Consider the following 113,859-nt stretch of genomic DNA (forward strand, 5'->3'; position numbering starts at 1 on the left):
GCCGCGAGTCCGCTGCTGGGCCTGACCATCACGCTGATCGCATATCTGTTCGCGCAGGCCGTCTATGCGCGGGCGCGCTTCAACCCGCTCGCGAACCCCGTGCTGATCGCTGTTGCGCTGATCGTCGTGCTGCTGACGATCACGCACACGCCGTACCCGACGTATTTCGAAGGCGCGCAGTTCGTCCACTTCCTGCTCGGCCCCGCGACCGTCGCGCTCGCGCTGCCGCTGTACCGCCAGTGGTCGAAGCTGCGCCGCGCCGCGGTGCCGCTGCTGATCGGCCTGCTCGCGGGCTCGCTGACCGCGATCGTGTCGGCGGTCGGCATCGCGGCATTGTTCGGGGCGTCGCACCAGACGATCGCGTCGCTCGCGCCGAAATCGGCGACGACGCCGATCGCGATGGCCGTCGCGGCGGAAATCGGCGGGATTCCGTCGCTCACCGCCGTGCTCGTGATCTCGACCGGGATCTTCGGGGCCGTGTGCGCGCGCGGGATCCTCAACGCCCTGCGCGTCGACGAACCGGCCGTGCGCGGGTTCGCGCTCGGCGTCGCGTCGCACGGGATCGGCACCGCGCGCGCGTTCCAGGTCAGCGAGGAGGCCGGCGCGTTCGCCGGGCTCGGGATGGGATTGAACGGCGTGCTCACCGCCTTCGTCGTGCCGGTCCTGCTGCCGGTGCTGTCGCGCTGGATCTGAACGCCGGCCGGCCCAGGCCGGGTTATCGGTTTCCCTGATGGCGCGGGCGACGCGCCGGAACGACGGCATACGCGCTGCCCACGTATCGTTGCCGTTATCGGGAGAATTCAGGAACGCACAGGGACAAGCGGATACTGTTCGGCTAACGTTGCATCGGTGCCGTTGTCGCAAGCGGTCGTGTGCGCGCCGGTGTCCTACCCACAATCAACAATCGACAAGGAGGTCCGGCCATGAAGAAGTCTCGCGTGGTTTCGGTGGCAGTGGCAGTAACGGCGTCGTTCGGTCTGCTGTTGACCGCCGCGCCGGCGGCGTATGCGCAGGATCCGGCGTCCGCGCCGACGCAGAAGCAGATCGACAAGGCGCAGAAGAAGGCGGCCCGCAAGGCCGCCCGGGCGCGTCACGCGTCGGACCTGAAGGCGATCGGCACGGGCAGCGGCTACCGGCTGACCAACGACCAGAGCAACTACCCGCAGAACGCCGCGCAGAAGGCGCCCGCGACGAAGGCGGCGCCGGCCGCCCCGGCGTCGGGCCAGTAACGGCCGGGCCTGGGCACAGCGCACACGGCGCCGGGTCGACCGGCGCCGTGTGCGCGTGTGCGGGGCCGCGAAGGCGGCCTGTTACGACGCGAGCTTGCTGGCGAGTTCCGCGACGTGCTTGCCTTGATAACGCGCGATGTCGAGCTCGTTCGCGCTCGGCTGGCGGCTGCCGTCCGCGCCCGCGAGCGTGGTGGCGCCGTACGGCGTGCCGCCGGTGATTTCGTTCATGTTGACGAGGCCGCTGCACGCATACGGCACGCCCACGATCACCATCCCGTGGTGCAGGAGCGTCGTGTGGAACGACGTGATCGTCGTTTCCTGGCCGCCGTGCTGCGTGCCGGTCGACGCGAACACGCTGCCGATCTTGCCGACGAGCGCGCCCTTCATCCACAGGCCGCCGGTCTGGTCGAGGAACGTGCGCATCTGGCCGGCCATGTTGCCGAAACGGGTCGGCGTGCCGAAGATGATCGCATCGTAGCCGGCAAGTTCGTCCACGGTCGCGACCGGTGCAGCCTGGTCGACCTTCACGCCGATCGCCCGGGCCTGGTCGACGGGAATCGTTTCCGGCACGCGCTTGAGCGTGACCTCGACGCCGGGCACCGACTTCGCGCCTTCCGCGACGTGCTGCGCCATCGTTTCGACGTGCCCGTAGGACGAGTAATAAAGAACGAGAACCTTGGCCATGTTGCGAATCTCCGATTAAAAGGGCCCCGCGTTCAGCGGGGCCCGGTTTCCCGAACGGGCTTCATGCCCACTCGGCCGTTACTTCGACCGGACGCAGGTCGAACACCAGCACTTCGGCATCCTTCCCGTCGGCGAACGTCAGCGTCCGTTCGTCGCGGATGCGCACGCCGTCGCCTTCGCCGAGCGTCACGCCGTTGACCGACACGCTGCCGCGTGCCACGTGCACGTACGCAAAGCGGTCCGGCGCCAGTTCCAGCGTCGCGCGTTCGGCGCCGTCGAACAAGCCCGCGTAAATTCGCGTGTCCTGTCGGATCTTCAGCGAACCGGCGTCGCCGTTCGGCGATACGACGAGGGCGAGCTTGCCGCGCTTGTCGTCTGCGGTGACATTCGTCTGCTGATAGCGCGGCTCGGCACCCTTCTCGGACGGCCCCACCCAGATCTGCAGGAAGTGGACCGGCAGTTCCGGCGAGTGGTTGAACTCGCTGTGGCGCACGCCCGTGCCTGCGCTCATCAGCTGCACGTCGCCCGGCACGATCACCGAGCCGGTGCCCATCGAGTCCTTGTGTTCCAGCGCGCCGTCGAGCACGTACGACAGGATCTCCATGTCGCGGTGCGGGTGCGTGCCGAAGCCGCGGCCCGGCGCGACGCGATCGTCGTTGATCACCAGCAGGTCGGAGAAGCCGACTTGCTTCGGATCGTAGTAATTCGCGAACGAAAACGTATGACGGGAGCTGAGCCAGCCATGCTCCGCACGGCCACGTTGGTTTGCTGCACGGATATCGATCATGATTTTTGTTCCTTAAGACGCCGGACCTCGGAAGTGGGACCGGCCGTTCGTTGAGATGAATCTTAGGTCAATCGATTTGACAAATAAATGGCTGTAGAGATAATGACTGTCGCTATGGAGTGGACAATATGGAAATCAACGACCTGAGGATCTTCGTCGCGACAGTCGACGCCGGCAGCTTCACGGCGGCGGCCGATCAACTGATGCTGTCCAAGCAGTTCGTCAGCCGGCGCACGATGGCGCTGGAGGCGTCGCTCGGCGTGCGGCTGTTGCACCGGAACACGCGCAACCTCGCGGTGACCGAATCGGGGCAGGAGTTCTATGCGCGCGCGCAGCGGATCCTCGCGGAGATCGCCGACGCCGAGCAGGCGATGTCGGTGCGCAGCACCGAGTTGCACGGGTCGCTGAAAATCAGCGCGCCGCTGTCGTTCGGGATCACGCACGTGTCGCCGCTGATCGCCGAATTCCTGTCCGCGCACCCGGCCGTGCGGCTGAACCTCGACCTGACCGACCGGCGCGTCGACCTGATCGGCGAGGGCTTCGATCTCGTGCTGCGGATCGGCTCGCTCGAGGATTCGACGTTGATCGCGCGTCCGCTCGGCGCGTGGCGGATGGTCGCGTGCGCGAGCCCCGCCTATCTGAAGCGGCAGGGCACGCCGCAGACGCCAGCGGATCTCGCCGGCCACACGTGCCTGCTGTACGGGCGCGAGCGGCGCATCGGCTGGGAATTCCGCGTCGACGGCGCGGCGCGCACGTTCGACGTGCAGGGCCCGCTCGTCGCGAACAACGGCGAAGTGGTGCGCGACGCGGCGATCGCGGGGCTCGGCATCGCGCTGCTGCCGCACTTCATCGTCGGCGCGGCGCTCGACAGCGGCGCGCTCGTGCCGGTGCTCGACGCGTATGCGCCGTCGCCGATCACGCTCAACGCGGTGTTCCCGCAGCATCGGGAAGGATTCGTCACGCTGCGCACGTTCATCGGATTTCTCGCGGAACGGCTCGGGGAGGCCGCGCCCGCGGCGAAGGGCAGCGCGGGCCGGGCGCGGTAGCGGGGCGGGGTTGCGGTGAATGGCGCGTTATTCTCCGCATAGTTTGCGGAGAATATTGAGCCGTGCGGTGAATCGGTGGGATAATCTCCGCATCATGAGCGGAGATTACACCTTCATCTGGGCGTCGGCCGACTGGCCCGCATGGCGCTTCGACCTGCCTGCACTGGCAACGCCACTCGCCGACGTCAGCCGTGCGCAAGGCATGCTGGCCGGGCGGCTGGCGGACGTCGGCCTGGCGCTGCGCGACGAGGCCAGCCTGGCCGCGCTGACGGAGGACGTCGTCAAGACCAGCGCGATCGAGGGCGAAAGCCTGAACGTGGCATCGGTGCGGTCGTCGATCGCGCGTCGGCTCGGCGTCGATATCGGCGCGCTGGCGCCGGTCGACCGCCACGTCGAGGGCGTTGTCGACATGGTGCTGGACGCGACCACCCATGCGGCGGCGCCGGTCACCGAAGCCCGCCTGTTCGGGTGGCATGCGGCGCTGTTCCCGACCGGCTACTCGGGGATGTCGCGGATCACGGTCGGTGGCTGGCGCACGGATGCGACCGGGCCGATGCAGGTCGTGTCCGGGCCGATCGGCCGCCAGCGCGTGCATTTCGAGGCGCCGCCCGCCGCGCGCCTCGCCGACGAAACCGGGCGCTTTCTCGCGTGGCTCAATGCCGCGCCGGTCGAGCCCCTGCTGATCCGGGCCGGCCTGGCCCACCTGTGGTTCGTCACGCTCCATCCGTTCGACGACGGCAACGGCCGCATCGCGCGTGCGCTCGGGGATCTGGTCCTGGCGCGTGCCGACCGCAGTCCGCAACGCTTCTATAGCCTGTCGGCGCAAATCCAGCGCGAGCGCAACGCGTATTACGACGTGCTGGAGCGGACGCAGCGCGGTTCGCTCGATGTCACGGAATGGCTCGCGTGGTTCCTGACCGCGCTCGGCCGGGCCATCGATCACGCGCATGCGACGCTCGACGCCGTGCTGGTCAAGGCGCGCTTCTGGCAACGATGTGCCGGCGTCGCGATGAACGAACGGCAGGCCAAGGTCATGAATCGCCTGCTCGACGGCTTCGAGGGGAAGTTGACGAGCACCAAGTGGGCGGCGCTCGCGAAGTGCTCGCAGGATACGGCGCTGCGTGACATCACTGAACTCGTCGAGCGCGGCGTGCTGCAACGCTCGTCGTCCGGCGGCCGGAGCACGAGTTACGAGCTGGTGCCGTTCGACGGCTGACCGCCGTATTGCGTCGGCCTGCAGATCGGGAAGGTCGGCAGGCGCCACAACGCGATCACGCTGTGCGACCTGTGCAAGGGGGCCGCGCGCGCTGCGGGCTCGACTGATCGTTGCGTGCGCATCGATCCTGTCGGTCGATGCCGCCGCGGAAGCCGCATTGCGCGACGGCATCGTGCAATGCCGCGATGCCGCCGCGACCGTTGCGCCGACATCGAACGTCGATTGATCGGCGTCGCGCATTCGGGTTAGGCTTCGGCGAGCAACGGCATGCACCCCATGCCGGGCCGGGCGTTTTTACCTCGAATGCCGCGTGCAGGTAGCTTCTACAGGCGCGCGATCCAGCGACGATCCAAGCCGATGACCCTCCAGAACCGATCGAATGCTCGCGGGAAAACCGCGATTTCCGCTGAAGGTGCATTGCACATGCGTGTGCGATCCGTCGCGGCGGCCGCGCTGCTGATGCTGTTGCCGGCCGCCGCGCACGCGGCCGGCTTCGACTGCGCGAAGGCCGCTTCGTCAACCGAGAAGACGATCTGCGCGGATGCCGCGCTGTCGAAGCTCGACGGCGACCTCGCGGCGGCGTGGAAGCAGGCGCTCGCGAAAGGCGGCGATACGGCCGCGCTGAAGGCCGCGCAGGTGAAATGGCTCAAGCAGCGCGACCGGTGCGGTGCCGACGAATCGTGCCTCGGCGACCGCTATCGCGAACGGCTCGCGAGCCTGAACGGCAGGCCGCTGGCCGCCGATCGCTGGCAGCAGACGTGGTACATGAAGAGCGCCAACCCGTCGTTCGGTGGCGTGCTGACGTTCACCGGCACTCCGCCGCGACTGCATTTCGAGCTGGCCGGCAACAATGGCGCGAATACGGGCGGGCTTGACGGCGACATCGTGCTGCACGGCGACGTCGGCACCTACCGCAAGGACAAGTGCCGGCTCGAGTTCGAACGGAAGGGCGGACGCGTCGGCATCACGCAAGACGGCGCGGATTCCGATTGCGGGGCCGGCATGGGTGTCTTCTACGGCGGCGAGTACTTGACCGCGTCGCAGTTCCAGGCCGCGCCGGCGGCCGACCTGCTGAGCCTCGAGGTCGTCGGCGACTCGACGCAGAACGCGACCGCGCACAAGCTGCTCGGCGCCGATTACCAGACGCTCGTCGACACCGCCAATTACAGCACCGACGAAAAGGATCTCGACCGGCTGAACGCGCACGTGACGTCGTACTGGGTGCGCGGCATCGCGACGACGAACGCCGCGATCGTGATGCGCCGCGGCAACGACCTGTGGATCGGGCTGCTCGTGTTCGACGCGCAGAGCAACGTCCGGATGCGCTATTACTCGAACGTGCCCGCGTGGAAGAAAACCGTGCCGAAGACGATCCAGGCGTGGCACGACAGGCTCGACAAGACGCTGCCGGTCGACGTGATGCAGTGACGAGCGGGCCGGGCAGCCGAGGCTGCCCGCCACGGCCTCATTTCTTTCCCGCTGCGCGCGCGTGCGCCGGTGGCGCAGCCGATCCACGCATACGCAATTCGGGCAGGACGGCATGACCGGGCCCCGTCGCGCCGTTCTCGAGCGCGTCAAGCAAGGCCTGTGCGGCCTGGCGCCCGATCGCGTCGGTGTCGACCCACATCGTCGTCAGCGGCGGCTGGATTTCGCGCGCGAGCGCGACGTCGTCGAACCCGGTGATCGACAATTGCGCGGGCACGTCGATGCCGAGCGCTTGCGCCTCGAGCAGCGCGCCCAGCGCGAGCGCGTCGTTCCCGCAGATCACGGCTGTCGGCCGCGTCGCCGCGTCGCTGTTCACGATCGCGCGCAGGCTCGCCCGCCCGAAGGCGATCGTGGCCGCGCCCTCGTGCTGATGGACGGGGCGCACCGCGAGCCCGCGCGCGGCGAGCGTGTCGTGGATGCCGCGCAGGCGGGCCTGCACGCGGTCGTTGTCGGCCGACGGCTGCATGATGATCGCGAAATCGCGATGGCCGAGGTCGAGCAGGTGGGTGGTGAGCCGCGCGAATGCCGCGCGGTTGTCGAAACCGATGCAGCAGTGCGGGCTGTCGTCGCGATACGCATACGTGACGACGTACGGCACGCGGTGCATCGCAAGGAGTTCGAACAGTTCCGGTGGATACGCTTCGCCGACCAGCGACACGGCTTCCACGCCGCGCGACAGCATCGCGCGCACCTGGGCCAGCGCCTGCGCGGGATCGTAATTCGAGCAGCCGAGGAACAGCGTGATGCCGTGTTCGGCCATGACCGTCTGCATGCCCGCGACCTGCGACGCGAACACCTGGTCGTCGAGTGTCGGAATGATCGCGCCCGTGATGTGGGTGCGCGTGGACGCGAGCGCACGGCCCGCCGCATTCGGAATCCAGTTCAGCGCGCGCGCCGCGTCGCGCACGCGCTGCTGCACGTCGGCCGACACCTTGCCGGGATCGTTGTACACACGCGAGACGGTCGCGGTCGATACGCCGGCGAGCTTCGCGACGTCGCCGAGCACCGAGCGGCCGCTGCCGCGGCGCGCCCGGGGCGCGCCGGCGCGGGACGGGGGCGTGCTCATCGGCCGGCTCCCGGCGGGGCGGCAGTGACGGCGCCGCGCGTTGTCAAATGCGTCATTGTTTACCCTCGATTCGTGGTGGCGCCGCTTGCATTCCCGCTCGACCCTGTGAGAATGTAAGCGCTATCTTGGCGTGCTTCCGCATTATGTCAGACACATATTCTATCCACATCGTGAGATTTTCATCGACGACGGCCGATCCGGCCATTTTGTCCGCCGCAAATGTAAGCGATTACATTGCAAGATGAGCGACATCCTTTCACCGCGCATTGCCGTCGTCGGCAGCGTGAACATCGACCTCGTGACGCGCGCGCCGCGCCTGCCGGTGCCGGGCGAGACGCTGCTCGGCACGGATTTCCAGACCGTTCATGGCGGCAAGGGGGCGAACCAGGCGGTCGCGGCCGCGCGGCTGGGCGCGTCGGTCGCGATGATCGGCTGCGTCGGCGACGACGCGTTCGGTGCGCGCCTGCACGATGCGCTGGCGGCCGAACGCATCGACGTGACGCACCTGGGCCGGATCGGCGGCACGGCGACCGGGGTGGCCACGATCACGGTCGGCGCGGGCGGCGCGAACAGCATCGTCGTCGTGCCCGGCGCGAATGCGTGCCTCGACGCCGACCGGATCGACGCGGCGCGCGATGCGATCGCCGAGGCCGCGCTGCTCGTGTGCCAGCTCGAAGTGCCGGTTGCCGCCGTCGCGCGAGCCATTGCCTGTGCATCCGCGCACCACACGCCGGTGCTGCTCAACCCCGCGCCCGCGCAGCCGCTGTTCGACGCGCTGCTGGCACGGGTCGACTACCTCGTCGTCAACGAAACCGAAGCCGAATCGCTGACCGGCATCGCCGTCGGCGACGACGCATCGGCCGTGCGCGCCGCCGATGCGCTGTGCGCGAAGGGCGTCGGCAACGTGCTGGTGACGCTCGGCGCGCGGGGCGTCTGCTGGCGCGGCGGCGCCGGTAACGGCCGCCTGCGGGCGATGACGGTGGCCGCCGTCGATACGACCGCGGCCGGCGACACGTTCGTCGGCGGGTTCGCGGCCGCCCGCGCGGGCGGCGCGTCGATGGACGACGCGATCGGCTTCGGCCAGCGCGCCGCCGCGATCAGCGTGACGCGCCACGGCGCGCAGACCTCGATTCCGACGCACGACGAAGTGGCGCGCCTCGAACCCTGAATGCCGCATCAGACGGACAGGCCGGAACCGGCCGATACCAGTGACATGGAGACAACCGCAATGAACGAAACCTCGACCGTTCCGCCCGCCCCGCCGCGTATCCGGCGCGGGCAACGCATCGCGCTCGCACTGCTGATGGCGAGCGGCATCGTCAACTACCTCGACCGCGGCACGCTGGCCGTCGCGAGCGCGGCGATCCGCGGCGATCTCGGCTTGTCGCTCGCGCAGATGGGGCTGCTGCTGTCGGCCTTCTCGTGGAGCTATGCGCTGTGCCAGTTTCCGGTCGGCGGGCTCGTCGACCGTATCGGGCCGCGCCGGCTGCTCGGCGTCGGGTTGATCGTCTGGTCGTTCGCGCAGGCGGCGGGCGGCATCGTGTCGACCTTCGGCTGGTTCATCGTCGCGCGCATCGTGCTCGGCGTCGGCGAGGCGCCGCAATTCCCGTCGGCCGCGCGGGTGGTGAGCAACTGGTTTCCGCTGCGCGCGCGCGGCACGCCGACCGGGATCTTCAACGCCGCGTCGCCGCTCGGCACCGCGCTCGCGCCGTTGCTGCTGTCGATCCTCGTCGCGTCGTTCGACTGGCGCTGGGCGTTCATTGTGACGGGGGCACTCGGTCTCGTCGTCGCCGTCGTCTGGTTCGCGCTGTATCGCGATCCGGTGCGCGCGCAACTGTCCGCCGCCGAGCGCAACTACCTCGATGCCGACGCGCAAAGCGTGGCCGCGACACCGAAACTGACGTTCGCCGAATGGCGCAGCCTGTTCTCGCACGGCACGACCTGGGGGATGCTGGTCGGTTACTTCGGCTCCGTGTACCTGAACTGGGTCTACCTGACCTGGCTGCCGGGCTACCTGACCATGGAGCGGCACATGAGCCTGATCCGGACGGGCTTTGCCGCGTCGGTGCCGTTCCTGTGCGGGTTCGTCGGATCGCTGGTGGCCGGCTGGGTGTCGGACCTGGTCACGCGCCGCAGCCGTTCGCCGGTCGTGAGCCGGCGCAATGCAGTGGTGGTCGCGATGCTCGGGATGGTCGTCTTCACGATCCCGGCCGCGCTCGTGCAGAGCAACACGGTGGCGCTCGCCTGCATCTCGGTCGTGATCTTTCTCGCGAACGCGGCGTCGGCCTGCTCGTGGGCGCTCGCGACGGCGGCCGCGCCGCCGAGCCGCGTCGCATCGCTCGGCGCGATCCAGAATTTCGGCGGCTTCGTCGGCGGCGCGCTTGCGCCGATCCTCACGGGCATCATTGCGCAGAAATGGTCGTTCGTGCCGGCGCTGCTGACCGCCGCGGCGATCGCGTTCGCGGGTGCGATCGCCTATCTGCTGCTGGTACGCAAGCCGATTCCCGAGCAGGCCGCGAACGCCGCGCCCGGGCCGTTGCCCGCGTAAGCCTACCCCCGCATTCACTGAAGCAAGGAGAAACAGATGCAACACCCGCAGCAAGCGAACGTGATCATCGAAGGGATCGTCCCGGTGATGCTGACGCCGTTCGACGATGCCGGCGCGATCGACTACGCAGGGCTCGAGCGGCTGATCGAGTGGTATCTCGCGCACGGCGCGGATGCGTTGTTCGCGGTCGCGCAATCGAGCGAGATGCAGTTCCTGAGTCTGGCCGAACGCGCGGAGCTCGCGCGTTTCGTGGTCGAGCGGGTGGCCGGGCGCGTGCCCGTCGTCGCGTCCGGGCACATCAGCGACGATCTCGACGCGCAGGCCGCGGAGCTGTGCGCGGCGGCCGAATCGGGCGCGCAGGGCGTCGTGCTCGTGACCAACCGGCTCGATCCGCAGCGCCTGGGCAGTGCCGCGTTGCTCGACCACCTTCACCGGCTGCTTGCGCGATTGCCGTCGGACCTGCCGCTCGGGCTGTACGAATGTCCGGCGCCTTACCGGCGGCTGCTGTCGGATGACGAACTGCGCGCGTGCATCGACACGGGCCGGTTCGTGATGCTCAAGGACGTGAGCTGCGACCTGGAAACGGTGAAGCGGCGGGTCGCGCTCGCCGAGGGCTCGCCGCTGAAGATCCTCAACGCGAATGCCGCGATCGCGCGGGATGCGATGAAGGCGGGTTCCGCCGGTTTCAACGGCGTGTTCACCAACTTTCATCCGGATCTGTACCGGTGGTTGCGCACGCAAGGGGATGCGCATCCGGAACTGGCCGACGAGCTTTCGACGTTCCTGGTCGTCTCGGCGGTGTCGGAGGCGCTTGGGTATCCGGCGCTCGCGAAGCTCTATCACCAGCGGATCGGCACCTTCGCGTCGATCCGCTGCCGTGCGATCGACTACGACGTGCGTGAACGATTCTGGGCACTCGATGCGGTACTCGACAAGATCGTGGCCGGCACCGAGCATTTCCGTCGTCGGATCGCTGCGCAATAGGGCGCGTGGTGTGCCGTCCGTGTTCTGCCGTGCGCGACGGCATCGCGTGCCGTGCAGGCGGATGCTCGCGCGTGGGGTTCTCGCGAGGCGCAGGGCGGCGCACGGTGGCTGCAAGCACGGCCGGTTTGTCGCGATGCGTAGCGTTGTGTACGCGTCGCGACAAGCGGTGTTGGTGGCGTATCCGCGATCGCCGATGATGTGAATCCGGCGCGTGCTCGGCCCCAACGTGTGGCACGGCGGATCTATCGGGCGTTTCCGTGCTGTCGAGGGCGGCAAGGGTGCCTGTCGCGGCGGGGCCGCTGCATTCGTCGACGGTCAGGGTTGCCTGTCATCATGAATGACGATGGGCTGTCGATACGGCACCGACGCGCGGTCCCACCTTCATCCGTTCCATCGCACCATTTCGCCCGTGAGCCGTGAGCCGTGAGCCGTGAGCCGTGAGCCGTGAGCCGTGAGCCGTGAGCCGCGAGCCGCGAGCGCCAAGGCTCAAGCCCCAAGCCCCAAGCCCCAAGCCCCAAGCCCCAAGCGCTGGTGCCGGTGCCGGTGCCGGTGCCGGTGCCGGTGCCGAGCCGAGCCGAGCCGAGCCGAGCCGAGCCGAGCCGAGCCGAGCCGAGCGCCAAGCCAAGCCAAGCCAAGCCAAGCCAAGCCAAGCCAAGCCAAGCCAAGCCGCGGCGCCGCCGCCCGTCCGTCCGTCCGTCCGTCCGACGCGTTGCGTCCCGCGATCAACCGCCGCCGGCCGACCGCTGCATGTTCACGCAGGGCGACAAAAGCACACAAATCTGATCAACGCCCCTCATCGTTTCTTGTAACGATTCGTAATATCGCGCCGCCGAGCGCTTTTCCCGACGAACCGTTGAATCCGCTTCCCATGCAACACGTGACGACGACAAGCCAGCCGCCGATCCTGGCGGCACCGGTAGATCCCATGCTGCACGCCGTGATCGATGAGGTCGTCCACCGGAGCGTGTCGGAAGCGACGACGCGCAGCGGCTACATGCGATGTGCCGACTACGCGATCGTCGGCGCGCAGGTGCTGACGCTGCTGACCGGCAAGCCGTACCGGCCGTTCGCGGGTGGCGAGGTGCTGGATTTCGGCGGCGGCAACCTGTATGCGCTGTGCACGACGCGCGAGCGGCGCCGCACCGCGCGGCATCTGTCGCAGCTCGCGAGGTATCACTGCTGGATCGAGGCGCGTCATGACGATATCGGCGGCCGTGCGCGCAAGGAAATCGTCGATTTCACGCTGCGCCACGACGAGACCGTGGCGAGCCATCTGGGGATGCCGTACGCGCGCGCGTACCAGGCGTATTTCTGGGGCTGGGACGACGAGCACGCGGTACCGGCCGAACTGCACGATCATCCGGTCTTCGCGAAACAGGGCCCCGTGTGGCGCTGGGCGGAGCGTGAATGCACGTCGCTGCTGCGCGCATACGAGCGCGAACGGCCAGGCTATTTCGGGCGTCAGGTGTCGCGTGCGATCGATTTGTTTGCCGATCGCGTCGAAGGTCTCGGCTGACGGCACGGCCGTTCGAGGTGAACTGCGGGCAAGCAGCCCGCCGGGATGGAGCGCGAACCGGCGGATGGCGCCCGGCGCGCGCTTGCGCACGGCCGGGTATGAACGATGTTTCCGGGCACGACACCACGCGCGGTGGCGCGAGCAGGTCGATCCACAGACCGGCGGCCGCCGCCGCGATCGTCGGGCGGCCCGGGCGCTCGTCACTTGTTCGCCAGCGTGCCGCTGCTGTTGGCGCCGCCGAACAGCCGCGTCAGGTACTGCGTGTTGGAGTTCATCTTGGCCATCAGCGTGTTGAGCGCCGTGAACTGCGCCTGATACTGCTTGGTCAATTGCGCGGCGTAGTCGGCCAGATCGGTCTGCTGCTGCGTGACGCGCTTCAGGTTGGCACTCAGCGCGTTCGTGCGCACTTCGATCATCCCGCCTTTCTTCGTGAAGGGCGCGATCTGGTCGGTCAGTTGCTTGCCCATCCCGTTCGTCGAGTTGAACAGGCGCGCGACCCCTGACGGGTTGTTGGACAGCGCACTGTCGAGCTTCGCGCTGTCGGCCTTCAGCGTGCCGTCCTTCTCGAGCGAGATGCCGATCGCCATCAGGTTCGTGTGTCCGTTGCCGTTCTCGTTCGCGACACCGCGCGCGACGATCGACGCGAGCGAGTTGCGGATCGTGTTCAGCGTCGAATCGCCGATCAGCGCACCCTGCGAGCTTGCTCCTTCGGTGTAGCTCGACAGCGCGCCCATCGTCTTGACGACGGTGTTGTAGAGGCTCACGAAGTTCGTGATCGTGGCCGCCTGCGACTTCGTATCGGTGCTCACCGTGAGCGTTTGCGTATCGGTCGCGCTGACCGCGGCCGCCGACAGGTTCAGCGTGACGCCGCTCAGCACGCCCGACACCGTGTTGCTCGCGCTGGTCGACGCGATGCCGTTGAGCGTGAACTTCGCGTCCTGCGCGACGGCGCTTTGTCGCCACGCGGCCGCGCTGTTCGCCGATTCGATCTTCGACGCGCCGCCCGTCGTGTCGGCCGTCGACGTGACGCCGAGGTTCGACAGCCCGTTGTCGTTAGCCACGTTGCCGACCGCGACGCTGATCGCGTTCGCCGAGCCTGTCTTCGTCGACGCGAGCACGAGGTGCGCGCCGTCGGTGCCGTTGATCACGGTCGCGCTGATCCCCGGGTTGTTCGCCGCGGAGTTGATCGCGGCCGCGATGCCCGACAGCGTGTTGTTCGTGCCGGTGACGTCGACCTTGAACGACTGGCTGCCGAGCGACAGCGTCAGCGTGCCGGTGCCGAGCGCCTTGCTCCCGTCGAAGCCCGCCGAAGCCAGTGCCTGCGCGGTCGCGGTCTGCGTGACGCCGATCGTGTAGGTGCCGGCCACCGCGCCCGCGCCCGCCGTCGCGGTCAGGCCCTTGCCGCTCGCGACCGCGGTGAACGTCGACTGCAGCCCGCCATTCGTCAGCGAGGCGAGGCCCGCCTCGAGCGCACCCAGCGCCGACGACAGCGCGCCGAATGCGGAAATCTGCGTGGTGCCAGTGGTCTGCGACGCGGCGAGCGCCGCGGCCCGGCCGGCGGTTTTCGCGTTCACCAGCGTCTTGACGAGCGTGCCGACGTCCATCGACGGATTCCCGGTCGAGCCGTTGATGATCGATTGCGCCGCCTGTTGCAGCAGGCTGTTCGTGTTCGCGCCGCTGCTCACGGGCGTGTTCGTTGCCATGGGTGGTCTCCGGTTGAATAACGATCCCGTGACGAGCGGCTGCCGGGTCGGCCTGCGGCGCTTCGAAGGCAGGGCGCGTCCGGCGCGACGCGTTCCCGGGGTTCACGGGAGTGTCGGGAAAACGTAAGGACGTGCGCTATCGTATATTTAAATCGGTATTGCTTGGTAATTTTTTGTAATGTATGTCGAGAAAAATGCAGATTGGAACGGGGTGTTTGAGTGATGGCTAAAGGTTTACGATCTTTTGCCGTAAACACACCGTTTCGGTTGTATTTATTCAAGCATTTTCACGGTTTTGAGAGCCGGAAAAGGGCGAGAAGGATTGGTCAATGTTTTGAGCTGGTTCTGCTAAACATCGGATCGATCGACGGTATGTGGAAAGTGTGTTCCATGGTCGATATCGGACCGAAATCCTTGTCTGACGGACGATACGCGTCACCGGTGATTCCAGCCCGCCTGCCCGTGAAACGTTTTCGCATTGCCGATGTTCGTTTCCGGGCCATGAGCTTTTTTATGCAACGGAATGCCAGGTCGATTGCAATGCCGGGAGAGTTGCGTGAATCAAGTCCGCCTTTGTGAATCGCATATCGAACTCGTCGTTCAATGACAGTCGTGATACGCGGTTGTGACCGATTTACGTCAATTGAGGCCGAAAATATCGATTGAATCAGGTGGCCTGAAAGAAGCAGGGTGTTTCCGTGTTCCGGACACATTGAGCGGGTTGATTTGCGCTGCCTGCCGACCTTTGCCTGTCGGCGTGATTGTCTTCGATTGTCCACTTGAACGAGACAGCGAATCCTTCTTTGACGGATTGATGATTCGTGGCGAGACAGTAGACTGCATCCGTGCTTCGCCAGAACCGATCGGAAGCGCGCTGGGAACGGCGCAACCCAACGGATTCTGCGGCGGCGGGCCCCCCGGCCTGCTGTCCGATCGTGCGAGGAGTGATTCGGCGCCTCCCGGCACCGGATGCATCAAACCGTCAATTCAAGGGTGATTGTCATGCGTTACGTTTCGCTGGAGTCGAAGAAGGACGAGCTGCTGCTGGCAGCTCGCGTGCTGTTGATGATCCTGTTCGTGCTGTTCGGCTGGCAGAAGCTGAACGGCTTCTCGGGCACCGTCGCGTACATGGCGTCGACGGGGAACCCGGCGCCCGAGCTGGCAGCGGCGATCGCGGTGGCGGTCGAGCTGGTCGGCGGCCTGCTGATCGCGGCCGGCTTCTATACGCGTCCGCTCGCACTGGTGTTCGCCGCCTATACGCTCGCGACCGCGCTGATCGGCCATCGCTACTGGGCGCTGCAGGGGATGGAGCAATACATGGCGATGATCAACTTCTACAAGAACGTGAGCATCATCGGCGGGCTGCTGTTGCTCGCACTGACCGGGCCGGGGCGGTATTCGCTCGACCGGAAGTAAGGCGGGGCGTTTCCGTTCGGCTCGGAGCCCGGTGCACGAAAGTGCGCCGGGTTTTGTTTTTGTGGGTGGGGCGTGACGTGTGGCGCGTGCGCGGTGCCGCAGAGCATCCGGCGTCCATGCGCCGAAGCTCACTGATCGGCACGCAGCGGATATGTTCGAATTCCTGATTGATTCGGGCGGTGTCGATGCTGCCACGATCGCGACGGATTGCTCGTCATTCGTCGCACGCTCGTGTCCCGGACATCCGTTGCCGGATCGCCTCCGGGTTGAAGCCCCCGCGATCGAAATGACTGCCTTGCGTTTGCGCGGCATGAAGCGGCGCGCAGGTCATCGGTTTATGCCCGGCATGCAAAAGTTGGGATAGGCTCTCGGAAATCCCCGTTCCCCTTTCACAGATGGCTACCGTACCGCAATCGACCGTTCTTCTCATCGGCGCCGCCGGCCTCCTCGGCCGCGCGGTTGCCGCATCGCTGTCCCGCGAGTCTTCGTTGAACCTCGTCGCGACGATCCGCAACCCGCACGGCGCAGGCGCAAAACGTCTTGCGTTGCCGGCGGAAAACCTCGCCGAACTCGACGTCCTCGACCAGCCGGCCCTCGAACACCTGTTCGCCACCCGCCAGCCGGCCGCGGTGATCATCTGCGCGGCCGAACGCCGCCCGGACGTCTGCGAACGCGATCCTGACGGCGCACGCGCGATCAACGTCACCGCCCCGGCGCGCATCGGCGCGCTCGCCGCGCGCCACGGCGCATGGACGCTCGGCATCTCCACCGACTACGTCTTCGACGGCAAGGCCGCTCCGTACCGCGAGGACGCCACCCCGAATCCGCTCAACATCTACGGCCGCACGAAGCTGGAAGGCGAGGCGGCGCTCCTCGCCGCGTCGCCGCTGTCGTGCGTGCTGCGCCTGCCGCTGCTGTACGGCCCGATCGTCGACTGGAGCGAATCGGCCGTCACGAGTCTCGTGCCGGCGATCGCCGCGTCCGCACGGCCGGGCGCCGACGCGGTCGGCATGGACGCCTGGGCGATCCGTTACCCGACGTATACGCCCGACGTCGCGGACGTCATCCGCGACCTGACGTTGCGTCATCTCGCGGGTGCGTCGATCACGGGCATCCGTCACTGGTCGGGCGAGGAGCCGATGACGAAGTACGACATTGCGCAGCGGATCGCGGCCGCGCTCGGCATCGAAGCATCGCTCACGCGGATCGACCAGCCGACCGACGCGACGCCGCGTCCTTACGATTGCCATTTGGACGCATCGCGCGTGCGTGCAGCCGGGATCGATCACGCGACGCCTTTCGATATCGCGCTGCGCGCCGTGCTGCGCGATGCGCCGCAGACGCTGTAGGATCGGGCGCCACGCGCGGCCCCGCGCCGCGTGATCCGCAGCCGTCCGCGTCCGCAGCCGTAGCCGCAGCCGCGCGACGGAGGCGGCCCGCGCGCACCGGCCGGCCCATCATCGCCCACCCAGGAGCCCAGCCATGCAACTGAAATGGCTCGAAGACTTCGTCGAACTCGCGCGCACGCGCAGCTTCACCCGCGCGGCGGAGAACCGGTTCGTCACGCATCCGGCGTTCGGCCGCCGCATCCGGTCGCTCGAGGAGTGGGTCGGCGCGCGCCTGATCGCGCGCACGAAGCCGCTCGAACTGACGGCGGCGGGCACCGTCTTTCTCGATGCGGCATCGAACGCGCTCGACATCCTGCACGGCGCCCGCACGCAACTCCAGGAAGCGTCGCCGGTGCTGGAGAACAACCTGCGAATTGCGACCGGCCGCACGCTGTCGGCCACCTTCTTCCCCGACTGGTACGACGAGACCGTTGCGCGCGCCGGCTTCTTTACGGCGACCGTGTCGACCGGCAGCGCGGAGGAAGCGATCCTGCAGCTCACGGCCGGCGACGCCGACATGCTGATCGTCTATTCGAGCCCGCATACGCGGCTGCTGATCGATCGCGACCGCTTCGACTGGTTGTCCGTCGCGCGCGAGGTGCTGGTGCCGGTCAGCGCGTTCGATGCGCGCGGCAGCGTGCGCTACCGGCTGCCGGCCGGCCAGGCGCCGGTGCCGTGGCTCGCGTTCGCGCGCACGCTGACCCTGCGCGCGGTGCTGGCGCGTCATCTCGCCGAAATGCCCGGCCGCCCGACGCTGCGGCCCGTGTACCAGGCCGACTCGTACGAAGCGATCCTCGCGATGGCGCGCCGCGGGCTCGGCCTTGCGTGGCTGCCGCAGCGGCTCGTCGCCGACGACGTGCGGCGCGGCGAGCTCGCGATCGTCGGGGGCGCCGACTGGCAGATCGGCTTCGACATTGCGCTGTACCGGCGACGGAACGACCCGCACCCGGTACTGGACGCGATCTGGCGCACCGCGCCGGCACGCGACGACGGCGGCGCATAGCCTCCGCGGGCAGCGCCCGCGCGGCCTGCGCGCCGATCGGCACGATTGCGTGCCGAAACGGCACGAACACCCGCCCCGCGTTGCCTACACTCCGCGCTTGACTGGCCCGAACGGCCGCCGGCAAAGCCGCGCGCCGTCTTTCAAAATCCTGACGGCCAGCATTACCGGAGGAGCAAAGGGGTGACCCGCAATACACACGGCGCGACGCCGGCCCCGCACAACCCGTGGCGCGAGATCTGCGCCGCGAGCATCGGCAACGCGCTGGAGTTCTACGATCTGCTGATCTACGGTTACTTCGCGATCGTCATCGGCCAGCTGTTTTTCCCCACGCACGACGCGGCGACCTCGCTGCTGCTGTCGGTCGGCACGTTCGGCATTTCGTTCGTCACGCGTCCGCTCGGTTCGATCGTGCTCGGCAGCTATGCCGACCGCGCGGGCCGCAAGGCATCGCTGACGATGTCGATCGGGCTGATGATGCTCGGCACCGCGATGATCGCGTTCGCGCCGACGTATGCGCAGATCGGCATCGCGTCGCCGTTGCTGATCATCGTCGCGCGGATGCTGCAGGGTTTCTCGACGGGCGGCGAATTCGGCGCGGCGACCGCGTTCATGGTCGAGCAGGCCGACGCGAAGCGCCGCGGTTTCTTCGCGAGCTGGCAGATGTCGACGCAGGGGCTCGCGACGGTGCTCGCGGCCGGCGTATCGGCGCTGTTGAGCCTGCTGCTGACGACCGACCAGCTGCACACGTGGGGCTGGCGCGTCGCGTTTTCGGTCGGGCTGCTGATCGGCCCGGTCGGGCTCTACATTCGCCGCAACATCGACGAACCGGCCGATTTCCGCCGGCTGGGCGAGCAAGGGCGCGCGAAGTCGCCGCTGCGCGACGTGTTCGTGCGCGATCGCGCGAACATGCTGCTTGGCGCGGGTGTGGTCGCGACGGCCACGGCCTTCAACTACGTGCACAAGCTGTACATGCCGACGTACGCGGTCAAGCAGCTGCATATCCCGGCCACGTCGTCGTATCTCGGCGCGGTCGTCACGGGCGCGATGCTGATGGTCGCCGCGCCGGTCGTCGGGCATCTGTCGGACCGTTTCGGCCGCATCCGCGTGATGCTGATCGCGCTGATCCTGGTCGGCGCGACGACGTGGCCGCTGTTCGTCATGCTGAACCGCTATCCGACGGTCGAGACGCTGCTCGCGGTCCAGGCGCTGGTCGGCCTGTTGATTGCGGTGAGCCTCGCGCCGCTGCCGGCGCTGCTCGCCGACATCTTCCCGACGAGCACGCGCGGCACGGGCCTCGCGCTGTCGTACAACTTCTCGGTGACGCTGTTCGGCGGCTTCGCGCCGCTGATCGTGACCTGGCTGATCGACGCGACGCACAACAAGCTGGCGCCGAGTTTCTACGTGATGGCGACGGCCGTGCTCGGGATCACGTCGGTGATTTCGCTCGGCCGCCGGATGCGCGGCGCGGCGGCTGCCGCCGCGCCATCGACACGCGCGACCGGGGCGTGACGCGCCGGCCGCCAACCCGATTCCGGCGTAGCCGGCACATGCCGGCCGTGCCTTTCCCGAACCCTGTTGAGCCTTTCCGACATGACCACGCTTGAAGCCATCCGCGCCGCCTTGCCGGCCTATCCGATCGAAGTGGCCTTCCCCGACATCTCGCGCTGGCGCGCGGGCAATACGGGCATCGACTATCTGCATACGTTCGACAGCGGCCGGCCCGGCAAGCACGTGATGATCCTCGCGCTGACGCACGGCAACGAAGTCAGCGGCGCGATCGCGGTGGATACGTTGCTGGCCGCGGGTCTGCAGCCGGTTGCGGGCCGGCTGTCGCTCGGCTTCGGCAACGTGGGCGCATACGAGCACTTCAGTGCGAAGAACGCCGATGCGACGCGCTACCTCGACGAGGACATGAATCGCGTGTGGACGCCGGCCGCACTCGACGGCACGCGCGACAGCCGCGAGCTCGCGCGTGCGCGCGCGATGCGTCCGCTGCTCGATACGGTCGACCTGCTGCTCGACATTCATTCGATGCACGAGGCGTCCGCGCCGCTGATGATGACCGGGCCGCTCGAGAAGGCGATCGCGCTGGCGGCCGCAATCGGCACGCCGGAGCACGTGATCATCGATCGCGGCCATGCGAACGGCACGCGGCTGCGCGACTACGGCGGCTTCGGCGACGCGGCGAGCGCGAAGAATGCGCTGCTGATCGAGACGGGCCAGCACTTCGCCGCGAGCGCGCGTGACGTCGCGCTCGACAGCGCGGCGCGCTTCCTGCTGCATGCGGGCGTGGTTGCGCGCGACGACGTCGCGGCCTTCATCACGCAGGCCGTGCCGGTGCGGCAGAAGTTCGTCGAGATCACGGAGCCGGTCGTCGCGCGTTCGATGGATTTCCGCTTCTCGCAACCGTTCACGGGGCTCGAGGTGATCGGGAAGGCCGGCACCGAAATTGCCCGCGACGGCGACCATGTGATCGTCACGCCGTACGACAACTGCGTGATCGTGCAACCGTCGATGCGGCATCTCGGCGTGAACGTCACGATGATGCGGCTGGGGCGCTTGCTGGATCGGTGACGCCGCCGGTGGCGGACCGCCGGGAGACGGCCCGCGCGGTCGCACCCCTCAGCCGATGCGGGGTGCGCCATGCCGCATACGATTCACGCGTCGGCGCGGGCGGCGCAGCCCGAACAGCCAGGGCACCCGCGCATCAATCTGCTACGCGTGTCGCTTCGGGTTCCACGCCTTGTGTACGAATTCGAGACGGTTGCCGTCGAAGTCGGCTACGTTGGCGGCGTAGTAGCCGGGGGCGAAGTAGGTACGATCCGCCGGCTTCCCTTCGTCAATGCCGCCGGCCTTGATCGCGGCGGCGTAGGCGGCGTCGACGAGTTCATTGGTATCGCAGACGATCCCGACGTAAAGCCCGGTCTCGCCGGGATGACGTTTGCGCAGCCAGATGCTCGATCCGACTCCCGCTCCCTTGCCGTACACATCGTCTCCGATGCCGTAAAGATCGGGGACGCCTTCCGGGCCCGAAGCGGAGTCGTAGTTGCCGAAAATTCTCCAGCCGAGCGGCTTCAAGGCTTCAGCGTAGAAGGCCAGTGATTTTTCGATGTCGGTGACTGAGATGTAAACGTGGTCGATCATTGGGCGCCTTCGACGTGGATGGGTACGGTCTGCGCATGGCGATATCCGACGGCCGGGCGTCTGCTCATGGCCGGGCCCCGACGGTCGCCGACGCAGGGATGCCTGATGCTACGGTCGTGCAGGCGCTTTCACAAGCCACACATGGAATCACGCGCGAGCCTCGCGCAACGAGCCGGGCGTCCGGCTCGGCGTGAACGTCGCGATGATGCGATGGAGGCGACAAACGCCGGACGACGGCTGATTCCTGACGGCAAGCCGGCCGGCTTCATCGGTACCCGGACGGGAATGGCAGATGGATGAACAGGTCGCGGGCATGCAGGTGCCATGTCGCGCAGTATCGGCACCCCAGCCCGCGGTGGTGCTGGATTCAGACCGTCAATCCAGCACCGGGCTTCACGAATCGATAATCGTCGAGCGCTTCAAGGTCGATTAACGAATCGCAAAGCGGGTCGCCGGCGAGCCATTCGCGCAATTATTTCCATAGATAAACAGATTTCTGTTTTCTGAATATGCCTGGTAAATAATCGAATAAACTTCCTTGGCACTGAACGAGTAGACACCGTCGTTGATCGTCACCAGCAGGTTGCCGGTGGTGTCGGTTTCGATCTTGTCGATCTTGCCGGCTTTGCAAAGCGCCTGTGCGGACGCGCACGTGGAGGCGAGCATCAGTGCTGAAAACAGCACGGTTGCAATCTTCTTCATGACTTTCCTTTGGAATTGAATGAAATGATGCGATCTGACGACGTCGGCCACGTCCGGAAAGACATGTCTGTCCTTCCGGATTGCTGATTCGCAAGCGTCTGGAAATCAACGGGGCCTGGCAAGCTGGAACTTTGCGACCAAGCACGAATGAAAGGATTCGTGCTGCGCCTCCGTTACCTCTTTGATTTTTGAATCGCGGTGTTGCGGCGCACAACACAGACTATTTATTTGGGTTTGAGGGCGCCAATCGAATTAATTTATCGTTAATGGAATTCGATAATTTTTTGTTTGAATTTGATTTAATTGAATTCTGGGTGGTGTTGTTTTTATTTTTTGATTGTTTCGATATTCAAATAATCGGCGGCGAATATTGAGGCGATGATCGATGGTGGTGCCGGCGCGGCAGGCGAAGCGCATGGGCGTTCATGGGGGGCGATCGTTCGAGCGCGGGAGGAATCCCTGGCACGATGCGACTCGTGCCCGAACGGAACGGCGCTACACTGCGCGGGTTCCCGGGCACACCGGGAGCGCCGGGGCGCCGGGCACACGGTTCGCCGACACGCGACGATGGTTTCGCCCGCCCCCCGGCTCATTCGAACAAATCACGAGAGCAAGAGAGGGCCCATGCTGACACGTCTTCGTATCGGACTCGATCGCGCGCGCGACCTGCGCGAAATGGGACGACCGTCCCCCGTCCACCCGCGGCCGCAGGCGAGCGAACTGGTCGACCTCAGCGCGCAGCGCGCGATGTGGCGCGTCGCCGTTCCGGGCCAGGCCGACTGCTACATGGCGGCGACGCCCGCCGAAACGGAGCGCTACGTCGTGCATCTCGACGCGCAGACGTTCTACGGCCTGTGGCTCGGCACCAGCCCGAGATTCCCGCAGCCGAACTCGCAGGACTGCGTGCCGCGGCGCGTCATGCCGCTCGACAGCAAGTACGCGTCGGCTGCCGCCGCGTTCCGGGCCGGCCGCCTTGAGCCGGTGGCACTGCCGCCGGTCGGCTACTGGATCGAGGGAGGCGGGTACGAAGTCGCGATGAGCAACGGCATGACGCGCACCTTCTGGCTGCTCGCCAACCGCGTGCGGTCGTTTCCGGTCAGCGTCGACAACGCGACCTGGGCCACGATGCTGAACAACATGGCCGGCGTCGGCGTCGCGCCGATCGCGTACCGCGAACTGTTTTCCCGGCGCGCGTAGGTCGGTCGTCGCGATCCGACAGCGCCGGATCGCCCCGGTTTGACACGCCGCGTTCGCGGCCTTTAAAGTCGCATCGCGGGCCGGTGGGTCAAGCTCACGCCCGGAACAGGCAGCCGATGTTCCAGGACTACGGGGCTACCCCGTGGATCAGATCGACATCCCGATGCGTCGCAAGGAGCGCCGTTGCGCGTTGCGCAACGTGACTCCTCGCAGTACCCGTCACGTTGGCTCATCGTCCCGCCCATCCTTTTCCATGTCTTCATCCCTGCGCGAAACCACCCGTACGATTGCCGAGGCGATGCTGGCCGGTGCGCCCGAACGTGCCGGCGTCCTGTCCCGGATGGCGGCGGTGCTCGGCGGCGCGCCGCCGTGGACGCACGAAGTCGCGGATGCCGCGCTCGTGCGCTTCGGCGCGCGCTGGGCCGACGTCGACATCGATGCGCTTGCGGCGCACCTCGCCGATGCGCCGCCGTTCGTGCTCGCGTGGTACGGCAGCGACCGGCCCGCCGCGATCCGCGTCGTGCGGCGGCCGCTCGTGCAGATGCCGTTGCCGGCGCCGCTGGCCGGCTGCGACGTGCCGCAATGGGCGACGCCCGGCGATCTCGCCGACTGGCTCGGCGTGCGCGTGCCGGAACTCGACTGGCTGTCCGACCATTGGCGCGTCGACGCGCGCAGCGGCGCCACGCCGTTGCATCACTACACGTACGTGGCGCACGACAAGCGCAGCGGCGGGTGCCGCCTGGTGGAGATCCCGAAGGGCCGGCTGCGCGAAGCGCAGCGCCGCATCCTGCACGGGCTGCTCGACCGCATTGCGCCGCACGATGCGGTACACGGTTTTCGCAAGGGGCACGGGATCGTGTCGTTCGCGGCGCCGCATGCCGATCGCGATGTCGTCGTCCGTTTCGACCTCGCGGATTTCTTCGTATCGATACGCGCCGCGCGCATTCACGCGCTGTTCGTCACGCTCGGGTACCCGGCCGAAGTCGCGCGCACGCTCACCGGGATGTGCACCAATCGCGTACCGTCCGCGCGGCTGCTCGCGCCGGACCTGCGCGACCGGTTCGACTGGATCGGCCGCCAGCGCTATCGCGAACGGCATCTGCCGCAGGGGGCGCCGACGTCGCCGGCGCTGGCGAACCTGAGCGCCTTCCGGTTCGACATGCGGCTTGCCGCGCTCGCGCGTTCGCTCGATGCAACCTACACGCGTTATGCCGACGATCTCGCATTTTCCGGCGGCGGGGCGCTGGCGCGCGACGTCGAGCGGCTGCAGGTGCGCGTTGCCGCGATCGCGCTCGAGGAGGGCTTTGCGCTGCACCTGCGCAAGACGCGCGTGATGCGGCGCGGCATGCGCCAGCAACTCGCCGGCGTGGTCGTCAATCGTCATCCGAACCTGGCGCGCGATGAGTTCGATCTCCTGAAGGCCATCCTGACCAACTGCATCCGGAGCGGGCCGGCGTCGCAGAATCGCGATGCGCGTCCGGACTTCCGCGCGCATCTCGCCGGGCGCGTCGCGCATGCGGCCGCGCTGAACGCGGCGCGCGGCGCGAAGCTGCGCGCGCTGTTCGACAGGATCGCGTGGGACGCCCGCGAAGTCGGTCTGTAAGCGGCCGAAAAGCGACCGACGAGCGGCCGACGAGCGACCAAAAAGCGGCCGGGTTGGGATCGACGCCGGCCGACGACTTCTGCATCGCGATGCCGTGCACTGCTATCATTCGCGCCATGCCGCACCGGTGCCTGGTGCGGCGCTTACTTGCCGCAGTCGTTCGCCCGTGCCTTCGTATGCGGCGGGCTGCGCGTCGCCGGGCCGGTTCAGTCTGTCATCGATTGACGCGCGACGTCGTTTAGTGCGTATCGCGCAAGCCACGCCGGCTCAGGCAAACGATACATCTATTTAACAGCACCCATCGGCGGAACTTCGTGGTAGGTTCCGCCATCGGAGCTTTTTGCGAAAACATGCCCACAGAGGATGAATACATGACCCAGGCCCTGCAGGAACTCGAAGCACAACTTCGGGACCTGAATATCAAGCTGTCGGATGCGAAGCAGAAGGAGAAGCAGGCCGCGCTCGCGGCATTCAAGGAACAGGTCGAGCTTTTAGGAATTTCGCAGCAGGAAGTGCTGAGCGCGCTCGGTTATATCGTCCAGCGAAAACGCAAGGCACCTGCCAAGTACTACGATCCGACGACCGGCCGCTCATGGTCGGGCCGCGGCCCGCGGCCGAAATGGCTCGAAGGCAAGGATCTCGAGGCGCTCGCCGTCGACCGCGAGGCCAAGACCTGGTGGCCCGGAGACGACCAGGGCTGAAGCCGGCCAGGCCGCCGGACCATCCGGCGCCCTCCGGCTCGCGCAAGCGGGCCGGCCGGCAACCCGCTCTCCCCACGTAGTCGTTCGTCCGGTGTCCGGCCTGGCCGCGACGTCGCCGGCTTCACCGCCGACACCGGCCCGCCGTTTTACTCTCCCGTTCATGACCCGCAGGTTGCCGCCATGTCGTCCCGCAGGCGGGCGCCGGCGCGCGCGGACCCTCGCCACGGGCCGACCTGCCGGCCCTTCGTTCGCGGGCACAGGCCTTAGAATGTCGCCGGACAATCGTGGCGGGACACCATGGCAGCAAACATGAAATCTCCGACGCTCGGCGGCCCGTCGGCCCCGCGCGTCGAGCAGGTCGGCGCGTACGCGTGGAAAGCGCTGGCCGGATCGGCGATCGGCTATGCGATGGACGGCTTCGACCTGCTGATCCTCGGCTTCATGCTGCCGGCGATCACGGCGGCGTTGCACCTGACACCCGGGCAGGGCGGCGCGCTCGTCACCTGGACGCTGATCGGCGCCGTCGCGGGCGGCATCCTGTTCGGTGCGCTGAGCGACCGTTACGGGCGCGTGCGCGTGCTGACCTGGACGATCCTGCTGTTCGCGGTCTTCACCGGGCTGTGCGCGTTCGCACAGGGCTTCCAGGATCTGCTTGTCTACCGCACCATCGCGGGCATCGGGCTGGGCGGCGAGTTCGGGATCGGCATGGCGCTCGCGGCGGAAGCGTGGCCGGCCAGCAAACGCGCGCGCGTGTCGTGCTACGTCGCGCTCGGCTGGCAGGCCGGCGTGCTGCTGGCCGCCCTGCTGACGCCGTTCCTGCTGCTGCACATCGGCTGGCGCGGGATGTTCCTGGTCGGCGTGCTGCCCGCGCTGCTCGCGTGGGCGATGCGCAACAAGCTGCACGAGCCGGAGGCGTTCGTGCAGCGCGCGGCGCAGCCGAAGGCCAACGCGTTCCGCCTGCTCGTCGCGGACGGCCGCACCGCGCGCACGAGCCTCGGCATCGTGATCCTGTGTTCGGTCCAGAACTTCGGCTACTACGGGATCATGATCTGGCTGCCGACCTTCCTGTCGAAACAGATGGGTTTCTCGCTGACGAAGTCGGGAGTGTGGACGGCGGTGACGGTCGTCGGGATGATGATCGGCGTCTGGGTGTTCGGGCAACTGGCCGACCGCATCGGGCGCAAGCCGACGTTCCTGCTGTACCAGCTCGGCGCGGTGGCGACGGTCGTCGCGTATGCGCAGCTGTCGGACCCCACGGCGAGGCTGTGGGCCGGCGCGCTGATGGGCATGTTCGTCAACGGGATGGTCGGTGGCTACGGGACGCTGATGTCGGAGGGTTATCCGACGGCCGCACGCGCAACCGCGCAGAACGTGCTGTGGAACATCGGCCGCGCGGTGGGCGGCTTCGGCCCGGTCGCGGTCGGCGCGCTTGCCGCGCACTATTCGTTCCAGACGGCCATCGCGATGCTCGCCGGCCTCTACGTGCTCGACATGGTCGCGACGCTGTTCCTGATTCCCGAGCTCAAGGGCGTCGAGCTCGAATGAGCGCGGCGAGCGCGCGCAATCCAACCACTTCTCCGGAAACCACGATGCAGCAGAAGAACAGGACGATCGGCGTGATGGGCTCGGGCAAGGAGCCGTGGCTCGCGTTTTCGGAGCCGCTCGGCGCATGGCTCGCGCAGGCCGGTTTCAACCTGCTGACGGGCGGCGGGCAGGGCGTGATGCTGGCGGTCGCGCGGGCGTTCGCCGGCGTGCCCGGGCGAACCGGGCGATCGATCGGCATCCTGCCGACGCAGGCCGATCCTCTCGCGGGCTTCGTGCCGCTCGACGGCTATCCGCATCCGTTCGTCGACATCCCGATCCTCACGCCGCTGCCGCGCCGCGAGCCGGATGCCGAGCCGCACACGATCAACCGCAACTACGTGAACGTGCTGAGCAGCGACCTGATCGTCGCGCTGCCGGGCGGGCACGGCACGGCCGAGGAGATTGCGCTCGCGCGGCACTGGCGCAAACCGCTCGTCTGCTTCGGGCCGGAGGGGGCGTTTCGCGCGCTCGCGGCGGGCGCCACGTGCACGTCGTCGCTCGACGACGTGATCCGGTTCGTGGAAGACGCGTTTGCGGCGGAGCGGGTGTCGCGATAGTTGATGCAATCGGCCTCGGTGGAGATCGGACACGCTCGTGTCCCGGCCGGTCATCCCGCATGCCGAGTGCACGTTCACGGTCGAATGGCAGTCATTGCATCATGGTCGAGCCGCGAACAGAGGCATGACCGATGGTCTCGCACCACATCTGGCCCAGACGCCACGGGGGGCGCCGGTCGACATGTTGGTAGATGCGGTTCACGTCGTGACGGTGTTCGCGGTGGTGACATGCAACACGGCGCGGGGTGTGCGGCTCCGGCAGGAGTGCCCGTATGCCTGGCGAGGCGCCGACCGGCAAACCAGTCCGTCAAGACGAGATTGCCGGTGAAATAAAACAAAGAGACTGATTTTTTAGAATATATAAAAGAGATCCGTTGATTGTTGTTTTTGGCATATCACACCTAGAATGATTCTGGTTAAGGCCGGGATTTTGGATGGGTCGATCGTGTTGATTCAATGGATTGAAAAATGAATGAAATTGTTTATATCGTCGCGGAGCGGTCGGGGTATTTTCTCGGCAAATATTTGGGCTGGCTGATATACCCCTATCTCGTGATATTGAAAGGCGGCGCCTGGAATATTCAGCAAAGTTTTGAAGGACTCGGACTTGTCTCGTCGAATTTTGTCGAGAAGGATGCGCAGGGGCAGGTCGTTTCAAGTTATTGGTCGCCAGGCGAAGCGATGCTGCCGATTCTGGTCGTGCTCTGGATACTCTTGCTGGTGTTGGCGTTTCTCTACATCACGACGGGATATGTGCTCGCCCGGAAGAAGGGGGCCCTGGTTGCATTGTCAATTCTTTTGCTGCCGGGGTTGCTGGTACTGCAGGGCTGGTGGCCCTTGATTTCATTTGTGCCCGATTCGTTCGTCATCGGCGGGAGCGGTGTGCTGGGCAGCGGTTGGGGCATGCTGACGCTGGTAGGTTTAGGGCTGGTCGCGGGATGGTGCGGCGTGCTTGTGCTCATCGACCTCCTTCCGATCGGCGACGGTTTCGGGCATGTCTACGATCATGTTTGGTACGCGGCCGCGTTGCTCGCGGGCATTTTTTTCGTGTTCGATTCGCAAGCGAACCGGCATGTCCAGTCTCTGCAGGAGAGTTCCCGCGATATGCAGAGAGCGAGCGCCTATCTGTTGAAGCAGGCGGAACGGTATGAATCGTGGTGCGCGCAGAACAGGCTGGGAGAGAGCCTGTCATGCCGCTGGGCGTCGAGCGTGCAGCAAACACTGCTCGATTACTCGGCAGAAGATCCGGCTGTCTTTGTCGTCACGGGGCCGCACGCCGCGGCGGATATGTACCAGATCAACGGGCAACGTCTGACACCGGAGCAAATCACGTCGTTGCGAAACGAAATTGCGACATACAACGAGGACATGTGTCCTGTTACGCGGATCGACGATAGGGTCAGCGTGTTGCCGCCGTCATCGTCGCGGTGCCTGAGAACCCCGATACAGTTCTGCACGTCGTTTCCCGAGCGGCTTGACGGGCGAGACGTCAGGCACGATGCGTTCAATCCGGCATCGCTTGCAAGCGAATGTGTCGTCTCGACACTTGTCGCGTTTCGCGACCGGCAAGAGAAACTACTGACGCAGGTCAACGACGATCGTCGGTCGAAGCACTATCGATGGATCTACTACGTGCTTTTTTCCATTGTCATCGGCGGGAAAATCGCGCTGGCGACGGCCAAGACGGTGGGCTTGAACAAGCGCACGCCGACCGAGAGGCGGAGAAGCATGCACTGGGTTAGTCGTCTCTGGCAGATTTCATGGAGAGGATTGCAGATCATCTGGTGGGTGATCGCAGGGAGCGTGGCGATCTGCGTGGCATTACTGCGATTCGCGATGCCCCGGAGCGGAAAACGATAAGCCGAGACCAGCTGACCTTTGCGGGAGCCCGATCGACGGCAGCCTTACGCTGAGAGTTGCGGCCGTCCGTCGCGAAGCCGAAGTCTGACGAGGGTTCGTCGGTCAGTTGGGGCAGGCGGTCGACGCCCTGTCGGATAGGCCGACTATTCCGCAGCCGATCGGAACCGTGCCTGCGGCGCGAGCCGCCGCTAGGCACGGTTCAGTCCCGCGGCGCGACGCTCAACGCCCCGTCTTCAACTGCGCCCACAGCCGGTTCTGCAGCCGGCGAATCTCGGGCGGCATCGGCTTGAGCAGCGTCATCCTGCTCAGCACCTCGTCGGCCGGATACACCGACGGGTCGCGCGCGATCGCGGGCTTCACGTACTGGCGCGCGGCCTTGTTCGCGGTCGGATAGAACACCGCGTTGGTGATGCCGGCGTTGACCTTCGGATCCTGCAGGTAGTTGATCCACTTCAGCGCGGCGTCGCGGTTCGGCGCATCCTTCGGGATCACCATCATGTCGAACCACAGCAGCCCGCCTTCCTTCGGGTTCGCGAAGCGGATCTCGTACGGGCGCTTCGCTTCGGCGGCGCGGCGGTGCGCAATGCCGACGTCGCCCGAATAGCCGAACGACACGCACAGGTCGTTGTTCGCGAGATCGTTGATATAGCCCGACGAGTTGAACTGCGTGATGTACGGGCGCACCTTCTTCAGCACCTCGTACGCCGCGCGGTAGTCGGCCGGGTTCGTGCTGTTCGGGTCCTTGCCCATGTACTGCAGCGTGGCCGCGAACACGTCGACGGCCTGGTCGAGGAACGACACGCCGCAGCTCTTGAGCTTCGCCATGTTGGCCGGATCGAACACCAGCGCCCAGCTGTCGACCGGCGCCTTGTCGCCGAGCGCCTTCTTCACGGCCTGCACGTTGTAGCCGATGCCGTCGGTGCCGTAGGCCCATGGCACGCCGTACTGGTTGCCCGGATCGGCGTCGGCGACCATCTTCATCAGCAGCGGATCGAGGTTCGACAGGTTCGGCAGCTTCGACTTGTCGAGCGGCTGGTAGACGCTCGCCTGAATCTGCTTGGCCATGTAGTTCGACGTCGGCACGACGATGTCGTAGCCGGAATTCCCCGACATCAGTTTCGCCTGCAGCGTGTCGTCGCTGTCGTAGTTGTCGTAGCGGACGTGGAGGCCCGTCTGCTTCTGGAAGTTCGGGACCGTGTCCGGTGCGATGTAGTCGGACCAGTTGTAGATGTTCAGTTCACCGGCCGCGTGGGCGGTCGTGCCGGCGGACGCGGCGGCCGACAGGGTGGCGGCGGTTGCAATGCTGCGGGCAAGCGTGCGGATTCGCATGACGAAGTCTTCCATTTTCAGCGCGCGTGTCGATCCGCGATGCGCGGGCCGGTGCGCGACGGTTCATCGGATGAAGCGGGCGTGCGCGAGCACCGCTCGCGGTGAGCGAGTGCGGTGCACGACGATCAGGAGTCCGTTCGACTGCGGGCCGGCTCGCACGGAAACGAAGCGCGAGCGGATTCCGTCACCGGTCGGGCGACACGGCGGGCAGGTCGAACGGATGCAGGGAAAGGGGGGAAGCGCTAAGGCAGCAGCGAGGCCACGTCGTCGGTATGGATCGCGACGTACGCACGTGCGGCGACGGCGTTGTGGCGGCGAACGGAGCGGCAGGACAGGATGGTGTAGATCGACAGATGCAGGCGAGGACTTTGCCAGCCGTCACCACGGTCGTCGGTGGACGCGATCGCGGCGCGCAGGTTTCGCGCATCGCCTCGTCTCCACCGCACCAGCGGGCCACGGAATCTCACGTTTACTCTCGACCGGGTTGTTGAAAGTATTGAACACCTGACGATTCGCCAGCGACTGCCGTTTCAGGCCGCGGTCATCGAATTTGCCGCGATGCGTCATCGGTTTCGAGACGCGAACTGAAAGCTTGGCGGACCGCTGGATCGCCGAAACATGACGCTTCCGTGAATCATCAGGGAAATCGCTGTAAGGATGTCTCAGGATTTTCCCTAGTGATTCGCAGGCCGATGCAGGCGTTCGGCGTGATCGCGATAACGGATGAACCGCGCACGCGACGCGGCTCGAGCGGCCATGACGGGCGTCAAGTGATGAGAATATTCGACGGCCTGCAGCGCGAATCGCGCCGGAACGGTCGTCGCAAAGGCAGTCAGAAACCATGAAGGGCGTCGCGGCGCAGACGGCCCGTCGACCCTCAGCCGCCGGATGGCCCCGGCCGGCTGAAGCGCTGCTCGACCACCTCGGTGCCCCAATGCGTGCCCGCGGATTCGCTCGTCAGCGTGAAGCCGAACGACTCGTACAGGTGGCGTGCCGAATCGAGGCCCTTGAACGTCCACAGATAGGTTTCGCGAAACCGCCGTGCGTCGACGAAGCGCATGGCTTCCGTCATGAGCCGGCGCCCGATGCCCGAGCCGCGCAACGCATCGTTCACGATGAACCATCGCAGGTGCGCGACGCCCGTTGCCGGGTCGCCGTCGATCGCGAGCGACGCGAGCGTGCGTCCGTCTTCCTGGCACAGCCAGAGCGCCTTGCCGTCGGCCGGCAGGGCACCGGCGAACTCGGCCAGCTCGGTCGCCACCCGCTTTTCGAAAAAGGCGCCGAATCCCCAGTGTTCCGAGTAGAAGCGCGCGTGAAGGCCCGCGATATCGCCGATGCAGCCCGGCTGGTAGCCTTCGCGGATCGATGGCGCATCGGGTGTCGCGGCGCTTGCCCTGGCGGCGTTGTCCTGCGCGAGCGCATCGGCATACAGCGCGAGCGAGCGCAGCAGCGCCTGCTGATCCGCCGGCACCATGCGGCGCAGCGCATTCGACACCTGATCCGTCGCGAACGCGTCGATTCTTTTCTGGAGCTTCTTGCCGTCGGCGGTCAGGTACAGCTCGGTCGCGCGCGCATCGTCGCTCGACACGCGCCGTTCGACGATGCCGGCCGCCTCGAGCCGCGCGAGTTGCCGGCTCGTGTTCGATTTGTCCAGCCGCAGGATGTTGCCCAGATCGCGGGCGTTGATGCCGGGCGCCATCCCGATCTCGAGGATCGCGTGAACCGCCGAAGGCGCCCAGTCGCTGTCGGCCAGCGTCGCGCGCATGAAGCCGAGCTCGCGAACCAGTTTGCGGGAGAAGTCGCGAAGCTCGAGGATGGTTGCTTCGCGAGGTTTGGCGGGAGCGTCGATGAGGTCCATGGTCAGCCCGGAAAGGTTGCGGATCGCAATCAATAATAGTTGCGGGTCGCAACTTGATCAAGGCGGATTTTTACCGGGACGCGTCGCGCCGAGCGGTGCTTGCGGGGCCGGCGTCGGCGCGGATCACGGGGACGGATGGGCGGGCCGTGAGTGGTATTGGCGCGGATGGCGGAATGCCGCGAACCGGACGCATACTCGATGCATCCGGACGCCCCGCCGTGCGAGCACGGGTGTCGGCCGGTCATCGATCCGCGGCGGCGGACAACGGAGCCCACCATGAACAATCTGAAGCCGATGACGATTGCGTTGCTTGCCGGATGCGGGATCGGTGCCGGTACCGTTCACGCGGCCGGCGGCATGGATGCGCCGCCCTGCAGCGCGGCGCATGCGGCGGATCAGGGCGGGATCGCCGCGATGCCGGGCACGTCGGTGCGCAGCTTTTCGACCGCCGGTTGCTCGGGCGCGGTGCTGCAGGGCGAACGGGCCACCGCGACGGTCAACGGTGACCGGATCGAGCTGCGGGACGGCATCGTCTACGTGAACGGCCGTTCCTACGGCGCCGTCACTCCGGCGCAGACGGTCGAATACGAAGCCGCGCACGACCGGCGTACGTTGAAGGTCGACGGGAAACTCCGCACGCCGGTGCGCTGAGTACACGCGGGGGCCCGCGGCGACCGCGTCGCGCCTAGTCGACCAGCGTCAGCCGGCCGTCGCTGAGTTGCACCTCGCGCCCGATCCACGCCGCGTCGACGCGCGGCAGCACGGCCGACGGCTTGCGCAGTTCGCGCAGCAGCGTCGCGCCGTGCGACAGCCGGCCGCCCATGCGCGCGATCACCGCACGCGCGGCCTGATACTGCGCGTGCCGGCCCGGGTCGAGCGTGTCTTCCAGCAGGATGTCGCGGCCGAGCACGCCTTGCGTGTGGCCCGGATAGATCATGAAGCCGGCCGCCTCGTCGGTGCCTTCGCTGCCGTCCTGCCAGAAGCTGCCGTTGCGTTCGCGGCGATCGGGATGGGGCGCGAACCATGCGTCGCGGTCGGCGGCCGGCATCGCGTGATGCAGGCGGAAGAACACGCGCATCAGGTTGTCGCGATACCACTCGCGCACCTGCAGATACCAGCCGCGCATGCCGGGCGCGCCGAGCGCGTGGAGCACGCGGACGGGCAGCGGCCAGTCGGGAAACGCCTGCAACGGCAGATCGGCGGGCGCGGGCCGTGCGGTGCCCGGATCGGTTTCCCACGGCAGGCGATGCGGGCTGTTCTCGAGCTGGCCATACGCGGTCGGCGGACGGCCCCAGAGCGCGCCGCCGCTGCTCGCCAGCGATGACGCGATGCACAGGTTGCCCTGCACGACGAACACGTAGAAGCGCGTGAACCAGTCGGCCAGCTGCCGGCCGTCGGCGCGTTGCTCGACGAGTGTCGCGAGTTCCCGGTCGAAGCGCCGCAGGCCGCGTTCGAGCGTCGGCAGATGCCCGCGTGCGGCGCGCAGCATGCGCCAGAACACCGGCAGCGAACGCAGCAGCCGCAGCGGGCGCCAGCGCAGCGGCGGGGTCGCGCCGCCGATCTCGCCGCTGTAGTTGCCGGCCGATACGCCCCAGTCGGAGAGACGGGCGAGGAACAGGTCGTTGTTGATGTACGACGCACCGCCGTAGAGCGCGGTGAATGGTTCGTTGTCCTGCAATACGCGTGCATCCCAGCGCGCCATGATGGCCGGGATGCTGCCGGCCGCACGCCGTTGTGCGTACTCGACCAGCCGGCTCGGCTGCGGCGGCAGGATCTCGGCGATGTTCGCGGCGGTCAGGTGCCGGTGCCAGCCGTAGCTGCTGATCGGGCGGTATTGCAGCAGCCACAGCTGCGTGCCGTCCCACGCCCATTCGACATCGCCCGGCACGTAGTGGAACGCGCGCAGCACGCGTTGCAGGAAGGTCCACAGTTGCGTCGCGCCCAGGCCGTGCGCGCCCGGGAACGTGCCGCGCTGCCAGGGCTCGCCAAGCCGCGACAGGATCGCGCGTTGCGGGCTGGCCTGGCCGTCGGCGAGCGATTCGAGGTGGCCTTCCACCCATTCGACTTCGACCGCGAGATGCCGCACGAACGCGATGCCCGACAGCACGGGCGTGATGAAGCGCTGCACGACCGTTTCCTCGAGGCCGCCGTCGAGCAGCTCGGCCACGCGCGCGGCGGCCTGCGAGGCCGGTACGCGCAGGAACGTGGTGTGCAGGCCCGCGTTGGCCGCATCGGCCTGGTCTTCGCCATGGCTCGACGAGCGGATCGCCCACTCGGCGTCGGGCTGGCTCGCGAGAAAGCCGGGCAGGCGCGGATCGTCGGCGCGGGTCAGCGACAGCGCGGGCGGCACGGGCAGGCCGGCCATCGTCGCCAGCGCCAGGCGCCCGCCCTTGGTGTGCGCGACGAAGCCGGCGTCGCCCGCTTCGAGCCACTGCGCGAACGCCGCCGGTGCGTCGATCCACGGATAGTGTCCCCAGCCGGCCTGCAGCGTGACGGTGAGCTCGGCGCGCGCGAGGATGGCCGACCATGCGGCGGCCTGGCGCACGCCGAGCACGGCGTCCTGGTCGCCCCACACGAGTTCGATGCGATCGGTGACCCACTCGAGCAGCGGCAGCGCGGTATCGGCGCGCACGAGATCCCAGTGCGGCAGGAACGCGCGGCAGCGCGCGTAGCCGGCGCCCATGCGGCGGTACTGCGCGCGTGTCCAGGTCAGGTTCGAGAACTTGCGGGCGAACAGCGCCGGGTAGTGCGCGAGCAGCCAGTGAATGGTCTTGCGCAGCGGCTTCGGCGCCATCAGTTTCGGCAGGCGCCGTTCCCACAGAAATGCGCCGACGGGCGCGAGCAGCACACTGCGGCCGAAGTGGCCTGGGCGCCGTTGCAACGCGTGCAGCACCAGCAGCGCATTCACGCCGACCGCCATGATCGCGTGGCCCGGTTCGGTCGCGTCCAGCAGCGCTTGCGCATACGCGGCGAGATCTTCGCAGGGCGGCGCGGGGTTGTCGCCGAAGCCCGGCAGTTCCAGCGGCACGGGCCGGTAATGGCGGAAGTGGGGCAGCGTGTCGTCCCACCAGTCGGCCGCGCTGCCGTTGCCGGCGAGGAGGTACAGGATCGGTTTGCTCATGGAGGCTTCGTCGGCGGGCGATCGTCGCGGTGGCGCGCGCCCGGATGGGGCGGCGCGGCCCGCGGATGCCGCTGCGCATGTTCGTGTCGTCTTGTTCGCGTTGCGCCGGTGCGAGTGGAATGGAAGCTTGGCCCCGCTCGGCTTGATGGTTGCGCGCATTCTACTTGAGTCGACCCGGACGATAACCGCCATCTCGAACGCGACGCCATGCAGACGCAGGTCATGCATGACGTGTGCGGGAATGACCGATGCCGTCAATGAATCCCGCTCGTGGCCGGATGGCGCGAAGGCTTGTGCTGCGCGCCTTTCAACCGGGAGGCGTCCATGGCGCGTTACGTGTCCGACCCGGCGCCGGCGCGCGGCGGGTGCCCGGTCCAGCGTCGATACGCATGGCGGAAGCTCCGCGGCTCGCTGTAGCCGAGACGTTCCGCAATGGCCGCGACCGTCAGCTCCGGATCGTCGAGCATCCGCACCGCCTCGTCGCGGCGCACGTCGTCGAGCAGCGACTGGAACGTGAGGCCGTCCTTGTCGAGCCGACGGCGCAGCGTGCGCTCCGTCAGGTGCAGCGCGTTCGCGAGCGACGTCATCGACTTGAAACGCGCGAGGTCGCGCGCCATCAGCTCCTTCGCGCGATCGGCGAAACGCGTGCCGACCGACGCGGCCCACTGCCGTTCGAGCGCCTCGCACTGGCCGTGCAGCGCATTGAAGCTGACTTCGTTCGCGAGCAGCGGCATCTCGGTGCCGTTCACGGACGTGAACACGAGCCGGTTGTCACCGGCATTGAACGCGACCTTGCAGCCGAAGTGGCGCGTGTAGTCGGCCGCGTTGCGTGGCGTGCGGCGCGCGAGCTGTACCTGCGCGGGCCAGACCGGCTTGCCGACGAGGTCGGACACGATCAGGCGCAGGCTCGACAGGCACATGTCGACCTGGAACACCTCGAGATCGGGCTCGCCGTTGTAGCGGCCGATGGTCACGCTCATGCCGTCCGCATGCGCATCGATACGCACGTCGAAATACAGGCCCATGAACAGCGGAAACTGGCTCATGCACCGGAATGCCTGCATGACGGAGCCGCTGATCAGCATCGCGTAGCCGGCGAGGCCGAGTGTCGATACGTGCAGCCGCGCGCCGATCGACAGCCCGATCGACGGCACGCCGCTGCGCTGCAGCAGGTTGTGGAAGCAGCGCTGCTCCTGGCCGCGATTCACGTGCAGGTTCGGCGACGCGACTTCGTCCGCGCCGAGCCCCGTGCCTTCGAGCAGCGCGGCACCGTCGATATGCCGCACGCGGCACTCGTCCAGCGCGACCGCGATCGCGTGGACGGTGGCGGGAATGTCCTCCTGGCGTCCGGCCGGGCGCGCGAGGCCGAGCGACGAACGCAGGCTGCGCTCGGCCCGGCTCTGGTTTCGATGAGATCGAGTGTCCATGGTGCTGACGGGGCGACTGGGTCGCGTAGAACATAGCCGGAATGTCCGCAAAACGCCAGTGCGGCACAGCACCATGCATGACGCGCCGACGCGATACGCGGCGGGGTGTCCGGAAATATCCCCCGATTACGTCCGCATTTCTCATTCGTGGCGGAATTTTTGGCGCACCACACTTTCTTCCAGTCGTGCGCCGCCGGCCGTGCCGGGCGAACGAGTGTTGAAGCCGTGAACGCCACCTACGTGAGGACAGCATGGACAACGACAGCCCCGGTCGATACGCATCGGCCGCCGCGACGCAGGACTTCGCCGCACATGCGTTTCGCGGCGACGCGGACGAACGCCGCAAGCCGCACCTGCTCGGCCTTGCGACGCTGGTCATCTTCGGCCTCGCGTACATGCTGCCGATGACGGTGTTCACGACCTACGGGCTCGTCACGAGCGAGACGAACGGGCACCTGACGGCCGCGTATGCGGTCACGCTGGTCGCGATGCTGTTCACCGCGCGCAGCTATGGCCACATGGCGCGGCTGATGCCGAGCGCCGGCTCCGCCTATACGTTCGCGAGCCGCAATTTCGGCACGTCGGCCGGCTTCATGGTCGGCTGGGCGCTGCTGATGGACTATCTGTTCATTCCGATGATCAGCTACCTCGCGATCGGTATCTACATGAAGCAGATTTTTCCGATGGTGCCGGCCAGCGTGTGGATCGTCGGGAGCATCGCGCTGATCACCGGGCTGAACATCGTCGGCATCCGGCTCGTCAATCGCGTGAACCTGATCCTCATCGCGAGCCAGCTCGTGTTCATCGCGATCTTCGTCATCGCATCGGCGCGGGTCGCGGCAGGCGAGGGACTGTCGATGGCCGTCGCGTTGCCGTCGTCGGGCGATGCGCGCGCGATCTTCGCCGGGTCCGCGATCCTGTGCCTGTCTTTCCTCGGCTTCGACGCGGTCACCACGTTGTCGGAGGAAACGCGCGAGCCGAAGCGCACGGTGCCGCGCGCGATCCTGCTCTGCACGCTGGCGAGCGGCGTGCTGTTCATGCTGATCGCGTATGTCGGGCAGGTGGTGTTTCCCGACTGGCACGCATTCAAGGATCTCGATTCGGCCAGCCTCGAGCTGATGCGGCGCATCGGCGGCGGCACGCTGTCGGCGTTCTTCGTCGCCGTGTACGTGGCCGGCTGTTTCGCGAGCGCGATGGCCGGGCAGGCGAGCGTGACGCGCGTGCTGTTCGCGATGGGCCGCGACCGCGTGCTGCCCGAACGCGTGTTCGGCCACCTGCATGCGCGGCTGCGCACGCCGGTGCGCGCGACGCTCGCGGTCGGCGTCGTGTCGCTGTCCGCGCTGTTCGTCACGCTCGATCTCGCGTCGACGATGATCAGCTTCGGCGCGCTCGTCGCGTTCGCGGTCGTGAACCTGTGCGTGATGCGCAGTTATCTGTGCCGCGCCGAGCATCGCCGCTTCGCGGGCTGGATCACGTTCGGCGTGATGCCGGCGCTCGGCTTCGCGATGAACGTGTGGCTCTGGTCGGGGCTGTCGCGCCAGACGTTCTACGTCGGCATCGGCTGGCTCGTGCTCGGGCTCTGCCAGCTCGCATGGCTGACGCGCGGCTTCACGCGCCCGGCGCCGACACTGTCGATGAACTGAACGACCGGGCGCGCCGCGCCGGACCTGAAACCCTGAAGGAGGAGTGAACCATGAACGCTGTTGACGTCAATCTCGACGCGGACCTGCAGGCGCTCGGCAAGCGCCACCTGCTGATGCATTTCACGCACGCCGATGCGTATCGCGACCACGCGCTGACCGTGTTCGACCGCGGCGAAGGCTGTTGGCTCGTCGACCGCCACGGCAAGCGCTACTTCGATGCGCTGGCCGGGCTGTACTGCGTGCAGGTCGGCTACAGCCACGGCGCGGAAATCGGCGACGCGATCCGCGAGCAGATGGTGCGGCTGCCGTTCGCGACCAACTGGGGTGTCGGCCACGAGCCGGCGATCACGCTCGCGCACAAGCTCGCGACGCTCGCGCCGGACGGGCTGAACCGCGTGTTCTTCACGTCGAGCGGCTCGGAGTCGAACGAAGCGGCGATCAAGCTGGTGCGCCAGTATCACCAGTCGCGCGGCGAGCCGCAGCGGCGCAAGTTCATCGCCCGGCGCGTCGCGTATCACGGCACGTCGTTCGGCGCGCTCGCGCTGAACGGGATGACGAACTTCCGCAAGCATTTCGAGCCGCTGATGTCGGGCGTGCGGCATGTCGGCAACACGAAGCGCTACGGGCGCCCGGTCGGCGAGACGGAAGCGGAGTTCACGCGCCATCTGCTCGACGAGATCGAGTCGCTGATCGTGCAGGAAGGCCCGGATACCGTCGCCGCGATCGTCGTCGAGCCGTTGCAGAACGCGGGCGGCAGCCTGACGCCGCCGGCCGGCTACACGGCCGGGCTGCGCGACATCTGCGACCGGCACGGCGTGCTGCTCGTCGCCGACGAAGTGATCTGTGGATTCGGCCGGCTCGGCGAATATTTCGGCTCCGCGCGCTACGGGCTGAAGCCGGACGTCATCACGTTCGCTAAAGGCATCGCGTCGGGCTACGTGCCGCTCGGCGGCGTGATCGCGAGCGACGCGGTCGTGGAAACGATCCTCGACGGCCCGCAGCAGATGTTCCTGCACGGCGCGACATACGGCGGCCATCCGGTCGCGTGCACGGCCGCGCTCGCGAACCTCGCGATCATGGAGCGCGAAGGCGTGCTCGAGAACGTCCGACGCAACGAAGCGGTGTTCCGCCAGACCCTCGACGGCCTGCTCGAACTGCCGTGCGTCGGCGACGTGCGCGGCGACGGTTACCACTACTCGCTTGAACTCGTGACCGACAAGGCCGCGCGCCGCTGGGCGGCCGGCATCAGCGCGCAGGCGTTCGTGTCGACGCTGCTCGCGCCCGCGATCTTCGACGCGGGGCTGCTGTGCCGCGCGGGCGTCGACCACGAAGGCACGCCGATCGTGCAGTTCTCGCCGCCGCTCGTGATGTCGCGCGACGAAATCGTGTGGTTCGTCGCGCAGATCCGCGACATCCTCGTCGACACCTTCGCGCGCGCGACGCGCTGAGCGCGACACCGGCATCCATCACCACAGGAGCATTCGATGCGAACGTCACAACAGTCCTATATCGACGGCCAGTGGCTCGACCCGGCCGACGCGAAGGCGATCGACGTGATCGACCCGAGCACGGCGCGGCCGTATGCGCAGCTCAGGATCGGCGGCGCGGCCGACGTCGACCGCGCGGTGGGCGCGGCCCGGCAGGCCTTCGACACGTATTCGCGCTGGCCGGTGGGCGAGCGCGTCGCGCTGCTGCGGCGCGTGCTCGAGATCTACCAGCGCCGCTACGAGGAGGTCGCGCGGACGATCAGCCAGGAGATGGGCGCACCGATCGCGTTCGCGCGTGCGATGCAGGCGGCGGTCGGCACCGCGCACCTCGAGCAGACGATTCGCGCGCTGCAGTCGTTCCGCTTCAGCACGCGGACCGATTCGCTGCTGGTATCGCACGAGCCGATCGGCGTGTGCGCGCTGATCACGCCATGGAACTGGCCGATCAACCAGATCGTGTGCAAGGTCGCGCCGGCGCTCGCGGCCGGCTGCACGATGGTGCTCAAGCCGAGCGAGATCGCGCCGTTCAGCGCGATCCTGTTCGCGGAAATCCTGCACGAAGCCGGCGTGCCGCCGGGCGTGTTCAACCTCGTGCACGGCTACGGGCACGAAGTGGGCGACGCGCTGTCGCGGCATCCGGACGTCGACATGGTGTCGTTCACCGGTTCGACGCGCGCGGGTGTCGAGGTCGCGAAGGCGGCTGCCGATACCGTGAAGCGCGTGCACCAGGAACTCGGCAGCAAGAGCCCGAACCTGATCCTGCCCGATGCCGACATCGAGGATGCGGTCACGCGCGGTGCGCGCAGTTGCTTCAGCAACAGCGGGCAGTCGTGCAACGCGCCGACGCGGATGTTCGTGCATGTCGACCACCTTGCCGCAGCCGAGGCCGCGGCGCGCAACGAGGCGGCGCGCACCGTCGTCGGCGATCCGCGTTCGACGGAAACGGGCATCGGGCCGGTTGTCAGTCGCACGCAGTTCGACCGCATCCAGCAACTGATCCAGTGCGGGATCGACGAAGGCGCGACGCTCGTCGCCGGTGGCACCGGTCGGCCCGACGGGCTCGGCGACGGTTTCTACGTGAAGCCGACGGTGTTCTCCAACGTCACGCCCGGCATGACGATCGCACGCGAGGAAATTTTCGGGCCGGTGCTGTCGATCCTGACCTACCGCACCGAGGACGAGGCGATCGCGCTCGCGAACGATTCGGTCTACGGGCTTGCGGCATACGTGCAGACGAAGGACCTCGAGCGCGCGCGCCGGGTCGCGGCACGGCTGCGGGTCGGCAATGTCCACATCAACTACCCGCCATGGAACCCGGCTGCGCCGTTCGGCGGCTACAAGCGCTCGGGCAACGGACGCGAGTATGCGGAGTTCGGCCTCGTCGAATATCTGGAGACGAAGGGCACGACGGGGTACACGGAAGGCGGCGTGCGCTGACGATCCCGATCGCCCGGGTACACCACGAGACGAATACGTTCCGGCCGGTGCCGACGCCGCTCTCGGCGTTCGGCCGCAACGGTGCGCAACGGTGCGTCATCGGCATTCGCGGCGCGGTAGGGGTATTGAGGCCGCCGCGAAGCAGTCGGCCTTGAATCGACCGCGCCGGCCGCCGCTCAGTCCTCTTCGGGATCCGTTGCGGCCGCATCGGGTCCCGCAATGTGAGCGGCAGCCCGCCTGCGGATCTCGGAGTCGAGGATCAGGCGCCCGCGCAGCTTGCCTTTCATCCGCTTCACATGCTTGGGGGCCTCGGTCATGTGCTCGACCATCAGCGCCCGCACGCGCTCTGCGTCGCGCTCGCGTGCGGCCTGCAGGATCGCCTTGTGGATCGAAACGTTCGCTTCGCCGAACCGCTTGTGCTCGACGAGCGGCGTGTCGTTCCGGAACTCGATCAACTGCCGGATCATCTCGTTGATCAGCTCGCAGCTGAAGCGCAGGAACGGGTTCGGGTTCGCGGCCGCGAGGATGTCGTGGAACGTCGTGTCCTCCTGCCGCTGGCGCAGCATGTGGCCGCGGTCGTGTACGCCCGACGCGCCGTCGCAGCACGCGATGTTCGCCTCCAGCGCCGCGAAGTCGCGCTCGGTCAGGTGCGGCACGGCGCCCGCCGCCAGCTCGGGTTCGAGCAGTTGGCGCACCGTATAGATGTCGTCGATCGTCACGTCCTTGAAGAACAGGTAGTTCTGCAGCAGCTGCAGCGTGCGGTCGAGCGGCACCTCGACGACCATCCCGCCGCCCGTCGGCCCCGTCGTGACCTTGATGAGCCCCTGCACCTCGAGCGACTTCAGCGCCTCGCGGATCGTGCTCTTGCTCACCGCATAGAGCTGCTGCAGCTCGGCTTCACGCGGGAGGCGGTCGCCCGGCTTCAGGTCCTTCTCGGTGATCAGCCGCTTGATCTCCTCGGCGACGAGGTCGGCCCGCTTCGGCTGCTTGATTTCGACTGCGAGGCCCGCCCTGGCTCGGTCCATGACCATCTTCACGACTCCTTTGTCTGACTGCGCGCCGCGTCATCGTCGACGATCCGTTCCGGCGCGAGTACGGAATTTTGCCTGATTGACACTAATTTTGATCAACTCTAGCATCATGTTCATTCTATTTATCATGATAAATAGGATCAACCGGCGGCGCGCATCCTGCAGGGCGTGGGCACGGTTTGGCAGTCGGTCGCATCGCGTGTGTCCCCCTTTATCAGGAGCGTCAACTTGAATCGCCGAGAACTGTTGAAACTGGCCGCGCTGTCGGCCGTGCCGGGTGCGCTCGGCAGCATGTCGTCCCGTGCCGCGTTCGCGCAGGGTTCGCCCATCCAGCTGGCGTGCCCGGTGCCGATGTCGGGGCCGTTCGCCGCTAACGGCAAGTACGCCGATCTCGGCATGCAGCTCGTCGTCAAGCAGTACGGCAAGGTGCTCGGTTCGCCGCTTGCCTATACGGCGCTCGACACAGAGGGCAAGCCCGCGACCGCTGTGCGGCGTGTGCAGGAGATCGCGCAGCAGAAGGGCGCGCGTTTTTTTGCGGGCGGTATTTTGTCATCCGAATCGTTGGCGATGGGCAAGGAAGTGCAGAAGGCGGGCGGCGTGTTCATCACGACGGCCGGCGCGGACGAGCTGACCGGCAAGGACTGCAACGACGCGACGTTCCGCTGGTCGGTGCCGACCTTCGGCGCGATCGAGCAGACGGTGCGCCCGTTGATTCAGATGCTGCCGAAGGCGAAGCGCTGGTATACGATCACGCCGCAATACGTGTTCGGCGACGGCCTGCTGTCGGCCGCGAAAGCGATCTTCAAGGAGAAGGGCATCGAGCATGTCGGCAACAGCTACCACTCGCTCGCCGAGAAGGAGTTCAGCGGCTACCTGACGAACGCGGCGGCCGCGCAGCCGGACGTGCTGCTGATCCTGAACTTCGGCTCGCAATCGTCCGACACGTTGCGCCAGGCCGTCAGCTTCGGGATGAAGCGCAACTGCACGATCCTGCTCGCGTGGGCATCGGGCCTGGAACAGTTCGAGGCGCTCGGGCCGGACATCTGCGATGGCGTGTATTTCGGCGCGCAGTACTGGCACGGGATCGATTCGCCGCTGAACCGCGATCTCGTGAAACGCACGAACGCCGCATTCAAAGCCAACCCGAACTACAGCCTTGCGGGTTCGTACATCTGCTCGAAGATCCTGATCGACGCGATGGTGAAGGCCGGCAGCGTCGATCCGAAGAAGGTGATCGCAGCGATGGAGGGCATGAAGTACGACGGCCTCACCGGTCCGGAAGAAATCCGCAAGGGCGACCACCAGGTGCTGAAGAACTATTACCTGCTGAAGGGCAAGCCGAAGAACCGGATGAAGAATGCCGACGATTACGCCGACATCGTCAGCTCGGGCCAGTCGTTCCTGCCGGTCGACAAGACCGGCTGCAAGCTGGCTTGACACCCTGCGCGCGTCCGCGTGCGCCGTGCGCCGCGGGCGTCCATTTCCTTCCTTTCTGACACGGAAGCCATGAACGTCTATCTGCTGCAGATCGTCAACGGCATCGGCGTGGGCATGTTGTATTTCCTGCTCGCCGTCGGCCTGTCGATCGTGTTCGGCCTGCTGCGCTTCGTGAATTTCGCTCACGGCGCGTTCTACCTGCTCGGCGCGTATCTCTGCTACCAGGCGCTGCAATGGTCGGCGAGTTTCTGGGTCGCGCTCGCGGTCGTGCCGCTCGTCGTCGGCGCGTTCGCATGGTGCGTCGAAAAACTTGTGCTGCGTCATGTGTACGCGCAGCAGCATGAATTCCACATCCTGGCGACGGTCGGGCTCGCGCTCGTGCTGCAGGAGTGCGCGATCCTCGCATGGGGTCCCCTCGGCGACAACGTGCCGCCGCCCGACGTGCTGAACGGCGTCGTGATCTGGGGCGGCTTCGTCTACCCGAAATACCGGCTGTTCGTGATCGGGTTCACGGCCGTGCTCGCCGCGTTGCTGTGGTGGGTGCTCGAAGGCACGCGGCTCGGCAGTACGGTGCGCGCGGGCAGCGAATCGACGGAGATGGTATCGCTGCTCGGCATCAACGTGACGCGCGTGTTCAGTCTCGTGTTCGCGCTCGGCGCGGCGACGGCGGCACTCGCGGGCGTGCTCGCCGCGCCGATCCGCGGCGTCGATCCGTTCATGGGCATCGAGGCGCTCGGCGTCGCGTTCGTCGTGGTGGTCGTCGGCGGGATGGGGAATTTTCTCGGGGCGCTGGTCGGCGGGTTGCTGGTCGGTATCGTGCAGAGCCTGATGAGCACGCTGTGGCCGGAAGGCGCACGGCTGATGATCTATGTCGCGATGGCGGCCGTGCTGCTGTTGCGTCCGAACGGGTTGCTGGGGAGGGCCGCATGATCGAATCGTCGAAACCGCTGCCGTCGGGAGCGGCAGTCTCGCAGCGCGTGCCTGTATGGCGCTCTGCGTTGCAACGCCCGGAGGGCTGGCTCGCGGTGGCCGTCGTGTGCGTGCTGCCGGTCGCGCTGAGCTCGGGCTCGCTCGCGACCGAAGTGCTGGTGTTCGCGCTCGCCGCGCTCGGCTGCAACCTGCTGCTGGGCTATACGGGGCTGTTGTCATTCGGACAGGGCATCTTCTTCGGGCTCGGCAGCTACGCGGCGGGGCTGGTGCTGACGCACGGCGTCGCATCGGTGACCGCTGCGCTCGCTGCAGCCACCGTGCTCGGAGCCGTCGCGGCGGCGCTCGTCGGCTGGTTCTCGATCCGGCAGCGTGGCACCTACTTCGTGATGCTGACGCTCGCGTTCGGGCAGCTGTTCTACTTTCTCGCCTACACGACGCCGGACGTCACGGGCGGCGACAACGGGCTGCTCGACATCCCGCGTCCCGCGCTCGCCGCGTTCGGGCATCCGCTCGTTTCACTCGATTCGCCGTGGCGCTACTACGGCTTCGTCGCGGTGCTGTTTGTCGCGGTGTTCTGGCTGCTGTTGCGCGTGTCGCGCTCCGTGTTCGGCCGCACGCTGCTCGCGATCCGCGACAACGAGGCGCGCGCGGCGGCGGCCGGCTACGACGTGAAGCGCTTCAAGCTTGCGGCGTTCGTGCTTTCGGGGGCGGTCACGGGTTTCGCGGGTGCGCTGCACGCGTTGATGACGGGCATCGCGCCGCTGTCGAACATCGACTATCACACGAGCGAGATGATCCTCGTGATGACGGTGATCGGCGGCACGGGCAACCTGTTCGCGTCGGTGCTCGGCGCGGCATTCTACGTGCTGTTCGCGGACTGGCTGTCGACGCTGTGGCCGCGCTGGCTGCTGCTGCTCGGCCTCGTGCTGATCGCGGTCAGCCTGTTCATGCAGCGCGGGTTGTGGGGATTGGGTGAACGCGTCGTGGCGTCGCTGCGGCGCGGCGGACGCACGGCGGAGACGACCGAGGAGCGGCAATGAGCGAAGCGATTCTCGAAGCGCGCGGCATCGTCAAGCGCTACGGCAAGTTCACGGCGCTGGGCGGCGTCGATCTGCGGATCATGCCGCGCACCGTGCATTCGGTGATCGGGCCGAACGGCGCCGGCAAGACGACACTGTTCCATACGTTGACGGGCACGCTGCCGATCACGTCGGGCTCGATCCTGTTCGACGGTCACGACGTGTCGCGCGAACCCGATCACAAGCGCGTGCGGCGCGGCATCGCGCGCTCGTTCCAGGTGACGAGCCTGTTTCCGAACCTGAGCGTGCGCGAGAACCTGCGGGTTGCCGCGCAGGGCGTCGAATCGCGGCGCGCGCTGAATCCGTGGGCGCCCCTGCGCGGCGCGCTCGCGCACGACGGCATCGTCGACGACGTGCTCGAGCGGCTCGGCCTGCAGCGCTTCGCCGACACGGCGGCCGGCGTGCTGTCGCACGGCCAGCAACGCCGGCTCGAAGTCGGGATGGCGCTGGCGGCTCGACCGCGCGCGATTTTTCTCGACGAGCCGACCTCGGGCATGGGGATCGACGACCTCGACGACATGAAGGCACTGATCCGCGGCCTGCGCGACGACTACACGGTCGTGCTGATCGAACACAACATGGGCATCGTGATGGACATCTCGGACACGATTACGGTGATGCAGCAGGGCCGCGTGCTGGTCGAAGGCAAGCCGGATGCGATTCGCGGCGACGAGCGCGTGCGCAGCGCGTATCTCGGCAACATGATCACGGGAGGCCGCGCATGATGCTCGACGCGAAGGAACTCCATGCTTGCTACGGCAAGAGCCACGTCCTGCAGGGTCTCTCGCTGAACGTGAACGAAGGCGAGACGGTGACGCTGCTCGGCCGCAACGGCGCGGGCAAGTCGACCACGCTCAAGACGATCGCGGGCGTCGTCGCGCCGACCGGCGGCACCGTGACGTTCGCGGGCCGGCCGATCGCCGGGCAGCCCGCGCACCGGATCGCCGCGTGCGGCCTGTGTTTCGTGCCCGAGCATCGCGGGATTTTCCGGCTGCTGTCGGTCGAGGAAAACCTGCGGCTCGGCGCGCGCCGCGATTCGCCGTGGCAGCTTGACGACATCTACCGGATCTTTCCGCGCCTGAAGGAGCGCCGCCGCAACGGCGGTGCGCAGCTGTCGGGCGGCGAGCAGCAGATGCTCGCGATCGGCCGCGCGCTGATGAACCACCCGCGGCTGCTGATGCTCGACGAGCCGGTCGAGGGCTTGGCGCCGGTGATCGTCGAGGAGATCGTCGAGCAGTTGAAGCGGATCAAGGCGGCCGGCGTCGCGATCCTGCTCGTCGAGCAGAACCTCGAAGTGTGCACGCAACTCGCGGACCGCCACTTCGTGATCGAACAGGGCGTGATCGTCTATGAAGGCAGCAACGCGGCGTTCGCGGCCGATCACGAGGTGAAGGACCGTTACCTGGGCGTCGGCGTCGCGTAAGCGTCGCGCTCTTTCATTGCGAGGAAATCCATCGATGCAAGTTCAGGATTCGACACCGGGCGTCGCGGCGTCCGGCTTGCGCGTCGACGGCGCGCGGCTGTGGGACAGCCTGATGCGTCTCGCGCGGATCGGCGCGACCGACAAGGGTGGCGTATGCCGCCTCGCGCTCACCGAACTCGATCGCGAGGCGCGCGACCTGTTTGTCGCGTGGGCGCAGGAAACCGGCTGCACGGTGCGCGTCGATGCGATCGGCAACATCTTCGCGCGGCGGGCCGGCGAATGCGACGACCTGCCGCCCGTGACGACGGGCAGCCATATCGACACGCAGCCGACCGGCGGCAAGTTCGACGGCAACTACGGCGTGCTCGCGGGCCTCGAAGTGCTGCGCACGCTCGACGACGCGGGCGTGCGCACGCGCGCGCCGCTCGAGGTCGCCGTCTGGACCAACGAGGAAGGCTCGCGCTTCGTGCCCGTGATGATGGGCTCCGGCGTGTTCGCGGGCGCGTTCACGCTCGACCATGCGCTCGCGCAAAGCGATCGCGACGGCGTGTCGGTGCGCGACGCACTTGCCGCGATCGGGTATGCGGGCCATGCGGACGGCGGGCACGGCGCGCATCCGGTCGGTGCGTATTTCGAAGCGCATATCGAGCAGGGGCCGGTGCTGGAGGCGCACGACACGACGATCGGCGTGGTCGAGGGCGCACTCGGGCAGCGCTGGTACGACGTGACCGTGCACGGCATGGAGGCGCATGCGGGCCCGACGCCGATGGCGTTGCGACGCGACGCGCTGCTGGTCGCGGCCGATCTGGTGCGCGCGGTGAACGCCATTGCGCTCGCGCATCCGCCGCACGGACGCGGCACGGTCGGCTGGGTCGACGTGCACCCGAATTCGCGCAACGTGATTCCGGGCCGCGTGACGCTGACCGTCGACCTGCGCGCGGCTGACGACGCGACGCTGACGGCCATGGATGCGCAACTGCGCGCGGCGTGCGCCGACCTGGGCGCAGCGGCCGACATGCGGATCGACGTCGAGCAGGTCGTGTATTTTCCGCCGCAGCCGTTCGATGCGACGCTGGTCGAGCAGGTTCGCGCCGGCGCGAACGCGCTCGGGCTGTCGTCGATGAACGTGATCAGCGGCGCGGGCCACGACGCTGTGTATCTCGCGCGCGTTGCACCGACCGCGATGATCTTCGTGCCGTGCAAGGACGGGATCAGCCACAACGAGATTGAGGACGCCGATCCGGTGCATCTGGAAGCCGGCTGCAACGTGCTGCTGCAGGCGATGCTGGGCGCTGCCGGGATCGCGGAGGACTCTGCGCGATGAAGATCCTGATCGCCCGGATGAACCACGAGACGAACACGTTCTCGCCGGTGGCGACGCCGCTCGCCGCGTTCGGCCGCAACGGCCCCGACTGGGGCGACGGTGCGTATCGCGCGAATCGCGGGATGCGCACCGCGATGGCCGCGTTCCTCGACGCGGCCGAGCGTGAAGGTGCCGGGATCGTCACGCCCGTATCGGCGGCCGCGAACCCGAGCGGGCCGGTCGCGGCCGACGCGTATGCGGCGATCTGCGATGCGATCGTCGCGGCCGCGCCGGGTTGCGATGCCGTGATGCTCGACCTGCACGGCGCGATGGTCGCCGAGCAGAGCGCGGACGGCGAGGGCGACCTGCTCGAACGCGTGCGCGCGGCGCTGCCCGATGCGCCGATCGCGGTCGCGCTCGACCTGCACGCGAACGTCACGCAGAAGATGATCGATCACGCGGACGTGATCGTCAGTTTCAAGACTTATCCGCACGTCGACATGTACGAGACGGGCGAGCATGCGGCGCGGTTGCTATTCGACCGGCTTCACGGTCGCGCGCGGCCCGTGCTCGCGTGGCGGCAGCCGCCGCTGATGACGTCGACGTTGCGCAGCGCGAGCGCGGAAGGCGCGATGAAGCGCGCGGTGGAAGCCGCGCGCGCGGCCGAGGCCGACGGCATGCTCGCAGTCTCGGTGCTGCCGGGTTTCTCGCTCGCGGACATTCCCGCGCCGTGCATCAGCGTCGTCGTCGTGGCCGATGGCGACCGCGCCGCGGCCGACGCGGCGGCCGAGCGCATCGCGCGGCAGATCTGGGACGCGCGCGACGAATTCGTCTATCGCAGCGCGCCGCTCGCCGAATCGGTCGAGCAGGCGGCAGCGCTTGCGCGCGACGCGGATCGCCCCGTGCTGATGCTCGATCATGGCGACAACTGCATGTCGGGCGGCCCATGCGACACGATGGACCTGCTCGAAGCCGCGCTCGCGCAGGGCCTCGACGGCATCGTCAGCGGGCCGCTGTGCGACCCGCAGGCCGTCGCGGCGCTGATCGACGCGGGGGTCGGCGCGACCGTCACGGTTCCGGTCGGCAACCGCCTGCCGTCGCACGGCGGCGTGCGGCGCGAGCCGTTTCGCGCGACCGGCATCGTGCGTGCGCTCACCGACGGCGAATACGTGATCACGGGGCCGACTTACACGGGCCAGCGCGCCTATATGGGCCGCACCGCCGTGCTCGACATCGGCGCGGCCACGCTCGTCATCACCGAGCGTACGCAGGAGCCGTGGGACCTCGGCGTGTTCGAGAGCGTCGGCGTCGATCCGCGCCGTGCACGCTTCCTGCTGCTGAAATCGCGGATGTATTGCCGGCCGGTGTTCGTGCCGATCGCGGCCGCCCTGGTCGAGTGCGACAGCCGCGGCGTGACGGGTTCGGACTACGGGCTGTTTCACTACGAGCGGCTGGCGCGGCCGGTGTATCCGCTCGACGACGTCGGCGAGTGGCCGTCCGGCGCGCGACGGACGGGTTGACCGAAACGAACCTGGTGCGGGACGCCGGATCCGGCGGCTTTCGGGCATCATGCGGTGGTTTCGACCCGTCGAGCAGCAGGGTCGAGCCAACCATTGCATCCGCAACCGATCCGGAGAACCGACCGCCATGCATTCGAATCCTTTCCGCCCGCGCAGCGCGCGCCTGCTCGCCGCGCTGACGCTCGCCACGACGGCCGTTGCCGCGCACGCCGCCGACTGGATCGTGTCCGGCAACGACGGCAAGTACCAGCGCGTCGAGGGCCGCGACACCTATCTCGCGTCGCCGCCCGCCGACACGCTGACGCTGCTCGACGCCAGCACGTTCCCGCCGAAGGTCGCGCGGCAGGTCGACGTCGAGAACGGCATCCAGGGGCCGCCGCAGGCCGTCGCGATCACGCCCGACGCGAAGCTCGCGCTTGTCGGCGCGCCGACGCGCTACGACACGGCCGCGAAGCAGCTCGTGTTCGACACGTTCCTGCAGGTCGTGAATCTCGACGCCGCGCCACCGTCGGTCACGCGCATCGAGCTCGGCACGCATCCGCAGGGGATCGCGATCGACCGCTCGGGCAAGCTCGCGCTCGTCGCGAACGTCGACGGCAGCGTGTCGATCCTTCGCATCGACGGCACGCAGGTGACGCTCGACGGCAGCCTGAAGATCGGCAAGAAGCGGCTGGCCGGGATCAGCTTCACGCACGACGGCAAGCATGCGCTCGTGTCGCTGCGCGACGAGCAGGGCATCGCGGTGCTGAACGTCGACGACGGCAAGGTGACCGACAGCGGGTCGCGCCTGAGCACGGGTGTCGCGCCTTACACGATCGACGTGTCGAGCGACAACCGCTGGGCCGTCGTCAGCAACGTGGGGCTGGCCGGGCTGCCGGGTTATACGGGCACGCTCGCGGGCGATACCGATTCGGTCGCGCTGATCGACGTGTCGCGCGTGCCGTTCCGCACGGTCCAGTACCTGACGGTGCCGTCGCTGCCGGAAGGCGTCGCGATTTCGCCGGACGGGAAGTGGATCGCCGTGCAGGCGATGGACGGTTCGAACCTGACGGCCGACAATCCGGGCCGCCACAAGATCGGCAAGGTGCTGCTGTTCGAAATCCGTAACGGGCAGGCCGTGAAGGTGAGCGAGGTGCCCGGCGGCGAAGCCGCGCAAGGCATCGTGTTCACCGCGGACAGCCGGCACGTGATCGTGCAGTTCAACGTCGAGCGGCAACTGGCGTTCTATGCGGTGGAAGGCGGCAAGCTGCGCGATACGGGCAAGCGGATCGCGCTGACGGGCGGGCCGTCGTCGTTGCGGACGTTGCCGCGCTGACGCGCACGGCATCCGTTCGTCCCGTTCTTCACGTTCATGCGGCGCCCGGGTTCGCCGGGCGCCTGTCAATGCACCTCCCGGTGCGCCGCCGTTGCAACGCAACAAATGGCGGAGATGCGTATCCCGATCTGCTTAACGCCCGATTGTTTAGTTAAACAAACTGAAAATTCGGGAAACTTCTCGTGGTGAATAAACAGTCGTTACGGCACTGTAAGCCCCTGGGAAGGATGTGACGTTCCCGGAGACAGGGCGGTGAGGCGACGGTTGCGTCAGCAACGATCGTCGCGGGGTATTCGCATGTAACGAGCCGGTGTGACGTCGCCTGGAGGCAAGTCGGCGTCACGCCGCGCGGCATCGATGTGCCGCGCAGGGCCGCAAGCCGCGCGGCGTGCCGGATGATCGCGGCGCCGGAACAATCGTTTTGATTAACGGTACTAAACGAAAAAATGAGACATCCACGACTCTTGCTCGTCGCCGCGCTGACTTGCGCGGCGCTTGCCGCGTGCGGCGGCGACGACGTGAACAGCGTTCAGACGGCCAGCAACGGCGCGGGAGACACGCCGTCGGCCGTGCCGCCGTCCCCGGAACCGTCCCGGCCGTCGCAGCCCGATCAGCCGGCGCCGCCCAGGCGCACCAACATGCAGCTGACCCGGTTCGTCAACCCGCTCATCGGCACGCAGGTCAACTCGGACTCGGGCTACGCGGGCAACGTGAGCCCGGGCGCGATGGTGCCGTTCGGGATGGTGAATTTCGGGCCCAACACGCCGCGCTACAACTTCAACGGCTCGGGCGGCTACCTGTCGACGGGCGGGGCGGGCGGCACGATCGACTTCTTCAGCGTGACCCACCTGAGCGGTGTCGGGTGCCCGGGGCAGGGCGCGGTCGCGATGCTGCCGTCCGATGCGGCGAAGGCGATCGCGTCGGGCGGCCGGCCGACCGGAATCGGGTACAGCTATGCGGATGAAACGGCCGAACCCGGGTACTACAAGGTCCGCCTCGCGAACGGCATCGTCACGGAGCTGAGCGCGACGGCGCGTTCCGGCATCGCGCGCTTCACGTACACGGACAAGGACAAGGGCTTCTTCTCGATCGACGCGAAGCTGAACGGCAACAGCGATTCGGGCAGCACGAAGGTCACCGCCAGCAACGTCGCGCTGGCGCTCGCGAGCGACGGCAGGTCGATGAGCGGGCAGGCCGTCGCGCCGGCGTTCTGCACGCCGTACGGCACGGTGTGGAACGCGCCCGTGTATTTCTACGCGACCTTCGACAAGCCGCTGCGCAAGCAGGCGGGCACGTCGGCGGTGAATACCGTCAGCAACGGGGCGGCGACGTTGCAATTCGACCTGACCGACACCGACCGCACCGTCACCGTGAAGGTCGGGGTCTCGTCCGTCAGCATCCAGAATGCGCAGGCCAACCTGAAAGCCGAAGGCGAAAAGCTCGCGTTCGACGACGCGCGCAACAACGCGTCCGGCTTGTGGAACGACCGGCTCAACACGATCCAGATCGACCAGGCCGCCGCGCCCGCATCGCTGAACGCGACGCAGAAGGCGAACCTGACGAAGTTCTACACCGCGCTCTATCGCGTGTTCGGCACGCCGACGCTCTACAGCGACACGAACGGCGAATTCCGCAGCATGCGCCAGCCGAGGAACGCGAGCGGCGGCTATCCGGCGTCGGTCGACCAGACCGGCACCGTTCCGCAGCGCGCGACGGCAAAGGTCGGCGACTACGCATTCCGGCGCACGGACGGATCGCAGGGCGGCGCGGGCAACCACTACACGGGCTTCTCGCTGTGGGATACGTACCGGTCGCAGACGCAGTTGCTGGCGCTGCTCGCGCCAAAGGAAACGAGCGACATGATGCAGTCGCTCGTGGTCGACGGGCTTCAGTGCGGCGCGTTCCCGCACTGGGTCGACGGCAGCGACGATTCGACGCCGATGGCCGGCGACAACGCGCTGAACGTGATCGCCGGCGCGTACAAGTTCGGCGCGACCGATTTCGATCTGGTGTCGGCCGCGCGGCTGACGAAGCAGTCGGTGTTCGATCCGTCGAGCGCATGCAACGACCGCACGAGCGCCGCGGGGCTCGCCAACTTCCTGACGGCCCACTACCTGTCGCAGGGCGACGACGGTCACTCGTCCTCGGCCACCATCGAGCGCGTGCTGAGCGACCGTTCCGCGGCCGCGTTCCTGCAGGCATTGCCCGCCAGCGTGCTGAACGCGCCGTCGGTCGGCGTGACGCCCGACAACATCGGCACGCTGTACACGCGGGCCGGGTGGTGGCGCAACATCTTCGACTACACGAACAAGGTGATCGCCGCGCGCAATGCGCCGCCGGCCGGCTCGGCGCCGGGCACGCTGGGGACGCTCGTGCAGGGTTCGTTCCATGAATCGACCGAGCCGAACTACTTCTGGACCTTCGCGCAGGACTGGAGCGCGCTGATCGACGCGATCGGCGGCAAGCAGGCGGCCATCGCGCGGCTCAACACGCTGTTTGCGGTCACGACGCCGTTCTCGACCGTGCCGGCCTCCGGCGACCTGAACGGCGGCGAATCGTCCACCGGCCTGTACATCGGCAACGAACCGTCGTTCCAGTCGCCGTGGGGCTACAACTGGGCCGGGCAGCCGAGCGGTGCGCAGTACATCCTGCCGATCATCATGTCGAAGGCGTTCACGACCGCGCGCGACGGGTTGCCGGGCAACGACGACATGGGGGCGACATCGAGCTGGTACGTGTGGGCGGCACTCGGCATGTTCCCGGTGATTCCGTCGGAAGCGGGGCTCGCGCTGTCCACGCCGCAGTTCAGCGGGATTACCGTCTGGTTCGGCAACGGCAAGACGCTGCGGCTCGAAAGCGACAAGCAGGTGGCGATGGACGGTGCGGGGCACCCGTCGTTTGCGTATATCCAGTCGCTGAAGGTGAACGGCGCGGACTACGCGGGCTCATGGCTGCCGCTGGGCAAGATCGCGAATGGCGGCACGATGAGCTACACGCTGTCGGCGGCGCCGACGCAATGGGCGGCCGCCGACAACCTGACGCCGCCGTCCGGGCCGAACGCGGACTATACGCAGATGACGGCCGGCAGTCCGTCGGCGGTGATGCGCATGCGCCGGGCCGGCGCGCAGTGAACGTGATCGGCGCGCGTATGCTCTCGCACCGCACGCGTGCCCGCGACGATGGCGGCATCATCCGGGAGACAACCACATGACGTCGAAAGAACGCCGGAAATTCCTGTCGTATGGCGCCGCACTGGTCGGCACGGGCTGGCTCGCCGGCTGCGGTGGCGACCTGGATGCGCCCGCCGGCGAGTCCGGCACGCCCGGCGCCGACGGCCCCGCGACGGTCGCACCCGTCGTGCCGGGCGACCCCGAACACAGCCTGCTGGCCGCGCAGGATCTCACGAAGAACTGGACGTTCGCCCCGGCGAGCAGCCTGCCGGGCGCCGGCGGCGCGCAACTGTCGGGCGCGGCCGGCGTGACGGGCATGGCGCCGGCGACGGTGCCCGGCACCGTGCTGAACAGCATGATCGTCAACGGCAAGTATCCCGACCCGTTCTACGGCCGCATCGTCACGGACACCATTCCCGACACGCTGAAGGACACCGACTACTGGTACCGGACGACCTTCACGGCGCCCGCACGGCAGCCGGGGCAGCGGCTGTGGCTGCGCTTCGGCGGCGTCAACTACTGCGCCGAGGTCTGGTTGAACGGCGCGCCCGTCGGCCGGCTCGAAGGTGCGTTCAAGCAGGGGGCGTTCGACGTCTCGAACCGGGTGCCGCAAGCGGGCGGCGCGGCCGGTCTCGCGGTGCGCGTCGTCAAGCCGGATTTCTCGGAAGGGCCGCTGCTGCCGAACTACGCGAGCGGCGTCACGCGCGGCGGGCGCAACGGCGGCCCGACCGGCGTCACGCTGAAGAACGGGCCGACCTTCTTCTGCTCGGCGGGCTGGGACTGGCTGCCGACGATCCCCGATCGCGAACTCGGCATCTGGCAGCCAGTGGCATGGTTCACGACCGGCGCGGTGCGGATCGCGGCGATCAACGTCGCCCACACGCTGTCCACCGACCTGTCGCGCGCCGAGTTGCGGCTCGATCTGGAGCTGGACAACGGCTCCTGCGCGGATCTCGTCGCGACCGTCGTCGGCACCGTCGGCAACGGCGTGCCGTTTCGCCACGACATCGCGATTCCCGCATCGAGTACGACGACGAAGGTGTCGCTCACATCGTCGGATATCGCGGCGCTGTCGATCAGGCAGCCTAACCTGTGGTGGCCGAACGGGTATGGCGAACCGAACCTCTACGCGGTGACGGTCGGCATCGAGGTGGCGCGCAGGCGCTCGGACGAGCGCACGCTGAAGGTCGGCCTGCGCCGCATCGAATACGTGCGCGACATCGGCATGGGGCCGCAGTTGAGCATTACGGTCAACGGCCTGCCGATTCTCGTGATGGGCGGCAACTGGGGGCTCGACGAAGCGCTGAAGCGCATTCCGCGCGAACGGCTGTTCAACCAGGTGCGGCTCCATCGCGACGCGAACCTCAACCTGATCCGCAACTGGAACGGGCAGAGCACGAGCGACGATTTCTTCGATGCATGCGACCGCTACGGGATCCTCGTCTGGCAGGACTTCTTCTTCTCGACCGAAGGCGACGGGTCGGGGCCGGCCAACGTGCCGCGCGATCTCGACAACATCCGCGACGTGATCGCGCGCAACCGTCATCGCCCGTCGATCCTGCTCTGGTGCGGCGGCAACGAAGGGGCGCCGCCGCCGGCACTCGTCAAGGGGCTCGACGCACTCGTCGCCGAACTCGACCCGCAACGCCTGTGCCTCACGAGTTCGGCCGGCGATACGGGCGCCGGTGCGGTGAACGGCTATTCGTCCGGCGGCCCGTACAACTGGGCCTCGCCGCAGGCCGCATTCAGCCGCGGCTACGGCACGACGTCGATCGCGTTTCACAACGAGGTCGGCTCGCATTCGATCCCGACGCTCGAATGCGTCGAATCGATGCTGCCGCCCGGCTCGTATGAATGCCCGGACGACTTCTGGGCCGACCGCGACATGAACGGCAACGGCGCGTATTACCCGTCGGTCGGCAAGCAGGGCGGCGCCGGGTACATCGCGATGACGGCACAGCGCTACGGCGCGATCCGCAATCTCGCGGACTTCGTGCGCAAGGCGCAGATGATGAACTACGAATGCATCCGCTCGATCTACGAGGCGAACGCGTCCGTGATGATCGGCCCGGTGGCCGGGAAGATCACGTCGCCGGCCACCGGCGTGATCATGTGGATGACGAACCCCGCGCAACCGAGCTTCGTGTGGCAGATGTACAGCCACGACCTCGACGCGCATGCGTCGTTCTTCGCGGTGCGGCACGGATGCCGTCGCGTCAATGCGATCCTCGATGCGAATACCGCCGACGTGACGATCGCGAATCATACGGCGGCAGCCGTCACCGGCCGCGTCGAGATGCGCGTGTACAACCTCGACGGCACGTCGAGCAGCCGGACTGTCGCGGACGTCGGCGGCGTCGCGAAGGCATCGTATCGCGTGGTGGCGAACCTGAAGGCGGCGATGGCCGCGGCGAAGTCGGACGTGTGCATCGTGTCGCTCGTGCTGACCGATGCGGGCGGCAATACGCTCGCGGAGAACGTGTACTGGCGACAGCGCGACGGAGGCGACACCGCGTATACGTCGCTCGATACGATGCCGGGCGCGGCGGTTGCTATCGGCGCGGCATCGGCCGAGACCGACGACACGACGACGCGCATCACGGTCGACGTCGCGAACATCGGCACGACGTTCGCGTTGATGACGCACTTGCAGGTATTCGATCCGTCGACCGGTGCGCGCGTGCTGCCCGCGTTCTACAGCGACAACTACCTGAACCTGATGCCGGGCGCGAAGCGGCAGGTCACGATCGATTTGCCGCATGCGAGCGGTGCGCCGGTGTCGCGCGTCGCGCTGCGCGTCGACGGGTGGCGGCTCGACCGCCCGAACTGCAGGCTCGGGCTCGGCGGCGTGCCGGTCGTGTTCAACGAACGTGCGCTGGCGGTCGATCCGGCGGTGCCGACGTTCGGGGCATGCTGACGGCGGCGTGGGCGTGGGCGTGGGCGTGGGCGTGGGCGTGGGCGCGTGCCGTGCAAGCGGCAGCGAGCCGTTCAAGCGCCGCGTGAAGGCACGCGGCGTTCGTCGTACGCCCGATCGCCGGCGCGCCGTTACGGCTTGAGAAACCTGTCGAGCCAGCGCGGTGTCGCCGCGCGATCGAAGACGACGTGCAGCTCGGGACTGAACGCGCCGTATTCGAGCCCGTGGCGCTGGGCAAGCAGCGTCAGGGACTGCGGCGTGTGAAACGAGATGTGCCCGTTGCGCGGCACGCAGTACCACCACTGCTCGATGCCGCGCTCGATGATCTCCCGGCTGATCAGCGACGTCTGGAACAGCAGCGCGCCGTCGCGTTTGCGGTAACGCATGATCTGGTCGAAGAGGTCGAACGGCGCCGGATGATGCTCGAACACCTCGAACGACAGGATCGTGTCGAACGTGCCTTCGGGCGGAACCGGGTGCGAGAACGGATCGTACGACGTCACGTCCGTGAAGCCGCGCGACGCCAGTTTCCGTTCCAGCAAGCCCAGCCCCGAGCCGAAATCGAGAATCCGGCCTTCCCGCATTTCCGCGAAACTGGTGCAGATCAGGTCGGCATGCTGCTGCGGACGGATCTCGAGATACTCGGGATCGTGGCGCGCATAGTCGGCGTTATAGACATGCTGCGCGAAATCGTCGTGGGTCCAGCTGTCGAACATGGGCGCCCACGTGAAGCCGCATTGCTCGCAAGCATGGTAGTAGACCGGCACGCCCGCATACGGGTCGACTTTCTTCCCGGCAATGAAGTCGGCGCCGCAGCGCGAGAAATCCACCAGCCCGCAGATGGGGGCGCGGGCCGAGCACACCTTGCAGGCGAGGGCGGCCGGGTGGCTGTTCGAACCATGATTCAAATTCCGTTCTCCTGTTGCCGGCAAGGCGTGCGCGTGACAGACGGTGCGGGTGCGGGAGAGGCTATCACAGTCGCGCCGGCCGTCGCGACCGGGCGCGGCCGCGTGGCCCTGTGCGCTTACGGACGCAGCAGGTCGAATCCGCCGAACACGACGACACCGCTCAACACGATCATCGCGACGGAGTGCTGGCCGAAGTAGAGAATCGCGGCGGCAAGCCACGTCGTGATGCAGAAGGCGCCGATGCGGGCCATCGTGTGTTCCTCGAATGCGTGATGAAGTGAGCGCGCGCCGGACGGCGTTCGCCGCTTGAAGCGGCGAGCGGGGCTCGCGGGCGAACGGAAGAAGCGACCCGCGCAGCCGCGACCGCGGCGTCGGCACGTGTCGCGTGCCGCGCCCGGATGGGCGGGAGTCGATACCGGCGGCGTTGCGCGCTCGTGCGCCGGGGCGACGGGCGCGCGACTTCCGCCGGCGAAGCCGCGATTTTATCAGCGCTGCGGTGCCGCGAATCTGGCCCTTTCGCGACTAAAACCGGCGATCTTCAGCCAAATCTGTCTGGCCCCGATACTCAAGTTTCGTGTGACGAATGCCGTAAACGAGTTGGAAGGTAATTTCGCCCCCAGCCACGATTCGCTTACCGACACAGGGACCGACACGATGCAGATCGATTTCTCCACGACCACGCGCACCTCGCTGGCGGACACCAGCCCTGGCGCGAACGCTTCGTCGGCCGCGCCCGCCGCGACGTCATCCACCGATGGCGCGACGAATGCCGCGGGCGCGACGGGTACGACGAGTCCGGCAGGCACTTCCGGTGCGCAGGGTTCGACCGGTGCCACCGGCGAAACGCTCGGCGCATCGGGCGCGTCATCCGACGACCCGGCGGTCGCGCAGCTGAAAGCGTTGATCGACCGGTTGCAGAAGCAACTGGCCACGATCGAGCGCCAGATGGCGAGCGCGGCGCAGCGCGCGAAGGACGACCCGGCCGCGGCGGTCGAACAGCAGTCGCTGAGCGCGGAAGCCGGCGCGATCGCGGGAGCGCTGGCGACCGCGATCTCGCAACTCGCGGCGGCCGTCGAGAAGACGGGCGGCTCGTCGGCGGGCGGGCTGGTGTCGACGCAGGCCTGAGCGGATGCGGCCGCGTCGGCCGCACGCATTACAATCGCAAGCACGTCTCCCTCGACAGGACGGCAGAACGATGGATGCGGAACTCGACGACGACGACCTCGTCCGCTTCGACGCGCAAGGCGGCACGCCGCTGCCGGCGGCCGACGCGCAAGGATGGCTCGAACACGACGGCGCGCGCATCTGGCACGCGTCGTTCGGCCACGGCCCGCCGGTCGTGCTGCTGCACGGCGGCCTCGGCCACGGCGGCAACTGGGGCAACCAGGTGCCGGCGCTGCTCGCGGCCGGCTACCGCGCGATCGTGATCGACAGTCGCGGCCACGGCCGCAGCACGCGCGACGCGCAACCCTATTCCTACGAACGCATGGCGTCGGACGTACTCGCGGTGCTCGATGCGCTGCACGTCGACCGTGCGCGCTTCGTCGGCTGGAGCGACGGCGCGTGCATCGCGCTCGTGCTGGCCGATCGCGCGCCGGAACGCGCGGCCGGCGTGTTCTTCTTCGCATGCAACATGGACCCGGGCGGCACGAAGGAGATCGTGCCGGGCCTGCTGCTCGACCGCTGCTTCGCGCGGCATCGCAAGGACTATGCGGCGCTTTCCGCGACACCGGGCGAGTTCGACACATTCGTCGCGGCCGTCAGCGAAATGATGCGCACGCAACCGGATTACAGCGCGGAGGATCTCGCGGCGATCGCCGTGCCGGTCACGATCGTGCTGGGCGAGCACGACGAATTCATCCGGCCCGAGCATGCGGCGTACCTGGCGCGCACGATCCCGGGCGCGACGCTGACGATCCTGCCCGGCGTGAGCCATTTCGCGCCGCTGCAGCGCCCCGCGCGGTTCAACGCGGCGATGCTGGCGTTTCTGGACCGGTTGCCGGGGTAACGCGCTCGAGCCGTCGTGTTGTCTGCGCCGTGACTCGTTTGCACGGCAACGTCATCGACGTGTCGCGTTCGTGGCAGTGCACGCGACGGTGCCGTTCGACGTTCCCCGCAAACCATCGAGCCCGCCGCGCCGGCGGCAGCGGTCATCCACTCCTTCGCCAAGCCCATAAGTTTTTCTTTATGCTCGATCAACATAACGTCGATTGTTGACGGACGGCTTACAGCGGATAGTCCTGCTTCGGCAGGCCGGCCGCTGCGATTTCCGCATGGCGCGACCGGATCTGTTGTCCACGCAACCATCAGAAATCGAAGGAACCGCAACCATGCGATTCAACGCGACACGCTTCGCCGCGACCCTGCTCGTCGCCGCGTGCGTCACCGCCACGGCCGGCCGCGCGGCCGCCGTCACCCCGGACGATCTCCACGACACCGTGACCCGCCACATCGCGCCGCTGATGAAGCAGTACGCGATTCCCGGCATGGCGGTCGGCATCGTCGCCGACGGCAAGCCCTACGTGTTCGACTACGGCGTGATGTCGACGCAAACCGGAAAGCCCGTCACCGGCGACACGCTGTTCGAAATCGGCTCGGTCAGCAAGACGCTGACCGCGACGCTCGCGGCCGACGCGCAGGAGGGCGGCGAACTGTCGCTGGCCGACCCGGTCGGCAAGTACCTGCCCGCCCTGCAGGGCAAGCCGTTCGGTGTCGTGACGCTGCTCGATCTCGGTACGCACACGTCCGGCGGCATGCCGGTGCAGGTGCCGGACAGCATCCGCGACGACGCGGGGCTGATCCGCTATCTCGACGCGTGGCGGCCCGCGCACGCGCCGGGTACGTACCGGACGTATTCGAACGTGTCGGTCGGCATGCTCGGGTGGCTCACCGCGAAGGCGATGCACAAGGATTTCGCGGTGCTGATGGAGCAGCGGCTCTTTCCCGCGCTCGGCATGACGCACACGTACATCAACGTGCCGGAAGCACGTCAGGCCGACTACGCACAGGGTTATACGCAGGACGGCAAGCCGATCCGGATGACGGGCGGCATGCTGTGGCAGCCGGCCTACGGCGTGCGGACCACGGCGGCCGACCTGCTGCGCTTCGTGCAGGCGAACATGGGGCTGATCGAAACCGCGCCGCGCCTGCAGCGCGCGCTCGAACGCACCCACACCGGCTATTTCCGCGCGGGGCCGCTGACGCAGGACCTGATCTGGGAACAGTATCCGTATCCGGTCGCGCTGCCGACGCTGCTCGAAGGCAACTCGATGAAGATGCTGCGCGACGGGTTGCCGGCCTCCGCGATCAAGCCGCCGCTCGCGCCGAGCGCGAATACGTGGATCAACAAGACGGGCTCGACCAACGGCTTCAGCACCTATGTCGCGTTCGTCCCGTCGAAGCGGATCGCGATCGTGATGCTCGCGAACCGCAGCTTTCCGAACGAAGACCGCGTGAAGGCCGCGTACGGGATTCTCGGGGCGCTCGACGGCCGGCGGTAACGTTACCGCCGGCACGCCGGTCTTGCCGCATGGCCGGCGTGCCGAGCTGTCGGGAAGGCGACCGATCCGGTCGCGACGAATCCGGACGAACGATTGCGCACGGCGGCGATGCAGCGCAGCTGGCGGATCGTCGACCTCCTGTCGTGCAATGCTGCGTCGATCGCGCCCGCTCGCCACTCATTCGGGCGGCTGCTCGTCGTACGCGACGAAGATCTTCCGCGTGCGTTCGACGACTTCCCACGTGCCGCGAAAGCCCGGCGGAATCACGAAACGATGGCCGGCACGCAGGGTCTTCCGGTTGCCTTCGAGGTCGGTGATCACCGACGTACCTTCGAGGATCTCGCAGTATTCCGCTTCGGTGTACGCGACGTGCCAGCAGCCGGGTGTGCTTTCCCAGATGCCGGTCGAGAAGCGGCCGCACGGACTCGCGAAGCCGGGTGTGAGCGTGTGCAGCGGGTCGCCGGAAATCAATTTCTCGGGCGATACGCGGTACTGCGTGGGCTCGCCGCCCGGGGCGAACGCGTCGGTGATGGAGGAAACGTCGATCATGATGGGCATGCTTCGTCGGGGTGGATGGATCGGGTGCGCGTGCGGCGCGCCCGTGCGAGGCGATCGCGATGCGTGGCCTCGCGTCCGACATCATCGCAGATCGACGGGCCGGTGCGGGCAGTGGCCCGATCGGGCGCCGGGGAATCCCGACCCGAAGCAGCGCCGCGCGATCGCTCAGCCGCGACGAACGCTTATGATGGGCGATCGACGCGATCACGCGAACGCGACACACGAGGAGATCCGGTTGAGCATCACATGGGACGGCATCACGGGCGCCGACGTGCTCGGCGACGCGCAGGTCGCGACCCGGCACGCGCTGGCCGACGCGGCCAGGAACGGCGACTGGGCGACGATGCTCGCGCTCGTCGCGAAGGAGCGTGCGCTCGTCAACGCGACCCGGCTCGGCGGCACGTCGCTTCGTGCGCCGCTGCATCAGGCCGCCTGCGGCGGCGCACCGAAGGCGGTCGTCGCCGAACTGTTGCGGCTCGGTGCGTGGCGCATGCTGCGCGATGCCCGCGGCGAGCGCCCGGTCGATATCGCCGGGCGGCGCGGGCATCGGCATCTGGTCGACCTGCTGGCGCCGCAGCCGCGACGCTTCGTGCCCGGCGTCACGCTGCTCGCCATCCAGCGCCATTTCCACGCGATGATGCTCGGCCGCATCGCACATTTGCGCGTCGACGCGCTGCGCCTGCCCGAACTCGAGCCGCTACTCGAACTCGACGCGCAGGCTGAACGCATGTGGTTCGCGGTGCCGGGCATGTATGGCGGATTCGGCTATGCGCTGCATACGGACGGCGATGCGGCGATGCTCGTGTCCGAAAGCTGGAGCCGCGTGGCCGGCGGCTCGGGCCAGCGGCACGAAATCACCGCGGACGGCTGCACGCTGGTCGACGAGGGGTTCGTCTGACGCGGCCGATCATCCCGTTGCGCTCAAAACTGTTTTCGCGACGCCGCCCTTCCTCGCGCAACGCCGGCCGCCGATACTGCGACGCACGACATTTCGCGAGACGTGTGCCGTACCGACTGTCTCGCTCTCGGAACAGCAGATGAAAGGCATCAGGATATTCGTGACGGGCGCGAGCGGCTACATCGGCGGCTCGGTGGCCGCGCGGCTCGTCTCGGCAGGGCACGTCGTCACCGGCTTGACGCGCGACGGCGACAACGCCGCGAAACTCGCGGCGGCCGGCATCATGCCGGTCGTCGGCACGCTCGACGACTCGGTGCTGCTGCACGCGTTCGCGCGCGACGCGGACTGCGTCGTCAACGCGGCGAGCAGCGATCACCGCGAGGCCGTCGAGGCGATCATCGCCGCGCTGAGCGGCTCGGGCAAGACGTTCGTGCATACGAGCGGCACCAGCGTGATCGCGGACGACGCACAGGGCGCGCATGGCGATGCCCCCGTATTCGACGAGACGACGCCCGTCGTCAAACCCGCGAAGGCCGAGCGCCGCGCGATCGACCGGCTCGTGATGTCGTCGGCCAATCTTGGCATCCGTTCGGCCGTGATCTGCAACAGCATGATCTACGGCGACGGCCTCGGCATCCGCCGCGACAGCGCGCAGCTGCCGCTGCTCGCGGCGATCGCGCGCGATGCCGGCGCGGTGCGCGTGATCGGCAAGGGGCTGAACCGCTGGTCGAACGTGCACGTCGCCGATGTCGCCGATCTGTATCTGCGCGCGATCGATGCCGCGCCGCCCGGTGCGTTCTACTTCGCGGAAAACGGCGAAGCGTCGTTCGCGGAAATCGGCCATGCGCTCGGCGAGCGGCTCGGCTTGCCGTCCATCGTCGAATGGGACATCGCGGATGCGGCGCGGGCGCTCGGCCATTCGCGCGCGCATTACTCGCTCGCGTCGAACAGCCGCGTGAAGGCGTTGCGCGCGCGGCAGGAACTCGGGTGGGCGCCGACGCACGGCGCGATGCTCGACTGGATTCGCGACGAGATGCCCGTCGCGGCCTGACACGGCGTTGCCTTGTCTGACGAAAAGCGCGCCCGCCCGGGCGCGTTTGCGTATGCGGCCTCCCGCTTCGTGCCGGATTGTTCGGACAATAGTCGCCGCGAATCATTGAACCCAAATCAACTGTGATTCGCGCGCACGCCGGCTTATCAAAGCGGCGCGGCGGCACTATCGTGGCGGTTTCTGAAACTGCCGAAGACTGTCGACCATGAAGACGACCCTGGACGAGATGCTCGCGTTCGTGACCATCGCCGATACCGGTTCGCTGACGGGTGCGGCCGACAAGCTGCATCAGCCGACCTCGGTGATGAGCCGGATCCTGCGGCGCCTCGAGGAGAAGCTCGACACGACGCTGATCCGCCGCACGACGCGCCGCCTCGAATTGACCGACGAGGGCAAGCTTTTTCTCGACTACGCGCGCGACATCATCGCGTCGGTCGAGTTTGCCGAGGAACAGATCGTCAGCCAGCGCGAGACGCCGTCCGGGCGCTTGCGGATCAACGCGGCGATGCCGTTCATGCAGCACGTGATCGCGCCGATGATGCCCGGCTTCCGCGAAGCCTATCCGGCGATCACGGCCGAACTCCATACGAGCGACGAGATCATCGACCTGCTCGAACAGCGCACCGACGTGGCGATCCGGATCGGCGAGCTGCGTGATTCGACGCTGCATGCGCGCCGGCTCGGCAGCAGCCGGCTGCGCATCCTGGCGAGCCCGGCCTATCTGGAGAAAGCCGGCGTGCCGACGAGCGTCGCCGATCTCGCGAACCATGCGCTGCTCGGCTTCGTGCAGCCGGAAACGCTGAACCACTGGCCGTTGCATACCGCCGACGGCGGCGTGTACCGGATTCATCCGGCGCTGCAGGCGTCGAGCGGCGAGACGCTGCTGACGCTCGCGCTCAGTGGCGCCGGCATCGTGTGCCTGGCCGACTACATGACGGGCACGCATCGTCGCGACGGCAGCCTCGTCGAGCTGCTCGTCGACGATATCGTCGAGTTCCGCCAGCCGATTCACGCGGTGTTCTATCGCAATGCGACGCTGTCGTCGCGCATCGTCAGTTTTCTCGACTACTTGAGCGCGCAGTTGAAGGAAGGCGGCGACATCGACTGAGCCGGTGCCGCACGCAGCTGGCCAAGCAACATGCAAAAAGGGCGGCGGGTTCGAAACACATCGAACCCGCCGCCCTTTGCGTATCGACCGATGCGCGGCAGCGGTCGCACCTGAACCGCGCGCCTACTGCCCCAGCGCAGTCATCAGCCTGACCCGGCCGAGCATTTCCTCGGTGCGCGCCTGCGCGAGCGAATCCTCGGCCGCGAGCAGCGAACGCTGCACCTCCAGCGTATCGATGAACGCCGATTCGCCGCTGCGCCACGAGCGGTTGATCTGCGTATAGGCGCCGCGCGCGTTCGACACCGCGCGTTCGAGGTGCTCGGTCCGGCTGTGATCGCGGGCGGTGGCGGCAATCGACGTCTCGACGTCGCCGACGGCCGTCAGCACCGTCGAGCGATACGCGGCGACCGCCTGTGCGGCCTGCGCGCGGCGCAACGCGACGACGCTGCGCCGGCGCCCGCCGTCGAACAGCGGCGCGCTCGCGCCGGCGCCGGCCATCCATGCGAGCGAACGCGCGAGCGTCGCGCCCGAGAAGCCGTCGATCGCCGCACCGATCACGCCGATCAGTTGCAGGTGCGGCTTCAGGTCGGCCTCCGCCACGCCGATCCGCGCATAGGCGGCGACGACGCGCGCCTCGGCCGCGCGCACGTCGGGCCGGCGGCGCAGCAAGTCGGCCGGCGTGCCGACGCCCGGTGCGGCGGCCGTCCACACCGGTTCCGGCGCGGGCGGATCGACGCGCGCATAGATGGCCTGCGGCGTGGACGCGGTGATGATCGACAGCCGGTGGATCGCGGCCTGCCGCTGAAGTTGCAGCGCGGGCAGCTCGGCCAGCGTCGTTTCCGTCTGCGCGGCGGCGCGGTCCACGTCGGCCACCGGCACGACGCCCGCGTCGAACAGGCGCCGCGTCGATTCCTCGGTGCTGCGCTGGCTCGACGCGTTGGCCTCGACCAGCGCGAGCCGCTGCTCGAGCCCGCGCACCGTCACGTAAGTGCGCACGGTTTCGTCGATCGTCGCGATCCGCACGGCCGCCGCATCGTTCTGCGCGGACGTGATGTCCGCGTCGGCGGCCGACACGCCCTGGCGGATGCGCCCGAAGATGTCGATTTCCCACGCGAGGCTCGCATTCAGGTCGAACGCGTTGCCGGTCGTCGGCGTATCGGTCGGGAATGCCTGCGAGGCGGAGAGCCGCTGGCGGCCGGCGCCTGCGTTCAGGTCGACCGAAGGGAACCACTGCGACGCCGCGCCGATCCGCACCGCGCGCGCCGCGTCGATGCGTGCGACCGCAGCCTGCAGGTCGAGGTTGTTCGCGAGCGCCGTGTCGACCAGCCGGTCGAGGATCGGGTCGTGGAAAGCGTGCCACCACGCGCCGGTGTCGGCGGCCGGGCCGCCGGCCGCGAGATCCGCGTTCGCATAGGTCGCGGCCAGCGGCGGCGGCGTGACGGTGGCGACCGGCGCGCTCGTGCACGCGGTCAGGACGGCCGCCGCGGACAGCGCGGCCACGAGTCGAACGAACTTCATTGCACCACCTCCGTCGCGACGGTCGCGACAGCGGCCTTGCGCAACGCGAGCCGGCGAACCATCACATAGAACACGGGCGTAAACAGCAGCCCGAAGAACGTCACGCCGATCATCCCGAAGAACACGGCCGCGCCGACCGCCTGGCGCATTTCCGCGCCGGCGCCTTCGGAGATCACGAGCGGCAGCACGCCGAGGATGAACGCGAGCGACGTCATCACGATCGGGCGCAGCCGCTGCACGCAGGCTTCGACGACGGCCTCGACCAGTTCGGTGCCGTCGGCCTCCAGCTGCCGCGCGACCTCGACGATCAGGATCGCGTTCTTCGCGGCGAGCCCGACCAGCACGATGAAGCCGATCTGCGTGAGGATGTTCACGTCCTGGCCGAGCGCGCGCACGCCGAGCGACGCGGCGAGCAGGCACATCGGCACGATCAGCAGGATCGACACGGGCAGGCTCCAGCTGCCGTACTGCGCGGCGAGCACCAGGTAGACGAGCAGCACGCACAGCGGGAACACGAGCAGCCCCGTGTTGCCGGCCGTGGTCTGCTGATACGACAGATCGGTCCATTCGAACGAAATGCCGGGCGGCAGCACCTGTTTCGCGAGCGATTCCATCGTCTTGATCGCGAAGCCGGAACCGAGGCCCGGTGCCGTATCGCCGTTGATCTCGGTGGCAGGATACAGGTTGTAGCGCGGCGCGCGATCGACGCCGAGCGTGTCGTCGATGCGAGTGACGCTGCCGATCGGCACCATCTCGCCGTCGCGGTTGCGCACCTTCAGCCGCGCGAGGTCGGAAGCGCCGACGCGGAACGGCAGGTCGGCCTGCGCGGTCACGCGATAGGTGCGCCCGACGATGTTGAAGTCGTTGATGTAGGTCGAGCCGAAATACGTCTCGACCGCGTCGTTGATGGCCTGGCTCGGCACGCCGAGCATCTCGGCCTTCTCGCGGTCGAGCTCGACGTGCACCTGCGGGCTCGTCGCGGAGTAGGGCGTATAGACGCCGACCATGCCGGGCGTGCGGTTCGCGGCCGCCACCAGATCCTGCGTCGCCTTCGCGAGCGCGGCGGTGCCGAGGCCGTTGCGGTCTTCGAGCCGCATCGCGAAACCGCCCGTGCTGCCGAGGCCCTGCACCGGCGGCGGCATCGCGACGACGATCGACGCCTCGGTGACGGCCGCGAGCCGCTTGCGCATCTCGGCGGCGATCGTGTCGATCGTCAGGCCGCGCGCCTTGCGTTCGGGCCAGGGCTCGAACACCGGGAACAGGCCGGCGCTGTTCGCCGAGTTCGTGCCGGTCGCCGCGTTCACGCCGGAGAACACCGGCACGCGTGCGACACCGGGCACCGACAGCGCGATGTCCTCGATCTTGCGCGCGACCGCGCTCGTGCGTTCGAGTGTCGCGCCGTCGGGCATCCGCACGAGCACGACGAGGTAGCCGCGGTCCTGCGCGGGAATGAAGCCCTTCGGGCTCGACACGAGCAGGTAGCCGGTCGCGGCGATCAGCACCACGTACAGCACGCCCATCGCCGGGATGATCCGCACGACCTTCCTGACGAGCCGGCCATACGCATCGGACAGGCGCTGGAACACGCGGTTGAACGCGTTCGAGAAGCGCCGCGCGACGCGCATCGCCTGCGCGAACGGCGCGGCCCGGCGCGACGCCGGTGCGGGTACATCGTGATCGCCGGTGTGCGCTTTCAGCATCATCGCGGAGAGTGCGGGCGCGAGCGTCACCGACGTGAAGAACGAGATCGCGGTCGACACGGCGATCGTCACGCCGAACTGGCGGAAGAACTGGCCCGAGATGCCCGGAATGAACGAGGTCGGCACGAACACCGCGCACAGCACGAGCGTGATCGCGAACAGCGCGCCGCCCACCTCCTTCATCGTCAGCAGCGTCGCGTCGCGCGGCCCGGCACCGGCCGACAGGTGCCGCTCGACGTTCTCGACCACGACGATCGCGTTGTCGACGACGATCCCCACCGCGAGCACGAGGCCGAACAGCGTCAGGTTGTTGATCAAGTAGCCGAGCGCGGCCATCGCCGCGAACGTGCCGACGAGCGACACCGGAATCGACAGGATCGGGATGATCGACGGCCGCCAGCCCTGCAGGAACAGCAGCACGACGAACACGACGAGCACGACGGCTTCGTAGATGGTCTTGACGAGTTCGTGGATGCTGTCGCCGATGAAGGCAGTCGGGTTGTAGCCAATGTTGTAGACGATGCCCTTCGGGAAGTCCCTGGCCAGTTCGGCCATCTTCTTCTCGACCGCATCCATCGTCGCGACCGCGTTCGCGCCGGGCTGCTGCAGCACCTGCAACGCGATCGTCGGGTGGCGCAGCATGTAGCTGTCGGTCGCATACGCGAGTGCGCCGACTTCGACACGCGCGACATCCTTCAGCCGCACGAGCCGCCCGTCCTTGCCCTGCTTGACGACGATGTCGCTGAAATCCTCGGGGCGCTTGAGCCGCCCTTCGAAGATCAGGTTCGGCTGGAACGCCTGGTTCGTGATCGGCGCCTGCGCGACCACGCCGCCCGCGAGCTGCGTGTTCTGCGCCCGCACCGCGGCGATCAGGTCACCGGGGCTCAGGCCGAACGACGCGACGCGCTCGGGATCGAGCCAGATGCGCATCGAGTATTCGCGTGCGCCGAGCGGGTTGATGTCGCCGACGCCCTCGATCCGCTTCAGCACGTCCGCGACGTTGCGGATCGCGTAGTTCGACACGTACAGCGGATCGTAGCGCTGGTCCGGCGAGTACAGGAAGATCGTGCCGAGCTGCGTCGGCGACGACTTGCGCACCGACACGCCGCTGCGCTGCACGGGCTCCGGCAGGCGCGGCGTCGCGAGCGCGACGCGGTTCTGCACGAGCACCTGCGCCTTGTCGACGTCGGTGCCGGGCTTGAACGTCACGGTGATGTTCAGGCTGCCGTCGGACGTCGCCTGACTGTACATGTACAGCATGTCTTCCACGCCGTTCACTTCGAGTTCGATCGGCGTCGACACCGTTTGCGACACCGTTTCCGCGGACGCGCCCGGATAGGTCGCCTGGATCACGACGGTCGGCGGCGCGATGTCCGGATACTCGGACACCGCGAGCGAGAAATAGGCCAGCGCACCGGCGATGGTCAGCACGATGGACAGGACGATCGCGAGTACCGGTTGCTGGACGGACAGACGGCCGAGGTTCATTGCGCGCTCCCGGTCGTGCCGCTCACCGCGCGGGCCAACGTGGCGGCTTCGATCGCGCGCGGCACGGCCTTGACCTTGTCGCCGGCCTGCACGCGCTGGAAGCCGTCGACGATCACGCGGTCGCCCGCGTTCAGCCCCGCATCGATTTCGCGCAGGTTGCCGTACAGGCGGCCGGGCGTCACCGGGCGAATCGCGACGGTGCCGTTCGCGTCGACGAAATACAGCACGCGGCGCGTCGCATCGGTCGCGACGGCCGCATCCGGCACGAGCAACGCGTGATGCGCGACGCGGCTCGACAGATAAACGCGGCCGAACTGGCCGGGGCTCAGGCGCCGGTCCGGATTCGCGACGCGCGCGCGTTGCCGCAGCGTGCCGGTCGAGTCGTCGAGGCGGTTGTCGACGAAATCCATCGTGCCCGTCAGCGACGGCTGCGCATCGCCCGGCAGCGCGATCGCGACCTGCCGCGACGACGCGCTGCCGCCGCTTTTTTGCGCCTCGCGCGTATAGCGCAGGTAGCTTGCCTCGTCGACATCGAAGTAGATGTCGATCGGGTCCTGCGACACGATCGTCGTCAGCACGGTCGCGTCGCTGTCGCCGCCTTTCACGAGGTTGCCTTCGCTGACGCGCTTGCGGCTGATGCGGCCGGACATCGGCGCGACGATGCGCGTGAACGACAGGTCGAGCCGCGCGCGTTCGAGCGCACCTTGCGCGCTCGTCACCTCGGCCTGCGCACTTTGCACGGCCTGCCTGCGCTGGTCGTAAAGGCTCTGCGCGATCGTGTCGGTCCTGATCAGGACGCTGGCGCGTTCGAAATCCTGCCGGCTCAGCTTCAGCTGCGACTGCGCGCGTTCGAGCGTGCCTTGCGCGGCGGTGACGGCCGCTTGATACGGGCGCGGGTCGATGACGAACAGCAGGTCGCCCTTGCGGACGGTCGCGCCGTCCTGGAACGCGACCTTGTCGAGATAACCGCTCACGCGCGGGCGCACGTCGACGGTGTCGACCGCTTCGAAGCGGCCCGTATAGACGTCGACGTCGTTGACGTCGCGCGCGACGGGCGCGCTGACGATCACGCTCGGCGTCGCGGCCGGCGCCTTGTCGTCCGACCGGCAGCCGGACAACGCGACGAGCGCTGCCACTGGAATGGCGGCCAGCACGGCCGGTCGCGCGATGCGCTTCAATCCTGGATATCGATTCATACGTGTGCGAAATATCGAGTGGGGCGCCTGGCGCCGGATGGTGCGCAGTATCCGGCGCTGCGCGCGGCGGATAAACGGATGAAGCGGCATAAGAACTTGTACTGCGCAGTCACGAATCGGCGTACGCGGTGACGATGTGCGAGCGGGTTTCGCGGGGCAGGGCGGGGGAGAAAAATGCGGCGACGACACGCGGCCCGAATGCCTGTTCAGGCGATTCGGGCTGGCCATGCGGAAGGGCGGGACGAGCGGCGGCGCGTATCGGGAGGCGGGCGCTCTTGCGTGTCGGCGCGGCTCAATGACCGCGATAGATCGAGTCGCGGCCGTTGATCGTCGTCACGCGGCCGGATTCGCCGGCGGTGCGCGCTTCGCTGCCGTAACCGGACGTCGCGGCGGCCGGTGCGGTGCCCGGCGCATTGTGTGCGACGGTGTTTTCACGCACGCGCTTTTCGGCGGCGAGGATCGCGACCGGATACTGGTTGTGGTCCAGCGCCGGGGTGTAGCCGACCGCCGCGAGGCGGGCCATTTCGGCTTTCACTTCGGCGCGGGTCAGTTGATGGTCGGCCTGCTGCGCGAACGACAGCGCCGGTGCGGAAAGGATCAGTGCGGCAAGCGTGGAAGAAATCAGTGTTTTCATCATGGGTACCTGTCGGGTCGAGTGAACCGCAACCACGTCGATGTCGTTGCGAGTGCAGCCAATATAGGTATCGCGGCGCCCGGGAAAAACGGCTGCCGTCCCAAATGATTTTTGATCTGGAATCACGAATCGGGTGTGAATTCGGTCGAAAGCCTTGCCGGTCGGGCGTCCTGCCGGAACGGGGTGTCGGGGCGGGTCATCGACGCGGGGCTCGAAACGGCCATTCAGACCTCCAGGGACTCAAGTGTGTCGAATTCCGTCTTGGACAGACTTAACCGACGTACCTAGACTGAACCCGCTTTCCCTCATTCCCTGGAGAAAATCATGAGTCTCGAAGACAAGCTGCCCGGTAACAAGATCCTTGGTTTCGGTACTGCGCCGCTCGGCAACATGTTCCGCAACATCCCCGACGTGGAAGCCGCGGCCACCGTCGAAGCGGCATGGCAACACGGCATCCGTTATTTCGATTCGGCTCCGTTCTATGGCGCGGGCCTGGCGGAAATCCGCCTCGGCGATGCGCTGGCGAACCACCCGCGCGACGAATATGTCCTGAGCACCAAGGTTGGCCGCGTGATCCTCGACGAAATCGAAGACGTGTCGGCGCGCGATCTCGGCGAAAAGGGCGGCCTGTTCGAACACGGCCGGCCGAACCGCATCGTCAACGACTACACGGCCGATGCGACGCTGCGTTCGATCGAGGACAGCCTGAAGCGCCTGCGCACCGACCGCCTCGACATCGTCTGGGTGCACGACATCGCGCAGGACTTCTACGGCGACGAATGGCTCGCGCAGTTCGAAGTGGCGCGCAAGGGCGCGTTCCGCGTGCTGAGCAAGCTGCGCGAAGAAGGCGTGATCAAGGCATGGGGCCTCGGCGTGAACCGCGTCGAGCCGATCGAACTGGTGCTGGACCTCGCCGAACCGCAACCGGACGGCATGCTGCTGGCCGGCCGCTACACGCTGCTCGACCACGAGCGCGCGCTGCAACGCGTGATGCCGGCGGCTGCCGCGCAGAACGTCGGGATCGTCGTCGGCGGCCCGTACAGCTCGGGCGTGCTCGCGGGCGGCACGCACTTCGAATACCAGAAGGCTTCGCCGGAGATCCTCGCGAAGGTCGAGCGGATCAAGGCGATCGCGACGCGCTACAACGTGCCGATCAAGGCCGCGGCGCTGCAGTTCTCGATGTCGCATCCGGCCACCGTCGCGGTGATTCCGGGCGCGAGCCGTCCGGAGCGGATCGCGGAAGACCAGGCAGCGCTGAACGTGGTGATCCCGGCCGACTTCTGGCGCGAAATGCGTGAGCAAGGTCTGATCGCGGCCAACGCGCCGCTGCCGGCCGGTCGTTGATCCTGACGTCAATCCTGAAAGGTGATGACATGGCACAGGCCAATGCAAGCATCGAACTCCCGGCTTCGGCCGGGGCGGTCTGGCAACTGATCGGCGGCTTCGGGGCGCTGCCCGACTGGCTGTCGTACATTCCGGACAGCGAACTGAGCGAAGGCGGACGCGTGCGGCGTCTCGCGAACCCGGCCGGCGAGGCGATCGTTGAGCGGCTGGTCGCGTTCGACGAAGCGCAACGCAGCTACACGTACGCGATCCTCGAGGCGCCGTTCCCGGTCGTGAACTATCGCTCCACGCTGCGCGTGCGCGAAAACGGCCCGAACGCGTCGACCGTCGAGTGGTCGGGCACGTTCACGCCACACGGCGCGACCGACGACGACACCGTCAAGCTGTTCCGCGGGATCTACGAAGACGGCCTCGCGGAACTGGCGAAGCGGTTCGCGGCGGCCTGACGGCAGCGCAACTCGGCGCGTTGCGTCGCATCGCATCGCATCGCACTGCGTGAGCAGGAGCCCGGCGATATCGGACTCCGTCAGCGCCTTCGTCGCGGGTTCAGGCTCGCAGCGAAGGCGTTGGCCTGTTTGCTTCGCATGCGCGAGCGCACCGATGTGCAGGCCCCCCGGCCATCCGCAGCGTCACTTTCCGGCCACCGCGACGACTTCTTCGCCGGTCAGGATTTCGCGGAAGATGCCGACCAGCGGCCGCAGGTTGACCTTGTGCCACGCGGCCCACAGCGGCGTGCGGTAACTGAACCACGGCAGCTCGCGCAGCACGACGCCTTCCGGCACCTGGTGCCGCAGGCTCTGCTGGATCATCGTCACGCCGAGCCCGGCGGCGACGAGGCCGAGCGCCGCGAGCGGCTCGGTCGCTTCCACCGAAATGTCCGGCGAAAACCCGGCTTTCGCGCACGCCGCGACGAACGCGCCGTGACGCGGCGCGCTTTCGTGCTGCGTCACGCCGATCCACGCCTGCGCGGCGAGATCGTCGGCGACGAGCGTCTTCTTCTTTGCGAGCGGGTGCCCGTCGGGCATCGCGAGCAGCATCGGGTCGTTCAACACCCTCATCGAATCGAGTTCGGGATCGTCCGGCGCGGGTGGCTCGGTGACGAGCGCGATGTCGAGGCTGCGTTCGCGCAAGCCTTCGAGCTGCGCGGCGGATTGATAGTTGTACAGAGCGATGTGAACGGACGGGCGATCGGCACGCAGCGTCTTCAGCGCGCGCGGCAGCACGCCCGAGTGCGTGGCCGTTTCGAGGTAGCCGATGCACAGGCCGCCTTCGTCGCCGCGGCCGAGCCGGCGCGCGAGCGATTCGAGGCGGTTCGCGTGACGCAGGAACGCGTGCGTTTCGCTGAGGAACGTGCGGCCGTCACGCGTCAGACGAATGCGCTGCTGGCTGCGTTCGAACAGCGTCAGCCCGAGCTTTTCCTCGAGCTGCGCGATCTGGCGGCTGAGCGGCGATTGCGAAATGTGCAGGCGTTCGGCCGCGCGGCCGACGTGTTCCTCTTCCGCGACCGCGATGAAATACTGCAGCTGGCGGATGTCGAGCATACAAGACCTTCGGGGACTCAAGTTTGATGAATTATGTCTTGGGCGGACTTATGTGTGCAACCTAGACTGGGTTCACTTTCCTGTCCGAGCCGGAGCAACCGATGAATCTCAAAGACACGCTGTCGGCCGATAACCGGCTCGGTTTCGGCGCGGCGCCGCTCGGCAACATGTTCCGCGACATTCCCGACGCTGAAGCGATCGCCACCGTCGAAGTTCAGCGGCATCGACGTTCGATATCCCCGCCGATTTCCGGCGCGAGATGCGCGGGCAGCAGTTCGTCGCGGCCGATGCGCCGTTGCCGATCGATCGTTGAGCGCCGGGCGGCGCGCTGATCGATCGGGTAATGGCCGCGTATGCGGGCAAGTGCGTGGCGGCCAAGGCGTTCGAGCAGCCGTGCTCGATGGTGACGTCCGCGTCGCCGCCGCTGTCGATGACGGGCGATGCGTTCTGCGCGGATTTGCGCGATGCGTTTGCGAGGATGCGGGAGAAGGGCGCCGCATGATTCGGCGGGAAGGGGAATGCAACAGCGGCAGCGACAGCGAGCGCGCCGGGTGCCGTCCGGCACCGCGGCGCGCGATCGTTCAGGCGACGGCCGTGTCGGCCGCATCGACCGCCGCGGGCGCAGCCGCCGCCGCGCCTGCCAGCCGCCGATAACGCGCGAGTGCCCACAGCGGGAAGTACGCGGTATAGCCGTGATACTTCAGGTAGAAGATGCGCGGGAAGCCGGGTGCGTTGTGCGAACGATGCCACCAGAAACCGTCTTCCTGCTGCACCGACTGCAGATACGCGATGCCGCGCTTCACCGAATCGGATTCGCAGTCGCCGAACGCCATCTGCGCGAGCAGCGCCCATGCGGTGAAGTTCGACGTGCTCTCGCCGCCATTGGTGCCGCCCAGCTTCGGGTCGATATAGCTGTCGTTCGTCTCGCCCCAGCCGCCATCCGCATGCTGCCTTGAACGCAGCCATTCGATCGCGCGTGCGATATACGGCTGCGACTTGTCCTCGCCGGCGAGCGCGAGGCCGGCCAGCACGCTCCACGTACCGTAGATGTAGTTCGTGCCCCAGCGGCCCCACCAGCTGCCGTCGGGCTGCTGCGTGCGCTTCACGTATTCGATGCAGCGCGCGAGCGACGCGCGTTCGTCCGCGCGTTTCGTCACGCCGAAGCACAGCAGCACGCGGCCCGATACGTCCTCGGTCGGCGGATCGAGCAGGGCGCCGTGATCGGCGAACGGGATCGCGTTCAGGTACATGCGGTCGCAGTCGGCGTCGAACGCCGCGAAGCCGCCGTTGCGCGATTGCAGCCCGCGCATCCAGTCGAGCGCGCGCGCGACGCGCGTTGCATACGGATTCGTGCCGTCCGCGTTGCGATGCGTGCGGCCGCGGCGATCGAGCATCGCGGTGACGACCGCGGTGTCGTCGATGTCGGGGTAGTACGGGTTCGCGTACTGGAACGCCCATCCGCCCGGCTGGACGTCGGCCGGCGCGTTCTCGATCCAGTCGCCGCGCAGGTCGTTCACCTGGCGTTCGGCCAGCCAGTCGTACGCGCGCGCGATGCGTGCGTCGAGTGCGCGCCGCGCGTCGTCCGGCTCGCCGTCTTCCGGCACCGCCACGCCGCGCGCCTGTTCGAGCGCCATCGTGCTCCACGCGGTATCCCACACCGGCGACAGGCACGGCTGGCAATACATGCTGCCGTCCGGCCGCGTGACCAGCAGCTTTTCCAGCGCGTTCTCGCAATCGCGCCGCAGCGGATGATCGTCCGGGTAGCCGAGCACCTGCATCATCTGGTAGCTGTACACGATCGGCGGGAAGATCCCGCCGAGCCCGTCCTCGCCGTTCATGCGCTCCGCGCACCACGCTTCGGCGTGGCGGATCGCGCGCTGCCGCAGGCCCTTCGGCATCAGCGGCTCGACATGACGCACCGTGCGGTCGAGCGCGAGGAACAGCTTGCGCATGCCGCGCGCGGGCGGGAAGTACCGGCGTTCTTGATCCGGCGGCGTGACGAACAGCTCGCGGATCGAGACGTTGCGCGGATTGCGGGCGCGCGCCTTCAGCGAGCTCAGCACGAGCAGCGGCACCATCGTCGTGCGCGCCCAGTACGCGACCTTGTACATCGAGATCGGCACCCACTTCGGGAACAGCACGAATTCGATCGGCATGAACGGCGCCGCGCGCCACGGCACCTGGCCGAACGTCGCGAGCAGGATGCGCGTGAACACGTTCGAGCGTGCCGCGCCGCCGAGCTTCAGGATCGCGTCGCGCGCGCGGACCATGTGCGGCGCGTGCTCGCTGTCGCCGGCCGCCTTCAGAGCGAAGTACGCCTTCACGCTGCACGACACGTCCGGATCGCCGTCGACGTACAGCGCCCAGCCGCCGTGCGTGTCGAGCCGCTGGTTCGCGCGCAGGTAGCGCGCCATCCGCTCCTGGCGGAGGTCGTCGATCTTGTCCATGAAATGCATCATCAGGATGTATTCCGCGGTGATCGTCGCGTCGGATTCGAGTTCGAAACACCAGCTGCCGTCAGGCTGCTGGAGACGCACGAGGGCGTCGCGTCCACGGGCGATGGCGGTGTCGAGCGCGGACCAGGGGGAGAGGGTGGCTTGAGTCATGCGGCGGATCATACCATCCAGCCGGAATGTTTATATCGAGACGCCCGGTGCTAACATCCGCATCATGAAAAAGCACCTCGAACCCGCGCCGCACGATGTGGCCGAGCCTGTCGAACCGGCTGCCGTGGCCGGTGCGCGGGCGCCTGAAGCCTCGTCGGCGCCGGCCGTCGCCACCGCCGGCGTGCGTCGGAAAAAAGCACCGGACCAGGTGCGCGCGCAGCTGCTGGCGGCCGCATCGGAAATCGCGACACATCACGGCGTGGCCGCATTGACGCTCGATGCGGTGGCCGAGCGCGCCGGCGTGACGAAGGGCGCGTTGCAGTATCACTTCGCGAACAAGCAGGGTCTGCTGGATGCGCTGTTCGGTCAGGCGACCGGGCGGTTCGCCGCGCAGATGGCCGAGCGGGTGGCGGCGGATGCCGGCGGCGCCGGTGCGGCGGCGCGGGCCTACATGCACGCGGTGCTCGACGAGTCGCAGCCGGTCGCGAGTACCGATGTGCTGCGCGTGCTCGTCGCGTCGATGATTACCGACCAGGACACGCGCGAACGATGGTCGGTGCCGATGCGGGAATGGACGCGCCCCGACCCGGTGCCGCTCGAGCAGGCCGCGACGCTGATGATCTGCCGGCTCGCCGCCGACGGGCTATGGATCTCGCAGTTGCTCGACAGCGTCGAGATCTCCGCCGAATTGCGCGCGGAGATCGAGCGGCAACTCGACGCGATGAGCCGTGGCGAGTTTCCGAAGGGGCGCGACGGGGCCGCGTGACGCGTGACGCATGCGCCGCGGCGTCAGGCCGCGTTCGCGCACCGGCCCGGCGGCGCGCTCAGAACTGCGCCTGCAGCGTGACCGCCCTGGCATCGCGCCAGACGGTCAGCGGCACCACGGTGCCCTTGGCGGTCGCATGCACGGCGTCGGCCAGGTCGGCCATCGTCTTGAGCGGGCGATCGCCGAACCGGATCAGCACGTCGTAGTTCTTCAGGCCGGCGCGATCGGCGACGGTGCCGGGCAGTACACCGAGGATCTGCATCGCGCTGCTGGGGACCTTCATCCCCTCCTGTATCCCTTCGTCCAGCTCGACAAAATGCACGCCGAAGCCCATCGGACGGTCCTTCAGTTCCTCCGGCACCAGACGGCGGTCGTTCGGAATGCGGGTGAGAAAGCGCGACAGGTACGCGGACGGAATCCGGATCCTGAAGACCTTGCCGACCGGGTCGTAGTCCGAGAGGCTGAGCACGAGGTCGGTCCCGCTGATCTCGTAGGTCTTCAGGTAGAGGCGGTCCAGCATGACGAAGACGCCGCCGTTGACGGGCCAGGCCTTGGCGCCATCGGCTGACGTGTTCCAGTATGGGGTGTCGGCGTAGCCGCCGCCGTTCAGCGTCGGAATCACGACCGGGATCTTCGGCTGCCGGTAGTGGGTGCCGTATGTCCCGTAATCGCGCACGGTATTGAAATTCCATTTCTGCGTCGTATGGAACGCGACGGCCAGCCCCAGTACCGAATCGACGCCTTGCGGAGACTGGACGAGCGTCAATTGCGCGTCGACGATGCCTTGGTCCGCCGACAAGCCCGAATCGCTGATGGTCAATACGGGGGAATCGTAGCGGGTGTAATCGGGGAAACGCTCGGACAGCCACGTATAGACGGGCGGCGCGGCCTTTTCCTGCGCCAGTGCCGCTTGCGCGGCCAATAACGACATTGCCAGCAGGCCGGCAAATACAAAACCACGTTTCATTTCGGAATGCCCTCTTTTTGGTTTTCTGTTATCTGAATGGAGGTGGCGCGGAGTCGCCACGGAATCCCCCGTTCATTTTCCGGCAAGCGTATCAGTTTTAAGCCTGCCGGTTGAAGTATGCCGCTTCGAATCCGCTTGCTCGCGATCGGGCAGTTGATTATTCTGATGCGCATGACCCATTCGCAAACCCGTTCGATTATTCGCGCCGCAATGTTGCCGGCGGGATAACGATCGACTGAATGGATATCGTCACAACCCGCCCGGAAGGCGGGTTTTTGCTTTCTGGGCATGCGACGGAGAGCCTGGAAATGCAGACAGCGAAGTCACTACACGCAACCGCATCGAACGATGCCGTGTTGCTCCACATGGTATGCGGCAAGATCGCGTCCGGAAAATCGACGCTCGTCGCGCGGCTCGCGAGCGCCGGGCCGGTCGTTGCGATCAGCGAAGACGCGTGGCTCGCGCATCTTTATCCGGGCGAGATCCTGTCGATCGACGACTACGTCCGGTGTGCACGGCGCGTCGGCAACGTGATCGCGGATCAGGCCCGCGCGGTGCTGCAGGCCGGCGTGTCGGTGGTGCTGGATGTGCCGTTCAATACCGTCGCCGCGCGCGCATGGGGGCTCGCCGTTGCGCAGACCGCCGGCTGCGGCCATCGGCTGCATTACCTCGACGTCACCGATGCGGTCTGCAAGGCGCGGCTGCGCGCGCGCAACGCGCGAGGCGATCATCCGTTCCAGGCGTCGGACGCCGAGTTCGACAGGATGACGCGGTACTTCGTCGCGCCGACGGCGACGGAAGGGTTGAACATCGTCGCTTATGACGAAGCCGGCGTCGTCAGGCCGGGTTCGTAAGGGAGGTCCGTCGATCGTTCACAGAGACGGGCGCGAAGCCGCTCATCGTCGATTGAATCCAGGGCGTTCCGGCCGGCGGCGGCGTGCCCTTTGCAGCGCGTCGGAGCCGGAGGAGAATACCGGCGGAAATCTCTTCGGAGGCTGCCCGACATGGCCCGATTCCAGCCCGACGGATGGCATACCGTCACGCCCCGCATCGTGGTGCCGGATCCGGAACACCTGATCGCATTCATGCGATCGGTGTTTCACGCCCAGGGCGCGTTCCGACCCGGGTTGCCCGCGGAAATCCGGATCGGCGATTCCGTCGTGATGATCAGCGGCGAAGACGGCCTGCGCGATCCGATGCCCGCGTTTCTGTACGTCTATGTCGAGGATACCGACCTGACCTATCGGCGGGCGCTCGCGGCACACGCGATTTCGCTCGAAGCGCCGGCCGACATGCCGTATGGCGACAGGCGGGCTATGGTGAAAGACCGCTGGGGAAATACATGGCAGATCGCGACGCATCAGCGCGATCTCCCGGTTGACGAGATCCGGTCACGGCTGGCCGGCGGCGGTTAGATACCTGTCGGGCGCGTCGAGCGATTCGCGTGCCTCGTGTTTCTCGTGTTCCGCCCGACGCTCGCGGAAAGTGACCCACGCAATCGTTGGTACTGCTTGGCGCACGCGTCGAGCGCATCTTTCCGCTTCCTTTGTCGCAATCGTCAAGATTCGCGTCGCGTGCGGATAAAACCTCCCCGTCCCACCCGCCGTTAACCCGTTCGCAGCCCATGCGCCGCGTGTTGCGACACGGCGCGCGTCTTTCGTGATCCGGAATCCACATCCGCCGCTGGCCGCGCCCGGCCGGCGCAAGGGAACGTCATGCGAAAACAACTCACTATCCGTGGTGGTCTCGTCGCGACCATCGCGGGTTATACCGTGCTGCTCGTGCTGGTGGTCGGCGCATGCATCGCGGCCCTCTATATGGGCAACGGTTCGCTCGAGGCGATGTACCGCGACGACACCGCGTCGCTGCTGCACCTGAAGACCAGCTCCGAGCGCATGCTCGTGCTGCGCGAACGGATGAGCGACGTCGCACAGGTCATCAGCGCCGGCCGGTCGGCGAAGGAGGAGGTCGCGAAAGTCCACGCGCTCCTCAAGCAGAGCAACGACGAACTGGATGCCTACGCGCGCCTGCATGCGCGCAGCGCCGACGAACAGGCGCTGTTCGACACGCTGCAGAATCGCCGTCGGGCCCTGCTCGACGGCGTGTTCCTGAAGGCGCTCGCGCAACTCGACGGCGACGACGCGTTCGGCTTCCTCGACACGCAACGCACCGCGCCGCCGGCCCTGTTCACCGCGTACCAGGAGGCGATCGATGCGCTCGAATCGTTCCAGGTTGCGCGTGAAAAGGCGCGCTACGAGGCAGCGGGTGTCCTTTTCCACCGGATCGTGTGGGGGATGGTCGCGGTCGCGGTGCTCGCGCTCGTCGTCGGCTTCGTGGCGCAGCGCGTGCTCGCGAAGGCGATCATCGAGCCGATCAGGCTCGCGGTCGGTCAGTTCGAAAAGATCTCGAAGGGCGACCTGACCGGCACGGTCGTCGTGCCCGGCGAGAACGAGATGGCGTATCTGCTGCATGCGCTGAAGCGGATGCAGGACGGCCTCGTCGACACCGTGAACCAGGTGCGCACGAGTACGGAGACGATCGTCGGCGACGTCCGCACGATCGCGAGCGGCAACGTCGACTTGTCGGCGCGTACCGAGCAGCAGGCCGTTTCGCTGCAGCAGGCGGCGGCGAGCGTCGAGCAGCTGACGGCGGCCGTGCGCCAGAACGCGGACAACGCGCGCGATGCCCGCACCTATGTCGAGGGCGCGGCGGGCATCGCGTCGCGCGGCGGCGACGCGATGCAGCGCGTCGTCGAGACGATGTCGGCGATTTCGCACAGTTCCGCGAAGATCTCCGGGATCGTCGGCGTGATCGAGAGCATCGCGTTTCAGACCAACATCCTCGCATTGAACGCCGCCGTCGAAGCCGCGCGCGCGGGCGAGCAAGGGCGCGGCTTCGCGGTCGTCGCGACCGAGGTGCGCGGGCTCGCGCAGCGCTGCGCGTCGGCGGCGAAGGAAATCCGCGAGCTGATCGGCCATTCCGCGCAGCGCGTCGAGGACGGCAGCGGTCTCGTCGCACTGGCCGGCTCGGCGATGGCCGAGCTCGTCGCCGCGGTCGAGCGCGTCAATACGATCATGAGCGACACCAGCCACGCGTTCGAAGAGCAATCGTCGGGCATCGAGCAGGTGAACGCCGCGGTCATCCAGATGGAGCAGGCGATGCAGCGCAATGCCGCGCTGGTCGAGGAGGCCGCGGCCGCCGCGTTGTCGCTCGACGAACAAGGCGCGCGGCTGAGTGCGGCGGTCGCGCAGTTCCGTCTGCGTGACGACGCGCTCGCGTGATGCCTCGACGCGGGCGACGGGCACCGGATCGTCGGGCCGCGATCGCGGCAGGACACGGTGCGGACGTCGTCGAAGCAGCACGCTTCCGGTGCGGACATCCTGCCTGCCGATATTGACGCAACCGATGCGCCGGCACGATGAGGAACCGGATCCAGGCGAGCGTCGAACCCGATGCGCCGCTGTTCTCGTTCAGTGCCCGCGATGCGGCGACGGCGGCGCGGCGACGCCTGTCGGCAAGGGCGGCAGCGCGATTGCCGCCAGGTTCTCCACAGGGTTATGCACGGAAATTGTGGATAAGTCGGCGGCCGGTGCATAACTGCCGACGCGTTCCTGAACGCGGAGGTTGCAATGTGACATCGCGCGGCGCGAATTGCTTTGCTGGAAAGATCGTTTAGTGGCCGAAGCGGATCGGAATAGCATGACGACTCCCCTCAACCGGCCGTCGCATGCGAGGCCGATGATTGCGACCGTACCGGCCCGACCATGACGACACTGAACGACTATCTCGAACAGAAGCGCGACGCCTGGCTCGCGAAAAAGGATGCCGCGCGCAACGATCCGGAATTCAAGGCGACGCCGCTGAAAGCGACCGTGCGTGCACTGGGCCGCAGTGGCGTGCGCGAGATCCGCATTCGCGATTTCCAGGTGATCAGCGACAGTCCGCCCGATTTTGCGGGCTACAACCTCGGGCCGGCGTCGCCGGAGCTGCAGCTCGGCGTGCTCGGCAGTTGCCTGACGCACATCACGCTGATCCAGGCCGCGGAGCGCGGCCTGAAGATCGACTCGATCGAAGTCGAGGTGACCGGCGACCAGCATCCGCTCGCGCAGCAGCCGGGCTTCGAGCATGTGCCGGTGTTTCCGCACAACCTCCGCTACACGCTCGATATCGTGTCGCCCGAACCGCCGGAGACGATTCGTGCACTGCATCAGGCGGTCGAGGCCGTGTGCCCGATCTTCAACCTGTTGACGCTGCCGCAGACGATCGACGGCGAATTGCGGCATACGCACGGTTGAGCACGATTGATGTGCGTCGGTGCACCGGGGCGTCGCGGCCTTGCATGGGGCCGCGACGTGAGCGGGCACGCTCGATCTCCCGCGCACCCTGTTGGGGCGCCGATACGACGGCGATGCTCGCCGCACGTGCGTGACACTGCGGATGCGTTGCCCTGGCGTTGAACGTGTGCCGGATCGGGGTCGGGAGATGCCAGCGACGAATCGGTGATGAATCAGCCCGAAATCAGATCGCGCGAATGCTCGTCCGCTGGAAAACGCGCGCTTTCATCAGTGCGCGCGTCATCGTTACCGCGATATCTGCATTGCTGTCGATGCGCGAGTGCGCAGGCGGAACGCGCGGCGGGGCTGCACCGGGCTTCTTCGAGTGAGGAGGGAGAGCAGCGATCGGGCGAGGTGTCGGGCGAGCGGCCCGACGCACCGGTTGCTGCCTGTCGTGAAGCCGGCCGGCCCGCACCCGGGCCGACCAGCTGCCGCAATGCCGTCCGCTCAGGCCGCTACCCGCTCGGCATCGCGCTTGACCTGCTCGATGTCGCGGAACTGCGCGGCCGGATGTTCGTCCGGCAGCCGCGCCGACCCGCCGAACAGTTTCTCGCGCAGCGTGCCCGGCGCATAGCCGGTCGGATACACGCCGCGCCGCTGCAGTTCGGGTACGAGATGACGCACGACGTCCTCGAAGGTTTCGTGCGCGACCGCATACGCGAGGTTGAAGCCGTCCACGTCTGTCGCGGCGACCCATTCCTGCAGGATGTCCGCGACCGTCGCCGCCGAGCCGACGAACACCGGGCCCAGGCCGCCGATGCCGCCCCAGGCCGCCAGTTCCTCGATCGTCCAGGCGGTGTCGCCGCCCGACAGATGCTCGACCGCCGACACGATCGCATTCGTCTCGACGCGCCGGACGGGATCGTTCGGCGCGTACTGGCCGAAGTCGATGCCGGTCCAGCCCGACATGAATACCAGCGAGCCGTCGTATGACACGTACTTGCGATATTCGTCGAACTTGGCCTGCGCCTTCTCGTCGGTTTCGTCGACGATCACGGTGACGAGGTTGTAGATCAATACCTTGCTCGCGTCGCGCCCCGCGGCGGTGGCCTGCGCGCGCACGTCGGCCACGTAGCGCGCGAGCTGCGCGCGGGTCGGCGCGGCGACGAACACGCATTCGGCATGCTGCGCGGCGAACGCCTTGCCGGGGCCGGACGCGCCGGCCTGGAACAGCACCGGCGTGCGTTGCGGCGACGGTTCGCACAGGTGGTAGCCGGGCACGTCGAAGAAGCGGCCCTTGTGGCCGATCTCGTGCACCTTCTCCGGATGCGTGAACACGCGGCCGTCGCGGTCGCGCACTACCGCGCCGTCTTCCCAGCTCCCTTCGAACAGCTTGTACAGCACCTCGACGTATTCGGCCGCGACCGCATAACGATCGTCGTGCGTGCGCAGGCCGTGATCGCCGACGTTCTTCGCGCCGCTTTCGAGGTAGGACGTGACGATGTTCCACGCGAGCCGGCCCTTCGTGTGATGATCGGCGGTCGACAGCCGGCGCGCGAACGTGTACGGGTGTTCGAACGTCGTCGACGCGGTGATGCCGATGCCGAGATGCTCGGTCGCCATCGCGATCGGCGCGGCGAGCTGCAGCGGATCGTTGACCGGGATCTGCGCGGCCTGGTGCAGCGCGTGATAGTTGCTGCCCTTGTAGACGTCGTAGTAGCCGATCACGTCCGCGATGAAGATCGCGTCGAAGATCCCGCGCTCGAGCACGCGGGCGAGGTCGGTCCAGTAGTCGAGATCCTTGTACTGCCACGACCGGTCGCGCGGATGGGCCCACAGCCCGGGCGACTGGTGGCCGACGCAGTTCATCTCGAACGCGTTGAAGCGGATGGTCTTGCCGGTCTTGCTCATTGCGCGGCTCCGGTTTCTGCTTGCGTGTCCGCGCCCGCGCCCGTGCCGTTGCCGACCTGCCAGACGAACGGCGGCGTGCGCCCGTTGATGACCCAGTCGCCGACGATCCGCGCCTTGTAGACGAGCGGATTGTGTGACGACACGGTGCGCGCGTTGCGCCAGTGGCGGTCGAGCGCCGTCGTGCTGCGGGTGGCGGACGCCCCGAGCGCGTCGAACAGGTGCGTCGCCGCACGCAATACGAGTTCCGACACGACGAGCTGGCTCTGCGCGGATTCGATCTCGGCCGCGACGTTCGCATCGTGCTCGGCCGCCGCGTCGCCGCCGAAGTGCGCTTCGTAGGCCCGTTGCAGCGGCTGCGCGGCGCGCTGCGCGAGCGCGTCGGCCGCGTAGGCCCACGACGCGATCTCGCCGACCACCTGCTGCAGCTGCGCGTCGTCGCCGGCACGCGGTGCGTTGCCGTGGCTGTACACGCGGGTGCGGTGGCGCACCAGCTCGCCGGCGTCGCGCACGATCGCGTGGCCGATGCCGGCCAGCGTCGCGATGTGGAAGAGCTGGTAGAACGCGGTCTGGTACTTGAAGCGTCGCGCGAAGTCGATCACGTCCCGTGCGTCGACCGTCGCGTCCTCGAAGCGCGTGGTGCCGCTGCCGGTCGTCGTCTGGCCGAAGCCGTCCCAGTCGTCTTCGCGGATCACGCCGGGTTGCGCGGTCGCGACGGCGACGATCACGTCGCTGCCGTCGCTCGCGCGTTGCGCGAACACGTCGATCCAGTCGGCAAACAGGCTGCCGGTGCTGTAGAACTTCCGGCCGTTCAGCACGAGCCGGCCGTTCTTTTCCGACACCTTCGTGATGGTCTGGCCGAGCGACACGTCGCCGGTCTCGGTCCACGCATTGCCGACGAGCTGGCCGCTCGCGAAGCGATCGAACCACGTCCGTCGATCGGCGCCGGGCGGCGCGTTCAGCCAGTCCTCGACGAACGCGAAGTGCCCGCGCAAGGCCTGCGGCAGATTGGAATCGGCGGCGGCGAGCTCGGTCAGCAACTGGAACAGCTGCGGCAGCGATGCGCCGGCGCCGCCGTCGCGCACCGGCAGCCGGACGGCGCCGAAGCCGGCGGCCTTCAGCCAGCCGATCGCCTCGTGCGGCAGTTCGCGGCGGCGTTCGCGTTCCGCGGTGCCGGCCGCGATGCGTTCGAAGATCGGCCTGAAGCGGCTGGCAAGCGCGTCATAGTCGGTGCCGGTGGAAAGTTCGGTTGCGGCGGGAGATGAAGTCATGCGGTGGTCCTTGAAAGGCGGGGGCCGTCGATGCCGGCAGGCCAGTATAGGAAGCACGATGCGCACGATCCAATAACGGATTCGTACATCCTTATCGCTGCCGGGCATTACGCGGGCGACGCGCCGTGGCATCGATGCCGGGGCGTCGATGTCGCTGCTGACACGCGGTTTTTTGCGCGCGGCGTGCCGCATCGTTTGTCGTTCGAAGGAATATCGTTGTGCGAATCGCTCGGTTTGCCGGCGCTCGGAGCGCTGCTAGATTGAACGTTTCCGTCAACCAGCAGGAGAGCCCGATGTCAGAGACGAGCGCCACGATCCAGGAACGACCGGCCGATACGCAACCGCAGGCGGCCAGCGTGATCGCCGACGACGCACAGGCCATCGCGGCCGCGCACGCGCTTGCGCAACGGCTTGCGCAAGGCGCGGCCGAGCGCGACCGCGAGCGCCGGTTACCGCGCGACGAGATCGAATGGTTCTCGCAGTCGGGGCTGTGGGCCATCACGGTGCCGAAGGCTTACGGCGGTGCGGGCGTCTCGCATGTGACGCTGACGGAGGTGGTGAAGATCGTCGCCGCGGCCGATCCGTCGCTCGGGCAGTTGCCGCAGAATCATTTCGGGCTGGTCGACGTGATCGCGCTGACCGGCACCGACGCGCAGAAGCGCCTCTTCTTCTCCGAAGTGCTGAGCGGCAAGCGGTTCGGCAACGGCTTTTCCGAGAAGGGCACGAAACACGTGCTCGATCTGAAGACGCGCGTGCGCCGGGACGGCGACGACTACGTCGTCGACGGCACCAAGTTCTATTCGACCGGGGCACTGTTCGCGCATTACGTGCCGGTGCTCGGTCTCGACGACGAGCGCCGTGCGTGGCTCGCATACATCCGCCAGCCGGCGCCGGGGCTGACCGTGATCGACGACTGGTCGGGATTCGGGCAGCGGACCACCGCGAGCGGCACGGTCGTGCTCGACAACGTGCGCGTGCCTGCGTCGCACGTGCTGCCGGCGCAACGCGTGTCGGACCTGCCGACGCTGAACGGCCCGCTGTCGCAGATCATCCAGGCCGCGATCGACGCGGGCATCGCCCGGGCCGCGCTCGACGATACGCTGGCGTTCGTGCGCACACGCACGCGGCCGTGGGTCGACAGCGGCGTCGAGCGTGCGGTGGACGATCCGCTGACGATCCGCGAGATCGGCCATCTGCACATTCAGCTGCATGCGGCGGAGGCGTTGCTCGAGCGCGCGGCGCGCACGCTCGACGAGATCGCGGCGCGCGGCGACGTGACCGAGGACGACGTCGCGCGCGCGTCGGTGGCGGTGGGCGAGGCAAAGGTGCTGACGACGGAGATCGCGCTGCTCGCGGGCGAGAAGCTGTTCGAGCTGGCCGGCACGCAGGCGACGCTCTCCGAGCACAACCTCGACCGGCACTGGCGCAATGCACGCACGCATACGCTGCACGATCCGGTGCGCTGGAAATATCACCTCGTCGGCAACTACTACCTGAACGGCGTGCGCCCGGCGCGCCATGCGTGGAATTGAATCCGTTGCGATCGTGGTTTTTCGCCCGGCGATGACCGAGTGAACCGCCGCGGTCTGATGCATTCGCACGATCGTGCGGCGAACCCGGCGCTGCGTTCGAAGCGCAGTCGCCGGGGTCAACGGCGGATCGGGCTGCCGATCGTGCGCCGTGCGGCACTTGCGGCGATAATCGGCATCCCGACCCCGACTGCCGCCCCTCATGACCCTCCCTGCGTTCACACCCTTTCAGGATCTGGCCAAGGCCCTGCTGGCTCACTGGAGCGGCGCCGACGGCGACGGTTCCCACGACACTTCGCATCTGCAACGTGTGTGGAAGAACGCGGCTGCGATCCACGCGGAGGAAGGCGGCGACGCCGAGGTGCTGTTCGCCGCGACATTGCTGCACGACTGCGTGGCGGTGGAGAAGGATTCTCCGCTTCGCGCGCAGGCATCGCGGCTGTCGGCGCAAAAGGCCCGGCAGGTGCTGAAGTCGCTGGATTGGCCTGACGCGAAGATCGACGCCGTTGCTCACGCGGTCGAGGCGCACAGTTTCTCGGCCTGTATCGCGCCGACGACGCTCGAAGCAAAGGTGTTGCAGGACGCCGACCGGCTCGATGCGATCGGGATGGTGGGCGTCGCGCGGTGCTTTTATGTCGCGGGCCGGATGGGCAGTGCGCTGTACGACCCGGCCGATCCGCACGCATCGGAACGGGAACTCGACGACACGCGTTTCGCGATCGATCACTTCCGCACGAAACTGCTGAGGCTTTCAACCGGTTTCCAGACTGTCACCGGTACCCGGATGGCGATCGTTCGTCGCGACCGGTTGCAGCGCTTTCTCGACGAGTTCGCCGACGAGATCTGATTTCGTCGACGGAGCCTTCGGATGAGCAGTCGGCCGGAATCGGGAATGACGATTTCATTTCATTGTGCGAACGATTTCACGATGAAACCCTTCCACTACGGTTGGGATCCGATATGCGTTGAAGAACGATCGGCGACTCTTCCGCATCGCGGAGAGTATCGCCCGACCGGGCAGGCAAGACGGCTGTCCATCGCGGAGCGGAATATCGACGTTACCAAAGCATGAACCGTAGAGGTCGTTTTTTGCGAGCCTGCAGCGTGGAAGCGCATCGCGCAACGGCTGCCCTGCAATCGAAGCCCAGGCTTCAATCGCCTCCCGCCTGATAAAGCGCTTTCACCTGCGAAAGCGCGTCGATGAACTGATCCTTGAGCGCCTGCGGCCCCAGGATTTTCACGTGTGCGCCGTACCCCAGCAGTGTCCGCGCGCCGTGCTCGATCGATTCGATCGGCATCAGATACTCCTTCCATCCCGGCGGTACCTCCGCACTGCCCGCATGCTGCAAGACCGGCGCGGTCCTGATTCGCGCGTTGGCGAGCCAGGTTTCGCCGCGCGGCGACACCGCGACATGGGCGGTCAGCCGATGGAGATCGGTTTCGTACCGGGTCATCGCGTCGCGCCAGTGCGTCGCCAGATCGAATCGCGCCGGGCGCCTGAAGCGGCGGCGCGATGCATGGAGTTCGAGGATGTTCGCGAGCCGGAACGTGAGTGCGCCGGGCTTGCCGACCATCCTGGCAATCAGGTACCAGGCACCGCCCTTGAGCACGAGGCCGAGCGGCTCGAGCGCGCGGCGGGACGTGCCGCGCCAGCTCTGGTACTTCACGTCGATACGGTACGAACCCCACACCGCATCGGCGACTTCGCGCAGGAATGCCGGCGTTTCCTGCGCCCGGTACCAATCCACGGTGTCGACGTGCAGCCGGCTGGCGACACGATCGGCGTGCTCGCGCGAACCGGGCGGCAGGCTGGCCATCATCTTCAGCCGGGCGGAGGCCGCCAGGCCGTCGAGTCCCAGTTCTCGCGCGGGCCCGGGCAGGCCCGCCAGAATCAGCGCGTGCGCCTCGTGGTCGGTGAGCCCCGTGAGGTCGGTGCGCCAGCCTTCGCTCAACTGAAAGCCGCCGTTGCGGCCGCGATCGCCCCAGATCGGCACGCCGGCCGTGGAAAGCTGGTCGATATCGCGCAGGATCGTGCGCTCGGACACTTCCAGTGCGGCGGCCAGCGCCGGTGCCGTCATCCGGCCGCGCGCTTGCAGCATCATCATGATCGACAACAGGCGGCTTGCTTTCATGAGCGCACGTTACCTCGAATACCTGACATGAGGTGTCATGTTATCGGACTTATGCTGTGTCGTATTCCCGATCCGCTTGATCGACACCGGGTTCCGGCATGAACGCGCGCATGCGGGTACCGCCGCCCGGTGTTCGACGCGGGTAGCGCCTGAACTCACTGGAGTGCGAACCATGAAGATAATTTCCGGGCCGCTGAGCATGTTTGGAGCAAAGGTCGAGATTGCGGCACACGAGAAGGGCATCGACTTCGAGCTGGTGATGGCGCCCTTCAGCCAGCGTCGCGGCTACGACCCCAAACATCCGGATGTCGTGCGCATCAACCCGAAGCGCCAGGTGCCGGTGCTGATCGACGGCGATCTGGAACTCTTCGATTCCACGCAGATCTTCGAGTACTTCGAGGATCTGAAGCCCGCTCCCGCGCTGTGGCCGGCGCATCCGGCGGCGCGCGCGATCGCGCGCCAGCTCGAACACGGCAGCGACGAAATCTACTTTCCGCACGTCGTCCGGCTGATGGGGCTGGAAGCGACGCCGGACGATCCGGCCGCGCGGGCCGCGCGTGACGAAGCGGCCCGGTACTATCGGCGCATGGAGCGCGAGCTCGCGGATCGCGCGTTTCTGGCCGGCGCGTATTCGTACGCCGACATCGCGTTCTACATGGCGCAGTTGTTCGGCGCGCGCAAGGGCGCACCGATGACGGACGAAACGCCGCGCCTGCTCGCGTGGCGTGAGCGCATGACCGCACGTCCCGCCGTGCGCAAGGTCGCCGGCGCGATGGCCGGGTATCTCGCCTCGATCGGAGAAGCGGTTCCCGATTTTCTTCGCGGGGTCGACTCGCTGCCGTCGGGAGCGGACAGGCGCGGGGAGACGGCCTTCGGCGACGATTGCCGCTGAAGGCCGCGCTGGCGCTTGCCGTGTTCAGCCGCGGATGAGCGCGAGCAGGTCGGCGTTGGACGTGGGCATGCCGTGCGGGAAGCCCTGGTGCGTCTTCAGCGTGCCGCGCCTCGCCAGCTTCGCCGACAGGTGACCGGAATCGGCATACGGGACGATCGGGTCGTCGTCGCCATACATCACGAGAACGGGAATCGTGGTGTTTTTCAGGTCTTCGGTGAAATCGGTCCGCGAGAACGCGACGATGCCGTCGTAGTGGGCCTTCGCGCTGCCCATCATGCCTTGCCGCCACCCGTTCCGGATGACGCCTTGCGACGGTCTGGCGCCGTCGCGGTTGTAGCCGTGGAACGGGGCGGTTGTCCCGACGCGATCCGACGTGCCCCTCTATTTCTGTCCTTGACCTTAAAGTCGACTTCAATCCTAGAGTGCTTGCTGACGGCGGTGAGTCAGCAGGCTTCGGGTGTTGCCTGCCACGGTCGATCATCGACGAGAGGCGACGAACATGGACAGGCGGTTGACACAGGTCGAATTCGGGCCGCACACGGTCGACGTGCCCGAAGGCGGGTACTACGACCGGTTCCGGATGAATCCCGATCTCGACGAGGTGGCGCGCGATCCCGCCGCGGGGAACATCGATTTTTTCCGTCGGATTCCGAAGCGTCAGGTTGCTTCGCGGGTCGGCCCGACCTGGGCGCCGAATTTCTACTACCGTTCCAGCAGCATCCAGCTGCTGTTCCTTGCGCCGCTCGAACGCCTGCGGACCACGCTGCCGGTGCCGCTCGAACCGCTGCGTGCGCTGCCCGGGTACGGGCTGGTCGCGCTGACCTTCTTCTCGTATTCGGTGTGCGACAACGATCCGTACGACGAAGTGTCCGTTGCGGTGGTCATCCGCCGGCCCGGCGCGACAGGGTCGCACGCGCGCGAGCTGATCGATTCGATGCGGCGCCGGAGCTTCTTCGCGCACGTGCTCGCGCTGCCGGTCACGACGGAAATCGCGCGAGTGCGCGGCGTGCACGGTTATCAGTTGCCCAAGTGGCTCGCCGATATCGACGTGGACCTCGGCGCCACCGCCCGCGCCCGCATCGCCGGCCCGGGCGGCCGGCCGGACCTGAGCCTGAGCGCGCCGCTGCCGGAACTGACCCACGTCGCATCGCAGTCGCACATGGGCTCGACGACGATGATCAATCGCATCGACGGCGAATGGCACCAGACATCGGTGCAGACGAATGCGCTATCGTTCGCCCAGCGCCTGTTGCCGCGCAACGTCGAGCTCGTGCGGCACGGCGGCCCGTTGAGCCAGCTGCTCGACGGGCTGGGCGCGGCCACCATCCTGCGTCTCGACGTGGTGAAGGACGCGCAGCTGGTCCTGAACCTGCCGACCCCGTTGAAGGCCTTCGATGCACCCGGAGAGCAACGCTGACGCCACGTCCGTTCGCGGCACGCCTGCGCCGAAGGAATCACCCATGAGGAACCGCCGATGACCCAGCCGGCCCACGATCTCGTCGTATTCGGCGCCACCAGTTTCGTCGGCCAGATCCTGGCCCGCTACCTGTCCGAGTACCTGTCGGGCTCAGGCGAGACGCTGCGCTGGGCCATCGCCGGTCGCTCCGAAGCGAAACTCAGGCAGGTCAGGGATACGCTGGGTGCGGCCGGGCAGACGGTGCCGATCATCGTTGCCGATGCGGCCGACGAAGCGCAGCTTCGAGCGCTCTGCGCGCAGACGCGCGTGGTCGTGTCGACCGTCGGCCCCTATGCGCTTTACGGGGAGCCGCTGGTCAAGGTCTGCGCCGAAACCGGCACCGACTACTGCGACCTCACCGGCGAAACGCAGTGGATCAAACGGATGATCGACAAGTACGAACCGGCGGCGCGGCAATCCGGCGCGCGCATCGTCCATTGCTGCGGCTTCGATTCGGTGCCGTCGGACATGGGCGTGTTCTTCCTGCAGCAGCAGGCGCGGCAGCGGTGGGGCGTACCGGCCGCGCAGGTGAAGATGCGCGTCAGGACGCTGAAGGGCGGCGCGTCGGGCGGCACGGTGGCGAGCGTGATCAACGTCGTCCGCGAAGCGGCCGCCGATCCCGCGTTGCGCAGGGAGCTGCTCGATCCTTATTCGCTGTGCCCGAAGGGGCACGGCTTCACGATACGCCAGCATGCGGTGCGATCCGCGGCGTTCGATCGCGACTTCGACGCATGGATCGCGCCGTTCGTGATGGCCGCGATCAACGAGCGTGTCGTGCATCGTTCCAATGCGCTGGCCGGCAACGCGTACGGCAGCCGCTTCACGTACGACGAAGCGGTGATGACGGGCACGGGCCTCAAGGGCCGCCTGACGGCGATGACGATGGTGGCCGGCCTCGGCGCGTTCATGGTCGGTGTCCTCATCAAGCCGGTGCGCAGCCTGATGGAGCGTTTTCTGCTGCCGAAGCCCGGCGAGGGGCCGAGTGCGGCCGCCCAGCTGGCCGGCCGCTACGATTTGCGTTTCTTCGGTCGCGCCGACGACGGGCGGACCTTGCGCGTGAAAGTCACCGGCGACCGCGATCCGGGTTATGGCTCTACCGGCAAGATGCTCGGCCAGGCCGCGATCGGTCTCGCACTGGATTACAGCGGAGACGGCGTCAAGACCGGCCGCGGCGGCGGCTTCTGGACGCCCGCGACGATGTTCGACGAGCGCTACATCGAGCGCCTGGTTCGCCACGCGGGGCTGCGTTTCGACGTGATTTGATCGTGCGCGCCGTCGGCGCTGCGACAGGAAGCCGATAAAGATCGGATAGCGAATCAATTTCAGGAGACAACCTGCAACCCAGACGGGACGGATGGCCGGATGCGATCCGGCGAAGGAGTATCGGAACATGAAGATCGCGGAACTGGCGGAACGCACCGGCCTTACTCCTTCGCGCATCCGCTTCTACGAGCGCATCGGTCTGTTGACGCTCGTCGCGCGCGAAGCGAACGGCTATCGCTCCTATCCGCAGGAAGCGGTGACGGTGCTCGATCTGATCGCGGCCGCGCAGAAGGCGGATTTCAGCCTCGACGAGATTCGCACGCTGATTCCGGCGGGCCTCGCGCAGTGGCCATGCGATGCGTTGCTGGACGCGCTGCACCGCAAGGTGCGGGACATCGAGGCGCTGGAGGCGCGGCTGGCGCGCAGCAAGGGGCAGGTCTTGTCGTTGATCGCCGAAATCGCGGCGAAACCGGCGTCGGTCGATTGTGCGACCCATGCGAAACGATTGCTGTCGCGGGTCCCGCCGGGGAATGCGGCGGAGGGCGGCGAGGCCGCCGCCGGATTGTCGGATGGCAGTACACATGCCCATGGCCTCGATACGCTGCCGAGGCAAACCATAACCTTTAAGCAAAGTTGAAGGTCAAGACCCTTTCGCTTTTGCTTTTGCTTTTGTTTTCGTCTTCGCTGCCCGCGCAGGGCTGGCGGGCAGTACGAGTCCGTCCAGCAAGGTTGTCAGCGCATCTTCGATCGCGTGATCGCCGACCTTCTCGCGCACCAGCCGCCTGTCGATCGCCAGCATCGTCAGGCCATGCAGATGCGCCCAGCAGGCGGTCGCCTGGCCGAGCGCCGGGCGCGCGCGGATCGTGCCGGCGCGCTGGCCGTGTTCCAGGATGTCGACGACCAGCAGGAAAGGCGCCTGCACGCGTGGATCGAGATGGATGTCCGAGGGCTCCCCGGCATCCGCGGCAAACATCAGTCGATAGAGATCCGGGTTGCGCTGCCCGAATGCGAGATGGGCATATGCGAGCGCCAGCAGCACGTCCGGTGCGCTCGCCGCGGGATCGATGGACGCGGCGAGCTCGTCGCGCAGGCGATCGAAGCCGATCAGTGCGAGCTCATGCAGCAACGCGGCCTTGTCCGGGAAATGCCGGTACGGCGCCGAGTGGCTGACGTTCGCGCGCCGCGCGATTTCGCGCAGCGTGAACTGCCAGCCCTGCTGCTCCTGCAGCGTGTCGAGCGCCGTTTCGATGATCGCGCGACGCAGATCCCCGTGGTGATAAGCCTTTTGCCCGGCGTCCGCATCCTCATCCGACGACATCGTGTTGCTCCTATGTTGACAGGGAAAACATTGTGGGCCTATGATCCGCCGCATGCAAGTTGACAGTGTCTACATCCACGCAACCTCGTGAGGTGCACCATGGCCGTTTCCGCAGAATCCATCTCGAGCTTCGACCCGGCGGTGCTGCTGGCCCGCCAGCGCAACGCGTTCGTCAGCGAGGGGCCGCCGACCTTGCAGCAGCGCAAGGCCAGGCTCGCGCGGCTGCGCGCCGTGGTGCTCGCGTATCGCCGCGAAGTGGAGGAGGCGATCAACGCCGATTTCGGGAATCGCTCGCGGCACGAGACCGCGATCATGGAACTGGTCGGCGTGATCCAGGCGATCGACTACCTGACGCGCAACCTGCGCCGCTTCACGAAGCCGCAGCGCCGGCACGTCGGAATTCTCTATCGGGCCGGGCAGGCTCACGTGGAGTACCAGCCGCTCGGCGTGATCGGCGTGATGGCGCCGTGGAATTACCCGTTCTCGCTCACCTTCATTCCGCTGGCGACCGCGCTGGCCGCGGGCAATCGCGCGATGCTCAAGCCGTCGGAACTGACGCCGCGCACCAGCGAGGTGATGCGCCGGATGCTCGCGGAGACCTTCCCGAGCGAAGAAGTCGCGGTCGTGCTCGGCGGCCCGGAAGTCGGTGCGGCCTTCAGCGGCCTGCCGTTCGACCATCTGCTGTTTACCGGCAGCACGCAGGTGGGCCGCAAGGTCATGAAGGCGGCCAGCGAGAATCTGGTGCCGGTGACGCTCGAACTCGGCGGCAAGAGCCCGGCGATCGTCGCGCGGGGGCATGTCGATGGCCGGACGATGTCGAGCATCGTGTTCGGCAAGCTGTCGAACGGCGGACAGACCTGCGTGGCGCCCGACTATGCGCTGGTGCATGAAGACGACCTGGACGCGTTCGTCACGCAATACGATGCGGCCGTCGCGCGCTTCTATCCGGACGGGCCGGCGAGCCCGGATTACACGTCGATCGTCAGCGACCGGCATTACGACCGCCTGAAGGGGCTCGTCGACGAGGCGCGCGGCAAGGGCGCGCGCGTGATCGAGGCGGGCGTGAGCCCGCAGCAGGCGGCGACCCGCAACCGGACGCTCGCGCCCACGCTGATCGTCGGCGCCGGCGACGATACGGCCGTCATGCAGGAAGAAATCTTCGGGCCGATCCTGGCGGTGCGCACGTATCGCACGATCGACGAAGTCGTCGACTATGTGAATGCGCGTCCGCGTCCGCTCGTGCTGTATTACTTCGGTGCGCAGGACGGCGACTGCGAGTCGCTGCTCAAGCGCACCACGTCGGGCAATGTCGGCATCAACAACACGCTCCTGCATGTCGCGCAGGAAGACCTGCCGTTCGGCGGCGTCGGTCCGAGCGGGATGGGCGCGTATCACGGCATCGAGGGATTCCGCGCGATGAGCCACGCGAAGGGCGTGTTCGTGCAGGGGCGCTGGAACCTGCCGAGCCTGCTGCGCGCGCCGTTCGGCAAGCTCGCGGATCTCTCGCTGGCGGCGTTGCTGGGGCGGAGCCGGGAACCGGTAGGTGTGCGCGCGGGATTGAGCGCCAAGCGCTGAACGGCGCCGCACGATGCCTGCTAGGGTGTAGTGCGCTTGCCCGCTCCCGTGCGAACGGCGGCTTCGTCGAAGATCGTCGCGGCGAATTCGACCGCGGCCGGCATCCGCGCGTCATGCATCAGCACGAATTCGACTTCCGGCAGTTCCGGCAAGCCGTCGGCCACGCCGAGTTCCCGGAGCGTGCCGTCGATCGCGCTGCGCGGCACCGGCGCGATCGCGATGCCGGCGCGCACGCATGTCCGGATGCCGCTGACGCTCGGGCTTTCGCACGCGATCCGGTAGCGCAGGTCGGCCAGCGCGAGCGCCTTGAGGGCGGCGCCCCGGTACGGGCAAGGATCGGGGAAGCACGCGAGCGGCACCTCGCCTTCCGGCAACCGCTCGTGGCGCGCAAATGCCCAGACGAGCGGCTCTTGCCACAACGTCGCGCCCTGATCCGTGTGCGCGCACCGGCTGCCGATCACGAGATCGAATTCGCCGCTGGCATGGCGCCGAAACAGGCTGTCGCCGATGTCGACCGTCAGATCCAGCCGCAAGCCGCGCCGCGTGGCCGAGTGGCGGCGCATCACGTCCGGCAGCCAGCCTTCCGCGAAATCCTCCGATGCGCCGATGCGCAGCCGGGTATCGGCTGCGTCGCCGGCTCCCAGCCGCGCCCTCGCTTCCCCGCTCAGATTGAGCATCGCGCGCGCGTAACCGAGCAGCGTCTGGCCATGCGCGGTGAGCGTGACGCTGCGCGTATTGCGCACGAGCAGCGCCTGGCCGACCTGTTCTTCGAGACGAACGATCTGCGCGCTGACCGCGGACTGGCTGAGATTCAGCCTGCGACCGGCGCCGGTGAAACTCCGCACGTCGGCGACGGCGACGAACGTCTGAAGCAGCGCCGTGTCGAGAGGATTCTCCATTGATCACAAATCCGGGTTAATTCAATCAATTAATATCGTTTCCAAATTATAAGCGGGCTCGATACGCTGCGAACCGTAGTGGGCGACCGCGCATCCGGCGCGTCGCCGTCACTCCTGGCAAGGACCGGCTCCATGACGTGCGTGCTCTATATCGAAGGCTCACCCAACAAGGCATATTCCGCATCCATCGACGTGTGCAATGCGTTTCTCGACGCGTACCGGCACGCGCACCCCGATCATGAAATACGGAAGCTCGACGTGTGGGATCTGGCGATGCCCGAATTCGACGAAGACGCGCTGGCCGCGAAATATGCGGGGCTGAGCGGCACCGCGTTGACACCGTCGCAGGCGGCGGCATGGCAGCGGATCGAGCAACTCGCAGCGCCGTTCCACGCAGCGGACAAGTTCCTGTTCGGCGTGCCGCTGTGGAACTTCAGTATTCCGTACAAGCTCAAGCACCTGATCGATGCGATCTCGCAGAAGGACGTGCTGTTCACGTTCGACGACGCGGGCTTCACCGGCAAGCTGGCCGGGAAAAAGGCGGCCGTGGTCTATGCGCGCGGGCTCAGTTATCAGTCGCCGGGCTCGTTCACGCCGGCCGCAGAGTTCGATCTTCAGCGCCCGTACATGGAAACCTGGCTCAGGTTCGTGGGCGTGACGGACGTCACGGGTATCGTCGTCGAGCGTACGTTGTTCGGTGCCGACGGAAAGGTCGATCGCAGCCGCGCGATCGACGAGGCCCGATCGATCGCGCGCGGGTTCTGACGCTGCCGCGCAGCGTATCCGGTGCGCCGGTGAGTCGGTGCGTCGGTACGCCGGCGGTGTGCTCCCGGCGCTTGTGTCGGCGTGCGGCGTGGACGCCCGGATCAGCGCCCGCCGCGCGCGATGGCGAGCGCGACGCCGAAGCCGACGAGCAGGCATCCGAAGGTGCGGTCGATCCAGTGCCGCAGCGACAGCAGGCGATCGCGGACGGCCGTCGCGGAGAAGCACACGGCCACCAGACTGAACCAGCCGGCGTGCGCCAGCGCGATGAATGCACCGTAGCCGATCTGCACGATCAGCGGTGTGTCGGGCCGCACGGCCTGCATGAACAGGCTGACGATGAACACCGTGGTCTTCGGGTTCAGCGCATTGGTCAGGAAGCCGGTGCGCAGCGCGGCCAGGTCCGACAGCGGTGCGGCCGGCGCGTCGGTCTGCCCGCTGCCGGCTTTCGTCATGAGCATCTTCACGCCGAGGTAGACCAGGTAGATCGCGCCGATCAGCTTGACGGCATTGAAGAGCCACAGCGATTGCCGGATCAGCAGGCCGACGCCCAGCAGCGTGTAGCTCACGTGAACCGTCACGCCCAGCCCGATACCCAGCGCGGTGAGCACGCCCGAGCGGCGCGACAGCATCAGGCTGTTGCGCGTGACCATCGCGAAGTCCGGGCCCGGGCTGATCACGGCCAGCAGCGTGATGGTGACTACAACTATCAGTTCGGTCATCGTCCTGTCCTTGCGATTGATGGTTTGATGGCGCAATCTTATGGGTCATGTTTCATCCGGAATAGCGATGATTTCTGACCAGAATGGTGAGTTGGATTCACAACCGATGCGCGCGAACCTGCCTTCGCTGATGGCGCTGCGTTGCTTCGAGGCGGCGGCACGTCACGAAAATTTCAGCCGTGCCGCCGACGAGCTGTGCCTGACCCACGGCGCGGTCAGCCGCGCGGTGCGGCTGCTCGAGGACGACCTGGGCGTGGCGCTGTTCCAGCGGCGCAGCCGGCGCGTGTTCCTGACCGACGCGGGCCGCAAGCTGGCGCAGGCGGTTCACGACGGTCTGGGGCTGATGCGTCACGCCGCGCAGGAATTGCGCACCGAGGCCGCCCGGGCGCGGCGCTGGGTCCTGTCGTGCGAGCCGACGCTGCTGATGCGCTGGCTGATTCCGCGCTGGCCGGATTTTCAGGCGCGACATGCGGGCGTCGACGTTCACCTGGCGGCCGCGGGTGGCCCGTTTTCATTCGACAGCGGCATCGACATGGCGATTCGACGCAACGACTTTGCGTGGCCGGCGGGTTACCACGCGGAGCGACTGTTCGCGGAGCGGGTGGGGCCGGTGTGCCGGCCGGACAAGGTCGATGCATGGTTTTCCGCTCGTCGCGGTGGTCGCTCGTTGAAGACGGACGTTCCGCAGTTGCACGCGCGGACACGGCCGGACGCGTGGAAGGAATGGGCGGTTGCCGCGCATCAGCCGGCCGTGCGCGGGCGCGGGCAGGTGTTCGACCATTTCTACTTCAGCCTGCAGGCGGCGGTTGCGGGGCTGGGTGTCGCCATCGGCCCGTGGCATCTCGTTCGCGACGATATCGAAAGCGGTGTGCTGGTCGCGCCGATGGGGTTCGTCGAGGATGATTCGCACTACTGCCTGTTGACGCCGGAGCCGGTGGTGGCAGGCCGTGCGCAGGCGGATGTGCTTGCGTGGTTGAGGGCGGTGGCCTGATCGGCACGCGGATGCCGGGGACGGGCGGTTGACGATGAGCGGGACCGGTTGCTTCCGACGTTGAAGCGGCACGCTGACGGCCGGCTCGGCCAGCGCGATCGGGAGACCGTGGTCGCAGTCGCTACTGTCGGGCGTCCGGCGCGAACGTCCTGCCCGTCACGTCCACGATGAAGTCGATTGCCGCGCGAATCGTCGGCGCATGTCTGAGGTCGGCATGTACGACCAGCCAGAGATCACGGGCATACGGTTCCCCGTCGAACGGCAGGCGTTGCAACCCGGGATCGCCGTCGCCCATGAACACCGGCAGCCCGGCCACGCCGATGCCTGTACGTGCCGCCACCTGCTGTGTCGTGATGTCGCTCACCTCGCACGCGATACGGCGGCCTCGCGCGATCGACTCGAGCCACTTCTGATGCGGCATTTCCGCGAATTGCGCGTCGTAGCAGATGAAGGCCCAATCGTCGGGCGACGACGCGTGCGCATAGTCGCGGCTCGCATAGAGCCCGAACGCCATCTCGCCCAGCTTGCGTGTCACGTTTTGCGGTTCCTCGGGGCGAAACAGGCGCACGGCGATATCGGCTTCACGACGAGCGAGCGACACGCGTTGCGCCTGGCTGGCCATCGACAGCCGAATGCCCGGATGCAATTGCGCGAATTCATGCAGATGATTCGCGAAGAAATTGTTTGCGAGTACGGGCGGCACGCTGATCGTCACGGTGCCGTGCATCGGCAGGTGTTCCGTGAGCGCGAGGCGCTCGATCGCAAACGCATGCGCCTCCATTTTCTCGGCGAGCTCGAGTATCTGCCGGCCGGCGGCGGTCGGCCGGCACGCGCGCGGCAACCGGTCGATCACGCGGATCTTCGGTTCCGCTTCGAGTGCGCCCAAGCGGCGGCTGACGGTCGCGTGGTCGACATTCAAGCGCCTGGCGGCTGCCGAAAGACTCCCCGTTTGTGCGACGGCAACGAAGTAGCGCAGGTTTTCCCAGTCGAACATCGGTGCATTTTCTCCAGGTTGCTGTGCTGTTTTGCGGAATATTCGCACAGAAGGCGATCCTCTACGCTCCAATCCTCCCCATGCGAAGGATTGCCGATGCACACCTCATCCAGACATCACGCGCGGCTGGTTCAAACGGCCGCGTGCCTCGGATTCGCTGTCGTCCTGATCGACGTCAGCGTCGTCAACGTTGCGCTCGATGCATTGCGGACGGCCTTTGGCGCAGCGGTCACGGACCTGCAATGGGTCGTCAATGCGTACGCGCTCGTGTTCGCGGCAACCCTGCTGATGGCCGGCGCCCTCGGCGACCGGCTGGGCGCAAAGCGCGTGTTCATTGCCGGCTACGCGATATTCACGCTCTCGTCGATCGGCTGCGGCATCGCGCATTCGATGGAAACGTTGATCGCCTGGCGGCTCGTTCAGGGGATCGGCGCCTCGCTGCTGGTGCCGAACTCGCTGGCCGTGCTGCGCGTCGCATTCGACGACGCGGCGGCGCGCAGCCGGGCGATCGGCTGGTGGGGCGCCGGCGGCGGCATCGCGCTGGCCGCAGGGCCGTTGGCCGGCGGGTTGCTCATCGCTACCGTGGGTTGGCGCAGCATTTTCCTGGTCAACGTGCCGATCGGCCTGGCCGGTATCTGGATGACATGGCGGTTTGCACCAGACACGAAAGCGCAGCGCGGCAGGCGCCTGGATCTTCCCGGACAACTGACCGGTGCGATGGCGCTGGCCGTGCTCACGTTCGCGTCGACCGAGATCAGTGCACTGGGGTGGCGCAGCCCGGTCATCATGGGCGCATTCGCAATGTGCGTCGGGTTGGGTATCGCGTTCATCCGGCTGGAAGCGCGCAACCCGGACGCGATGCTGCCATCTGCGTTGTGGCATGACCGGATCGTCCGCAGTTCGATCGTGATCGGCGCGATCGCGAATCTGGTCTTCTACGGGATCGTGTTTACGTTGAGCCTGCTTTTTCAGTCGGTGTGGCATATGACGCCCGTGCGTACGGGGGGCGCGTTTCTGCCGATGATGGGCGTGCTGATGATCATGAGCATCGCTTCCGGCAGACTCACCGGCAGGTTCGGTGCGCGCACGCTGGCGACGGCCGGCCTGTCGATATCCGCGGTCGGGTATCTCGCGATGTGGCCGGCGATCGCCGTGCACTCCAACGCGCTGCTCGCGATACCGATGCTGCTGGCAGGCAGCGGCATCGCGCTGACGATACCGACGATCACGGATGCGGCGCTCGCGGCGGTGAGCGCCGCGCAGTCAGGGGTGGCGTCCGGGTTGTTGAATACGGCCCGGCAGGTGGGCGGCATGTTGGGCGTCGCGCTGTTTGGTTTCTTCGTTCGGGCGGCAGACGGCGCGACGTTCGTTCACGGGATGGCGCGGGCGTTGATCGTTTCGGTTCTGTTGCTGGTGGCCGGTGCGGTGATGGCGTGGCGGAATCTTGGGCAGGCAGGGGCGCGAGGAATTCCGGCTCGCGGGGCGAGCCCTCAACGTCAATGACCGACCCGATAGACGCGACCGCTATGCACGCCTTCCACGCTGCGTCGATAGGCCATGGCCACACGTGACGCCGGCACGCTCTCGCAGCCGGGAAAGAACGGACCGAACCGATCCATGGATTCCGTCAGCACCGTCGGGCTCACGACGTTGATCCGGATGCCGCGCGGAAAATCGCACGCGGCCCCGCGCACGAATCCTTCAATCCCGGCATTCGATGCGGCGGCATGGGCGCCTTGCGCAATCGGATCATCGACCGCGATGCCCGAGGTCAGCGTGATCGACCCGCCGTCGACCAGGTAGTGCTGGCCCACCAGTGCGACGCGCACCTGGCTCAGCAGCTTGTCCTGCAATCCCTGGTGGAAATCGGCCGCCGTCATCTTCTCGATCGGGGCAAGGATGACATTGCCCGCGGCGGCGACGATTGCGTCGACTTGCCCGATCTTCTCGAACAGCGCACTCACGCTCTCGTCACGGGTGATGTCGACCTGATGGTCGCCGGAAGTGCGACCCACGCGAATGACTTCGTGTTTTCCGTCACGCGCAAGCTCATCTGCCACGGCACGACCGACGTCTCCGCCGGCGCCGATTACAACGATCTTCATGGAACCACTCCTTTTCGGTTTCAGGTTGGAGCGGCCATTGTTCTTCGAACCAATATTGAGATAAATGTGCTCTAATTTCCGACACTACTAATCGCTGGTTCGCAATATGGACAAGCTGCGTTCAATGGAAACCTTCGTTGCCGTCGTGGAAGGGGGCAACTTCACCGAGGCGGCGCAGCGGCTTGGCATGTCGGCGGTCATGGTGGGCAAGTACGTGCGCGAACTTGAAGAGCGCCTCGGCGCGCGCATGCTGGAGCGCACCACGCGACGGCAGAGCCTGACGGATGCGGGGCGCGTGTTCTACGAAGACGCCAAGCGCGCGCTTGAACAGGTGCGGATCGCCGAGACGTCGGTCGAGCGATTGCGTGCGTCGCCGTCCGGTACGTTGCGGATCAGCGCGCCGATTACCTTCGGCGCATGCGTCGTCGCGCCGCTGGCCGCGACATTCCAGCAGATGCATCCGCTCGTGCGCATCGAGTTGGCGTTGAGCAATCGCGTCGTCGACCTGGTGGACGAGGGTTTCGATCTCGCCGTTCGAATTGGCGAACTGGGTGACGTCGATCTGATCGCAAAGCCGTTGACCATGTATCGCATGGTGATTTGCGCATCGCCCGGTTACCTCGCGCGGCATGGACGTCCGGAGACGCCGCAGGATCTGGGCATGCATCACTGCCTGTCTCACTCCGTGTGGAACGGCCGTAACGGGTGGAAGCTCGGCGGGTGGGACGGGCCGCAGGTTTCGCAGGATCCGGTCTTCACGTGCGACGACGGGAACGGGCTGCGCATGGCCGCCATCGCGGGCGCGGGATTGTTGCTGCAGCCCGAGGTTCTGGTGGCGCACGATCTGGCGAGTGGCGCGCTGGTGCCGGTGCTGCAAGCGTACTTGCCGGCGCCGCACCCGGTTCATGTCGTGTATCGGCACGATCGGCGGCCATTGCCGAAGCTGACTCGTTTCGTCGAGCATTTGATCGAGCATGGTGCGGGGCGCTGAAGTGGAACGCAGGTAGCGATCGGGGAGTCGTGGCGAAGCGAATGTCGACAGGAAACGACGCGTTGCTGGTGTCTATGTGTCAACTGAACCAACGGGAAGCAGGCGACGCGTCGCGAGTGCGTGGCACTTGAGAGCCGAAGCGATCGCCAGCCCGCTGGCGCCGCGCCATTTCTGCGCGGCCGGGATTCCATTGGCGACCGCGTCGAGGTTGAACGCCCAGGTTTCTAAGCGAGCGCGCGGTGGTACACGAAGCCGGCATTCGTTCCGCCGCCCCGACCTACGGCGATCTGAATATTGAGGTGTGCCATGGCCTCGAGATAACGGGCGTTGTTCAAGGGGCCGGTCACGACGGGCGCGAACCCCGCACTTTCCGCGATCCCGGCGACCGTCGTGTTGGCCTGGACGTCGTTGCCCGCGATGAATGCCGTAACGGCATGGCCGCCCCGATCGATGCGATCCGGCGTCATGATGTCGGCGAACACCGTGTTGAAGCACTTCACCAGACACGCGCCCGGCAGCAGGTGGCCGATCGCCTCGGCTGCCGATCCGTCGGCCCCCAGCGGAAGTGGCGACCAGTCGTCCTTCAGCGCATTCGTTGCGTCAACAACGACCTTACCGGCCAGCTGATGCGCAAGGGAGGGAAGTACCTCGGCGCACGCCTGATAGAGGACGGCGATGACGACAACATCACCATGCGCCGCAGCTTCTTCCAGCGACACGACTCGATATCGGGCGCCCGGACGCGCCCTCGCGGGATTGCGCAAGCCGACCACCACATCATGTCCCGCCGTGACCAGCAATTCGGCCAGATTCCCGCCAAAGTTTCCACCGCCCAGGAATGCGATCTTCATGGCATGTACCTCACGATTGATTGAGTGGCATCATTCTTTCAATTCCGGTTTCTGCAATCAATTAGGTACCCGAGGGTAACCATGACGAAGAAGATCGAGTTGCCGCCCGATGCGTTCCTGAAAGTCTGTCCGTCACGCGCGGTGCTCGCGCGTATCGGGCAGAAGTGGACCGTGCTGGCCATGGTCGCGATGAAGGATGGGCCGATGCGTTTTGGCGACATCAAGCGTCGCCTGGAAGGTGTGTCGCAGAAGATGCTGACCCAGACGCTGCGCGCGATGGAGCGTGACGGACTGGTGGTGCGCAATGTCTATGACGAACTGCCGCTGCGTGTGGAGTACGCGCTGAGTTCTCTGGCCGGTACGCTGCTTCCGCTCGTCATCGATCTCAAGGCGTGGGCGGAGAATGCGCTCGCGACGATCGAGGCGAGTAATCGTGCGTTCGATCGTGAGCATGCGGAGTAGAGGAGGGGGGCTGGTTGGGTTCAAGCCTTTTATGTGCTGGCGTGCTCGTGGTTCGCGCGGTCACTCGCGAATCCGCTGACAACGCGGGTGCGTGACAATGCCCGGTTCCAACGTTTCTCCGATCACCTGCTGAACGATTCCATCAAGTTGTTGCGTCGACCGGTTGAATCCACCGCCCGTTGCAGACTATCGGGTTGTTGTGCTGCCAACAGCTGGTAACTCGGGTGGGGCGAACATTCGGCGCAATCGCCATTTCTCAGTGCCATGAACACTTCGGAAACACGATTGTTGAGCGTGCTCGCCGAGCGCAAGGGATGAGAAAACCTGACGGGTGTCCCGATGGACTAACTCAACGATTTCCGCATGTGCTCACTGAAGAAGTGGACGCTCCCGGAACATCGCCCCCGTTATCGCCTCCAGTCCACCCGCCAGGCTGTAGCGTCAACCCTCATTTTCGCGCGCGGCACTCCGCGTCAATAAGCAGTTCGCTGTCAGTCAACCTCTGAAAATTTCCGCGACGCACGATTGCCCTGACGCCGCTCCGACACGTGGCACGTGCCGGAGCGGGTCAACGGGTTGATGTACGTGCTGAAGACTGACTGCGGGAGACGCAAAGGGGTTGCACCATGAATACGAACATCCGATCAGATTTGACCTATGAGCGGCGGGCGATTGCGCTGCTTGCGCTTGGCTTTGGGCTGGTCGGTCTTGACCGCTGGCTCATTACACCACTGTTCCCGCAAATGATGCGGGACCTTGGCCTCACGTATCAGGATCTCGGGAACGTCACGGCCGTTCTTGGCCTCGCTTGGGGCGCGTCGGCGATCCTGATGGGTCGTCTGTCCGACACGGTCGGCCGACGCAAGATCCTGATTCCCGCCATCGTCCTGTTTTCGCTGCTGTCCGGGTCGACGGGCCTCGTCGGCGGTGTCGGCGTGCTCATGCTGACGCGTGTACTGATGGGCGTCACCGAAGGCGCGTACTGTCCGGCGAGCTTCGCGGCCGGAGACGACGCATCGCCTCCGGGCCGCCGCGGCCTGAACCTCGGTATCATTCAGGGATGCTTCGCACTTTTCGGGCTCGGCCTCGGGCCGATCATCGCCACGCAACTGCTGTCGGTCGTTCCGTCGTGGCGCCTCGTTTTTGCCATCGTCGCAGCACCAGGGCTTCTGCTCGCATTCCTGATCTATCGAACGATTCGCGAGCCAGTTCATATCGCCCCGACGGAGTCGCCAAAACACGCGCCGCGCCGGGAGAGCTGGGGTTCGGTGCTTCGGTACGGCAACGTACGCGTCGGCATGGGCGCCATTTTCTGTGCAATGGCCGGACTGTTCGTTCTCGCGGCCATCACCCCCGTGTATCTGACCGACTTTCGTCACATGTCGACGGCCCAGATGGGCTTCGTGATGTCGGGCCTCGGGTTTGGCGGATTTGCAGGCCAGATCTTCGTGTGCGGCATATCCGACTCCATCGGGCGCAGGAATGCCGCGAAGATCACCTTCCTTTGCGGTTGTGCGTCCCTGCTCGCCTTCGCCTATGCGCCGACTATTCCGACAGTGTTGTTCGTACTCCTGTTTGCGATCGCATTTTTCTGCTGCGGCGCAATCTCGCTGATGGGGGGGCCAGTTGCCGCCGAGGCCGTGCCTTCGTCCCTGACCTCGTCCGCAGTGGGCGCCGTCATAGGCGCCGGCGAGATCTTCGGCGGTGGTGTCGCCCCGGCCATTGCAGGGTTCATTGCCCAGCATATGGGCCTTCAATTGACGATCCTCTTTGCCTCCGCGGCGCTCGGTGCCGGCTTTCTGCTCGCCTTTCTGCTGCGGGAAACGGCACCGGGAAAGCGAGACCATGCCATTACGCATGAACGCCTGGGCGCACAGAAAAACTGATTCCATCGGAGATCGTCAAATGAAAAAGCTTCATCGTCCGTCAGCCGCCTTGCTGGCGATGGCAGCCCTTGGCGGCGTATCCACTCATGCACTTGGGCAATCGAGTGTCACGTTGTATGGCATCGTCGATACCGGCCTCGTCTATCAATCCAAGACTTCCGGAAACTCCGGCGCTTTGAAAGGCGCACTCGATGGTGGGTGGGCGCCGTCGATCTGGGGGCTGAAAGGACAGGAGGATATCGGCGGCGGGACCAAGATCGGGTTCGCGCTTGAGGACGGGTTCTCGACGACGACAGGGCAATTCGGCAATTCCAACGGCGGTATCTTCGGCCGCCATGCATACGTCCAGGCAACGGGCGGTTTCGGCGACATCAAGGCCGGTCTGCAATTTTCGCCGTTCCTTCTGGCGATCGACGGTCGCGACCCGCGCGCCATGTCCAATTTCGCGAGCGCGTTCACGGAGTATCTCGGCAAGGTCGGCATCAACGGGATTTTCGATTCCAACTCGCTCGTGTATACATCCCCAACATTCGCAGGTTTCACCGGCAGCGTCCAGTACGCACCGGGCGGAATCGCGGGTAGCGGCGTAAAGGGGCGGCGGCTCTCCGGGTCGCTGACTTACGCGGCCGGACCATTTTCCGCCGACGCGGCGTACTACCAGGCGAAAGACACGGCGACGGGCCAGACAGCCATCGACGGCGCAACGCTCGGTGCGTCGTATTCGTTCGAATCGGTGACGGGTTATGCGTTCGCCATTCGTCTGCGCAATAACGAAGTGCCTGGCAACCCGAACTATATGACCTACGCGGGCGGGCTCTCGTGGAATCCGTCCGCTTCGATTCTCCTGGACTGCGGCGTGTATTACTCGAAGGACAGATCGGCAAGCGGCAGTCATTCGCTGATGTATTCGGGCGGAGCGATGTATTCATTGTCGAGGAGGACGTCGCTCTACGCACAGGTCGCGCTCGTCAACAATCACGGCGGCATGGGAACGGGCGTCGCCGCAAACGGCGATCTCACCCGAATCCCGGACGGCAATACGCTGGCCGCGTCGGTCGGCATTCAACACCGGTTCTAGCCGAAGCGGTGATCAATTCAATCACAGGTACTCAAATGGCACTAGAACATCCGAAGTACGTCGCGGCCGTCGTCCAGGCCGCGCCCGAATTCCTGAACCTCGACAGCGGGATCGAAAAAACGGTCGCGTTGATCGATGAAGCCGGACGGAACGGAGCCGCGCTGATTGCATTTCCGGAAACCTGGCTGCCCGGCTATCCGTTCCACGTGTGGCTCGGACCGCCCGCATGGGCGCTTGGCTCCGGTTTCGTCCAGCGCTATTTCGATCATTCGATGACGTATGACAGTCCGCAGGCCGATGTCCTGCGGGCAGCTGCGGCACGCAACAAGATGACCGTGGTATTGGGTCTGTCGGAGCGCTGCGGTGGCAGTCTCTATATCGCGCAGTGGATCATCGGCCCGGACGGCGCGACTGTCGCCGCGCGTCGCAAGCTGCGGCCAACGCATATCGAGCGCACCGTATTCGGCGACGGCGACGGCAGCGACCTGGCCGTGCACGATCTCGACATCGGACGCCTCGGCGCATTGTGTTGCTGGGAGCACATTCAGCCGCTGACCAAGTACGCGATGTACGCGCAGCACGAACAGGTGCACGTCGCGGCGTGGCCGAGTTTCTCCATGTATGAATTCGCGCCCGCACTCGGTCATGAGGTGAACAACGCGGTCAGCCGCGTATATGCCGTTGAAGGCTCGTGCTTCGTGCTCGCGCCGTGTGCGGTGATCAGCGAAAAGATGGTCGACATGTTGTGCGATACGGCGGACAAGCGTGCGATGATCCGCGCCGGCGGCGGGCATGCCACGGCGTACGGGCCGGACGGGAAGGCGCTCGTGGAGAAACTGCCGGAGACGGCTGAAGGGTTGCTGTACGTCGACATCGATCTCGGGCGCATCTCGCTCGCGAAGGCCTCGGCGGATCCGGTCGGACACTATGCCCGCCCCGACGTGCTGAAACTCTGGTTCGACAAGCAACCGCGGCGGTGCGTGGAGCATGCCGGCGAAAACGATGTGTCGCGGAGGCTGCTGGTGCCGGCGCGAGATGACGCATGGAGCGGCACCGACGACGCTCAGGAAGGCATCGACTGATGAATTAGCCGGTATTCGCGCGGCGTTCTCATGTAATGGGCACGAAAGGCCCGACTGAAATGCGCCGCGCTTGCAAACCCCCAGGTTCCCGCGATCTGCTCGATCGAGCAATTTGCGTAGCATTTCAGCGAGAGCCACTGTGCACAGCGCTCCAGTCGCGCGACGAGGATCATGCGGCCGATGGTGGTTTCATCCTGCTGAACGAGGCGATGCAGGTAGCGTGCCGACATGCCGAGCGCTGCTGCGGCCAAATCGGCATTTAGATCGGGGTTGCGAAGATTGTTCGAAATGAACTGACGCAACTGTTGCAAGTGCATTGAATGAAGATTGGTGCGGGGGCCGGGGCGAACCTGCATCCACTCCGCCAGCAGCCCGCCGACCAGATCGGCGGCTGACGCGGAAATTTGCGGCGCGCTCGGGGAACGGGCGAGCCGGTCGCGTTCGGCGCACAGGGTGATGAGGTGTTGGGCCACGAGCATGCCCAGACCCTCCGCGCCGGAAATCGCATGCGCGACGAAGGTGTTCCGAAGCGGGATCCGGTGCACGACCAGCGACATCGGAAACCGGATGCAGATCTGCTCGAACGGCTCGGAGAGTTCCCAGCGAAACGGTCTGCGCGAGTCGAACAGGACGAGGTCGTGATGTTCGACCGACGCGCAACGCCCGTCCTGAATCAGTTTGCCGGCTCCCTCCAACTGGAGACCGACAAGGATATAGTCGCCCCCCGTTCTGGAAATCGACGGGACATCGTGCACGGCGACATGCCTACCGGCCGAAATCCGTGAAATGCAGACGTCGGCGATGGTCGCGCTTTGTATACTTCCCGAGAAGTGCGCATCCCGCTCGTGCGATATGGCAAGCGGAACGCAGCACTGCGCCGCCGCCTGCTCCCATTGGGCGAGCGATTCGTTGGCACGACAATTCGTATTCGGGTTGTCTGGCGATCCCATGATTCGATCTTCCTACGGCAGGCGGCTGGGGCCTGCATGAGTCATCCGCATAAATATGGTTCCGCAAAATTCCAGCGTCAACCGGCGATTCTCTGCGTGCAATGTTCTTTTCGATGCGACAGGTTCGCGCTTCCGATAAGCGTCTCCGATGTGCCGATCACCGGAAGCGCGTATGCCTAAGGTCGCGTTAAACCTGAGGAATATGCTGACGAACGACGGCAAGGGCGACGAACACGACCATCATCGCCGATCCAGACATCAGCAGGTAGCCGGTCTCCCGGTCACGGTGATCACGGCCGCACCGGCAAATGCGCCAGAGATTGCGCCTAGCCGGCCGAAAGCCGGCGCGGACGCCGTGCCGGTTGCCCGCACGCCCGTCGACTGGACTGCGTTGACGAACAGACCGTGCAGCCCGATTCCAGTGATCAGGAGTGCGGCCTAATGCTTCATGTCCGCACCAAGGGTCAGTCATGATGACGGCGCCACCGATGCAGCACGGAAGCACGGGGGCACGCGAACCGTAGCGGGCGACCGCCGTCGCACACGCGAGCGCGCGGAGCAACGCCGAGATCGCTTAATGGGGCTCGCCCGTCAGACGACGCGGGTAGGAAGGGGTTCATCTTGTCTTGTGGTGCGCGCAGCGTGCCCTCGTGTTTTGAAATGGCCGCGGCGGGTTGCGTGACGCTCCGCACCGCGCCGGCTGCGTGGATTGGTCGACGGACAATTCGACGGCGCGCGTGGCGGCAACCGCCATGTGCTTCAATGTCGAGCCGTCGCTCCATCCGACTGGCGTGCACGAGCGTCGACGAGCCTGACGAGGCACGCCAGGCTGTTCGTATACGGCACTTCTACACCGACCTTGCGAGCAGCCTCGACTACGGCGCCATTGATTGCTTCAATCTCGGTACGCCGCCCGGCCAGCACGTCCTGCAGCATCGATGGCCGATGCGTACGATGATGGGCGAGCGCATCGCGCACGTTCGACACCACGTGCTCTTCAGTTGCCGAAATACCGAGCGCACGGGCGACGGCCATCACCTCCGAAACGATCTTCAGCGCCAATTCTTCGCCGTCAGGGGTATTTGTCAACTCGCCGACCATGCATTGCGTCACGGCACACAGGCTGTTGAGGGCGGCGTTAAATGCAACCTTCTCCCAAATCGCGGCCCAGACGTCGGAATCGACATGGCACGAGAGGCCGGCGTCGTTCAAGGCTTGCACGGTCTGTTCGAGCGCGCTCGTATGCGCGCCGTTCGCGTTCATCAGTCGAATCGTGCCCTGGCCATGCGAGCGGACGGCCCCAGACTCCGACTTGTCGGCTGGCCACGTGGTCACGCCGACCATGACCCGGTCGGACGATACGGATCGGGCGAGCCGTTCGGCGTTCCCCAGGCCGTTCTGCAAAGACAGGATGACGGTGTCAGAGCCGAGTACGGCGCTTGCGGCAGCGAGTGCGGCGGTCGTATGCATCGTCTTCGTGAAAACGATGACGAGGTCGACGGGCTTGCTGGCCTCCTCCGGCCTCAGCGCGACGAGATTGCGCACAACTTGCTCGCCCGAATCGGTCGACAGCCGCAGGCCGTGGGCGCGAATCGAGGCAAGATGAGCCTCGTCGATATCGAGCAGGCTGACGGAATGACCTGCCAGCGCGAGGCGGCCGCCAAAGAACGAACCCATCGCACCGGCACCCAGAATGGCGATCTGCATGGCATGCTCCTCAGAACGGATAGTGGCGGGGGGGCTGCAGGGCGATCCACCGCAAGTCGGTAAATTCCGCGCGGCCGCTGAATCGCCCGAAGCTGCTGTCGTTGGCGCCGCCGAACGGCATTTGAGCTCCGTCGTGTACCACCGGCCCATTGATACGGCAGATTCCGGATTCGACGCGCCGGCCAACTTTCATCGCGCGTGCGCTGTCCCGACTAAACACGGCCGCCGTGAGACCGTAGCGGTTGTCGTTTGCGCAAGCGATCACCGCATCGCGTACTGTCATGCCCTGCGCATTGCCGGCTTGATGGCTTTGTGGCGGAACGCTGTGCGCCATTGGAGTCTCCTATTGTTCAGTACGGTTCTGGTGAACGCATTATCTAAACATCCGGCAGAATCCGGAATTGCCGATTTCGCCAAAAGGCATTACCGTCAGGCATGACTTTCAATCTTCAGCAGTTTCACGCTTTCATCACGATCGCCTCAGTCTGCCGTCTCGGACGCGCGGCCTAGACCTTGCACGTCACGCAACCCAGCTACGTGTTGGCGACGCTCGATCACTCGTTGCGGGGAAAGCAGGGGATCACGCTGACCGATACGCTGGATCAACAGCGTGCGAGATTCCGCCTCGCGGTACCGCGCCATTCGAGCACATGCGGCAGGTATTCGTCGCAAACGGCCTCCGCTTGCCGAACGATTTGATACGCTCGAATCGCCGGCGGGCGTCGGGCGGCGTACGCTGACCGCATTTCGGCGTCGGCACTGTTTATTGTCGAGCCCCACCGTCAAACTGCTCGAACAGTTGCTGCAACTGACGGCCGAACCTCGCTAATGTCAACGGTGACCCATCGCACGACTTCATCGCGGTCGGCCGGCATCCACGTGCTGAATCGGGCCAGCTCGTGTGGTCGAGTCGTTGTTCGTCATCACGCGTACGACTTGAGCGGGCATCGTGGAACGCTTGCGGGCCGCTGCAGCCATTCCAACGGCAAGTTTCCGCGCTCGCTGAGCGGCGGGTTATGGCCGAAATGAAGCGGACACCACGTTACGAACCGCGGACGTCAGCGCGAGGAAAAAATCCGCGACTTCCGAATAAACGCTCCGAAGCGACATTTCCCTGGGTAACCGTCGCACAGCA

At 66.8% G+C, this 113,859-nt stretch carries 97 protein-coding genes and 4 pseudogenes (1 of these 101 only partly in view); 66 read left to right on the forward strand and 35 right to left on the reverse strand.

Annotated features, from left to right (window positions below):
- Both AB3K92_RS00505 and AB3K92_RS00510 read left to right on the forward strand, forming a co-directional pair.
- Positions 1-693: the 3' portion of an LrgB family protein gene (locus AB3K92_RS00505; protein ID WP_153491283.1), read on the forward strand. It extends 42 nt beyond the left edge of the window; the window shows 693 of its 735 coding nt (coding positions 43-735); the start codon falls outside the window, past its left edge; the stop codon is at positions 691-693.
- A 230-nt stretch (positions 694-923) separates the two neighbouring features.
- The gene (locus AB3K92_RS00510) at positions 924-1,229 is read left to right on the forward strand and encodes a hypothetical protein (RefSeq protein WP_021160678.1); all 306 of its coding nucleotides are present in this window, start codon (positions 924-926) and stop codon (positions 1,227-1,229) included.
- An 81-nt stretch (positions 1,230-1,310) separates the two neighbouring features.
- On the opposite strand, the gene wrbA is transcribed toward AB3K92_RS00510, so the two are convergent.
- Positions 1,311-1,913: an NAD(P)H:quinone oxidoreductase gene (gene wrbA / locus AB3K92_RS00515; protein WP_021160677.1), complete on the reverse strand. Its 603-nt coding sequence runs from the start codon at positions 1,911-1,913 to the stop codon at positions 1,311-1,313.
- A 61-nt stretch (positions 1,914-1,974) separates the two neighbouring features.
- A complete protein-coding gene (locus AB3K92_RS00520; protein WP_219707338.1) occupies positions 1,975-2,700 on the reverse strand; it encodes a pirin family protein in 726 nt (241 codons plus the stop codon).
- A 128-nt stretch (positions 2,701-2,828) separates the two neighbouring features.
- Here AB3K92_RS00520 and AB3K92_RS00525 point away from each other — a divergent pair, with 128 nt between their 5' ends.
- The 3 genes from AB3K92_RS00525 to AB3K92_RS00535 all read left to right on the forward strand — a co-directional run bounded on the left by AB3K92_RS00525 (position 2,829) and on the right by AB3K92_RS00535 (position 6,390).
- On the forward strand, positions 2,829-3,746 hold the full coding sequence (locus AB3K92_RS00525) for a LysR family transcriptional regulator (protein WP_048028854.1): 918 nt from the start codon (positions 2,829-2,831) through the stop codon (positions 3,744-3,746).
- A gap of 94 nt (positions 3,747-3,840) precedes the next feature.
- Positions 3,841-4,962: a Fic family protein gene (locus AB3K92_RS00530; RefSeq protein WP_196486122.1), complete on the forward strand. Its 1,122-nt coding sequence runs from the start codon at positions 3,841-3,843 to the stop codon at positions 4,960-4,962.
- Between the two features lie 423 nt (positions 4,963-5,385).
- Positions 5,386-6,390, forward strand: a complete 1,005-nt coding sequence (locus tag AB3K92_RS00535; protein WP_369464331.1) for a lysozyme inhibitor LprI family protein — start codon at positions 5,386-5,388, stop codon at positions 6,388-6,390.
- Between the two features lie 37 nt (positions 6,391-6,427).
- Here AB3K92_RS00535 and AB3K92_RS00540 read toward each other — a convergent pair whose 3' ends face one another.
- Entirely contained in the window at positions 6,428-7,513 is a 1,086-nt protein-coding gene (locus tag AB3K92_RS00540) for a LacI family DNA-binding transcriptional regulator (protein ID WP_021160671.1), read from the reverse strand.
- A 241-nt stretch (positions 7,514-7,754) separates the two neighbouring features.
- Between AB3K92_RS00540 and rbsK the strand changes: the two genes are divergently transcribed.
- The 4 genes from rbsK (at position 7,755) to AB3K92_RS00560 (ending at position 12,561) form a co-directional block, all read left to right on the forward strand.
- Positions 7,755-8,681 (forward strand): ribokinase, encoded by a 927-nt coding sequence (rbsK, locus tag AB3K92_RS00545; protein WP_369464332.1) that lies wholly within the window; start codon positions 7,755-7,757, stop codon positions 8,679-8,681.
- Between the two features lie 60 nt (positions 8,682-8,741).
- Positions 8,742-10,061: an MFS transporter gene (locus tag AB3K92_RS00550; RefSeq protein ID WP_369464333.1), complete on the forward strand. Its 1,320-nt coding sequence runs from the start codon at positions 8,742-8,744 to the stop codon at positions 10,059-10,061.
- Positions 10,062-10,097: 36 nt separating this feature from the next.
- Positions 10,098-11,045 carry a dihydrodipicolinate synthase family protein gene (locus AB3K92_RS00555; protein ID WP_369464334.1) on the forward strand — a complete coding sequence of 316 codons (948 nt, stop codon included), beginning with the start codon at positions 10,098-10,100 and terminating at the stop codon, positions 11,043-11,045.
- Positions 11,046-11,913: 868 nt separating this feature from the next.
- A complete protein-coding gene (locus AB3K92_RS00560; protein ID WP_048029150.1) occupies positions 11,914-12,561 on the forward strand; it encodes a hypothetical protein in 648 nt (215 codons plus the stop codon).
- A 200-nt stretch (positions 12,562-12,761) separates the two neighbouring features.
- Here AB3K92_RS00560 and fliD read toward each other — a convergent pair whose 3' ends face one another.
- Positions 12,762-14,264, reverse strand: a complete 1,503-nt coding sequence (gene fliD / locus AB3K92_RS00565) for a flagellar filament capping protein FliD (RefSeq protein ID WP_369464335.1) — start codon at positions 14,262-14,264, stop codon at positions 12,762-12,764.
- A 1,002-nt stretch (positions 14,265-15,266) separates the two neighbouring features.
- Here fliD and AB3K92_RS00570 point away from each other — a divergent pair.
- The 5 genes from AB3K92_RS00570 (at position 15,267) to AB3K92_RS00590 (ending at position 20,645) form a co-directional block, all read left to right on the forward strand.
- Positions 15,267-15,680 carry a DoxX family protein gene (locus AB3K92_RS00570; protein WP_048029147.1) on the forward strand — a complete coding sequence of 138 codons (414 nt, stop codon included), beginning with the start codon at positions 15,267-15,269 and terminating at the stop codon, positions 15,678-15,680.
- A 395-nt stretch (positions 15,681-16,075) separates the two neighbouring features.
- Complete coding sequence (locus tag AB3K92_RS00575) at positions 16,076-17,029, forward strand: SDR family oxidoreductase (protein WP_059856337.1); 954 nt, start codon at positions 16,076-16,078, stop codon at positions 17,027-17,029.
- Between the two features lie 133 nt (positions 17,030-17,162).
- On the forward strand, positions 17,163-18,071 hold the full coding sequence (locus AB3K92_RS00580) for a LysR family transcriptional regulator (RefSeq protein ID WP_104767535.1): 909 nt from the start codon (positions 17,163-17,165) through the stop codon (positions 18,069-18,071).
- Between the two features lie 180 nt (positions 18,072-18,251).
- The gene (locus AB3K92_RS00585; protein WP_021160113.1) at positions 18,252-19,580 is read left to right on the forward strand and encodes an MFS transporter; all 1,329 of its coding nucleotides are present in this window, start codon (positions 18,252-18,254) and stop codon (positions 19,578-19,580) included.
- An 81-nt stretch (positions 19,581-19,661) separates the two neighbouring features.
- A complete protein-coding gene (locus AB3K92_RS00590; RefSeq protein ID WP_369464336.1) occupies positions 19,662-20,645 on the forward strand; it encodes a succinylglutamate desuccinylase/aspartoacylase family protein in 984 nt (327 codons plus the stop codon).
- 141 nt (positions 20,646-20,786) lie between these two features.
- On the opposite strand, the gene AB3K92_RS00595 is transcribed toward AB3K92_RS00590, so the two are convergent.
- On the reverse strand, positions 20,787-21,215 hold the full coding sequence (locus tag AB3K92_RS00595; RefSeq protein ID WP_021160115.1) for a VOC family protein: 429 nt from the start codon (positions 21,213-21,215) through the stop codon (positions 20,787-20,789).
- A 292-nt stretch (positions 21,216-21,507) separates the two neighbouring features.
- On the opposite strand from AB3K92_RS00595, the gene AB3K92_RS00600 reads away from it, so the two are divergent.
- Positions 21,508-21,648: a hypothetical protein gene (locus AB3K92_RS00600; protein WP_155638544.1), complete on the forward strand. Its 141-nt coding sequence runs from the start codon at positions 21,508-21,510 to the stop codon at positions 21,646-21,648.
- Here the strand turns inward: AB3K92_RS00600 and AB3K92_RS00605 are convergent.
- Positions 21,645-21,917, reverse strand: a complete 273-nt coding sequence (locus AB3K92_RS00605) for a hypothetical protein (RefSeq protein WP_021160117.1) — start codon at positions 21,915-21,917, stop codon at positions 21,645-21,647. The genes AB3K92_RS00600 and AB3K92_RS00605 overlap by 4 nt on opposite strands.
- Before the next feature lie 624 nt (positions 21,918-22,541).
- Here AB3K92_RS00605 and AB3K92_RS00610 point away from each other — a divergent pair.
- The 6 genes from AB3K92_RS00610 to AB3K92_RS00635 all read left to right on the forward strand — a co-directional run bounded on the left by AB3K92_RS00610 (position 22,542) and on the right by AB3K92_RS00635 (position 29,419).
- Positions 22,542-23,114, forward strand: a complete 573-nt coding sequence (locus tag AB3K92_RS00610) for a hypothetical protein (protein ID WP_059651981.1) — start codon at positions 22,542-22,544, stop codon at positions 23,112-23,114.
- Between the two features lie 253 nt (positions 23,115-23,367).
- Positions 23,368-24,717: a reverse transcriptase family protein gene (locus AB3K92_RS00615; protein ID WP_369464337.1), complete on the forward strand. Its 1,350-nt coding sequence runs from the start codon at positions 23,368-23,370 to the stop codon at positions 24,715-24,717.
- Positions 24,718-25,088: 371 nt separating this feature from the next.
- Complete coding sequence (locus AB3K92_RS00620; RefSeq protein ID WP_048029133.1) at positions 25,089-25,418, forward strand: H-NS family nucleoid-associated regulatory protein; 330 nt, start codon at positions 25,089-25,091, stop codon at positions 25,416-25,418.
- Positions 25,419-25,715: 297 nt separating this feature from the next.
- Positions 25,716-26,963 (forward strand): MFS transporter, encoded by a 1,248-nt coding sequence (locus tag AB3K92_RS00625; RefSeq protein ID WP_369464338.1) that lies wholly within the window; start codon positions 25,716-25,718, stop codon positions 26,961-26,963.
- Positions 26,960-27,559, forward strand: coding sequence for a DNA-binding protein (locus tag AB3K92_RS00630; protein WP_192388461.1), 600 nt, complete (start codon positions 26,960-26,962; stop codon positions 27,557-27,559). The genes AB3K92_RS00625 and AB3K92_RS00630 overlap by 4 nt, the downstream gene beginning before the upstream one ends.
- 468 nt (positions 27,560-28,027) lie before the next feature.
- Positions 28,028-29,419 carry a hypothetical protein gene (locus AB3K92_RS00635; protein ID WP_111939563.1) on the forward strand — a complete coding sequence of 464 codons (1,392 nt, stop codon included), beginning with the start codon at positions 28,028-28,030 and terminating at the stop codon, positions 29,417-29,419.
- Between the two features lie 219 nt (positions 29,420-29,638).
- Here the strand turns inward: AB3K92_RS00635 and AB3K92_RS00640 are convergent, their stop codons facing one another.
- The 3 genes from AB3K92_RS00640 to AB3K92_RS00650 all read right to left on the reverse strand — a co-directional run bounded on the left by AB3K92_RS00640 (position 29,639) and on the right by AB3K92_RS00650 (position 32,606).
- A complete protein-coding gene (locus AB3K92_RS00640; protein ID WP_042975491.1) occupies positions 29,639-30,748 on the reverse strand; it encodes a polyamine ABC transporter substrate-binding protein in 1,110 nt (369 codons plus the stop codon).
- Positions 30,749-30,990: 242 nt separating this feature from the next.
- Complete coding sequence (locus tag AB3K92_RS00645; RefSeq protein ID WP_021160126.1) at positions 30,991-31,215, reverse strand: hypothetical protein; 225 nt, start codon at positions 31,213-31,215, stop codon at positions 30,991-30,993.
- 410 nt (positions 31,216-31,625) lie between these two features.
- Positions 31,626-32,606 carry a helix-turn-helix domain-containing GNAT family N-acetyltransferase gene (locus AB3K92_RS00650; RefSeq protein WP_059585926.1) on the reverse strand — a complete coding sequence of 327 codons (981 nt, stop codon included), beginning with the start codon at positions 32,604-32,606 and terminating at the stop codon, positions 31,626-31,628.
- A gap of 276 nt (positions 32,607-32,882) precedes the next feature.
- On the opposite strand from AB3K92_RS00650, the gene AB3K92_RS00655 reads away from it, so the two are divergent.
- Positions 32,883-33,257: a hypothetical protein gene (locus tag AB3K92_RS00655; RefSeq protein WP_060325814.1), complete on the forward strand. Its 375-nt coding sequence runs from the start codon at positions 32,883-32,885 to the stop codon at positions 33,255-33,257.
- Between the two features lie 34 nt (positions 33,258-33,291).
- On the opposite strand, the gene AB3K92_RS00660 is transcribed toward AB3K92_RS00655, so the two are convergent.
- Positions 33,292-35,727: a PEP-utilizing enzyme gene (locus AB3K92_RS00660; RefSeq protein WP_369464339.1), complete on the reverse strand. Its 2,436-nt coding sequence runs from the start codon at positions 35,725-35,727 to the stop codon at positions 33,292-33,294.
- A gap of 332 nt (positions 35,728-36,059) precedes the next feature.
- Positions 36,060-37,154 carry an AraC family transcriptional regulator gene (locus AB3K92_RS00665; protein WP_369464340.1) on the reverse strand — a complete coding sequence of 365 codons (1,095 nt, stop codon included), beginning with the start codon at positions 37,152-37,154 and terminating at the stop codon, positions 36,060-36,062.
- Positions 37,155-37,405: 251 nt separating this feature from the next.
- Between AB3K92_RS00665 and AB3K92_RS00670 the strand changes: the two genes are divergently transcribed.
- Genes AB3K92_RS00670 through AB3K92_RS00680 form a run of 3 tightly spaced genes read left to right on the forward strand, consistent with a single transcriptional unit; the run spans position 37,406 to position 41,721 of the window.
- A complete protein-coding gene (locus tag AB3K92_RS00670) occupies positions 37,406-38,797 on the forward strand; it encodes an APC family permease (protein WP_059620381.1) in 1,392 nt (463 codons plus the stop codon).
- Between the two features lie 50 nt (positions 38,798-38,847).
- Complete coding sequence (locus AB3K92_RS00675) at positions 38,848-40,245, forward strand: aspartate aminotransferase family protein (protein WP_059492488.1); 1,398 nt, start codon at positions 38,848-38,850, stop codon at positions 40,243-40,245.
- Between the two features lie 36 nt (positions 40,246-40,281).
- A complete protein-coding gene (locus AB3K92_RS00680) occupies positions 40,282-41,721 on the forward strand; it encodes an aldehyde dehydrogenase family protein (RefSeq protein WP_369464341.1) in 1,440 nt (479 codons plus the stop codon).
- A gap of 176 nt (positions 41,722-41,897) precedes the next feature.
- On the opposite strand, the gene AB3K92_RS00685 is transcribed toward AB3K92_RS00680, so the two are convergent.
- Entirely contained in the window at positions 41,898-42,752 is an 855-nt protein-coding gene (locus AB3K92_RS00685) for a FadR/GntR family transcriptional regulator (protein WP_021160135.1), read from the reverse strand.
- Positions 42,753-42,980: 228 nt separating this feature from the next.
- On the opposite strand from AB3K92_RS00685, the gene AB3K92_RS00690 reads away from it, so the two are divergent.
- The 10 genes from AB3K92_RS00690 (at position 42,981) to AB3K92_RS00735 (ending at position 57,846) form a co-directional block, all read left to right on the forward strand.
- Complete coding sequence (locus AB3K92_RS00690; protein WP_226166914.1) at positions 42,981-44,189, forward strand: ABC transporter substrate-binding protein; 1,209 nt, start codon at positions 42,981-42,983, stop codon at positions 44,187-44,189.
- A gap of 69 nt (positions 44,190-44,258) precedes the next feature.
- On the forward strand, positions 44,259-45,119 hold the full coding sequence (locus AB3K92_RS00695) for a branched-chain amino acid ABC transporter permease (RefSeq protein WP_226166916.1): 861 nt from the start codon (positions 44,259-44,261) through the stop codon (positions 45,117-45,119).
- The gene (locus AB3K92_RS00700) at positions 45,116-46,159 is read left to right on the forward strand and encodes a branched-chain amino acid ABC transporter permease (RefSeq protein ID WP_249455859.1); all 1,044 of its coding nucleotides are present in this window, start codon (positions 45,116-45,118) and stop codon (positions 46,157-46,159) included. The genes AB3K92_RS00695 and AB3K92_RS00700 overlap by 4 nt, the downstream gene beginning before the upstream one ends.
- Positions 46,156-46,923, forward strand: a complete 768-nt coding sequence (locus tag AB3K92_RS00705; protein ID WP_369464342.1) for an ABC transporter ATP-binding protein — start codon at positions 46,156-46,158, stop codon at positions 46,921-46,923. The genes AB3K92_RS00700 and AB3K92_RS00705 overlap by 4 nt, the downstream gene beginning before the upstream one ends.
- Positions 46,920-47,621, forward strand: coding sequence for an ABC transporter ATP-binding protein (locus tag AB3K92_RS00710; protein ID WP_059710116.1), 702 nt, complete (start codon positions 46,920-46,922; stop codon positions 47,619-47,621). The genes AB3K92_RS00705 and AB3K92_RS00710 overlap by 4 nt, the downstream gene beginning before the upstream one ends.
- Before the next feature lie 34 nt (positions 47,622-47,655).
- The gene (locus AB3K92_RS00715) at positions 47,656-48,945 is read left to right on the forward strand and encodes a Zn-dependent hydrolase (protein WP_124627800.1); all 1,290 of its coding nucleotides are present in this window, start codon (positions 47,656-47,658) and stop codon (positions 48,943-48,945) included.
- Positions 48,942-50,444, forward strand: a complete 1,503-nt coding sequence (locus AB3K92_RS00720) for a M81 family metallopeptidase (RefSeq protein ID WP_124627803.1) — start codon at positions 48,942-48,944, stop codon at positions 50,442-50,444. Before AB3K92_RS00715 ends, AB3K92_RS00720 begins: the two co-directional genes overlap by 4 nt.
- A gap of 127 nt (positions 50,445-50,571) precedes the next feature.
- Positions 50,572-51,759, forward strand: coding sequence for a beta-propeller fold lactonase family protein (locus AB3K92_RS00725; protein ID WP_124627804.1), 1,188 nt, complete (start codon positions 50,572-50,574; stop codon positions 51,757-51,759).
- A 446-nt stretch (positions 51,760-52,205) separates the two neighbouring features.
- Positions 52,206-54,890: a glycoside hydrolase domain-containing protein gene (locus AB3K92_RS00730; protein WP_369464343.1), complete on the forward strand. Its 2,685-nt coding sequence runs from the start codon at positions 52,206-52,208 to the stop codon at positions 54,888-54,890.
- 76 nt (positions 54,891-54,966) lie between these two features.
- On the forward strand, positions 54,967-57,846 hold the full coding sequence (locus AB3K92_RS00735) for a sugar-binding domain-containing protein (protein WP_369464344.1): 2,880 nt from the start codon (positions 54,967-54,969) through the stop codon (positions 57,844-57,846).
- Between the two features lie 128 nt (positions 57,847-57,974).
- Here the strand turns inward: AB3K92_RS00735 and AB3K92_RS00740 are convergent, their stop codons facing one another.
- Positions 57,975-58,751 carry a class I SAM-dependent methyltransferase gene (locus AB3K92_RS00740; RefSeq protein WP_059620394.1) on the reverse strand — a complete coding sequence of 259 codons (777 nt, stop codon included), beginning with the start codon at positions 58,749-58,751 and terminating at the stop codon, positions 57,975-57,977.
- A gap of 116 nt (positions 58,752-58,867) precedes the next feature.
- Positions 58,868-59,002 (reverse strand): hypothetical protein, encoded by a 135-nt coding sequence (locus tag AB3K92_RS00745; protein WP_006767081.1) that lies wholly within the window; start codon positions 59,000-59,002, stop codon positions 58,868-58,870.
- Positions 59,003-59,405: 403 nt separating this feature from the next.
- Here AB3K92_RS00745 and AB3K92_RS00750 point away from each other — a divergent pair, with 403 nt between their 5' ends.
- The 3 genes from AB3K92_RS00750 (at position 59,406) to ampC (ending at position 62,251) form a co-directional block, all read left to right on the forward strand.
- A complete protein-coding gene (locus AB3K92_RS00750; protein WP_059585941.1) occupies positions 59,406-59,876 on the forward strand; it encodes a hypothetical protein in 471 nt (156 codons plus the stop codon).
- 70 nt (positions 59,877-59,946) lie between these two features.
- Positions 59,947-60,759 (forward strand): alpha/beta fold hydrolase, encoded by an 813-nt coding sequence (locus AB3K92_RS00755; protein ID WP_059620395.1) that lies wholly within the window; start codon positions 59,947-59,949, stop codon positions 60,757-60,759.
- 322 nt (positions 60,760-61,081) lie between these two features.
- Complete coding sequence (ampC, locus tag AB3K92_RS00760) at positions 61,082-62,251, forward strand: class C beta-lactamase (RefSeq protein ID WP_059585945.1); 1,170 nt, start codon at positions 61,082-61,084, stop codon at positions 62,249-62,251.
- Between the two features lie 177 nt (positions 62,252-62,428).
- Here ampC and AB3K92_RS00765 read toward each other — a convergent pair whose 3' ends face one another.
- Positions 62,429-62,800: a cupin domain-containing protein gene (locus tag AB3K92_RS00765; protein ID WP_021163834.1), complete on the reverse strand. Its 372-nt coding sequence runs from the start codon at positions 62,798-62,800 to the stop codon at positions 62,429-62,431.
- A gap of 244 nt (positions 62,801-63,044) precedes the next feature.
- Here AB3K92_RS00765 and AB3K92_RS00770 point away from each other — a divergent pair, with 244 nt between their 5' ends.
- The 3 genes from AB3K92_RS00770 (at position 63,045) to AB3K92_RS00780 (ending at position 65,866) form a co-directional block, all read left to right on the forward strand.
- The gene (locus tag AB3K92_RS00770) at positions 63,045-63,707 is read left to right on the forward strand and encodes an ankyrin repeat domain-containing protein (protein WP_369464345.1); all 663 of its coding nucleotides are present in this window, start codon (positions 63,045-63,047) and stop codon (positions 63,705-63,707) included.
- A gap of 139 nt (positions 63,708-63,846) precedes the next feature.
- On the forward strand, positions 63,847-64,758 hold the full coding sequence (locus AB3K92_RS00775) for an NAD-dependent epimerase/dehydratase family protein (RefSeq protein WP_369464346.1): 912 nt from the start codon (positions 63,847-63,849) through the stop codon (positions 64,756-64,758).
- A 205-nt stretch (positions 64,759-64,963) separates the two neighbouring features.
- Complete coding sequence (locus tag AB3K92_RS00780; protein ID WP_369464347.1) at positions 64,964-65,866, forward strand: LysR substrate-binding domain-containing protein; 903 nt, start codon at positions 64,964-64,966, stop codon at positions 65,864-65,866.
- 123 nt (positions 65,867-65,989) lie between these two features.
- On the opposite strand, the gene AB3K92_RS00785 is transcribed toward AB3K92_RS00780, so the two are convergent.
- The 4 genes from AB3K92_RS00785 to AB3K92_RS00800 form a co-directional block, all read right to left on the reverse strand.
- Positions 65,990-67,384 carry an efflux transporter outer membrane subunit gene (locus tag AB3K92_RS00785; RefSeq protein WP_369464348.1) on the reverse strand — a complete coding sequence of 465 codons (1,395 nt, stop codon included), beginning with the start codon at positions 67,382-67,384 and terminating at the stop codon, positions 65,990-65,992.
- Positions 67,381-70,572, reverse strand: coding sequence for an efflux RND transporter permease subunit (locus AB3K92_RS00790; RefSeq protein ID WP_369464349.1), 3,192 nt, complete (start codon positions 70,570-70,572; stop codon positions 67,381-67,383). Before AB3K92_RS00790 ends, AB3K92_RS00785 begins: the two co-directional genes overlap by 4 nt.
- The gene (locus AB3K92_RS00795; RefSeq protein ID WP_369464350.1) at positions 70,569-71,768 is read right to left on the reverse strand and encodes an efflux RND transporter periplasmic adaptor subunit; all 1,200 of its coding nucleotides are present in this window, start codon (positions 71,766-71,768) and stop codon (positions 70,569-70,571) included. Before AB3K92_RS00795 ends, AB3K92_RS00790 begins: the two co-directional genes overlap by 4 nt.
- A gap of 292 nt (positions 71,769-72,060) precedes the next feature.
- Positions 72,061-72,405, reverse strand: coding sequence for a DUF4148 domain-containing protein (locus tag AB3K92_RS00800; RefSeq protein WP_175889931.1), 345 nt, complete (start codon positions 72,403-72,405; stop codon positions 72,061-72,063).
- Positions 72,406-72,726: 321 nt separating this feature from the next.
- Between AB3K92_RS00800 and AB3K92_RS00805 the strand changes: the two genes are divergently transcribed.
- Positions 72,727-73,746: an aldo/keto reductase gene (locus tag AB3K92_RS00805; protein WP_369464351.1), complete on the forward strand. Its 1,020-nt coding sequence runs from the start codon at positions 72,727-72,729 to the stop codon at positions 73,744-73,746.
- A 29-nt stretch (positions 73,747-73,775) separates the two neighbouring features.
- Positions 73,776-74,192: an SRPBCC family protein gene (locus tag AB3K92_RS00810; RefSeq protein WP_059489346.1), complete on the forward strand. Its 417-nt coding sequence runs from the start codon at positions 73,776-73,778 to the stop codon at positions 74,190-74,192.
- Between the two features lie 183 nt (positions 74,193-74,375).
- Here the strand turns inward: AB3K92_RS00810 and AB3K92_RS00815 are convergent, their stop codons facing one another.
- On the reverse strand, positions 74,376-75,287 hold the full coding sequence (locus tag AB3K92_RS00815; protein ID WP_021160208.1) for a LysR family transcriptional regulator: 912 nt from the start codon (positions 75,285-75,287) through the stop codon (positions 74,376-74,378).
- A 101-nt stretch (positions 75,288-75,388) separates the two neighbouring features.
- Between AB3K92_RS00815 and AB3K92_RS00820 the strand changes: the two are divergent.
- A pseudogene (locus AB3K92_RS00820) lies at positions 75,389-75,499 on the forward strand (aldo/keto reductase); the annotation flags it as partial.
- A gap of 107 nt (positions 75,500-75,606) precedes the next feature.
- Positions 75,607-75,789 (forward strand): annotated as a pseudogene (locus AB3K92_RS00825) (LysR family transcriptional regulator); the annotation flags it as partial.
- 79 nt (positions 75,790-75,868) lie between these two features.
- Here the strand turns inward: AB3K92_RS00825 and shc are convergent.
- Positions 75,869-77,905, reverse strand: a complete 2,037-nt coding sequence (gene shc / locus AB3K92_RS00830) for a squalene--hopene cyclase (RefSeq protein ID WP_369464352.1) — start codon at positions 77,903-77,905, stop codon at positions 75,869-75,871.
- Between the two features lie 52 nt (positions 77,906-77,957).
- Here shc and AB3K92_RS00835 point away from each other — a divergent pair, with 52 nt between their 5' ends.
- A complete protein-coding gene (locus AB3K92_RS00835) occupies positions 77,958-78,659 on the forward strand; it encodes a TetR/AcrR family transcriptional regulator (protein ID WP_059555125.1) in 702 nt (233 codons plus the stop codon).
- A gap of 58 nt (positions 78,660-78,717) precedes the next feature.
- Here the strand turns inward: AB3K92_RS00835 and AB3K92_RS00840 are convergent, their stop codons facing one another.
- Positions 78,718-79,686 carry a PDZ domain-containing protein gene (locus tag AB3K92_RS00840; protein ID WP_369464353.1) on the reverse strand — a complete coding sequence of 323 codons (969 nt, stop codon included), beginning with the start codon at positions 79,684-79,686 and terminating at the stop codon, positions 78,718-78,720.
- Between the two features lie 248 nt (positions 79,687-79,934).
- Between AB3K92_RS00840 and AB3K92_RS00845 the strand changes: the two genes are divergently transcribed.
- From AB3K92_RS00845 to AB3K92_RS00860, 4 genes are all read left to right on the forward strand, one after another.
- Positions 79,935-80,480 carry an AAA family ATPase gene (locus AB3K92_RS00845; RefSeq protein WP_369464354.1) on the forward strand — a complete coding sequence of 182 codons (546 nt, stop codon included), beginning with the start codon at positions 79,935-79,937 and terminating at the stop codon, positions 80,478-80,480.
- Positions 80,481-80,570: 90 nt separating this feature from the next.
- Complete coding sequence (locus AB3K92_RS00850) at positions 80,571-81,041, forward strand: VOC family protein (protein ID WP_369464355.1); 471 nt, start codon at positions 80,571-80,573, stop codon at positions 81,039-81,041.
- Between the two features lie 300 nt (positions 81,042-81,341).
- Positions 81,342-82,907, forward strand: coding sequence for a methyl-accepting chemotaxis protein (locus AB3K92_RS00855; protein ID WP_021160216.1), 1,566 nt, complete (start codon positions 81,342-81,344; stop codon positions 82,905-82,907).
- A 483-nt stretch (positions 82,908-83,390) separates the two neighbouring features.
- On the forward strand, positions 83,391-83,921 hold the full coding sequence (locus tag AB3K92_RS00860) for an OsmC family protein (protein WP_021160217.1): 531 nt from the start codon (positions 83,391-83,393) through the stop codon (positions 83,919-83,921).
- Positions 83,922-84,407: 486 nt separating this feature from the next.
- On the opposite strand, the gene AB3K92_RS00865 is transcribed toward AB3K92_RS00860, so the two are convergent.
- Positions 84,408-85,811 (reverse strand): LLM class flavin-dependent oxidoreductase, encoded by a 1,404-nt coding sequence (locus AB3K92_RS00865; RefSeq protein WP_021160219.1) that lies wholly within the window; start codon positions 85,809-85,811, stop codon positions 84,408-84,410.
- On the reverse strand, positions 85,808-87,079 hold the full coding sequence (locus AB3K92_RS00870; protein WP_301853894.1) for an acyl-CoA dehydrogenase family protein: 1,272 nt from the start codon (positions 87,077-87,079) through the stop codon (positions 85,808-85,810). The genes AB3K92_RS00865 and AB3K92_RS00870 overlap by 4 nt, the downstream gene beginning before the upstream one ends.
- A gap of 293 nt (positions 87,080-87,372) precedes the next feature.
- On the opposite strand from AB3K92_RS00870, the gene AB3K92_RS00875 reads away from it, so the two are divergent.
- The 3 genes from AB3K92_RS00875 (at position 87,373) to AB3K92_RS00885 (ending at position 89,680) form a co-directional block, all read left to right on the forward strand.
- Positions 87,373-88,611, forward strand: a complete 1,239-nt coding sequence (locus tag AB3K92_RS00875) for an SfnB family sulfur acquisition oxidoreductase (protein ID WP_021160222.1) — start codon at positions 87,373-87,375, stop codon at positions 88,609-88,611.
- 199 nt (positions 88,612-88,810) lie between these two features.
- On the forward strand, positions 88,811-89,455 hold the full coding sequence (locus AB3K92_RS00880) for an HD domain-containing protein (protein WP_021160223.1): 645 nt from the start codon (positions 88,811-88,813) through the stop codon (positions 89,453-89,455).
- A gap of 81 nt (positions 89,456-89,536) precedes the next feature.
- The gene (locus AB3K92_RS00885) at positions 89,537-89,680 is read left to right on the forward strand and encodes a DUF2827 family protein (RefSeq protein ID WP_366920048.1); all 144 of its coding nucleotides are present in this window, start codon (positions 89,537-89,539) and stop codon (positions 89,678-89,680) included.
- Positions 89,681-89,759: 79 nt separating this feature from the next.
- On the opposite strand, the gene AB3K92_RS00890 is transcribed toward AB3K92_RS00885, so the two are convergent.
- Complete coding sequence (locus tag AB3K92_RS00890) at positions 89,760-90,740, reverse strand: YafY family protein (protein WP_059710095.1); 981 nt, start codon at positions 90,738-90,740, stop codon at positions 89,760-89,762.
- A 172-nt stretch (positions 90,741-90,912) separates the two neighbouring features.
- On the opposite strand from AB3K92_RS00890, the gene AB3K92_RS00895 reads away from it, so the two are divergent.
- Entirely contained in the window at positions 90,913-91,632 is a 720-nt protein-coding gene (locus tag AB3K92_RS00895; RefSeq protein ID WP_301853895.1) for a glutathione S-transferase family protein, read from the forward strand.
- A gap of 24 nt (positions 91,633-91,656) precedes the next feature.
- On the opposite strand, the pseudogene AB3K92_RS00900 reads toward AB3K92_RS00895, so the two are convergent.
- Positions 91,657-91,980 (reverse strand): annotated as a pseudogene (locus tag AB3K92_RS00900) (alpha/beta fold hydrolase); the annotation flags it as partial.
- 151 nt (positions 91,981-92,131) lie between these two features.
- On the opposite strand from AB3K92_RS00900, the gene AB3K92_RS00905 reads away from it, so the two are divergent.
- From AB3K92_RS00905 to AB3K92_RS00915, 3 genes are all read left to right on the forward strand, one after another.
- Positions 92,132-93,049 carry an acetoacetate decarboxylase family protein gene (locus tag AB3K92_RS00905; RefSeq protein ID WP_301853896.1) on the forward strand — a complete coding sequence of 306 codons (918 nt, stop codon included), beginning with the start codon at positions 92,132-92,134 and terminating at the stop codon, positions 93,047-93,049.
- Between the two features lie 57 nt (positions 93,050-93,106).
- Positions 93,107-94,351: a trans-acting enoyl reductase family protein gene (locus AB3K92_RS00910; protein WP_301853897.1), complete on the forward strand. Its 1,245-nt coding sequence runs from the start codon at positions 93,107-93,109 to the stop codon at positions 94,349-94,351.
- A gap of 127 nt (positions 94,352-94,478) precedes the next feature.
- A complete protein-coding gene (locus AB3K92_RS00915; RefSeq protein ID WP_301853898.1) occupies positions 94,479-94,988 on the forward strand; it encodes a MerR family transcriptional regulator in 510 nt (169 codons plus the stop codon).
- A gap of 3 nt (positions 94,989-94,991) precedes the next feature.
- On the opposite strand, the gene AB3K92_RS00920 is transcribed toward AB3K92_RS00915, so the two are convergent.
- Positions 94,992-95,723 (reverse strand): TetR/AcrR family transcriptional regulator, encoded by a 732-nt coding sequence (locus AB3K92_RS00920; protein WP_369464356.1) that lies wholly within the window; start codon positions 95,721-95,723, stop codon positions 94,992-94,994.
- Positions 95,724-95,768: 45 nt separating this feature from the next.
- Here AB3K92_RS00920 and AB3K92_RS00925 point away from each other — a divergent pair, with 45 nt between their 5' ends.
- Positions 95,769-97,244 carry a coniferyl aldehyde dehydrogenase gene (locus tag AB3K92_RS00925; protein ID WP_301853900.1) on the forward strand — a complete coding sequence of 492 codons (1,476 nt, stop codon included), beginning with the start codon at positions 95,769-95,771 and terminating at the stop codon, positions 97,242-97,244.
- Between the two features lie 20 nt (positions 97,245-97,264).
- On the opposite strand, the gene AB3K92_RS00930 is transcribed toward AB3K92_RS00925, so the two are convergent.
- The gene (locus AB3K92_RS00930; RefSeq protein ID WP_048027625.1) at positions 97,265-98,143 is read right to left on the reverse strand and encodes a LysR substrate-binding domain-containing protein; all 879 of its coding nucleotides are present in this window, start codon (positions 98,141-98,143) and stop codon (positions 97,265-97,267) included.
- 132 nt (positions 98,144-98,275) lie between these two features.
- On the opposite strand from AB3K92_RS00930, the gene AB3K92_RS00935 reads away from it, so the two are divergent.
- Positions 98,276-98,908: an FMN-dependent NADH-azoreductase gene (locus tag AB3K92_RS00935; protein ID WP_369464357.1), complete on the forward strand. Its 633-nt coding sequence runs from the start codon at positions 98,276-98,278 to the stop codon at positions 98,906-98,908.
- Positions 98,909-99,009: 101 nt separating this feature from the next.
- Here the strand turns inward: AB3K92_RS00935 and AB3K92_RS00940 are convergent, their stop codons facing one another.
- Positions 99,010-99,627 (reverse strand): LysE family translocator, encoded by a 618-nt coding sequence (locus AB3K92_RS00940; protein ID WP_021160235.1) that lies wholly within the window; start codon positions 99,625-99,627, stop codon positions 99,010-99,012.
- A 67-nt stretch (positions 99,628-99,694) separates the two neighbouring features.
- Between AB3K92_RS00940 and AB3K92_RS00945 the strand changes: the two genes are divergently transcribed.
- Entirely contained in the window at positions 99,695-100,618 is a 924-nt protein-coding gene (locus AB3K92_RS00945; RefSeq protein ID WP_301853903.1) for a LysR family transcriptional regulator, read from the forward strand.
- 121 nt (positions 100,619-100,739) lie between these two features.
- On the opposite strand, the gene AB3K92_RS00950 is transcribed toward AB3K92_RS00945, so the two are convergent.
- Positions 100,740-101,612: a LysR family transcriptional regulator gene (locus tag AB3K92_RS00950; RefSeq protein WP_301853905.1), complete on the reverse strand. Its 873-nt coding sequence runs from the start codon at positions 101,610-101,612 to the stop codon at positions 100,740-100,742.
- Between the two features lie 96 nt (positions 101,613-101,708).
- On the opposite strand from AB3K92_RS00950, the gene AB3K92_RS00955 reads away from it, so the two are divergent.
- Positions 101,709-103,115 carry an MFS transporter gene (locus tag AB3K92_RS00955; protein ID WP_301853907.1) on the forward strand — a complete coding sequence of 469 codons (1,407 nt, stop codon included), beginning with the start codon at positions 101,709-101,711 and terminating at the stop codon, positions 103,113-103,115.
- Here AB3K92_RS00955 and AB3K92_RS00960 read toward each other — a convergent pair.
- Positions 103,109-103,717, reverse strand: coding sequence for a short chain dehydrogenase (locus tag AB3K92_RS00960; protein ID WP_301853908.1), 609 nt, complete (start codon positions 103,715-103,717; stop codon positions 103,109-103,111). The two genes, AB3K92_RS00955 and AB3K92_RS00960, sit on opposite strands and share 7 nt — an antisense overlap.
- Positions 103,718-103,823: 106 nt before the next feature.
- Here AB3K92_RS00960 and AB3K92_RS00965 point away from each other — a divergent pair, with 106 nt between their 5' ends.
- A complete protein-coding gene (locus AB3K92_RS00965) occupies positions 103,824-104,708 on the forward strand; it encodes a LysR family transcriptional regulator (RefSeq protein WP_124842629.1) in 885 nt (294 codons plus the stop codon).
- Positions 104,709-104,932: 224 nt separating this feature from the next.
- On the opposite strand, the gene AB3K92_RS00970 is transcribed toward AB3K92_RS00965, so the two are convergent.
- Positions 104,933-105,559: an NADPH-dependent F420 reductase gene (locus AB3K92_RS00970; protein ID WP_301853909.1), complete on the reverse strand. Its 627-nt coding sequence runs from the start codon at positions 105,557-105,559 to the stop codon at positions 104,933-104,935.
- Between the two features lie 81 nt (positions 105,560-105,640).
- Between AB3K92_RS00970 and AB3K92_RS00975 the strand changes: the two genes are divergently transcribed.
- The 4 genes from AB3K92_RS00975 (at position 105,641) to AB3K92_RS00990 (ending at position 110,067) form a co-directional block, all read left to right on the forward strand.
- Positions 105,641-106,021, forward strand: coding sequence for a helix-turn-helix domain-containing protein (locus tag AB3K92_RS00975; RefSeq protein WP_034196196.1), 381 nt, complete (start codon positions 105,641-105,643; stop codon positions 106,019-106,021).
- A 626-nt stretch (positions 106,022-106,647) separates the two neighbouring features.
- A complete protein-coding gene (locus tag AB3K92_RS00980; protein ID WP_059489390.1) occupies positions 106,648-107,907 on the forward strand; it encodes an MFS transporter in 1,260 nt (419 codons plus the stop codon).
- Between the two features lie 19 nt (positions 107,908-107,926).
- On the forward strand, positions 107,927-108,985 hold the full coding sequence (locus tag AB3K92_RS00985) for a porin (protein WP_063802665.1): 1,059 nt from the start codon (positions 107,927-107,929) through the stop codon (positions 108,983-108,985).
- Between the two features lie 35 nt (positions 108,986-109,020).
- The gene (locus tag AB3K92_RS00990) at positions 109,021-110,067 is read left to right on the forward strand and encodes a carbon-nitrogen hydrolase family protein (RefSeq protein ID WP_063802666.1); all 1,047 of its coding nucleotides are present in this window, start codon (positions 109,021-109,023) and stop codon (positions 110,065-110,067) included.
- On the opposite strand, the gene AB3K92_RS00995 is transcribed toward AB3K92_RS00990, so the two are convergent.
- From AB3K92_RS00995 to AB3K92_RS01005, 3 genes and pseudogenes are all read right to left on the reverse strand, one after another.
- The gene (locus tag AB3K92_RS00995) at positions 110,049-111,017 is read right to left on the reverse strand and encodes an AraC family transcriptional regulator (RefSeq protein ID WP_081079483.1); all 969 of its coding nucleotides are present in this window, start codon (positions 111,015-111,017) and stop codon (positions 110,049-110,051) included. The genes AB3K92_RS00990 and AB3K92_RS00995 overlap by 19 nt on opposite strands.
- 759 nt (positions 111,018-111,776) lie before the next feature.
- Positions 111,777-112,724 carry a ketopantoate reductase family protein gene (locus AB3K92_RS01000; protein ID WP_301853910.1) on the reverse strand — a complete coding sequence of 316 codons (948 nt, stop codon included), beginning with the start codon at positions 112,722-112,724 and terminating at the stop codon, positions 111,777-111,779.
- 10 nt (positions 112,725-112,734) lie between these two features.
- Positions 112,735-112,995, reverse strand: a pseudogene (locus AB3K92_RS01005) (aldehyde dehydrogenase family protein); the annotation flags it as partial.
- Positions 112,996-113,859 lie beyond the last annotated feature (864 nt).

Source organism: Burkholderia sp. Bmkn7 (assembly GCF_041103175.1).
GTDB lineage: Bacteria > Pseudomonadota > Gammaproteobacteria > Burkholderiales > Burkholderiaceae > Burkholderia > Burkholderia cepacia.

Bases quoted from the DNA above. Each gene is read 5' to 3' on its own strand.
- AB3K92_RS00920 (WP_369464356.1), bottom strand. From the start codon at position 95,723: ATGCGGCGGATCATAGGCCCACAATGTTTTCCCTGTCAACATAGGAGC.
- AB3K92_RS00805 (WP_369464351.1), top strand. From the start codon at position 72,727: ATGAGTCTCGAAGACAAGCTGCCCGGTAACAAGATCCTTGGTTTCGGT.
- AB3K92_RS00610 (WP_059651981.1), top strand. From the start codon at position 22,542: ATGCTGACACGTCTTCGTATCGGACTCGATCGCGCGCGCGACCTGCGC.
- AB3K92_RS00590 (WP_369464336.1), top strand. From the start codon at position 19,662: ATGACCACGCTTGAAGCCATCCGCGCCGCCTTGCCGGCCTATCCGATC.
- AB3K92_RS01000 (WP_301853910.1), bottom strand. From the start codon at position 112,724: ATGCAGATCGCCATTCTGGGTGCCGGTGCGATGGGTTCGTTCTTTGGC.
- AB3K92_RS00930 (WP_048027625.1), bottom strand. From the start codon at position 98,143: ATGGAGAATCCTCTCGACACGGCGCTGCTTCAGACGTTCGTCGCCGTC.
- AB3K92_RS00815 (WP_021160208.1), bottom strand. From the start codon at position 75,287: ATGCTCGACATCCGCCAGCTGCAGTATTTCATCGCGGTCGCGGAAGAG.
- AB3K92_RS00695 (WP_226166916.1), top strand. From the start codon at position 44,259: ATGAACGTCTATCTGCTGCAGATCGTCAACGGCATCGGCGTGGGCATG.
- AB3K92_RS00715 (WP_124627800.1), top strand. From the start codon at position 47,656: ATGCAAGTTCAGGATTCGACACCGGGCGTCGCGGCGTCCGGCTTGCGC.
- AB3K92_RS00700 (WP_249455859.1), top strand. From the start codon at position 45,116: ATGATCGAATCGTCGAAACCGCTGCCGTCGGGAGCGGCAGTCTCGCAG.
- AB3K92_RS00810 (WP_059489346.1), top strand. From the start codon at position 73,776: ATGGCACAGGCCAATGCAAGCATCGAACTCCCGGCTTCGGCCGGGGCG.
- AB3K92_RS00915 (WP_301853898.1), top strand. From the start codon at position 94,479: ATGAAGATCGCGGAACTGGCGGAACGCACCGGCCTTACTCCTTCGCGC.
- AB3K92_RS00975 (WP_034196196.1), top strand. From the start codon at position 105,641: ATGACGAAGAAGATCGAGTTGCCGCCCGATGCGTTCCTGAAAGTCTGT.
- AB3K92_RS00845 (WP_369464354.1), top strand. From the start codon at position 79,935: ATGCAGACAGCGAAGTCACTACACGCAACCGCATCGAACGATGCCGTG.
- AB3K92_RS00625 (WP_369464338.1), top strand. From the start codon at position 25,716: ATGGCAGCAAACATGAAATCTCCGACGCTCGGCGGCCCGTCGGCCCCG.
- AB3K92_RS00555 (WP_369464334.1), top strand. From the start codon at position 10,098: ATGCAACACCCGCAGCAAGCGAACGTGATCATCGAAGGGATCGTCCCG.
- AB3K92_RS00680 (WP_369464341.1), top strand. From the start codon at position 40,282: ATGCGAACGTCACAACAGTCCTATATCGACGGCCAGTGGCTCGACCCG.
- AB3K92_RS00990 (WP_063802666.1), top strand. From the start codon at position 109,021: ATGGCACTAGAACATCCGAAGTACGTCGCGGCCGTCGTCCAGGCCGCG.
- AB3K92_RS00570 (WP_048029147.1), top strand. From the start codon at position 15,267: ATGCGTTACGTTTCGCTGGAGTCGAAGAAGGACGAGCTGCTGCTGGCA.
- AB3K92_RS00795 (WP_369464350.1), bottom strand. From the start codon at position 71,768: ATGAATCGATATCCAGGATTGAAGCGCATCGCGCGACCGGCCGTGCTG.
- AB3K92_RS00735 (WP_369464344.1), top strand. From the start codon at position 54,967: ATGACGTCGAAAGAACGCCGGAAATTCCTGTCGTATGGCGCCGCACTG.
- AB3K92_RS00650 (WP_059585926.1), bottom strand. From the start codon at position 32,606: ATGGACCTCATCGACGCTCCCGCCAAACCTCGCGAAGCAACCATCCTC.
- AB3K92_RS00710 (WP_059710116.1), top strand. From the start codon at position 46,920: ATGATGCTCGACGCGAAGGAACTCCATGCTTGCTACGGCAAGAGCCAC.
- AB3K92_RS00675 (WP_059492488.1), top strand. From the start codon at position 38,848: ATGAACGCTGTTGACGTCAATCTCGACGCGGACCTGCAGGCGCTCGGC.
- AB3K92_RS00835 (WP_059555125.1), top strand. From the start codon at position 77,958: ATGAAAAAGCACCTCGAACCCGCGCCGCACGATGTGGCCGAGCCTGTC.
- AB3K92_RS00790 (WP_369464349.1), bottom strand. From the start codon at position 70,572: ATGAACCTCGGCCGTCTGTCCGTCCAGCAACCGGTACTCGCGATCGTC.
- AB3K92_RS00530 (WP_196486122.1), top strand. From the start codon at position 3,841: ATGAGCGGAGATTACACCTTCATCTGGGCGTCGGCCGACTGGCCCGCA.
- AB3K92_RS00895 (WP_301853895.1), top strand. From the start codon at position 90,913: ATGAAGATAATTTCCGGGCCGCTGAGCATGTTTGGAGCAAAGGTCGAG.
- rbsK (WP_369464332.1), top strand. From the start codon at position 7,755: ATGAGCGACATCCTTTCACCGCGCATTGCCGTCGTCGGCAGCGTGAAC.
- AB3K92_RS00615 (WP_369464337.1), top strand. From the start codon at position 23,368: ATGTCTTCATCCCTGCGCGAAACCACCCGTACGATTGCCGAGGCGATG.
- AB3K92_RS00905 (WP_301853896.1), top strand. From the start codon at position 92,132: ATGGACAGGCGGTTGACACAGGTCGAATTCGGGCCGCACACGGTCGAC.
- AB3K92_RS00660 (WP_369464339.1), bottom strand. From the start codon at position 35,727: ATGAGCAAACCGATCCTGTACCTCCTCGCCGGCAACGGCAGCGCGGCC.
- AB3K92_RS00785 (WP_369464348.1), bottom strand. From the start codon at position 67,384: ATGAAGTTCGTTCGACTCGTGGCCGCGCTGTCCGCGGCGGCCGTCCTG.
- AB3K92_RS00705 (WP_369464342.1), top strand. From the start codon at position 46,156: ATGAGCGAAGCGATTCTCGAAGCGCGCGGCATCGTCAAGCGCTACGGC.
- AB3K92_RS00685 (WP_021160135.1), bottom strand. From the start codon at position 42,752: ATGGTCATGGACCGAGCCAGGGCGGGCCTCGCAGTCGAAATCAAGCAG.
- AB3K92_RS00560 (WP_048029150.1), top strand. From the start codon at position 11,914: ATGCAACACGTGACGACGACAAGCCAGCCGCCGATCCTGGCGGCACCG.
- AB3K92_RS00745 (WP_006767081.1), bottom strand. From the start codon at position 59,002: ATGGCCCGCATCGGCGCCTTCTGCATCACGACGTGGCTTGCCGCCGCG.
- AB3K92_RS00630 (WP_192388461.1), top strand. From the start codon at position 26,960: ATGAGCGCGGCGAGCGCGCGCAATCCAACCACTTCTCCGGAAACCACG.
- AB3K92_RS00960 (WP_301853908.1), bottom strand. From the start codon at position 103,717: ATGAAGATCGTTGTAATCGGCGCCGGCGGAGACGTCGGTCGTGCCGTG.
- AB3K92_RS00860 (WP_021160217.1), top strand. From the start codon at position 83,391: ATGACGACACTGAACGACTATCTCGAACAGAAGCGCGACGCCTGGCTC.
- AB3K92_RS00800 (WP_175889931.1), bottom strand. From the start codon at position 72,405: ATGATGAAAACACTGATTTCTTCCACGCTTGCCGCACTGATCCTTTCC.
- AB3K92_RS00620 (WP_048029133.1), top strand. From the start codon at position 25,089: ATGACCCAGGCCCTGCAGGAACTCGAAGCACAACTTCGGGACCTGAAT.
- shc (WP_369464352.1), bottom strand. From the start codon at position 77,905: ATGATCCGCCGCATGACTCAAGCCACCCTCTCCCCCTGGTCCGCGCTC.
- AB3K92_RS00780 (WP_369464347.1), top strand. From the start codon at position 64,964: ATGAAGACGACCCTGGACGAGATGCTCGCGTTCGTGACCATCGCCGAT.
- AB3K92_RS00955 (WP_301853907.1), top strand. From the start codon at position 101,709: ATGCACACCTCATCCAGACATCACGCGCGGCTGGTTCAAACGGCCGCG.
- AB3K92_RS00890 (WP_059710095.1), bottom strand. From the start codon at position 90,740: ATGAAAGCAAGCCGCCTGTTGTCGATCATGATGATGCTGCAAGCGCGC.
- AB3K92_RS00855 (WP_021160216.1), top strand. From the start codon at position 81,342: ATGCGAAAACAACTCACTATCCGTGGTGGTCTCGTCGCGACCATCGCG.
- AB3K92_RS00600 (WP_155638544.1), top strand. From the start codon at position 21,508: ATGGATGAACAGGTCGCGGGCATGCAGGTGCCATGTCGCGCAGTATCG.
- AB3K92_RS00865 (WP_021160219.1), bottom strand. From the start codon at position 85,811: ATGAGCAAGACCGGCAAGACCATCCGCTTCAACGCGTTCGAGATGAAC.
- AB3K92_RS00755 (WP_059620395.1), top strand. From the start codon at position 59,947: ATGGATGCGGAACTCGACGACGACGACCTCGTCCGCTTCGACGCGCAA.
- AB3K92_RS00575 (WP_059856337.1), top strand. From the start codon at position 16,076: ATGGCTACCGTACCGCAATCGACCGTTCTTCTCATCGGCGCCGCCGGC.
- AB3K92_RS00550 (WP_369464333.1), top strand. From the start codon at position 8,742: ATGAACGAAACCTCGACCGTTCCGCCCGCCCCGCCGCGTATCCGGCGC.
- AB3K92_RS00655 (WP_060325814.1), top strand. From the start codon at position 32,883: ATGAACAATCTGAAGCCGATGACGATTGCGTTGCTTGCCGGATGCGGG.
- AB3K92_RS00535 (WP_369464331.1), top strand. From the start codon at position 5,386: ATGCGTGTGCGATCCGTCGCGGCGGCCGCGCTGCTGATGCTGTTGCCG.
- AB3K92_RS00885 (WP_366920048.1), top strand. From the start codon at position 89,537: ATGAAACCCTTCCACTACGGTTGGGATCCGATATGCGTTGAAGAACGA.
- ampC (WP_059585945.1), top strand. From the start codon at position 61,082: ATGCGATTCAACGCGACACGCTTCGCCGCGACCCTGCTCGTCGCCGCG.
- AB3K92_RS00525 (WP_048028854.1), top strand. From the start codon at position 2,829: ATGGAAATCAACGACCTGAGGATCTTCGTCGCGACAGTCGACGCCGGC.
- AB3K92_RS00935 (WP_369464357.1), top strand. From the start codon at position 98,276: ATGACGTGCGTGCTCTATATCGAAGGCTCACCCAACAAGGCATATTCC.
- AB3K92_RS00635 (WP_111939563.1), top strand. From the start codon at position 28,028: ATGAATGAAATTGTTTATATCGTCGCGGAGCGGTCGGGGTATTTTCTC.
- AB3K92_RS00605 (WP_021160117.1), bottom strand. From the start codon at position 21,917: ATGAAGAAGATTGCAACCGTGCTGTTTTCAGCACTGATGCTCGCCTCC.
- AB3K92_RS00595 (WP_021160115.1), bottom strand. From the start codon at position 21,215: ATGATCGACCACGTTTACATCTCAGTCACCGACATCGAAAAATCACTG.
- AB3K92_RS00980 (WP_059489390.1), top strand. From the start codon at position 106,648: ATGAATACGAACATCCGATCAGATTTGACCTATGAGCGGCGGGCGATT.
- AB3K92_RS00580 (WP_104767535.1), top strand. From the start codon at position 17,163: ATGCAACTGAAATGGCTCGAAGACTTCGTCGAACTCGCGCGCACGCGC.
- AB3K92_RS00965 (WP_124842629.1), top strand. From the start codon at position 103,824: ATGGACAAGCTGCGTTCAATGGAAACCTTCGTTGCCGTCGTGGAAGGG.
- AB3K92_RS00520 (WP_219707338.1), bottom strand. From the start codon at position 2,700: ATGATCGATATCCGTGCAGCAAACCAACGTGGCCGTGCGGAGCATGGC.
- fliD (WP_369464335.1), bottom strand. From the start codon at position 14,264: ATGGCAACGAACACGCCCGTGAGCAGCGGCGCGAACACGAACAGCCTG.
- AB3K92_RS00540 (WP_021160671.1), bottom strand. From the start codon at position 7,513: ATGAGCACGCCCCCGTCCCGCGCCGGCGCGCCCCGGGCGCGCCGCGGC.
- AB3K92_RS00765 (WP_021163834.1), bottom strand. From the start codon at position 62,800: ATGATCGACGTTTCCTCCATCACCGACGCGTTCGCCCCGGGCGGCGAG.
- AB3K92_RS00510 (WP_021160678.1), top strand. From the start codon at position 924: ATGAAGAAGTCTCGCGTGGTTTCGGTGGCAGTGGCAGTAACGGCGTCG.
- AB3K92_RS00750 (WP_059585941.1), top strand. From the start codon at position 59,406: ATGCAGATCGATTTCTCCACGACCACGCGCACCTCGCTGGCGGACACC.
- AB3K92_RS00725 (WP_124627804.1), top strand. From the start codon at position 50,572: ATGCATTCGAATCCTTTCCGCCCGCGCAGCGCGCGCCTGCTCGCCGCG.
- AB3K92_RS00950 (WP_301853905.1), bottom strand. From the start codon at position 101,612: ATGTTCGACTGGGAAAACCTGCGCTACTTCGTTGCCGTCGCACAAACG.
- AB3K92_RS00970 (WP_301853909.1), bottom strand. From the start codon at position 105,559: ATGAAGATCGCATTCCTGGGCGGTGGAAACTTTGGCGGGAATCTGGCC.
- AB3K92_RS00730 (WP_369464343.1), top strand. From the start codon at position 52,206: ATGAGACATCCACGACTCTTGCTCGTCGCCGCGCTGACTTGCGCGGCG.
- AB3K92_RS00665 (WP_369464340.1), bottom strand. From the start codon at position 37,154: ATGGACACTCGATCTCATCGAAACCAGAGCCGGGCCGAGCGCAGCCTG.
- AB3K92_RS00880 (WP_021160223.1), top strand. From the start codon at position 88,811: ATGACCCTCCCTGCGTTCACACCCTTTCAGGATCTGGCCAAGGCCCTG.
- AB3K92_RS00910 (WP_301853897.1), top strand. From the start codon at position 93,107: ATGACCCAGCCGGCCCACGATCTCGTCGTATTCGGCGCCACCAGTTTC.
- AB3K92_RS00870 (WP_301853894.1), bottom strand. From the start codon at position 87,079: ATGACTTCATCTCCCGCCGCAACCGAACTTTCCACCGGCACCGACTAT.
- AB3K92_RS00945 (WP_301853903.1), top strand. From the start codon at position 99,695: ATGATTTCTGACCAGAATGGTGAGTTGGATTCACAACCGATGCGCGCG.
- AB3K92_RS00875 (WP_021160222.1), top strand. From the start codon at position 87,373: ATGTCAGAGACGAGCGCCACGATCCAGGAACGACCGGCCGATACGCAA.
- AB3K92_RS00775 (WP_369464346.1), top strand. From the start codon at position 63,847: ATGAAAGGCATCAGGATATTCGTGACGGGCGCGAGCGGCTACATCGGC.
- AB3K92_RS00670 (WP_059620381.1), top strand. From the start codon at position 37,406: ATGGACAACGACAGCCCCGGTCGATACGCATCGGCCGCCGCGACGCAG.
- AB3K92_RS00720 (WP_124627803.1), top strand. From the start codon at position 48,942: ATGAAGATCCTGATCGCCCGGATGAACCACGAGACGAACACGTTCTCG.
- wrbA (WP_021160677.1), bottom strand. From the start codon at position 1,913: ATGGCCAAGGTTCTCGTTCTTTATTACTCGTCCTACGGGCACGTCGAA.
- AB3K92_RS00985 (WP_063802665.1), top strand. From the start codon at position 107,927: ATGAAAAAGCTTCATCGTCCGTCAGCCGCCTTGCTGGCGATGGCAGCC.
- AB3K92_RS00995 (WP_081079483.1), bottom strand. From the start codon at position 111,017: ATGGGATCGCCAGACAACCCGAATACGAATTGTCGTGCCAACGAATCG.
- AB3K92_RS00640 (WP_042975491.1), bottom strand. From the start codon at position 30,748: ATGCGAATCCGCACGCTTGCCCGCAGCATTGCAACCGCCGCCACCCTG.
- AB3K92_RS00940 (WP_021160235.1), bottom strand. From the start codon at position 99,627: ATGACCGAACTGATAGTTGTAGTCACCATCACGCTGCTGGCCGTGATC.
- AB3K92_RS00925 (WP_301853900.1), top strand. From the start codon at position 95,769: ATGGCCGTTTCCGCAGAATCCATCTCGAGCTTCGACCCGGCGGTGCTG.